Source organism: Bartonella sp. B1098, assembly GCF_944896145.1.
In the GTDB taxonomy this organism is placed as follows: domain Bacteria; phylum Pseudomonadota; class Alphaproteobacteria; order Rhizobiales; family Rhizobiaceae; genus Bartonella.
The window spans coordinates 346,028-461,370 of sequence record NZ_CALYLP010000003.1; the positions used below are offsets into that span (position 1 = coordinate 346,028).

102 protein-coding genes, 3 tRNA genes and 1 other RNA gene (2 of these 106 running past the window's edge) are annotated in these 115,343 nt (G+C 39.8%); 28 read left to right on the forward strand and 78 right to left on the reverse strand.

Annotated features, from left to right (window positions below):
• From mraY to ettA, 11 genes are all read right to left on the reverse strand, one after another.
• Positions 1-880, reverse strand: the 5' portion of a protein-coding gene (gene mraY / locus NNJ85_RS05905) for a phospho-N-acetylmuramoyl-pentapeptide-transferase (RefSeq protein ID WP_254474364.1). It extends 191 nt beyond the left edge of the window; the window shows 880 of its 1,071 coding nt (coding positions 1-880); the start codon lies at positions 878-880; its stop codon lies beyond the left edge, outside the window.
• Between the two features lie 21 nt (positions 881-901).
• Positions 902-2,323: a UDP-N-acetylmuramoylalanyl-D-glutamyl-2,6-diaminopimelate--D-alanyl-D-alanine ligase gene (locus NNJ85_RS05910; protein WP_254474366.1), complete on the reverse strand. Its 1,422-nt coding sequence runs from the start codon at positions 2,321-2,323 to the stop codon at positions 902-904.
• Complete coding sequence (locus NNJ85_RS05915; RefSeq protein ID WP_254474367.1) at positions 2,320-3,771, reverse strand: UDP-N-acetylmuramoyl-L-alanyl-D-glutamate--2,6-diaminopimelate ligase; 1,452 nt, start codon at positions 3,769-3,771, stop codon at positions 2,320-2,322. The genes NNJ85_RS05910 and NNJ85_RS05915 overlap by 4 nt, the downstream gene beginning before the upstream one ends.
• A 23-nt stretch (positions 3,772-3,794) precedes the next feature.
• Positions 3,795-5,537 carry a penicillin-binding protein 2 gene (locus NNJ85_RS05920; RefSeq protein ID WP_254474369.1) on the reverse strand — a complete coding sequence of 581 codons (1,743 nt, stop codon included), beginning with the start codon at positions 5,535-5,537 and terminating at the stop codon, positions 3,795-3,797.
• On the reverse strand, positions 5,534-5,941 hold the full coding sequence (locus NNJ85_RS05925; RefSeq protein ID WP_005775192.1) for a hypothetical protein: 408 nt from the start codon (positions 5,939-5,941) through the stop codon (positions 5,534-5,536). Before NNJ85_RS05925 ends, NNJ85_RS05920 begins: the two co-directional genes overlap by 4 nt.
• A complete protein-coding gene (gene rsmH / locus NNJ85_RS05930) occupies positions 5,938-6,936 on the reverse strand; it encodes a 16S rRNA (cytosine(1402)-N(4))-methyltransferase RsmH (RefSeq protein ID WP_254474371.1) in 999 nt (332 codons plus the stop codon). Before rsmH ends, NNJ85_RS05925 begins: the two co-directional genes overlap by 4 nt.
• A gap of 262 nt (positions 6,937-7,198) precedes the next feature.
• Positions 7,199-7,589: RNase P RNA component class A (rnpB, locus tag NNJ85_RS05935), an RNA gene on the reverse strand.
• Positions 7,590-7,683: 94 nt separating this feature from the next.
• Positions 7,684-8,193 (reverse strand): lytic transglycosylase domain-containing protein, encoded by a 510-nt coding sequence (locus NNJ85_RS05940; RefSeq protein ID WP_254474374.1) that lies wholly within the window; start codon positions 8,191-8,193, stop codon positions 7,684-7,686.
• Between the two features lie 1,258 nt (positions 8,194-9,451).
• The gene (locus tag NNJ85_RS05945; RefSeq protein ID WP_254474375.1) at positions 9,452-9,826 is read right to left on the reverse strand and encodes a hypothetical protein; all 375 of its coding nucleotides are present in this window, start codon (positions 9,824-9,826) and stop codon (positions 9,452-9,454) included.
• 987 nt (positions 9,827-10,813) lie between these two features.
• Positions 10,814-11,752 carry a methyltransferase domain-containing protein gene (locus NNJ85_RS05950; protein ID WP_254474377.1) on the reverse strand — a complete coding sequence of 313 codons (939 nt, stop codon included), beginning with the start codon at positions 11,750-11,752 and terminating at the stop codon, positions 10,814-10,816.
• Between the two features lie 673 nt (positions 11,753-12,425).
• On the reverse strand, positions 12,426-14,075 hold the full coding sequence (gene ettA, locus NNJ85_RS05955) for an energy-dependent translational throttle protein EttA (protein ID WP_254474379.1): 1,650 nt from the start codon (positions 14,073-14,075) through the stop codon (positions 12,426-12,428).
• A 178-nt stretch (positions 14,076-14,253) separates the two neighbouring features.
• Here ettA and NNJ85_RS05960 point away from each other — a divergent pair, with 178 nt between their 5' ends.
• Positions 14,254-14,790, forward strand: coding sequence for a hypothetical protein (locus NNJ85_RS05960; RefSeq protein ID WP_254474381.1), 537 nt, complete (start codon positions 14,254-14,256; stop codon positions 14,788-14,790).
• Positions 14,791-14,836: 46 nt separating this feature from the next.
• Complete coding sequence (gene pncA, locus NNJ85_RS05965; protein WP_254474383.1) at positions 14,837-15,445, forward strand: bifunctional nicotinamidase/pyrazinamidase; 609 nt, start codon at positions 14,837-14,839, stop codon at positions 15,443-15,445.
• 462 nt (positions 15,446-15,907) lie between these two features.
• Here pncA and NNJ85_RS05970 read toward each other — a convergent pair whose 3' ends face one another.
• Positions 15,908-16,957: a DUF475 domain-containing protein gene (locus tag NNJ85_RS05970; protein ID WP_254474385.1), complete on the reverse strand. Its 1,050-nt coding sequence runs from the start codon at positions 16,955-16,957 to the stop codon at positions 15,908-15,910.
• 361 nt (positions 16,958-17,318) lie between these two features.
• On the opposite strand from NNJ85_RS05970, the gene NNJ85_RS05975 reads away from it, so the two are divergent.
• Together NNJ85_RS05975 and NNJ85_RS05980 are read left to right on the forward strand one after the other, a co-directional pair.
• Positions 17,319-17,858 (forward strand): helix-turn-helix domain-containing protein, encoded by a 540-nt coding sequence (locus NNJ85_RS05975; protein ID WP_254474387.1) that lies wholly within the window; start codon positions 17,319-17,321, stop codon positions 17,856-17,858.
• Between the two features lie 386 nt (positions 17,859-18,244).
• Complete coding sequence (locus NNJ85_RS05980; protein ID WP_254474389.1) at positions 18,245-18,424, forward strand: YegP family protein; 180 nt, start codon at positions 18,245-18,247, stop codon at positions 18,422-18,424.
• A 740-nt stretch (positions 18,425-19,164) separates the two neighbouring features.
• Here the strand turns inward: NNJ85_RS05980 and NNJ85_RS05985 are convergent.
• The gene (locus tag NNJ85_RS05985; protein ID WP_254474391.1) at positions 19,165-19,476 is read right to left on the reverse strand and encodes a hypothetical protein; all 312 of its coding nucleotides are present in this window, start codon (positions 19,474-19,476) and stop codon (positions 19,165-19,167) included.
• Positions 19,477-20,804: 1,328 nt separating this feature from the next.
• Between NNJ85_RS05985 and NNJ85_RS05990 the strand changes: the two genes are divergently transcribed.
• On the forward strand, positions 20,805-21,119 hold the full coding sequence (locus NNJ85_RS05990; protein WP_254474393.1) for a helix-turn-helix domain-containing protein: 315 nt from the start codon (positions 20,805-20,807) through the stop codon (positions 21,117-21,119).
• Here NNJ85_RS05990 and NNJ85_RS05995 read toward each other — a convergent pair.
• Both NNJ85_RS05995 and NNJ85_RS06000 read right to left on the reverse strand, forming a co-directional pair.
• Positions 21,043-21,225 (reverse strand): hypothetical protein, encoded by a 183-nt coding sequence (locus tag NNJ85_RS05995; RefSeq protein ID WP_254474395.1) that lies wholly within the window; start codon positions 21,223-21,225, stop codon positions 21,043-21,045. The two genes, NNJ85_RS05990 and NNJ85_RS05995, sit on opposite strands and share 77 nt — an antisense overlap.
• 1,562 nt (positions 21,226-22,787) lie before the next feature.
• A tRNA-Ile gene (locus NNJ85_RS06000) sits at positions 22,788-22,864 on the reverse strand.
• 169 nt (positions 22,865-23,033) lie between these two features.
• Here NNJ85_RS06000 and NNJ85_RS06005 point away from each other — a divergent pair.
• On the forward strand, positions 23,034-23,765 hold the full coding sequence (locus NNJ85_RS06005) for an SIMPL domain-containing protein (protein ID WP_254474397.1): 732 nt from the start codon (positions 23,034-23,036) through the stop codon (positions 23,763-23,765).
• 27 nt (positions 23,766-23,792) lie between these two features.
• Here the strand turns inward: NNJ85_RS06005 and NNJ85_RS06010 are convergent, their stop codons facing one another.
• The 3 genes from NNJ85_RS06010 to dnaG all read right to left on the reverse strand — a co-directional run bounded on the left by NNJ85_RS06010 (position 23,793) and on the right by dnaG (position 29,187).
• The gene (locus NNJ85_RS06010) at positions 23,793-24,254 is read right to left on the reverse strand and encodes a YcgN family cysteine cluster protein (protein WP_254474400.1); all 462 of its coding nucleotides are present in this window, start codon (positions 24,252-24,254) and stop codon (positions 23,793-23,795) included.
• 609 nt (positions 24,255-24,863) lie between these two features.
• The gene (gene rpoD, locus NNJ85_RS06015; RefSeq protein WP_254474402.1) at positions 24,864-26,879 is read right to left on the reverse strand and encodes an RNA polymerase sigma factor RpoD; all 2,016 of its coding nucleotides are present in this window, start codon (positions 26,877-26,879) and stop codon (positions 24,864-24,866) included.
• Positions 26,880-27,249: 370 nt separating this feature from the next.
• A complete protein-coding gene (dnaG, locus tag NNJ85_RS06020; protein WP_254474404.1) occupies positions 27,250-29,187 on the reverse strand; it encodes a DNA primase in 1,938 nt (645 codons plus the stop codon).
• Between the two features lie 135 nt (positions 29,188-29,322).
• Here dnaG and NNJ85_RS06025 point away from each other — a divergent pair, with 135 nt between their 5' ends.
• The 4 genes from NNJ85_RS06025 to ubiC all read left to right on the forward strand — a co-directional run bounded on the left by NNJ85_RS06025 (position 29,323) and on the right by ubiC (position 35,330).
• Entirely contained in the window at positions 29,323-30,540 is a 1,218-nt protein-coding gene (locus NNJ85_RS06025; RefSeq protein WP_254474406.1) for a mechanosensitive ion channel family protein, read from the forward strand.
• A gap of 70 nt (positions 30,541-30,610) precedes the next feature.
• A complete protein-coding gene (locus NNJ85_RS06030) occupies positions 30,611-32,302 on the forward strand; it encodes a Na/Pi cotransporter family protein (RefSeq protein WP_254474408.1) in 1,692 nt (563 codons plus the stop codon).
• Positions 32,303-33,523: 1,221 nt separating this feature from the next.
• Entirely contained in the window at positions 33,524-33,775 is a 252-nt protein-coding gene (locus tag NNJ85_RS06035; RefSeq protein ID WP_144752858.1) for a GlsB/YeaQ/YmgE family stress response membrane protein, read from the forward strand.
• 1,048 nt (positions 33,776-34,823) lie between these two features.
• Positions 34,824-35,330 (forward strand): chorismate lyase, encoded by a 507-nt coding sequence (ubiC, locus tag NNJ85_RS06040; RefSeq protein WP_254474409.1) that lies wholly within the window; start codon positions 34,824-34,826, stop codon positions 35,328-35,330.
• Between the two features lie 680 nt (positions 35,331-36,010).
• On the opposite strand, the gene NNJ85_RS06045 is transcribed toward ubiC, so the two are convergent.
• Positions 36,011-36,463 carry a GatB/YqeY domain-containing protein gene (locus tag NNJ85_RS06045; protein WP_254474413.1) on the reverse strand — a complete coding sequence of 151 codons (453 nt, stop codon included), beginning with the start codon at positions 36,461-36,463 and terminating at the stop codon, positions 36,011-36,013.
• Between the two features lie 258 nt (positions 36,464-36,721).
• On the opposite strand from NNJ85_RS06045, the gene carA reads away from it, so the two are divergent.
• Positions 36,722-37,918 carry a glutamine-hydrolyzing carbamoyl-phosphate synthase small subunit gene (gene carA / locus NNJ85_RS06050; protein WP_254474415.1) on the forward strand — a complete coding sequence of 399 codons (1,197 nt, stop codon included), beginning with the start codon at positions 36,722-36,724 and terminating at the stop codon, positions 37,916-37,918.
• Positions 37,919-38,166: 248 nt separating this feature from the next.
• Here the strand turns inward: carA and NNJ85_RS06055 are convergent, their stop codons facing one another.
• Positions 38,167-39,387, reverse strand: coding sequence for an MFS transporter (locus NNJ85_RS06055; protein ID WP_371923335.1), 1,221 nt, complete (start codon positions 39,385-39,387; stop codon positions 38,167-38,169).
• 647 nt (positions 39,388-40,034) lie between these two features.
• Here NNJ85_RS06055 and NNJ85_RS06060 point away from each other — a divergent pair.
• Positions 40,035-40,871, forward strand: coding sequence for a DUF1460 domain-containing protein (locus tag NNJ85_RS06060; protein ID WP_254474418.1), 837 nt, complete (start codon positions 40,035-40,037; stop codon positions 40,869-40,871).
• 103 nt (positions 40,872-40,974) lie between these two features.
• Here NNJ85_RS06060 and NNJ85_RS06065 read toward each other — a convergent pair whose 3' ends face one another.
• Positions 40,975-41,883 carry a cation diffusion facilitator family transporter gene (locus tag NNJ85_RS06065; protein ID WP_254474420.1) on the reverse strand — a complete coding sequence of 303 codons (909 nt, stop codon included), beginning with the start codon at positions 41,881-41,883 and terminating at the stop codon, positions 40,975-40,977.
• Positions 41,884-42,641: 758 nt separating this feature from the next.
• Between NNJ85_RS06065 and NNJ85_RS06070 the strand changes: the two genes are divergently transcribed.
• Positions 42,642-43,460: an RNA methyltransferase gene (locus NNJ85_RS06070; protein ID WP_254474422.1), complete on the forward strand. Its 819-nt coding sequence runs from the start codon at positions 42,642-42,644 to the stop codon at positions 43,458-43,460.
• A 280-nt stretch (positions 43,461-43,740) separates the two neighbouring features.
• On the opposite strand, the gene mnmA is transcribed toward NNJ85_RS06070, so the two are convergent.
• Entirely contained in the window at positions 43,741-44,964 is a 1,224-nt protein-coding gene (mnmA, locus tag NNJ85_RS06075; protein WP_254474424.1) for a tRNA 2-thiouridine(34) synthase MnmA, read from the reverse strand.
• A 442-nt stretch (positions 44,965-45,406) separates the two neighbouring features.
• Here mnmA and NNJ85_RS06080 point away from each other — a divergent pair, with 442 nt between their 5' ends.
• Positions 45,407-45,682, forward strand: coding sequence for a DUF1153 domain-containing protein (locus NNJ85_RS06080; protein ID WP_254474426.1), 276 nt, complete (start codon positions 45,407-45,409; stop codon positions 45,680-45,682).
• Positions 45,683-45,831: 149 nt separating this feature from the next.
• Here the strand turns inward: NNJ85_RS06080 and NNJ85_RS06085 are convergent, their stop codons facing one another.
• Positions 45,832-46,218, reverse strand: coding sequence for a flagellar export protein FliJ (locus NNJ85_RS06085; RefSeq protein ID WP_254474428.1), 387 nt, complete (start codon positions 46,216-46,218; stop codon positions 45,832-45,834).
• A 564-nt stretch (positions 46,219-46,782) separates the two neighbouring features.
• Here NNJ85_RS06085 and ctrA point away from each other — a divergent pair.
• On the forward strand, positions 46,783-47,484 hold the full coding sequence (gene ctrA, locus NNJ85_RS06090; protein ID WP_254474430.1) for a response regulator transcription factor CtrA: 702 nt from the start codon (positions 46,783-46,785) through the stop codon (positions 47,482-47,484).
• Positions 47,485-47,709: 225 nt separating this feature from the next.
• On the opposite strand, the gene chpT is transcribed toward ctrA, so the two are convergent.
• Positions 47,710-48,348: a histidine phosphotransferase ChpT gene (gene chpT, locus NNJ85_RS06095; protein WP_254474433.1), complete on the reverse strand. Its 639-nt coding sequence runs from the start codon at positions 48,346-48,348 to the stop codon at positions 47,710-47,712.
• 214 nt (positions 48,349-48,562) lie between these two features.
• Here chpT and NNJ85_RS06100 point away from each other — a divergent pair, with 214 nt between their 5' ends.
• The 3 genes from NNJ85_RS06100 to NNJ85_RS06110 are packed head-to-tail and all read left to right on the forward strand — an operon-like array spanning position 48,563 to position 49,832.
• Complete coding sequence (locus NNJ85_RS06100; RefSeq protein WP_254474435.1) at positions 48,563-49,159, forward strand: DUF1134 domain-containing protein; 597 nt, start codon at positions 48,563-48,565, stop codon at positions 49,157-49,159.
• 27 nt (positions 49,160-49,186) lie between these two features.
• On the forward strand, positions 49,187-49,573 hold the full coding sequence (locus NNJ85_RS06105) for a hypothetical protein (RefSeq protein WP_254474437.1): 387 nt from the start codon (positions 49,187-49,189) through the stop codon (positions 49,571-49,573).
• Positions 49,563-49,832, forward strand: a complete 270-nt coding sequence (locus NNJ85_RS06110) for a hypothetical protein (protein WP_254474439.1) — start codon at positions 49,563-49,565, stop codon at positions 49,830-49,832. The genes NNJ85_RS06105 and NNJ85_RS06110 overlap by 11 nt, the downstream gene beginning before the upstream one ends.
• Positions 49,833-50,158: 326 nt before the next feature.
• On the opposite strand, the gene NNJ85_RS06115 is transcribed toward NNJ85_RS06110, so the two are convergent.
• Positions 50,159-51,277 carry a DegT/DnrJ/EryC1/StrS aminotransferase family protein gene (locus tag NNJ85_RS06115; RefSeq protein WP_254474441.1) on the reverse strand — a complete coding sequence of 373 codons (1,119 nt, stop codon included), beginning with the start codon at positions 51,275-51,277 and terminating at the stop codon, positions 50,159-50,161.
• Positions 51,278-51,326: 49 nt separating this feature from the next.
• Positions 51,327-52,283, reverse strand: coding sequence for a Gfo/Idh/MocA family protein (locus NNJ85_RS06120; RefSeq protein ID WP_254474443.1), 957 nt, complete (start codon positions 52,281-52,283; stop codon positions 51,327-51,329).
• A gap of 160 nt (positions 52,284-52,443) precedes the next feature.
• On the opposite strand from NNJ85_RS06120, the gene NNJ85_RS06125 reads away from it, so the two are divergent.
• Positions 52,444-52,520, forward strand: a tRNA-Met gene (locus tag NNJ85_RS06125).
• A gap of 637 nt (positions 52,521-53,157) precedes the next feature.
• Here the strand turns inward: NNJ85_RS06125 and NNJ85_RS06130 are convergent.
• The 41 genes from NNJ85_RS06130 to NNJ85_RS06330 all read right to left on the reverse strand — a co-directional run bounded on the left by NNJ85_RS06130 (position 53,158) and on the right by NNJ85_RS06330 (position 87,145).
• Positions 53,158-54,153 carry a phage late control D family protein gene (locus tag NNJ85_RS06130; protein ID WP_254474891.1) on the reverse strand — a complete coding sequence of 332 codons (996 nt, stop codon included), beginning with the start codon at positions 54,151-54,153 and terminating at the stop codon, positions 53,158-53,160.
• A complete protein-coding gene (locus NNJ85_RS06135) occupies positions 54,153-54,407 on the reverse strand; it encodes a tail protein X (protein WP_142416575.1) in 255 nt (84 codons plus the stop codon). The genes NNJ85_RS06130 and NNJ85_RS06135 overlap by 1 nt, the downstream gene beginning before the upstream one ends.
• The gene (locus NNJ85_RS06140) at positions 54,404-54,874 is read right to left on the reverse strand and encodes a phage tail protein (RefSeq protein ID WP_142416576.1); all 471 of its coding nucleotides are present in this window, start codon (positions 54,872-54,874) and stop codon (positions 54,404-54,406) included. The genes NNJ85_RS06135 and NNJ85_RS06140 overlap by 4 nt, the downstream gene beginning before the upstream one ends.
• Before the next feature lie 11 nt (positions 54,875-54,885).
• Positions 54,886-57,219, reverse strand: a complete 2,334-nt coding sequence (locus NNJ85_RS06145; protein WP_254474445.1) for a phage tail tape measure protein — start codon at positions 57,217-57,219, stop codon at positions 54,886-54,888.
• A gap of 131 nt (positions 57,220-57,350) precedes the next feature.
• Complete coding sequence (locus NNJ85_RS06150) at positions 57,351-57,764, reverse strand: hypothetical protein (RefSeq protein ID WP_254474447.1); 414 nt, start codon at positions 57,762-57,764, stop codon at positions 57,351-57,353.
• A 9-nt stretch (positions 57,765-57,773) separates the two neighbouring features.
• Complete coding sequence (locus NNJ85_RS06155) at positions 57,774-58,292, reverse strand: phage major tail tube protein (protein ID WP_142416579.1); 519 nt, start codon at positions 58,290-58,292, stop codon at positions 57,774-57,776.
• The gene (locus NNJ85_RS06160; RefSeq protein WP_254474449.1) at positions 58,289-59,578 is read right to left on the reverse strand and encodes a phage tail sheath C-terminal domain-containing protein; all 1,290 of its coding nucleotides are present in this window, start codon (positions 59,576-59,578) and stop codon (positions 58,289-58,291) included. Before NNJ85_RS06160 ends, NNJ85_RS06155 begins: the two co-directional genes overlap by 4 nt.
• Positions 59,579-59,761: 183 nt before the next feature.
• A complete protein-coding gene (locus tag NNJ85_RS06165; protein ID WP_254474451.1) occupies positions 59,762-61,108 on the reverse strand; it encodes a Bgr_08870 family protein in 1,347 nt (448 codons plus the stop codon).
• A gap of 14 nt (positions 61,109-61,122) precedes the next feature.
• Positions 61,123-64,266 (reverse strand): DUF4815 domain-containing protein, encoded by a 3,144-nt coding sequence (locus NNJ85_RS06170; protein ID WP_254474452.1) that lies wholly within the window; start codon positions 64,264-64,266, stop codon positions 61,123-61,125.
• 1 nt (position 64,267) lies between these two features.
• Complete coding sequence (locus tag NNJ85_RS06175; RefSeq protein WP_254474454.1) at positions 64,268-65,374, reverse strand: phage tail protein; 1,107 nt, start codon at positions 65,372-65,374, stop codon at positions 64,268-64,270.
• Positions 65,374-66,240: a baseplate J/gp47 family protein gene (locus NNJ85_RS06180; protein WP_254474456.1), complete on the reverse strand. Its 867-nt coding sequence runs from the start codon at positions 66,238-66,240 to the stop codon at positions 65,374-65,376. The genes NNJ85_RS06175 and NNJ85_RS06180 overlap by 1 nt, the downstream gene beginning before the upstream one ends.
• Positions 66,227-66,613 (reverse strand): GPW/gp25 family protein, encoded by a 387-nt coding sequence (locus NNJ85_RS06185; RefSeq protein ID WP_254474458.1) that lies wholly within the window; start codon positions 66,611-66,613, stop codon positions 66,227-66,229. The genes NNJ85_RS06180 and NNJ85_RS06185 overlap by 14 nt, the downstream gene beginning before the upstream one ends.
• 3 nt (positions 66,614-66,616) lie before the next feature.
• Positions 66,617-66,817, reverse strand: coding sequence for a hypothetical protein (locus NNJ85_RS06190; RefSeq protein ID WP_254474894.1), 201 nt, complete (start codon positions 66,815-66,817; stop codon positions 66,617-66,619).
• 12 nt (positions 66,818-66,829) lie between these two features.
• Positions 66,830-67,423, reverse strand: coding sequence for a baseplate assembly protein (locus NNJ85_RS06195; RefSeq protein WP_254474460.1), 594 nt, complete (start codon positions 67,421-67,423; stop codon positions 66,830-66,832).
• The gene (locus NNJ85_RS06200; RefSeq protein WP_254474462.1) at positions 67,420-67,947 is read right to left on the reverse strand and encodes a hypothetical protein; all 528 of its coding nucleotides are present in this window, start codon (positions 67,945-67,947) and stop codon (positions 67,420-67,422) included. The genes NNJ85_RS06195 and NNJ85_RS06200 overlap by 4 nt, the downstream gene beginning before the upstream one ends.
• A complete protein-coding gene (locus NNJ85_RS06205; RefSeq protein ID WP_254474463.1) occupies positions 67,944-68,438 on the reverse strand; it encodes a phage virion morphogenesis protein in 495 nt (164 codons plus the stop codon). Before NNJ85_RS06205 ends, NNJ85_RS06200 begins: the two co-directional genes overlap by 4 nt.
• A 1-nt stretch (position 68,439) precedes the next feature.
• The gene (locus NNJ85_RS06210) at positions 68,440-68,865 is read right to left on the reverse strand and encodes a gp436 family protein (RefSeq protein WP_254474466.1); all 426 of its coding nucleotides are present in this window, start codon (positions 68,863-68,865) and stop codon (positions 68,440-68,442) included.
• A gap of 12 nt (positions 68,866-68,877) precedes the next feature.
• A complete protein-coding gene (locus NNJ85_RS06215; RefSeq protein WP_254493146.1) occupies positions 68,878-69,843 on the reverse strand; it encodes a major capsid protein in 966 nt (321 codons plus the stop codon).
• A gap of 12 nt (positions 69,844-69,855) precedes the next feature.
• The gene (locus tag NNJ85_RS06220) at positions 69,856-70,197 is read right to left on the reverse strand and encodes a capsid cement protein (RefSeq protein WP_254474470.1); all 342 of its coding nucleotides are present in this window, start codon (positions 70,195-70,197) and stop codon (positions 69,856-69,858) included.
• Entirely contained in the window at positions 70,194-71,231 is a 1,038-nt protein-coding gene (locus NNJ85_RS06225; RefSeq protein ID WP_254474896.1) for a phage protease, read from the reverse strand. The genes NNJ85_RS06220 and NNJ85_RS06225 overlap by 4 nt, the downstream gene beginning before the upstream one ends.
• A gap of 862 nt (positions 71,232-72,093) precedes the next feature.
• A complete protein-coding gene (locus NNJ85_RS06230) occupies positions 72,094-73,299 on the reverse strand; it encodes a phage minor head protein (RefSeq protein ID WP_254474471.1) in 1,206 nt (401 codons plus the stop codon).
• Positions 73,292-74,893, reverse strand: coding sequence for a DUF935 domain-containing protein (locus tag NNJ85_RS06235; protein WP_254474473.1), 1,602 nt, complete (start codon positions 74,891-74,893; stop codon positions 73,292-73,294). The genes NNJ85_RS06230 and NNJ85_RS06235 overlap by 8 nt, the downstream gene beginning before the upstream one ends.
• A 13-nt stretch (positions 74,894-74,906) precedes the next feature.
• Positions 74,907-76,532 (reverse strand): hypothetical protein, encoded by a 1,626-nt coding sequence (locus NNJ85_RS06240; RefSeq protein WP_371923329.1) that lies wholly within the window; start codon positions 76,530-76,532, stop codon positions 74,907-74,909.
• Complete coding sequence (locus tag NNJ85_RS06245; RefSeq protein ID WP_254474475.1) at positions 76,525-77,106, reverse strand: phage protein Gp27 family protein; 582 nt, start codon at positions 77,104-77,106, stop codon at positions 76,525-76,527. Before NNJ85_RS06245 ends, NNJ85_RS06240 begins: the two co-directional genes overlap by 8 nt.
• Entirely contained in the window at positions 77,069-77,425 is a 357-nt protein-coding gene (locus tag NNJ85_RS06250) for a hypothetical protein (RefSeq protein WP_019221544.1), read from the reverse strand. Before NNJ85_RS06250 ends, NNJ85_RS06245 begins: the two co-directional genes overlap by 38 nt.
• Complete coding sequence (locus tag NNJ85_RS06255; RefSeq protein WP_120122224.1) at positions 77,422-77,736, reverse strand: DUF2730 family protein; 315 nt, start codon at positions 77,734-77,736, stop codon at positions 77,422-77,424. Before NNJ85_RS06255 ends, NNJ85_RS06250 begins: the two co-directional genes overlap by 4 nt.
• Positions 77,733-77,972 (reverse strand): hypothetical protein, encoded by a 240-nt coding sequence (locus NNJ85_RS06260; RefSeq protein ID WP_254474477.1) that lies wholly within the window; start codon positions 77,970-77,972, stop codon positions 77,733-77,735. Before NNJ85_RS06260 ends, NNJ85_RS06255 begins: the two co-directional genes overlap by 4 nt.
• On the reverse strand, positions 77,938-78,276 hold the full coding sequence (locus tag NNJ85_RS06265) for a hypothetical protein (RefSeq protein WP_254474483.1): 339 nt from the start codon (positions 78,274-78,276) through the stop codon (positions 77,938-77,940). Before NNJ85_RS06265 ends, NNJ85_RS06260 begins: the two co-directional genes overlap by 35 nt.
• Positions 78,277-78,555: a hypothetical protein gene (locus NNJ85_RS06270; RefSeq protein ID WP_254474485.1), complete on the reverse strand. Its 279-nt coding sequence runs from the start codon at positions 78,553-78,555 to the stop codon at positions 78,277-78,279.
• Positions 78,552-79,133 carry a peptidoglycan-binding protein gene (locus tag NNJ85_RS06275; RefSeq protein ID WP_254474487.1) on the reverse strand — a complete coding sequence of 194 codons (582 nt, stop codon included), beginning with the start codon at positions 79,131-79,133 and terminating at the stop codon, positions 78,552-78,554. Before NNJ85_RS06275 ends, NNJ85_RS06270 begins: the two co-directional genes overlap by 4 nt.
• Positions 79,134-79,220: 87 nt before the next feature.
• The gene (locus NNJ85_RS06280) at positions 79,221-79,628 is read right to left on the reverse strand and encodes a helix-turn-helix domain-containing protein (RefSeq protein WP_142416950.1); all 408 of its coding nucleotides are present in this window, start codon (positions 79,626-79,628) and stop codon (positions 79,221-79,223) included.
• Positions 79,629-79,634: 6 nt separating this feature from the next.
• Entirely contained in the window at positions 79,635-80,252 is a 618-nt protein-coding gene (locus NNJ85_RS06285) for a phage protein GemA/Gp16 family protein (RefSeq protein ID WP_371923336.1), read from the reverse strand.
• 8 nt (positions 80,253-80,260) lie between these two features.
• A complete protein-coding gene (locus NNJ85_RS06290; RefSeq protein ID WP_254474496.1) occupies positions 80,261-80,884 on the reverse strand; it encodes a DUF3164 family protein in 624 nt (207 codons plus the stop codon).
• A complete protein-coding gene (locus NNJ85_RS06295; protein ID WP_142416952.1) occupies positions 80,877-81,146 on the reverse strand; it encodes a hypothetical protein in 270 nt (89 codons plus the stop codon). Before NNJ85_RS06295 ends, NNJ85_RS06290 begins: the two co-directional genes overlap by 8 nt.
• On the reverse strand, positions 81,146-81,415 hold the full coding sequence (locus tag NNJ85_RS06300; RefSeq protein WP_254474497.1) for a hypothetical protein: 270 nt from the start codon (positions 81,413-81,415) through the stop codon (positions 81,146-81,148). The genes NNJ85_RS06295 and NNJ85_RS06300 overlap by 1 nt, the downstream gene beginning before the upstream one ends.
• Positions 81,412-82,443, reverse strand: a complete 1,032-nt coding sequence (locus tag NNJ85_RS06305; protein ID WP_254474498.1) for an AAA family ATPase — start codon at positions 82,441-82,443, stop codon at positions 81,412-81,414. Before NNJ85_RS06305 ends, NNJ85_RS06300 begins: the two co-directional genes overlap by 4 nt.
• Positions 82,444-82,787: 344 nt before the next feature.
• The gene (locus NNJ85_RS06310) at positions 82,788-84,785 is read right to left on the reverse strand and encodes a transposase domain-containing protein (protein ID WP_254474499.1); all 1,998 of its coding nucleotides are present in this window, start codon (positions 84,783-84,785) and stop codon (positions 82,788-82,790) included.
• Entirely contained in the window at positions 84,782-85,240 is a 459-nt protein-coding gene (locus tag NNJ85_RS06315; RefSeq protein ID WP_142416956.1) for a hypothetical protein, read from the reverse strand. Before NNJ85_RS06315 ends, NNJ85_RS06310 begins: the two co-directional genes overlap by 4 nt.
• Positions 85,237-86,253, reverse strand: a complete 1,017-nt coding sequence (locus NNJ85_RS06320) for a ParB/RepB/Spo0J family partition protein (RefSeq protein WP_254474500.1) — start codon at positions 86,251-86,253, stop codon at positions 85,237-85,239. Before NNJ85_RS06320 ends, NNJ85_RS06315 begins: the two co-directional genes overlap by 4 nt.
• Positions 86,253-86,651, reverse strand: coding sequence for a hypothetical protein (locus tag NNJ85_RS06325; protein ID WP_142416958.1), 399 nt, complete (start codon positions 86,649-86,651; stop codon positions 86,253-86,255). Before NNJ85_RS06325 ends, NNJ85_RS06320 begins: the two co-directional genes overlap by 1 nt.
• Positions 86,652-86,839: 188 nt before the next feature.
• Positions 86,840-87,145 carry a helix-turn-helix transcriptional regulator gene (locus NNJ85_RS06330; protein ID WP_019221528.1) on the reverse strand — a complete coding sequence of 102 codons (306 nt, stop codon included), beginning with the start codon at positions 87,143-87,145 and terminating at the stop codon, positions 86,840-86,842.
• A gap of 152 nt (positions 87,146-87,297) precedes the next feature.
• Here NNJ85_RS06330 and NNJ85_RS06335 point away from each other — a divergent pair, with 152 nt between their 5' ends.
• Complete coding sequence (locus NNJ85_RS06335) at positions 87,298-87,828, forward strand: helix-turn-helix domain-containing protein (RefSeq protein ID WP_254474501.1); 531 nt, start codon at positions 87,298-87,300, stop codon at positions 87,826-87,828.
• Positions 87,829-88,304: 476 nt separating this feature from the next.
• On the opposite strand, the gene NNJ85_RS06340 is transcribed toward NNJ85_RS06335, so the two are convergent.
• Positions 88,305-88,394: transfer RNA gene (locus tag NNJ85_RS06340), tRNA-Ser, on the reverse strand.
• Between the two features lie 688 nt (positions 88,395-89,082).
• Positions 89,083-89,613: a helix-turn-helix domain-containing protein gene (locus tag NNJ85_RS06345; RefSeq protein ID WP_254474502.1), complete on the reverse strand. Its 531-nt coding sequence runs from the start codon at positions 89,611-89,613 to the stop codon at positions 89,083-89,085.
• 154 nt (positions 89,614-89,767) lie between these two features.
• Between NNJ85_RS06345 and NNJ85_RS06350 the strand changes: the two genes are divergently transcribed.
• Together NNJ85_RS06350 and NNJ85_RS06355 are read left to right on the forward strand one after the other, a co-directional pair.
• Positions 89,768-90,061 carry a helix-turn-helix transcriptional regulator gene (locus tag NNJ85_RS06350; RefSeq protein ID WP_254474504.1) on the forward strand — a complete coding sequence of 98 codons (294 nt, stop codon included), beginning with the start codon at positions 89,768-89,770 and terminating at the stop codon, positions 90,059-90,061.
• Positions 90,062-90,219: 158 nt separating this feature from the next.
• On the forward strand, positions 90,220-90,441 hold the full coding sequence (locus tag NNJ85_RS06355; RefSeq protein ID WP_254474926.1) for a hypothetical protein: 222 nt from the start codon (positions 90,220-90,222) through the stop codon (positions 90,439-90,441).
• A gap of 1,075 nt (positions 90,442-91,516) precedes the next feature.
• On the opposite strand, the gene NNJ85_RS06360 is transcribed toward NNJ85_RS06355, so the two are convergent.
• On the reverse strand, positions 91,517-91,672 hold the full coding sequence (locus NNJ85_RS06360) for a hypothetical protein (RefSeq protein WP_254474506.1): 156 nt from the start codon (positions 91,670-91,672) through the stop codon (positions 91,517-91,519).
• Between the two features lie 466 nt (positions 91,673-92,138).
• Between NNJ85_RS06360 and NNJ85_RS06365 the strand changes: the two genes are divergently transcribed.
• The 5 genes from NNJ85_RS06365 to NNJ85_RS06385 all read left to right on the forward strand — a co-directional run bounded on the left by NNJ85_RS06365 (position 92,139) and on the right by NNJ85_RS06385 (position 104,403).
• Positions 92,139-94,616, forward strand: a complete 2,478-nt coding sequence (locus tag NNJ85_RS06365) for an autotransporter outer membrane beta-barrel domain-containing protein (RefSeq protein WP_254474509.1) — start codon at positions 92,139-92,141, stop codon at positions 94,614-94,616.
• A 637-nt stretch (positions 94,617-95,253) separates the two neighbouring features.
• Positions 95,254-97,677: an autotransporter outer membrane beta-barrel domain-containing protein gene (locus NNJ85_RS06370; protein WP_254474511.1), complete on the forward strand. Its 2,424-nt coding sequence runs from the start codon at positions 95,254-95,256 to the stop codon at positions 97,675-97,677.
• Between the two features lie 143 nt (positions 97,678-97,820).
• Positions 97,821-99,842 carry an autotransporter domain-containing protein gene (locus NNJ85_RS06375; RefSeq protein WP_254474513.1) on the forward strand — a complete coding sequence of 674 codons (2,022 nt, stop codon included), beginning with the start codon at positions 97,821-97,823 and terminating at the stop codon, positions 99,840-99,842.
• Between the two features lie 130 nt (positions 99,843-99,972).
• Entirely contained in the window at positions 99,973-103,008 is a 3,036-nt protein-coding gene (locus NNJ85_RS06380; RefSeq protein ID WP_254474514.1) for an autotransporter outer membrane beta-barrel domain-containing protein, read from the forward strand.
• A 1,035-nt stretch (positions 103,009-104,043) separates the two neighbouring features.
• On the forward strand, positions 104,044-104,403 hold the full coding sequence (locus NNJ85_RS06385; protein WP_254474516.1) for a helix-turn-helix domain-containing protein: 360 nt from the start codon (positions 104,044-104,046) through the stop codon (positions 104,401-104,403).
• A gap of 1,763 nt (positions 104,404-106,166) precedes the next feature.
• Here NNJ85_RS06385 and NNJ85_RS06390 read toward each other — a convergent pair.
• From NNJ85_RS06390 to parA, 6 genes are all read right to left on the reverse strand, one after another.
• On the reverse strand, positions 106,167-106,571 hold the full coding sequence (locus tag NNJ85_RS06390; RefSeq protein WP_254474517.1) for a flagellar protein FlgN: 405 nt from the start codon (positions 106,569-106,571) through the stop codon (positions 106,167-106,169).
• A 791-nt stretch (positions 106,572-107,362) separates the two neighbouring features.
• Positions 107,363-107,572 carry a hypothetical protein gene (locus NNJ85_RS06395; RefSeq protein WP_254474518.1) on the reverse strand — a complete coding sequence of 70 codons (210 nt, stop codon included), beginning with the start codon at positions 107,570-107,572 and terminating at the stop codon, positions 107,363-107,365.
• A gap of 1,495 nt (positions 107,573-109,067) precedes the next feature.
• Entirely contained in the window at positions 109,068-109,187 is a 120-nt protein-coding gene (locus NNJ85_RS06400) for an EexN family lipoprotein (RefSeq protein ID WP_254474519.1), read from the reverse strand.
• A gap of 186 nt (positions 109,188-109,373) precedes the next feature.
• Entirely contained in the window at positions 109,374-109,664 is a 291-nt protein-coding gene (locus tag NNJ85_RS06405; RefSeq protein ID WP_254474522.1) for an EexN family lipoprotein, read from the reverse strand.
• 1,150 nt (positions 109,665-110,814) lie between these two features.
• Entirely contained in the window at positions 110,815-111,042 is a 228-nt protein-coding gene (locus NNJ85_RS06410) for a hypothetical protein (RefSeq protein WP_254474523.1), read from the reverse strand.
• Positions 111,042-111,668, reverse strand: coding sequence for a ParA family partition ATPase (parA, locus tag NNJ85_RS06415; RefSeq protein ID WP_254474525.1), 627 nt, complete (start codon positions 111,666-111,668; stop codon positions 111,042-111,044). Before parA ends, NNJ85_RS06410 begins: the two co-directional genes overlap by 1 nt.
• A gap of 1,241 nt (positions 111,669-112,909) precedes the next feature.
• Between parA and NNJ85_RS06420 the strand changes: the two genes are divergently transcribed.
• On the forward strand, positions 112,910-113,245 hold the full coding sequence (locus NNJ85_RS06420; protein ID WP_254474527.1) for a TIGR01244 family sulfur transferase: 336 nt from the start codon (positions 112,910-112,912) through the stop codon (positions 113,243-113,245).
• Positions 113,246-113,842: 597 nt separating this feature from the next.
• On the opposite strand, the gene NNJ85_RS06425 is transcribed toward NNJ85_RS06420, so the two are convergent.
• Positions 113,843-114,859 carry a bifunctional riboflavin kinase/FAD synthetase gene (locus NNJ85_RS06425; protein WP_254474529.1) on the reverse strand — a complete coding sequence of 339 codons (1,017 nt, stop codon included), beginning with the start codon at positions 114,857-114,859 and terminating at the stop codon, positions 113,843-113,845.
• Positions 114,859-115,343, reverse strand: partial view of a TIGR01459 family HAD-type hydrolase gene (locus NNJ85_RS06430; RefSeq protein ID WP_254474531.1) — the 3' portion only. 361 nt of this gene lie beyond the right edge of the window; 485 of the gene's 846 nt are visible here — the last part of the coding sequence; its start codon lies off the right edge, out of view; the stop codon is at positions 114,859-114,861. The genes NNJ85_RS06425 and NNJ85_RS06430 overlap by 1 nt, the downstream gene beginning before the upstream one ends.

The window sequence follows — 115,343 nt, forward strand, 5'->3', positions numbered from 1 at the left end:
CAAACAGCCCACCAATAAGAGCCAAAACAATTTCATGCTTTGTAGCAACCGCAACAGTCCCCAATAGACCTCCAAGAGCCAACGAACCAGTATCCCCCATAAAAATAGCAGCAGGTGGTGCATTAAACCATAAAAATCCAAGCCCTGCCCCTACAACAGCACCCAATAAAACGGCCAGTTCACCTGTTCCCGATACATAGTGTATTTGGAGGTAATCAGCAAAATTCATATTACCACAAAGATAAGCAATCAGAGCAAAAGATAAAGCCGCAACCATCACAGGAACAATCGCAAGCCCATCAAGTCCATCGGTCAAATTAACTGCATTCCCCGTCGCAACAATGACAAAAGCAGAAAAAGGAATAAAAAACCAGCCCAAATTGATAAGATAATCTTTCAAAAAAGGCAAAGCGAATCCAGATGAGCCAATTTGCAAGATGATAAAAGCAGCAATTGCTGCAGCAACAAACTCCAAGCTTAGCCGTGCTTTCCCAGAAAATCCTTTGTCTGTTTGTTTTGTGACCTTAAGATAATCATCATAAAATCCAATGACTCCAAAAGAAAGCATAACCAAGAGCGATACCCAAAAATAAATATTCGATAAATTACACCACAAAAATGCCGATACAACAATGCCGGTTAAAATCATCAATCCACCCATTGTAGGTGTTCCAGCCTTTTTAAAATGTGTTTGAGGACCATCGGCACGAATTGGTTGCCCTTTTCCCTGCCGCAACTTAAGAGAAGCAATGATGCTAGGTCCAAACAAAAAAACAATGAGTCCCGAAGTCAGCATCGCTGCTATCGTGCGAAAAGTAATGTAGCGAAAAACATTCACACCTGGAAGCCAATCACTCAATGAAGAAAAAAACAGCATCATGGGACAAAAAACCTCTTAAAACTATGAAGAAACCGCTTTATAGCGCTCAAGCAATGCCGTCACAATATTTGATGAACAAAGGCTATTGGATGATTTAATCATCAAGAGATCCCCAGAAGAAATTTCTTCCAAAAGAAGCGGTAAAATTTTCTCAATATTTTCAGCATAATAAACCTCAACATCCGCAGATAAATCACTGACCAAGGACTTCATCGCTTCACCAAATAAAAAAACGGGATTAGCACCAGAAAGACGTATTGGCTTTATTAAATCACGATGAAGCTTTTCACTATACTCCCCTAACTCTAACATATCCCCTAAAACAGCAATTCGCCGCCCCCCTGCCCCAACTGGTCCTGTCGCAAGAAGCCCAAGAGCCGCACGCATAGATGCGGGATTAGCATTATAGCTTTCATCAATGAGATAAAATTCGCCGCCATTCGATACAGACAACCGATAACGGACACCCCGCCCTTTTTGAGAAGAAAAATGGCTCAAAGAAAGCACAATAGGGTCTAAATCAACACCAATGGCATCACAAGCCGCAAGAACAGCTAAACTATTTTGCACAATATGGCGTCCAGGAGCACCAATTTGGATCTCCCTATCCTGTCCTCCAATGCGCACCATCATAGAAGAACAATCGGTTAAAAGACGTATATCCCGCGCCTGATAATCAGCATTTTCAACCTCACCAAAGCTTAAGATCTTTTTCACACCGCATTGCTTTGCTTTTTGAACGAGATAAGAAAAAAAATCACTATCTGCATTTAAAATGGCAATGCCTTCCTCATCCAATCCTTCAAAAATTTCAGCTTTTGCCTCCGCTATTTCTTCAAGATCCTTGAAAAAACCCAAATGTCCCGCACAAATATGCGTAATGAGAGCAACATGCGGACAAACCAGTTTAACCAGAGGGCGAATTTCATCTCTATGATTCATGCCAATTTCAAAGATACCATAATCACTTTCCATCGGCATCCGCGCTAAAGTAAGCGGAACCCCCCAGCAATTATTTAAAGAAGCAAGATTGGCATGAACGTTCCCAGTCGTTGCAAGGACTTGTTTTAAAACTTCTTTTGTTGTTGTTTTTCCCACTGATCCTGTTATCGCGATAATTTTAGCCCTTGAACGCTTGCGTGCGGCTTTCCCAAGTTTTTCTAGGGCTTGCAAAACATCAGGAACAACAATCAATGGAGCCGATATCTTTTCCATATCCTTCAAATGATGTTCTGCCACAATAAGAACGCCTGCACCTCGTGCATAAGCTTGCGCAGCGAAATCATGACCATCAAGATGATGCCCCTTAATACAGAAAAAAATATCGCCTTCTGCAAGAGTACGACTATCAATGGAAACACCAGGAAAAGTTTCTGGTACGCTTCCCATTACAATACCATCAATGGCCGCAACAAGTGCTTGTTTATCCCATAAAGCTGTCATCTCCTCCGGTCCTCTAGAGCTCCTATCGCTTTCAGACGATCTGAAAAAGGATAAGTTGTCTGCCCTATAATTTGGCCATCTTCATGACCTTTTCCAGCAATGATGAGGGTATCACCAGCTTTCAAAAGCCCCACCGCATAAGAAATAGCTTCACCACGATCTGCTATCTCTATGGCTGTTGGGACCGCCTGCAAAATATCCTTGCGTATTTTTTCTGGTATTTCTGTGCGCGGATTATCATCCGTTACAATAACAATATCCGCTTTATCCGCTGCAATTTTTCCCATCAAAGCTCTTTTTCCTTGATCTCGATCTCCTCCACAACCAAAAACAACAACCAAACGTCCTTGCGTAAAAGGACGAACAGACAGCAAAACCTGCTCCAAAGCTTCTGGTTTATGCGCATAATCAATATAAACAGGCGCATTATTTTCTGTCTTTCCCACAAACTCTAACCGACCAGGTGCCCCCTGCAAAGTTTCAAGTGCAGAAAAAACCTTATCAGGAGAAAGTCCTGTTGCAAGAGCAAGCCCTGCCGCCACAAGTGCATTGGCCACCTGAAAATCTCCAGCTAAAGGCAAATCAAATGTATAAATCTTATTTTCCACACGACATTCGATACACTGTTTTGAGCGTTGATGTTCAACGCGATTAATTGTGATAAATTGTCCCTTACGTCCAATTGTCAAGACATGGCGGCGCACTTGTGTAACAGCATCAATAACTTTTTGTGAATAGACATCATCAGCAAAAATCAAAGCAGAAGCAGATACAGGCAAAAGTGTATCAAACAACCTCATTTTAGCCCGCAAATAATTCTCTACACACCTGTGATAATCCATGTGATCTCGCCCTAAATTGGTAAAGGCACCAGCTGTTAAACGGACTCCATCAAGGCGTCCTTGATCAAGCCCATGTGAAGAAGCTTCAAGAGCTACATGAGTCACACCTTCATAAGAAATTTCACAAAGAAGACGGTGCAAGACAACCGGATCAGGTGTTGTAAGAGAACCATAATCATTACGGTGAGGAGAAACAACACCAACTGTTCCTATACTGGCAGCACACAATCCAACATGAGTCCAAATTTGCCTAAGAAAAGAGACAACAGATGTTTTACCACTTGTACCGGTCACAGCCACAACCGTTTCAGGCTGAGAACCGTAAAAACGGGCAGCGGCCAATGCAAGACTATGACGAACATTAGAAACACGTAAAATTGGAACAGATAAATCCTCAAGAACAGCCTCGCAATCCATAACGATTGCACGTGCGCCCCGCTTTATCGCATCATTGATATAGTCTCTTCCATCCCCTTGTTTTCCTTGAACAGCGACAAAAACATAGCCCGGCAAGACTTGTCGAGAATCTGCACTGATCCCTGTTATTTCCATTGAAGAAAGCTTCTGATCTTCAAGACATTCTGTAAAAACTGTTCCAAACAACATAACGACGCACCTTTATATTCATTTTACCGCTGTTTAACGAAATTTGAATGGTTCTTTTTACCTAAAAGAGGCTCATATTCTTTTTTAAAATCCGGCTTTACACCAAGAAAACTGGCTGAACGACGAACAATATTTGCAAGCATTGGTCCAGCATTCATCCCTGCTGTTGCAGAATGTTTTCCTTCCTCTGGCTTAGGTTCATCAATAATTGTTAAAACAACATAAGCAGGATCATCAATCGGAAAAGCAGCCAGAAAACTATTGAAATTTTTTGTTTTAGAATATTTTCCATTTTCAACTTTCTCAGCTGTTCCTGTTTTTCCGCCCACTCGATAGCCTTCTACTTTTGCATTACGTCCAGACCCAATATCACTATTTAATTTATAAAGGTAACGCATATTTTGACTTGTTTTGGCCTTCAAAACCTGTTTTGCATGATGCAAAGTTTGTTCTTTTGTCCGTTTTAAAAATGTCGGCGTAATCAACCAACCACCATTCATTAAAGCAGCAGCCCCAACGGCTGTTTGTAAGGGTGTTGTTGCCATACCATGCCCAAAAGAAATTGTCATAGAATGGATATCCTTCCAATGATGAGGCACAATAGGATGGGCAACTTCAGGCAATTCTGTTGTAAGACGATCCAAAAGCCCAAGTTTTTGCAAAAAACTGCGATGTTTATCAATCCCTATCGCTAATGCCTCTTTAGCAGAACCAATGTTGGAAGAATAAATAAAAACCTCCCATAACGTTAAGGGACGATTTTTTCCATGAAAATCATGAATCGTATAGCCACTACTTGCTTTTATAGGTTTTGAAACATCAATAACACTGTTTAAATGAAAAATATCGGAATCAAGAGCCATAGCGGTCGTAAAACTTTTAATGATCGATCCCATTTCAAAGGTTCCAGCTGTCATCCGATTAAGACGATCACTTTTTAAAGCTTCAATAGGATTTCCAGGATCAAAATCTGGGAGTGATGCCAAAGCCAAAATTTCCCCCGTGTGTATATTTAAAATAACAGCGCCTGCAGCAATTGCCTTATAACGCTTCATAGCCTGAATAAGTTCATCATGAACAATTGCCTGAAGTCGCACATCAATCGAAAGCTGAAATTGTTTTAATGATTCTTCCACGGCAAGACCAGCAGCACGCAGAGCACTCAACCCCGTATCATCAATATATTTTTCCATACCTGCAATGCCCTGATTATCCACATTGACCATGCCGAGAATATGGGAAGTTATAGGTCCATCGGGATAAAAACGACGAATTTCAGTCCGAAAACCAATTCCTGGAATACCAAGAGCCATAATTTGCGTTTTCTGCATGGGTGTTAACCCACGCTGTATCCAAGAAAAACCGGTTTTTCTTTTTAAACGCTTATAAGTCTCCTGCCAATTGAGATCAGGCAAAACTGTTGAAAGCAATTCAATTGTTTCATCCACATCAATAATACGCCGTGGCTCAGCAAAAAGTGAATAGGTTTTAATATCTGTTGCTAATAAACGACCATTACGATCAACAATATCAGGCCGTGCCGTCAATTGCAGAATGCTTGGTCCCTTTGCTTCTTCAATCTGTCCACCTTCCAGCCCGTAAGAAATCAGGCAAGCTCCCATGATGCCATATAAAATTAAAAAGCAGAACAAAGAAAAAAGTAAACGTGGACGACTAGAGTACGAACGACGAACAGAAACATGATGATGATTCAACGAATCCTTTAAGCACTTTTTTTTCTCTGAGAATAAAAAGGACGATTTCATTGCTGTGCGCCTTTTTGAACAACGCGATTGACTTGAGAAGCCCGATTATTTGCCAAAATATCCTGATGATCTTCCAAGATATTTTGTTTAATTATTTCTTCAATTGGATCGTGTTCTCGTACCGGAATATCTTTAAGCTCCACAATTTGATGCGGCTGTATAACCTCTAACCCAAGTTGTTTTTGATAACGTTTTGCAAGTTTTTGCATGCGTGAAGGCCTTATCATGACAGCCCACTCAGCATGAAGCAAACTCACCGTATTTTTTGCTGCAGCAATTTCATGCTCAAGATGACGAACCTCACTCATACGTTTTTGAACATCATATTTTACTTTATAAGTAAGGCCTGCCATACAAATCATAATCATCACTAAAATCATATCAAATGTACGGAAAACTGTCATTTCTTGCCACTTTCAAAACCGGCAATCTCTGCTAAACCAAATAATTTCATATCTTCCCCAAGAGCTTCTGCATCAGTCCGCACCCCCATACGCAATCTTGCAGAACGTGAACGAGGATTCTGCTGTAATTCCTCTTTATTTGCCGTTATTCCCCCTTTAAACAAAGGGAAAAATGTTGCTGGAGAATGCTTTATTTCAGGTAAATGGCGTGATCTCATACCTTCTCCAGAACGAGAGACAAAAAATCTTTTAACCATACGATCTTCAAGAGAATGAAAACTGACAACCCCCAAACGGCCTCCAGCTTTTAAAACGCGTTCAGCAGCAAATAAACCACGCGCTAATTCACCAATTTCATCATTAACATAGATACGAAGAGCCTGAAATACACGTGTTGCAGGATGAATACGATCTCCTGGCTTACGCCCAACCAATACCTCAATGGCATGCGCAAGATCACCTGTACGCAAAAAAGGCTGAATAACACGACGTTTTTCAATCATTCGTGCAATTCGCCCTGCATAACGCTCTTCTCCTAAGATCTTAAAAATACGCGCTAAATCCCTTGCTTTTAAATGATTTATAACATCGCTCGCTGTAAAACCCGTCTGTGCCATTCGCATATCCAAGGGACCATCTTTTTGAAAAGAAAAGCCTCTTTCTGCTTCATCAAGCTGCATTGAAGAGACACCAATATCCAAAATAACCGCATCCACCTTCTCTTCAACGACACGATCGAGCTGTGAAAATTCCATATGGACCAAACGAAGTCGTGGAAAAAATTCATCAACGAGGGGTTGACCGGCACCAATAGCATGCGGATCACGATCAAGAGCAATCACTTGTGCCCCTGCCTTTAACAAGGCGCACGTATAACCACCAGCTCCAAAGGTGCCATCAATCACTTTTGCTCCAACCAATGGCATAAGCCCAGCCAAAACTGGCTGCAACAACACTGGAATATGGCGTTCAGCTCTTTGATCCTGTTTTGTCAAAATAATCCGTCTTGAAGTTATGCTGTTTCAAATCAACAGCTCTCTCATAGCAACCAATATCAGAATAACCCAACCCTCAACTTTCATATTAATAACTATGAACGAAAAAAGCTAAGGTTATCCCAAGACACATCCTAACGTATTATACTTAAAGAAATGTTATAATTTTTTAAAACACTCTTTATTCAAGTGCCCATTTCAAACACAAACTTCATAAAAGCCCATACGTCATCGAACGTGTAAAATACACGGATCATCATGAAATATCAGTCGGCCTATAAGCCGGGTTCTGTATAGTAAAGCTCATACTTTACATGGCAACCATTCATCTGGGACGGATGTTACCATCCGCCTCGTGCAACCTACCCGAATGACTCGCCCGGAAATCGGCTGCAAATTAAATCTTGCACGTCATTTCTATTTGGTCTTGCTCCCGGTGGGGTTTACCTTGCCACATTCATTACTGAATGCGCGGTGGGCTCTTACTCCACCCTTTCACCCTTACCTATAAAAATAGGCGGTTTACTTTCTGTGGCACTTTCCCTAGGGTCACCCCCGCCGGGTGTTACCCGGCACCGTCTTTCCATGGAGCCCGGACTTTCCTCACCTGTCGTTTTTCAGCATTGGACAAGCGCGGCTGCCCAGCCGACTGACGTATTAACTTATAAAACATTTTCTGCTCCGTGAAAATAGCATCTTAAAATATTTTATAGCCAATCCCTTTTAAAAGACGTTGTTATTTTGCTGTTATTTTAATGAAGCTAAATACATTTTCACTTTTGCGCAATATTTCGCCGAAATGGAATTCATTTTTTTTGCAGCATGACCTGCGTTATATTTAAGAATTGTACCACACGTACTTCCACCACTGAGCTTATAGGCCCGCGCCAAATAACGCATACCATATTCAAGATTGGTCGCAGGATCGTACAAATCTTTTATAGAACCACTAAAGCCCAACCCTCGCGCCGTAGAAGGTTTTATTTGCATCAAACCTATTTCGCCCGCTGCCCCTTTTATGCTTGCCCTATAATTACTTTCAACTTTTACAACAGCATGAGCTAAATTAACGGGAACATTATGCTTTGTTGCAAGTTTCTGAATAAGAAACTCATAAGGACGTGCAGGTGTCTTAGAAGCAACAATCACTGAGCCTTCTTTTGAATCCGCAATATTTAAGGCACTATGAGTCCAGTTTATATCAAATATAAAAAATACAGCACACGCTGTACTTAACAAGATTTTTAAAAATTGCATTTTCTTTCTCTTCACAACATTCTCAAATTCTATCCGCAAATAGTTTGCAAGCGTATTGTACAAAAAAAGAAAGCAAAAGAACGGCTTGAAAAAGGAAATACTAAGACAATTTCAAAATAAAATTCTGTATCAAAAGAAAATCTCTTTTATGCACAAATTATAGATTGCCCTATATCATAAAATAAAAAAAATAAAGAAACTATAGTTAATCTTATAACATATTTAATAAAATGATATACTCGATCCATTGCTGTTATTGCTTTTGTACTAAAAATTTTTAGAGTACAAAGATGGAAATTTAAATAGACATAATATTTTTTTACAGATGATGATTAAATTCTTTATTGAGATCAATTCCACAAAGCAATAGAGACAGAATCATCTTTACTGGAGAGCCTCGATATCGCAAAAGTTTCACAAAAAATAAAAACCGTTATCCATGCTTCTCACACGCCAATGAATGACCGCAACACTCTTTATCCTCAATAAACCATTAACCAAAACCAATCCCTCATTCCACCATCGTGCATAAAAAGCTCATAAATATACCAAAACCCTCATACTCTTTACCAATTCAAAATATGGCAACAGCCTTTGGTCTTTGAGATAACTCAAAGAAGCTTTTTACTTTTTTCTAAAAAGGGCTTTTATCCACAAAAGCTCCTTGCTTTGTGTTGTGTAAAAAACTGATTTTAATTTCTTTAACAGATTGAAAACAAGAGAATTCCACAATATTTGTGATTCTCATTTCACATATAAAAGGATAAATGACCCTTATAAAACAATATCTTAGAAAAAATCATATTCCTCTTTATTTCTAAAACAAAGCTTAACGATTATTTTTGTCTATTTTTTAAATTCTCGAAAATACCCCCCAAAAAAGCCCTTTGCAGGAAAATGGATCTCTCCTCCTCATCTAAATATTTTTTACTTAATTCCAGATTGGCATCTTATCAGTCTTGCACCTTATCTTTACAAATCATACCAATGAATAAACATCCTAAAATCGGCTTAACATGTTTTGTTATAACAATTCATATCTTTGCTTTTCTAAAAAATATAAGCTGTTTTTTTATTCCTTTGTCATTGTAGCCATTGATAATGCAGTTAACCTGAAGTACCCTCAATAAACTTGCGATCACTCTTGTAATGATCGCAACCTTATCCTTATGTTCTGATTATTTCCCTCGTGCTCTTCAAAACTTTACAAAAAGCTTCGCTCCTAAAACAAAACTCAAAAGCGCATTTAAAAAAACAGTTAAAAATAAGCATTTGCCATGGAAGGACGAGACATTGCCTTTGAGAGAGCCATAGCAACAGTTTCTCCAAACTTGTGAGCTTCTTCACGACTCTGACCACTTTCAGAAGCAAATGAAACCGCATCGCGACGCACTTGCTCAATAAACAGCTCTTGCTGCTGAGGACTCATCTTAGAAAGCTGCACGATAATATCTGGAAAAGCCATCGCCCATCTCTCTAGCAACAACGCCTCTGTCACCTCAACCTGATGAGAAGAAGATACATAGCCAAAAAGAAACTTATGAACCATAACGCTGCGAGAAGCGAAAATACTCACACCAAAAATAAGAAATATAAATAAAATAAAAGCAATACGACTGGAGAAAAATCCCATTATCCCTTACCTAAAGATCATAAAATCAAACACAGATTCTCTTTATAGCATTCAACGATTTTTCAATAAAGAAAAACTCTCATTATTGAAAATGAATACGATAACACTAACCACTCAACGAACTCTTATCCCCCCAGAACTACATGCTACGTAATAATAAATTTTACACCTTTTAAGACCCCTGAAAACACCTTACCAAGCCTTAAAAACAATTTACAAAAAACCTGACTGAGGAAATCCTCAGTCAGGCCAGACAATCTAGGGGATCCACGCGGGGGGGGGGAGGAGGTTCCCCGATCGTCTTCTCGCATCAACCACTAAGATAGCCGATGCAATATCCTTGCTATGGAATAAAATGCTTTAAACAACAAGAAATTCTTATCATCTCCTACGCAAAAAAACACAAAAGAATTATAAATTGTTTAAAAATGGTGAAATTTAGGCAAAAAAAATTCAAAATGCACCAATTTGAAGCAATTTTATTTCTATAAGCGTCAATCAGAATCTACAACCATTATAATTTTTATAATAATTTCTTTTACAGCTCTGATGATCATCATTAAAAAATAAATAATCTGTATATATTCGCCCTATAAAAAATAGAATCAGCAGAATCACTTGCCCAGCAGCGATCACCACAAAAGAAAAATGTCGTCTTTAAGCCTTATACAATAAAAGCAGAAACACCTGTTCAAAAGAACATATGAATTATTTCAATAAAAACAATAAATTAGAGAGAAAAAGTCTTATCTATCTTCATGAAAATTTCTGAAAATGACCCTTTAAAAATATTGTCAAATCTCTTGACTGCTAGCATCAATAAAGAATTGAAATAGCTTACGAAAAAAAATGAAACCTCTGAAGGTATTTATTTCGAATCATACCCTATAATCATTCCCAATAACGATAAACTACCTTACAATAGCCAATACATCCCTATATGTTATTTAGAGAAATCTGAGAATACAGCACATTAACAAACGCGATTTATGCAAAATCGATTTGTTTATCTTGAATATCATCAACCAATAAACGCGGATCATGAGCAAGCCAAATTGTCACTACACACGACTCACTGTTTTTACTTTGTATAGGAGTAAGACAAATTGTTTGCTCTAAAACAAGTCCCGCATTTTTAAGCCATTGTTCTATTTGTGAAGCTGAAAATCCAAAATGCATAGGCGCTTGATCAGAATGTGAAGACTGAACTTTATGATCACAAAAATCCACAATCAATAAACGCCCATGAGGACGCAAAACACCTGATATCTTATGAAGAACTTCTTCAGGGTTTTCAAGAAAATGTAAAACCCAATGAAGGATGACTAAATCAAAAGTCGTCTCTCCAAAAGGCAAATGCAAAACATCACGATCAAGCACAACTTCAACCGCATGCGTATAAAGATCAGAAAATAATTTTAAGAGAGAATCTCCCCCCATTCCAATATTCAGCATCGTCTGCAATGGCTTATCACCCACGATTTTAAGTAAAGCATTTTCCACACCCTGGTCTGCCACATAGGACGATCGCAAGACATCCCATTGCGACGTATTTTGTAAGAAATGCTTCTTCCTCGTTTTTTGACGCTGCTTTTTGACATTCTTCAAACGTTCTAAATCGTGCGCTAACAACATGTCATGTTTTAGCAAAGTCAAAAGAATGCTCATCACAATATCCTTACCCCAAAAATCATGACAAAGCTTAAAATAAAGACAACCTCCCTTCTGATAACGTTCAATCAATCGTGCTTCGTATAATAAACACAAATGTCGTGATATACACGCTTGCGACTGATCAAGAATAAAAATAAAATCAGGGATTGTTAAATCTTCATGATTTAAGAGTCTGAGAACACGTAAATGACTCACTTCTGCAACCGCTTTCAGCATCACAATCATTGCATCTAAACTTGCACTTTTTTTCATAATTACTCCCTAAACTTTCCTATAAAGATTTGTTTATAGGAACAAAAGTCAAGCACAATGCGCATATTCTCATCTATTTCGTTCCCGCTATTTTATCACCCTACGAAAAAAACAGGCCACTGTAAAAGATGAACAGATCTTATCCAATTGCCCCCAAATAATTATAATACATTGATTTATAATAGTTATTTATCATTTTTAACTTAAATAAAAGGCTACAATATCGTAATTTTTTCTCATTTCAAACCTATTCATGGTAAATCAAACAACACCATTCTCTTACACCTCAGAAATAGCGACCTATGAATAAAAAAACATAAAGGTAAATGAAATACTATCTCAAAACACAAACAATCCAACATGGGGAGAGAATAAATAATAGGATGATTTTACTTGTCGCTTTTTAAGGAAAGACGCACATGCTCAATGACCAGAGCATTTATAAAATAGCACTTTTCATAAAAAGATTTTCCCTCTTCATGGTAATTTTACAAGTAAGGATAGCTATATATCACGAGTAGAATGGCATTATTGACAACATGGACTCATAAAGAGTCTCTCCCCTTTCCAATAAATAAAAACTTCCACAAAACACACACGACTCTCTTGATGAATATCATCAACATAAAAACACACTATTTTCTCAATAAAATTCCAATAAGATTAAGAAATTCTAGCGTGTAAGAGGCTTATAATTTGCATGCTTAGGATTAAGCGACTCTGCCCCAAGTCGGCGAACTTTATCAGCTTCATATTCAGCAAAATTCCCTTCAAACCATTCCACATGGCCATCACCTTCAAAGGCTAAAATATGCGTTGCCAATCGATCAAGAAACATACGATCGTGCGATATAATCACTGCACAACCAGCAAAATTTTCTAATGCATCTTCCAATGCACCCAAGGTTTCAGTATCAAGATCATTTGTCGGTTCATCAAGAAGAAGCACATTGCCCCCCTCTTTTAGAAGTTTCGCCAAATGGACGCGATTACGCTGCCCTCCTGATAAATTTGCCACCTTCTGCTGCTGATCGGTCCCCTTGAAATTAAAAGCCCCACAATAAGCACGACTATTCATCTCATACTTGCCTAACTTAATAATGTCATTTTCACCAGAAATCTCCTCCCAAACAGTCTTATCTCCTGCTAAGGAATCGCGACTCTGATCGACATAACTCATGTGAACTGTTTCACCGATCCGTATTTGACCTGAATCGGGCTGTTCTTGTCCTGTCAACATTTTAAACAAAGTCGACTTTCCCATACCATTGGCCCCAATAACACCGACAATACCCCCAGCGGGAAGTTTAAAAGAGAGAGAATCAATCAACACACGTTCGCCATAAGCTTTAGAGAGATGATCAACTTCAATGACAACCTGTCCTAATCTTTCTCCAATAGGAATAATGATTTGCGCCTCTCCTGGACGGCGCTCACGTGCTGCCTGAACCAACTCATCGTAAGCTTTAATCCGCGCTTTTGACTTTGCTTGTCGCCCTTTTGGACTAGAAGCAATCCATTCTTGCTCACGCGATAAAGCACGTTGACGCGCAGCCTCTTCACGCCCCTCTTGAGCCAAACGTTTAGCTTTAGCGCCCAAATAAGCAGAATAGTTCCCCTCATAAGGGATACCTTTACCGCGATCTAACTCTAAAATCCACCCCGTAACATTGTCGAGAAAATAACGATCATGGGTTATCAAAAGCACGGCGCCAGGATATTCACGCAGATGCCTTTCAAGCCAAGCCGTCGTTTCAGCATCTAAATGGTTTGTCGGTTCATCCAAAAGCAACAAATCAGGTTTTGACAAAAGCAATTTGCAAAGTGCCACACGCCGCTTTTCACCACCCGAAAGTTTTGTCACATCCCCCTTAGCTGGCGGACAACCAAGAGCAGCCATCGCCATTTCCACTTGACTTTCTAAATCCCAAAGATTCTGACTGTCAATAATATCCTGAAGCTTTGCACTTTCATCAGCCGTTTCCTCACTATAATTCATCATCAATTCGTTATAACGCTCAAGAATAGCCTGTTTATCTGCGACACCTTCCATCACATTGCCACGCACATCTTTGCTTGCATCAAGAAAAGGTTCTTGTGGTAGATAGCCACAACGTGCCCCTTCAGAAAGCCATGCTTCTCCCGTATATTCCTTATCGAGCCCAGCCATAATCCGTAAAATAGTGGATTTACCTGCACCATTTGGTCCTAAAATACCGATCTTCGCATCTGGATAAAAAGACAAATGAATATTTTCTAAAATTTTTTTATTGCCGTAAAACTTGTTGAGCCCAGCCATATGGTAGATAAATTGACGTGCCATAAATTTCTCTTTATATAAATCTCTTTTTATATTGTGCGATATTAAAGATTAGGATTTTGAAAAAACTGCTTTCGCTTTTTGAAACTGTACAGTAAAAAGAGCTTACATCGTCTCAAAAGCTTTTCGCTTTAATATTGGTACATTTTTTCTCATCTCACAAGCCCCAGTATGGTTCTAAATGCAAAAAAACATCCCCTTAAGAAGCAAAAAGCAAATCTTTTTAGCTGTCCCTGAAACGTGTTATCAAACATTGCCCCTCTTTTCCATACCAGAGATAACAGTGTATTTTTACCGTATTAAACCAACCTATCAGTGTAATATGGGACCAGAAAGAAAAGCGATTCTCTATGCGCCTTCTTTTTTTGCTTTATGGGCTTTATATTACGCAGTAAAAAAACCTTACCTTTTTTCATCGATTTTTTGTTACGGAAAACAATGGACTTCACCCCTTGCCTTGATGTGGCTTAAATTACGTTTACAAAACGACCGCCACCTTATGGGATCTGACGTCCCAAGCCCAATGATCATGAAAGCTTTGCGTCAACATGTCGCAACAAATAACGACAGTGCACTTCCCATTGGTACGTGGTTACACTTCGTAAAAAACTATAAAATGAATTGTAAAAACTTATCTATCCCCCTCTTTTGGCTTGATAATTATAAAAATAAGATCAATATTCAACAAATCATTTCAAAACTTCAAGACGAAATATAGCTTTTTAAAAATGCGATAAAAGCTCATCTTCTATAGGAATATATTTATGGAAAAAAAAGCCTTACTCGTCATTGATGTTCAAAATGACTTCTTACCCGGTGGAGCACTCGCAGTACCACAAGGTGATGCCATTTTACCCGCCATCAATAATCTCATCAATCATTTTGATCACGTTATCTTAACCCAAGACTGGCACCCCCAAAACCATTGCAGCTTTGCTTCCTGCTACCCTGAAAAAAAACCTTATGATACCATCAATCTTGACTATGGTCCTCAAATACTTTGGCCTGATCATTGCATACAAGGAACGCAAGGAGCAGAATTTCACCTATCTCTCAGAGTGGAAAAGGCACAACTTATCCTTAGAAAAGGCTATGATCAACAAATGGATAGTTATTCTGCTTTTCTTGAAAATGATCAAAAAACACCCACAGGTTTACAAGTTTATCTCAAACAACATGGTTTTACCAAGCTCGTTATATGTGGCTTAGCAACAGACTTTTGTGTTGGGTTTTCTGCTCTTCACGCCATACAATGTGGTTTTAAAGTCAGTGTTTTATTAAATGCCTGCGCTGGTATTGATGTAAACGAATCTCTGAACACAATGCTTAAAATGATGAACGAAGCTGGTGTCGAACTGTTAATGGTCTCCTAGAATATTGTATTCTCGCAATCTATTATAAGATATTGATTAATAAGAAATAAATTATTTTTTGCATATTCTAAGTGAGAAACTACAATAGAATAAAATTCTCTCATTTCAAACCTATTCATAATGAATAAACTACTCTCTCACACATCACAAATAGGATCAATATGGAGATAAAAATCATTCAAGAAAGCAATAAAATGCCTCTTATGAATCGTTAAAGACAAGAGCTGTCGTCGTACTGAAAGCTGGTAAAAAGTACAATGCCCGTTTGCACCTTGTATTTAAGTCAAAGCACTCCAAGAAATTTTACATTATTCTCTTCATGGGGAGAAACATGTCATGGATTCAACTTTAAAATAAAGACGCCAATAAGAAGAACAATAGCATTTTGTTTTGCATGAAAGATCTCTTCTATTAAGGATATGCGATAAACAAAAGCATGAAAAAATATGAAGTTTTAATAAATTAAGACGCAACATGTTTATCCAATTGACGACGCTTAAAACGAATCGAAGAATACAATGCCATTCCAATAATACAGACTCCCACAAGTCCTGTTAAAACTTCAGGAACCGATATAATTGTTTGCAGATACATAATCACGGCAAGAACTAAAATTGCATAAAAAGCACCATGCTCCAAATAACGATAATGCAACAATGTCCCTGATTCGACTAACATAATTGTCATAGAACGAACGTAAAATGCACCGATCCCAAGACCAATTGCGATAATAAAAAGGTTGTGTGAAAAGGCAAAAGCACCAACCACACCATCAAACGAAAAACTTGCATCAAGAACTTCTAAATAAAGGAATGCTCCGAGTCCCCCTTGAGTCACTGTCGTCAAAGTCCTCTTAGGAGCATCCAACAGATGACCGACAGCTTCAACCCCGATAAAGGTCAAAAGCCCATAAAGGGCTGCTAATAAAAAAGTGACTTTATCTTCCGCATCAATCCGCCCTGACACGAATAAGATCAAAATTAAAACAATTGCAATATCAATCCCCATAAGCGCCCCAAACTTTTGAGCAGGTCTCTCTATAGCATTCAACCAATGGATCTCTTTTTCAGAATCAAAAAAATATTTTAAGCCAACCATCATAAGGAAAGTTCCTCCAAAAGCGGCAATTCCCATATGCGCATCAGTTAAGACTTCGGCATATCGATGTGGTTCCCCTATTGCTAATTGAACTGCCGCAATTGGATTAGTCCCAACAGCCACGACAACCACCAACAACGGAAAAACAATCCGCATCCCAAATACAGCAATCAAAATACCCCATATAAGAAAACGGCGACGCCATAACGGATTCATTCTACCAAGAACACGTGCATTGATAATAGAATTATCAAAGGATAAAGAAATTTCCAAAACCCCTAAAACACAGCAAATGAAAAAATATTTAAGAAAACCAGTAATACTTCCCGTTTCATACCAACCAATAGCCCCTCCTAAAAAGACGCCAATAATCGTGAAAAAAAAAGCAAACCCAAAATAATGTAATAGGGCCATAATCATTCCTCAAAGTTTATTTTCTAATTCATCTACAGCACACATATAAAATCAAAAGCTTGTCTTTCTTTAAAGTTGCATCTCTTAATGTAGAGGTGTATAGAATATATACGGTGAAGTTACATGAAAAATTTCTCAAAAAAAGCAATAGACAAATGCAATAAACAGAGAATTTTGTTTTGAAATGAATACTAATCGTTAATACAATAGAGTTGAGAGATTGTTTTTTGTCCATTAAAATAAAAAAATAAAGAGAAATTAAAGCGATAAATATTGACATTATGTCATAGTATATTAATACATAGTGTGCTTTTATTATTTAATGATTTATACCATGATGATTTACTGAGGGAGATAATTCGTGGCACGTCCTGAAACTGAATCAAAAACCATATTTGGAAAACGTTTACGTTATGTACGTCTTGCTTTAGGCGATCCATCACGTGAGACTTTAGCTAAAAGTTTTAGCATGACAAAAAATTCCATTGCTTTTTATGAGCGTGGAGAAAGAGAACCCAATCTTAGTGTCTTACAAACATACCGCACATTATATGGTGTCAACATTAATTGGCTTTTAACCGGACAAGGAAAAATGTTTGATGCCGAATATATAAAAGGTGATTTTGATTGGAATTATTTTATAAAAAAAATTGAGGGACTAGAAGAAACACTTGCCAATAGTGATCGTCATGAAAAACTCAATCAAGAAAAAATCGACAGCTCTTATGAAAAATTGCAGCAATATTTGTCAAGACAAGGTTTATTAAATGGCCTTAACCCTAAAACTGCAACATCACTGATCGATATGAAAGCCAAAATGGCTAATTCTTATACCCTTAGCTTATTCATTGATTTACTCATTCGAAGCGTATCCCAAAAAGAAGTTATCGCTAATCAATGAATGTCTATTTCAAAAGAAAAAACAAGAAATGATTAAGCGCTACCAGTATGGACAGAAATATTTTTTCTTTGTCCGTGCTAGTGGGAATTTGCACGCTCTATAAAATTTACTTTTGTAAAAGAAAAATGTTTGCATTGTAAATGGACATATAGTATGATTGCATTAGAAGAATAATTTTATAGTGTAAAACTCTCATTCACATCTTATTGACAAGGAATTTTTTCTTGTTAAAGGAATAATAGCTCTCATAGAAATTATTTTTTAAGGTCAGAAAATTTAAGGGGAATATATTGACGGCTTCCTATAGAGACATACATTAGTGTTTGTAAATGGGTTAGTTGAGTATTTGTCCTGAAAATTATAAGCTATTTTATGAGGTGAGAAGCATGTATTTTGAGGTGTTTCAAGGAGTTCACAATCAGTGGTACTGGCGTTTAATCTCAGGAGATGCACAAAAAATTGCTTTTTCGAGTAAAGGATATCCAACAAAACAAGATATCCTCATGAATATTGAGCAAATAAAAAAAATTACCCATAAAGCTCTTATTAAAGAACTACAGTCTTAAAGTTCTTTATCATTAAGATAAGAGTTTAATTTGTATAATGAGATTTTTAGTTACTTTTTGTAATGAATAAAGGGTGACTAATTTTTTTTAATGAAATAAAATTGTTTGCGTTATTTTAACACATGTGCGTAACAGTTAAATTTTCGCAGAGTGGTCTATATTCAAATATAATTGAATTTTAGTAGCACCGATCAAGCAGCAAATCTTTAAAGTCTTATGTCTTTTCATAAAACAAATACCTATGAAGAGAAAATAAATCATAGATTAGAAATATGAGTGCTTTCCTGAAATCAATATCTTTTACTTTTACTCTCCCCTATTCTGTATCAGATCATCATGACTGACTTATCCCCTTTGCCTTCATAAAAAAACAAATATCTCTTTCTTTCTATTATATTGTATCTAAAATCTAAGAAAAATGCGCAAAATTGTTTTCTATAATAATATAATTACCACAACAATTGGCTAGATCGTATAAACATTCTTTTTAATACTCTAGCATAACTATAAATTGTTACATCATCATACACTTTTATTTTGCCGCTAACGGCTACCTTTCTATCAACTTTAACGATTTTATAAATTATAGATCAGAGTAAACTTGAATATTCCCTTCCAATACACTCTTTCCACGAGCACCGAAAGATCTCAGAAATTTATCTTTCTCTCATTATTTCCAGTCTTTCTAACACATCTCCAAAGTCTTTAATGCATAAATTCAATGCAAAATCTGAACACAATCACTCTTGATTATCTTCAGATTGAAGTATTTTTTGATACTTCTTTTCGTTTGCTTGATATTGCTTAATTTGTTTTTTCAATTTTTCAATTGCTTGATCGCGTCTTTTAATCATCATATTTTGCTCTCTAAGAACTCTATCTCGTTCTTCAGTCATCTTCATAGAATCCCTTAAAAACTCGTACTTTATCCTTCTGGATTCCTCTTTTAGAGCTTTAATTTGACGACGATAATATAAAACAAACCGAAATATACCCCCGCTGAACAACAAAACAACAATCATTACTCCCAATAAAATTTCGTTTACACTCATTTTGATCTCCTCTCATAGCCGCTCAAGTGATCACCTTAAGCAATTTGTTTTGTTTCATCCTCCATCAAAAAAGAAGGCAATAAACTACATTCTCCAAGTGCGCATAACCACACTCGGCATTCGTATTCTCTCCATGAAAACATTGATAAATGACGCAAAAAAACACTCTGAGAGCGGCTAAATCCACATGCTCTCACCCATTTTCACGACATATTTATTGATCCCAAATATAAAAAATAAGGAACTTCCAACAAAACAAACGACGTGATAAAATCAATACATGTCTTCTCTGAAACACTCCTATCTTCCTCTTTCACGCTATGTGGAATATGGCTGTATGTGGAATTTTTTCATTATTACAAAAATCCTCAGTGTCACAAAACGCAGCTTTTCTGTAACGTTTTACCTTCCAACAAATCTTTACATCACTGCAAGCCAAAGCATTCTTATAAACACAATTCTTTCCATAATCACGAATATCACTAAAAACTTCACTCTATTGAGCATTCAAAATTTGGCTAAAAACAACTACATTAGTATAAACATATGCCTCTCCACTCATATTCAATGACAATTTCAATAACAATAAGAGCTCCCCCCTCTCATAAACATGCAAATTCTTGGCCCCTAGACGCCCCTATAACGCATTGTCATAAATAAAAAATATCATCGTAAACAGACTTTATTATAAACCCTCGCATCATCAAAAGAACATCCAACCTCATAGGAGCATTGGTCTCATGTATCACATTCTAGCAAACGACGACCTTCGTGCTCCAAATTATTTTTATGTTCTATAAAAACACCAAAATCATTTTTTGATATTTCCAAAGTTTTTTAACGCACACATACGACATACCATCTGATAGTGACCTAATTTATTACAATAAAAGAGAAATAGGCGTTTAAAACCTATGAATTTATGTTTTTTTCTCCAATCGCGATCTTGTCTCTTAAGGCTGTAAAGCTTTGTTATATGCTCACATACCGGCTTAACACAGAATTTTTTTACAAATGCTGATGTTGGGGTATATCTTGATTTATAATGCTGCTACGTATACTATCACAGCGAAATCTTATGAACGCACGCGTGCGCATCACCGTTTCTGGTATACGCACTGATTTCTTCACAACCGTGGAACTAAGGAACCATTTTTATTGATTCGAATCTGAAAGTGTATGGGGACATTTTGTTATTAGTTAAAAACAACTCTATATGCTTCATTAGCGAAGAGTTACACATGGATATTTTCACGCTCCTTGTATCATATATTCTGGATTCGCAATGCAATATTAACGCTATAGCGTAAATGTGTAAAGGTCTAAAAATGACAAAGACTGAAAAAGATTGGTTCCAACGCTTAATTGAACTGATAAAAAGTGACGGACGAACGATGATCGAAATAAGCAGAGCGGCAGGCTGTGGACAAAACTATGTCCAACAAATGATAAAAGGAGGAAAAAGACCTTCAGTCGATAAACTTATGGCTATTCTAAACACACTCGGAAATGCTAGCGCCATATATGTTATAACTGGCTTCAACATCTCGGATGAAGACTTAAAACTTATAGCTTTGATTTCGGCTGGAGATAAAAAGAAGATTGAAGCTTTAAATGTTCTGTTGAATGAGAAGCAGTTGTAGAATTTTCTACTCTATCCAGTATCGCTTGCTTTTGAGACGTCGATAAAGACTCCCATTTCACAATAATATCAGATAAAGCCGCCTCAAATTTTTCATCATTCTTCATAGTCACACTCCGTATTGTCAAACAATATAACGCTAAAGCGTTTAAACATATCTCATACCTTAGAAAAAAATATTTGCAATAGGCAGTATGGAAGCAATTGTGTACAAACTTATTTTATAAAATCAGATAAAATTCTATGAGTTATGTACTATGGTGAAACAAAAAGCATTGCTCGATCCAGACCTTCTTATGAAAATTGGTATGATCTATCAACAACGCGAATAATGTTACGCAAATCTTGTGATTCTTTCCAATAACAAATTAATGTGAAAATATTCCTGAACTCTTTATAAGAAAACATGAAAAAACTTATTTCAAAAGAAAAATTTATCACAATTTTATTTTACCTAACAGCATCTATGTTTTTTCAACAATATTGCAAAGTAAGAAGATAACAATGGTGTGGGAACAAATTCTTAGTAAATAGCCACGCCCCCTAAAACCCTGTAACGCCTTTATAAAGTCCTCTCTGAAAACACTATTTAAATACTGATTCTCTATCATGAATAAAAATAGCAACGTTAAAAACATCACCCATGATCTCCATCCGTCAATTGTATATAGATTTACAACAAGGAAGAAACTTTCTCATGGAAATGAAGAATTATAATCTTTAAAGAAGAAGTGTACTTTTCCAACAAAACAACATCTTCCTTGCCAGCATTTTGCAAAAAAGAGAAAAGGTTACCGAAATACTGCCACTACCTTAGTAAGTGTAAAATCAAAAAAGACTTTGTGATTTCAATACCAATTTGAATGACACAAAAGTTATAATTTGGGCATGAAGAAGAAAACGTACAATGGTAAAAATAGCATTGTAATGAACTTTCCAATATCATAGAAGATATTCTTTACAGAATAATAAACGCCTATCACAATAAAGTTTGGAGCGCACAAGACACCACCAACAACCACTCAATTGAAGTTTTAAAGAACGATTGATCAAATTCTTTTTAGAAAACACACCACCGTCCCTATAAACAATGCCTTTCAAAAATCAGAAAAAACTTTTTTCTTGGAAAAAATATCAACAAATATTATCATCGTTCCGCCCATGCTTCCTGTGAACACCTATAGATTATATCCTTTCCTGGATAATCTTTTATTATGATGATGTTATTCAAACATCTCAAAAACATAAAGATCATTCAAAGAAAGAGGATTTAAACACACTGTTTTTCGGAACATTTGTTATGAAAAAGCACAACCTTTAGCGTTGATTTTATTGGAACCCTTCCATTTGCAAAACAAGCATAAATAAGCTCTCATCCCACGAAGGAGTAACCTCCTACTTTATGAAGAACATCACACAGAAAAAATAAAAAACAGCAACACATATTAAATTATTCCAGATACACTAATCTTGCAAATGAAAGCACTTTTTTAATGAGCCTGAAAATTATATCATCACTTTATATATTAAAATGATTGATAGAAAAACATTGTAACAAAAAATGATAAAAGAATTTAGAACAAACAGAGAAATAAATCAAAAGAATGAAGGATGCAGAATCCTCAAACCTTCACTCAGCTATTCATTTTTCTCTTGGACAATTTCCTCTTGGTGGGCCCGGAGGGACTCGAACCCCCAACCAAGCGGTTATGAGCCGCTGGCTCTGACCAATTGAGCTACAGGCCCCATATTAGGTGGTCTCTCTCTAAACTAAAATGCTCTATTATACAAGAGCTGACCGAGATTATAACCCATCTTTTTCTCTTTTCTATTGGTTTTTTTTCTAATGCCCTAATTTCTTTACAAGAACTCTCAAAAATGAGAGAGTCGTCATGATAAATGTAAAGGAATAGATATGATAGAAAAGAAAATTCAACCACTGAAAAGTTCTTTGGTTAAAATAGCTATATTAACATTCACACTCTTAGCCACTTCATTGACTGTTGTCCATGCTTATGCTGAAGAAAGTAAAAGAGATGCAACGATTACAGTAACTGCAATCGGAGAAAGTTACGCTGCACCGGATATGGCAATTATTAACCTCGCCGTTGTTACCCATGACAAAACAGCTCAAAAAGCATTAGCGTCCAATAATCAATCGATCAATGATATTATAAAAGCTTTTAAAAATAATGGCATCCAAGCAAATGATTTGCAAACATCAGGTTTATCTATTTATCAGTCATCCCACGAAAAAAAGAATAATGAAAAACTCTATCAAGTTTCAAATTCTTTAACTGTACGCATTCGTGATCTTAGCAATGCTGGTAAAATCTTTGATCAGGCGATGGCACTGGGAATTAATTCAGTGAATGGCATTACTTTTACCAATGCAGATACGAAGCCATTTTATCAAGAAGCACGTAAAAAAGCCATTACTGAAGCCATTGAAAAAGCGCAAACAATAGCACAAGCGGCTGATTTAAAATTAGGAAAAATTATTGAGATCAATGAAAAAGATGATTACTACCGTCCAACGCCACGTCTCATGAATAGAGCAGCAGATGCAAGCTACGCAGATACAAATTTTGCAGGAGGTGAATTAAATTATAATGTGAGTGTCACTGTCGTCTTTGCGATCGATTAAATCACCAGGCAATATAAAACGCTCATATTACTGGCCTTCACAGAGAAGACCAGTAATATGAGTGAGATAATCTTCTTCAGATGATAATTCATCTTCGTAGATCTCTATGGATCCACGTGCAGAAATGTGTGCTTTATGCACCGTCTGACAATCTCCTGATACCAATGGATGCCACCATGGGAGATCTTTTCCTTCATAAATTAATTTATAAGCACAACTTTCTGGAAGCCAACGCGCCGTTTTAACTGTTGTAATGTCTAACGATATACAATCTGGTACAATTGATTTACGATGAACATAGTCTCGACACTGGCAAGTTTCTTCATCTAAAAGGCGACAAGCAATACTGGTTGCATACAGATCACCCGTATCATCATCCTCCACTTTTTGGAGACAACAACGACCACAGCCATCACAAAGGCTTTCCCACTCAGAGAAAGAAAGCTCTTCTAATTTTTTTACTTTCCAAAAAGGAAGTTCTCCACTCATAAACTTAAGCACACCTTTTTTAATGAAGAAAATCGATAAAAAATTAAAAATTTAATTTCTATAATTTCATCGATTTTTGTCTCTTAAAAAGCTTCAACTCAATGCGTATTTCATACAATTTTCTTAAAATTGATCTGAAGAAAAAGGGAGTATTGAAAAAATAGCCTATATAAATGAACATAACCTATTGAAAAATTCCTTCGTCAATTGAGAAAGAACAAAATACGACCCCTAAAATAGTAGAATAATTTTGCAAAGAATACATCTTTTTCATCAAAAAAACAGGATACTGCACTATAGTTTATTCTTGAGATATTCCATCTTTTAAAAAAACAAACCGCTCTAGGAAAAAGAGTATTTTATCGTTCATTTTTAGATAGCGCCTCCCTCAGCTCTCTGTTCCATAACCACTCTTTTGCCCTATGTCTGTTTTTTTGAAACAGAAAAGCACAAAGTCTCAAAGCTACGAAAAACGTCAAAGACCGTGAACTTCTAGATTATTCGAAATCTTCCCATATTTTTCTCAAAAAAGCACCCAAATATACAGTAACAAACCTTCCCCACTATGAAGAAAAAAGGGGAATGATTAAAATACATCAATTTCTTTATTTAAGAATCGAGAAAACTGCGTAATTTTCTTGAGCGGCTAGGATGCTTCAATTTACGAAGTGCCTTTGCTTCAATCTGACGAATACGTTCTCTTGTCACTGAGAACTGTTGTCCCACTTCTTCCAAAGTGTGATCTGTATTCATCCCTATCCCAAAACGCATCCGCAAAACACGTTCTTCCCGCGGTGTTAATGAAGCAAGAACGCGTGTTGTCGTATCGCGTAAGTTCGCTTGGATAGCAGCGTCAATGGGTAATAATGCATTCCTATCCTCAATAAAATCACCCAAATGAGAATCATCTTCATCACCAACAGGCGTTTCTAGTGAAATAGGTTCTTTTGCAATTTTAAGAACCTTTCGCACTTTTTCTAACGGCATAGAAAGCTTACTCGATAATTCTTCTGGTGTTGGCTCTCGTCCAATTTCATGAAGAATCTGACGTGAGGTACGAACGATTTTATTAATTGTTTCAATCATATGAACAGGGATACGAATAGTACGTGCCTGATCCGCAATCGAACGCGTAATAGCCTGACGAATCCACCATGTTGCATAAGTTGAAAACTTATAGCCACGCCGATATTCAAACTTATCCACAGCCTTCATCAAACCGATATTGCCCTCTTGAATAAGATCAAGAAACTGCAAACCACGATTCGTATATTTTTTTGCAATTGAAATGACAAGACGTAAATTAGATTCGACCATCTCTTTTTTTGCAATGGTTGATTCACGTTCACCTTTCTGCACCTGCATAACAATCCGGCGAAATTCACCAATTGAAATAGCCGTTTCTTGCGCAAGATTTTGTATTTCACTCCGTAGTTTTTGAATTTCTTTTGCCTCACGCAATGAAAATTCTTTCCAACCCGGTGTAGGCAAAGTGGCAATATAATCCATCCAATCTGCATCCAATTCACGCCCTTGGTATTCTCTTAAAAAATCTTCATGGCCAATGCCATAAGTGTTAGCGATTCGTTTTAGCTTACCTTCATTATGAATGAGTCTCTTATTGATGTCATAAAGCTGTTCAACCAAAGCTTCGATACGATTTTGATTCAAAGAGAGAGACTTTACGGCTTGAATCAACTCACCCTTTAATTGAATATATTTTTTCTTCTGAGAGGCTGTAAGAGCCCCCTCTTTACGCTCTGCTAAACTGCTTTCAACATGCTGATCTTGTAATTTGCGTAATTTTACATAGGTTTGAGCAATAAAATCCAATGTTTCCATAACTTGAGGACAAAGCTCATTTTCCATTGCCGCAAGGGATAAGTTAACATCATCCTCGTCTTCCTCATCATCTTCTTCAATGCTTCTTTCTCCTACATTTTCCCCCATATTACGTATACCAGAAGACATCTTTTCTTCTTTTATCTTATCAACTTCACTGCGTTCAATAACAGGGGCCTGCTTTGCTTCTGGCCCCGCATAAGTTGTTTCAAGATCAATAATTTCACGAAGAAGAATACGCTGTTCTTTTAACTCATCACGCCAAATAATCAGGGCCTGAAAAGTCAAAGGACTCTCACAAAGTCCCGCAATCATTGTCTCACGCCCTGCTTCAATACGCTTGGCAATAGCAATTTCGCCTTCCCTTGAAAGAAGCTCAACCGCTCCCATCTCACGTAAATACATACGTACTGGATCATCCGTACGATCTGCTACTTCACGTTTATTGGTTGTCGTTGCCAGAGCGTGGCTAGAAGCCTCTACTAAATCCCCTCCCTCTACCGTAACTTCATCTTCATAATTTTCAGATTCAACTTCATCCTCATCATCGACAACATTAACCCCCATCTCAGAGAACATCGCCAAGATATCTTCAATTTGTTCGGATGTAACCTCATCAGAAGGAAGAACGGCATTGAGTTCATCCATCGTTACGTAACCATTTTTTTTAGCAAGTTTAATCATTTTCTTGATGGCATCATCAGAAAAATCAAGAAGAGGACCATCCAAACTCGCTTGGCTTGTTACTTCCGCATTATCTTTCTGTTTAACCTTTGTTGCCATACTATAACTCCACTCGATCACTTCATTGTTTCCATGTAACCATAGTTTCCATGTGACCAGCTTTTTTGTTCTCACTTAAATCGACCAACAGTTTCTCATATATATTTCCTTTTAAGAGATTACTATTGGAAAGAATACATTTTGTATACGCCTTAATATCCAGATAAACTTGCCATCCAGACAAAAACGCGGGAAAACTCCAGAAGTTTCCCCGGCACCTCTAAGCCCTTCTGAGATAATCTCTGTACCCTATCGTAAGAACCAATTTCCCGCTTTTCCTAAAATTTAATTGTCATCTTTATGAAAATATTACTCCACATACACTTCCTCATCTAAAATTTAAGTGACTGATTCGCATTAAAAAAGCGAATCATTTTATCGTATCTTGTATGTTCCCGTCTATTTTTTCATCCAACCAACTTCCAAACCCTTCAATTAACGCTTCTGTTGCCTGCATCTGCTCCAGTTCACTTTTTATCTCCCGAAGCAGATCAAAAACCTCACTCTTAGGATTTTCTACAAGTTGCTCTTCAATATCCTGTAACCTCTTATGTAGGTGGTGTTCCTGAAGATGCAAGTAGACAGCTTGTTTTAATATAGCACGTGCATCTTCTATAGGACCTCCAGCAAAGATAATACGCATACCAATATTCTGCACAAGATGTTTCATACGCTCTAATAAAGCTTTTTGCCCTCTTTTTTCTAAGAACGCAACCATCGTTTCTTTATCATGACGCGGCTGATTCCCGAGAATGTCCAACATCGTTTGGTGAAAATACATCAATTGTGTATTTTTTAATTCTAACTCAGAGAGAATTTCAAAATTTTCATGCCACAACTCAGGATAGTAAGCTAAAGTGAGTAAAATCACAGCTTCACGTAAAGGAATAGCCTGCGAAGAATTTCGCACTATTTCAGAATTTTCTAACAGAGAAAAGGATTGACCTTTAAAGAACCTATTGGGTAAAGTCTGTTCATAGCGTCCTCCCCCCTTCTTTTTTGAAAAAGAGGGACGAAAAAACTCAAAAAGGCGTTGTTTTATATCTTGCAAATAATAACGACGGACATCTTCATCCTTAATCGTAAAAATTTGCTGTTTGAGTTGTTTTTCAAGCGCTGCTCGTGTCTCTGGCGTTTCAAAATTCTTTCCATAGGTAGCCCGCCACCATAAAAGCTCAATCAAAGGAATGGCTTTTTGCAAAAAAGAAGAAAAAAGGGGCGCACCACCAGCACAAACAATTTCATCAGGATCTTTTCCTTGTGGCAACAAAACAAAGCGGACACAAACCCCAACCTTTAAAAGAGGTAATACCCGATCAGCAACGCGAAAAGCAGCCTTTAAACCAGCATCATCACCATCAAAACACAAAATAGGCTCCTTGCCCATCTGCCATAAAAGCTCAATTTGCGCTTCCGTTAATGCAGTCCCTAAGGGTGCTACGACTCCTTCAAAACCGGCTTTAGTCAATGTAATGACATCCATATACCCCTCAACAACCAGAAGTGAATGAATTTTTTCATCGCCAACAAAGCGACTATTTTTGCGCGCCGATGCCACATTGTAAAGTATATTGCCTTTATGAAAGAGCACTGTTTCAGGACTGTTAAGATATTTTGCGCGTGTCTCTTTCTCTAACGCACGCCCTCCAAAGGCCACTACACGACCGCGCAAATCTTCGATAGGAAACATAATGCGATTTCTAAATCGGTCATAAGAATCCGCCCTCTCCTCATACGCTGTAAGAAGTCCACATTTTTCCATTTGCTTTATTGAGATACCCCGCGCCCTTAAAGCGTCTTTCAAAGCTGTACGCCTTACCGGTGCAAAACCAATTCGAAAACGCTCTATAAGCTTTTGCGTAACACCACGTTCCTCCAGATAACGACGTGCCTGCGCCCCTTCTTGACCGCGTAAATGATACTGAAAAAAATCTGTCGCAATTTTCATCACGTCATAAAGGTCAGCTTTTTCCATTTGACGTTGATGACTTTGTGGATCCAAAATAGGGAGTTTCATTCCTGCAAAATCAGCCAAACGCTCGACACTTTCTGAAAAATGCAATCCATCAAGCTCGCACAGGAAGGTAAAAATATCTCCGCTTACACCACAACCAAAACAATAATAACGCCCTTTATGATCATCACAATGAAAACTGGGCGTTTTTTCACCATGAAATGGACAACAACACCAAAAATCTCCCCGTGAAGGCTTACTTTTTCGAGGATCAAAGTCCACCCGTTGACCAATCACTGTTGAAATTGGAAGTCTGCTGCGTAGTTCATTAAGAAAATCAGGCGGGAAACGCATTATCTCTCACAGAGTTTAAAAATTCTTTTTTGCATATTTAACGACTTTAGAGCATAATTCCAAGACTTCCTCTTAAGCAGTTGTAAAATTTTAATCTCTCAACTGCCTATAATTTTAGAAATGGAGAGTAAAAAAGTGATCGAATTTATTGTTCAATATCCGTGGTTAGAAGCTATTTCTTGGCTTGTTATTCTTACTATATTTGCCCTTTTAATCAACTTTATAGGACGAAAATTACTCATCCACGGAGCAAAAAAACTTTCTTCTCTCCTCCCCCAAAATACAACAACCGACATTAAAAATGCTATTCAATACCTAGCCAATATCATTTCAGCTTTTATTCTTTCAGTCGGTGTTAATTTTATACCAACATTGCCCGATGCATTCAGCACTGTCATCAATAATGTTGCCAACGCCTTCATTATCTTTTTTGTTGTTCTGACAATTTCTGCCTGTCTCAATATCATTAACATTCTTTACGAACAACGACCAACAGCACGACTAAAACCAATAAAAGGGTATATTCAAATTGCTAAAATTGCACTTTTTGCTATTGCAGCCGTTTTAATGGTCGCCACCTTAATTGACCGTTCCCCTCTTATTCTTTTCTCCGGTCTTGGTGCAATGGCCGCAGTTCTCATGTTAATTTTTCAAGATACACTTCTTTCTCTTGTTGCCGGCATTCAAATTTCATCCACGGATATGGTTCGTGTTGGTGATTGGATTGAAATTCCCAATCTTGGTGCTGATGGTGATGTAATTGAAATTGCCCTTCATACTGTTAAAGTTCAAAATTTCGACAACACCATCACCTCAGTACCGATCCGTAAGCTTGTAACCGATCCTTTTAAAAATTGGCGTGGAATGCAAGAATCAGGGGGCAGACGCATCAAACGCTCTCTTTTTATTGATCAATCAAGTATCCATTTTCTCACAGAAGAAGAACAAAAATATCTTTCCCGATTTAATTTATTAGAAAATTATTTCACACAAAAAATAGCAGAAATCGATCAATGGAATGCACAATTAGATAAAAATCACGATGTTGTAGCCAATACGCGCCGTTTAACCAACATTGGAACTTTTCGCGCTTATGTTTTTGCTTATCTACAACAGCATCTCCACATCAACCCCAATATGACCTTTATGGCCCGACAATTACCCCCTACAGAAAATGGTTTACCCTTAGAAATCTATTGCTTTACGAACACCACCGTTTGGCTAGACTACGAACAAATTCAAGGAGATATTTTTGACCACCTTTATTCCATTCTTCCCTTTTTTGGTTTAAAGGTTTTTCAAAATCCTAGCGGTTCTGATTTTAATCAAGTATTAAAAGCAAAAGCAAAGTAAAAACAATAAACTTCAAGTTATCAATTTTGAGTTAACCCTATTCATAAACAAAAGAGAAAGAAAAAGTATCATGAATGGCTCATTGGTACTCCTCCATCTTGCTGGCGCAGTTTCTTTACTTCTCTGGGCCACACGCATGGTGCGCACAGGAATTGAACGCGCCTATGGTGACAGACTTAAATATAACATGCGCCACGTCATTTCAAAACCATTGTTTGCTGTAAGCTTTGGACTTTTTACAGCGATGGTTTTACAGAGCTCTACAGCCATAACGCTTCTCGTTAGTTCTTTCGTTGAATCTGGTTTTGTCTCTGGAGTAGCAGGACTTATGGCTGTACGTGGAGGAGAGTTAGGATCAGCACTCGTTGTTAAAATTCTCACCTACGATCTCACACTTGTTGTACCCCTTTGTCTTTTAATTGGTACTTGTATCTTCATGACAACACAAAAACGTGAGTGGCGCCAAATAGGACGTATTGTCATCGGTATTGGTCTTTTGATTTTATCTTTACAAATGATCAGTACAGCGACAGAACCTTTGCGGGATAGCGAAATTTTGCCGAGCATTATTCGTTATCTTTCCACAGATCCTGTTTCAACTTTTTTGTTAGCTGCGGCTTTAACCTATCTCTTGCATTCATCCATTGCAGGAATCATTTTGTTGGTTAATTTTGCCAACTACGACCTTATCCATACACAACTTTGCGTTGTCATGGTTCTTGGTGTCAACTTTGGTTCTTCTCTTATAGCACCGCTTTTAACACGCAATGCTTCTCCCAATACCCGCCTTGTTCCCTTGGGGAATTTACTCATGCGTGGAGTCGGTTCAATCCTTGTGCTGATCTTATTTCTGTCTTTTCAACCACCCATCACATGGCTTGGCAACAACGCCCCTACTCAAGTGATCAACACCCATATCATTTTTAATGTTTTCATTCTCCTCGCTGGAATACCGCTTTCAAAATGGGTTTTAAAATTGACCACTCAAATCGTTCATATGAGTACAAAAAAAACGCAAACCGATAAAACGCTTAATTTATCGAATCAAACAGCTCTTGATGATAGCGTTCTTGAACGCCCAGCTCTAGCACTCTCCAATGTCATGCGTGAAGTTATTCATATTTGTGATCTTGTCGACATCATGCTAGAAAAAATCATGGGACTTTATGAAGAGCCAGATCCCTATATTATTGCTGAACTCAATCAACTAAACACCATATTGGACAAAAAACATATCGCCATCAAACTTTATCTTGCACGATTAGCGGGACAAAAATTATCGGATGAAGAAGCTCTTCAAACACAAGAACTTCTAGGTGCCTGTATAAAATTAGACCAAGCAGGCGATATCATTATTCACAATATGCTGATGCTGGTTAAAAAGAAACAACAAAAAAATCTAAAGTTCAGCAACGAAGGCTGGGATGATCTCCTTCGTTTCCATGCCATTGTACTGGCCAACGCGCATATCGCATTTAATGTTCTCGTCTCCCGTGACACCCACACGGCCCATCTATTGGTGCAAAAAAAAGATCAACTACGAAACTTAGAAAAAGAGATGAGTTTAAAACATTTTAAACGCTTACGTGAAGGAGATCTCAAAAATGTAGAATCGTCCAGTCTTCATCTTGATACTGTCCGCGACCTCAAACAAATTAACTCTCTGTTGACCTCAATGATCTACCCTATCTTAGAAGAACAAGGTCTTCTTCAAAGTTCACGCCTACGCAACCCTGCTGAAGAACAAACAGAAAAATCTTAAACTTTCCAAATAAGAAACGCATCCCATCGATTATTCAATTTTGAACTTTCAAATATCTTGCTTAACATATTGATTTAATAAGTTTTAAATGAGCTCTCTTCAATAGCGTAAATTTCTTTTATTGTTAATCTATTCATAATAAATTCCTTAAAATTATTCGTTTGCACTTCTACAAGTGATTCAACCATGTAGAATAAAGCTTTTGAAGAAAGAAGGTTTTCCCCCTCTCAAAGAAAAAACTGTATGTCGTATAAAACAACAGATTGACTTATAATGATAATTTACTCATTTATATTGAATGATCATCCTGAATATCATAAGATTCTCTCATTCCCCAGCAGCCCCCTATTAAATCAATCAAACCCATCCGCTTACACAGTAAAAGTAGATAATTCCGCATGGAATAAGATGATACAAAAAAAGACTTAAAACACCTCTTATGAACTGTCTTAAGAACCAAGAACTGTCGCAACATTCGAAGCAAGTGTGTAGTAATGCTATCGACTTGCTCTTTTATGAAACCCAAAAATGGGGATGCTTAATGAATTTTCCCCTCTTCACAGACATTATCATAAAAATCATAAAATAGGGTTTGGGAGAGGTCTCTATAAGGAGATGGCAAAAAGTATGATCGTTCCAACCTAAATTCACCTCGTAAAAAAGCGACCACTTCACAGGAGTAGCAAAATAAAGAAATATCCGATAAGGAATGCAAAATGCCTCCTAATTGCAACGTTTATGTCCATAAACATTTATATCAATATTTGTAGAGATTGAATTTATACAGCATTTTATAACGCATTAACAAAACAGTTTTAATCTCATTTCAAACAATGTTGATATCAATTGGCAAGTGCCAAAGCTTTAAATATCCATTTATCTTATTGTTTTAATGTGAATTACTTTTTCAAAAATTTTGAGAAAACAATAGTTAAAAAATGATAAATACACTTTATTTATTCTTAAAATATTTTTATAAATATTTTATTTTTAAATCATATTTTAAATTAAATAATTTCTTTATAAATTAAATTTTATTATATATATTTATAATAATTATATATTATACTGATATAAATATCAATATTATTTTAATATACAGGAAATTAATAAGTAAAATCTTAACAAAAATATCCTTTCCACTGGGTAAAAAGGGAATAAACCTTGATCTTTACAAAGTTTACTCTAGTTACAATCTAAATGCAGGCAAAGGAGAGTATCATGGAAAATGCAAACATCGGTTGGATTGCAGCTATTATTATCGGTGCGGTTGCAGGTTGGGCTGCACAGTATATTATGAAAAGCCAGACCGGAATATTGTTAAATATTATCTTAGGGATTATTGGCGCTGCCTTAGCGAGTTTCCTTTTTAGTCTTTTAGGCGTAAGTTTTGCTGGTTGGCTCGGTTATCTTATTTCAGGTTTTATAGGAGCCTGTATTCTTATATGGATAGGACGAAAAATTCGATCATAAAGCTTTTATTTATTCAATCACCTTTGGGTGTTCAATAAAACAATTGAAATATTTTAGAATATTTCTGCGTAATACATTGATACCTGTTTGGGGTATGATGGTGAGGTGCTTAAGCTCAAATTTCTAGCATACACCATCATATATCTTAACGAAAAGCAGTAAAAAACTTTATAACGCGTCCTTCTTCCATATCTATATAAGCCTAGACATATCAGGAAGGGTGTAAGCGTTATTTTAATGAAAGACGAACTTACTTTTGTACCGTGTTTTTGTAGGCAAACACACAAATCCAGCTCATCGCAGTGTCATCGCAATCTATAAAGGCGACCAAAACCAATCATGATGATTAAAGATCCTACCGCGTAATACTTAATGTCTATACACTTCACCAACAAGACCATTTTTACTAAAAAAAACCGAAGAGCCCTTTTGTATTCTTAAAAGATAAAGATAAGAAGTAAGCGCAGAATAATAAAAAAATAAACGCTATAAAGTTGATATCCCCCTTTTTCTTTTCCATATTTTTATTATTTATCAATTAAAGGGATCAAAAGCATTGAATATAAAATTTTAAATAGTGATATATTCTTTTACATTAATTTATAACAATGAAGACATATTAATACTTATTACTATAACTTAAAATCTATCTAATTCATTCTCTCTGTATTATAAAAAATACGATCACCTTTCCACCTTAATTCAAAAGCTCTGTGTATCCGACTTTTAAAACTATATTAAGGGTTTTTCTCCTTTCAAAATTTCCTCTTTACATCGTCTTATATAGATGAATTCTTTCTCTTTTTTTCCTAAGCGTTACAAACGAATGCTAAAACACGAAATATCTACCCATTCCCCTCGTGTTATCAAAAAAACTTATAACCTATTGTCTACATATCTTCTTTTAAAGATCTTTGCTTTCAATTTTCCCCCTGATATTTTCCTGTTAAAATCTTGCTGCTTTTATACGCCTGTATTACAATGGAGCCATCTCTTTCGCTCACTCAGCATAACATATGGAATAGGATTTTAGATGTGGAGTAAAACGATGTCTGATCTTGAAGATTCCATCTTACCACCTCTGAAGTGGCTCTTTGATCAAAATCCTCCCATACCAGAAAACATTCGGGATTGGCTCATGGAATCGGGCTCAATGACGCTTCGATTAAAAAAATATTGTTCCTACTTTCAAGTTCAACAACAACGCGAATGTTTTATTACACGCGATAAATTAAAGGAAGAAGCAGAACATCTCCCCAAAAGTGCGCGTTATTGGCTACGCGAAGTCATCTTAATGGGCGATAATAAACCTTGGCTCCTCGGACGCACTGTCATTCCACAAGAAACCCTCCACCACAATCAAGCCTTGATGCATTTAGGAACGACCCCCTTAGGACACTATTTATTTAACAGTAACAAACTAACCCGCGATTACATTCATATTGGACAACAAGGCACTCTATGGGCACGCCGTTCCCGTTTGCGACTAACGGATAAGCCATTGTTGCTCACTGAACTGTTTTTAACCGATTCACCCCTGTATACCCATAAATAGAGGATATTCATTTTATTCTGCATAATGTATGGATTTTGCATAGCTTTAAAGGGGTATCTGAGAAAATAATTTTCAAAATCGTCTCAAAACAAATTACGAATCAAGACTTCTGTTCGAAATATCTCTTTGTTCTCAGCTTAAAAATATCCCCCACAAAAAAGCTTTTTAAAGTTCTGCTTTCCTTATCACAATCATGAAAACCAACACTTGAATTAAACAGATACGCACCATATTGATAAAACCATCTGCATTTAAACTTCTTGCCAAATAATCACCACTCTTGGAAAATAGCAGCAACTCTTTATCAAAAAAACGCTTTAAATCATCAAAAAAGACAACAATAAACGCCTCCAAAAATTTTAAAATTTGGATAAGTTAGCTTTTTCTCATCATTCTATTTTTTAAACTTTAATTGAAGACAATCAATCTGTTTAAAAGTAAAAATCTCTATAATCTTTTTGTTTGTTTCATAATGTAATAACTTTGAAGAACAGCAAAATATAAGATAGAAAAAATATTTTATTGCTCGCTGAATCCCCAAAAACAGGTTTGTTCATTCCAAAGAAATATTTTTTATAAGAGTTTTATGTGTAAGATAATACCGTTAACCAATATTCTACTGACAGACAAAGGCCTTGCATAATAAAAATTACTTTCCAATTCCTTTGAGTTGATAAGATCTATTGCAATTTTTTACGAAGACTATTGCACACTTTAGAAAAATTCATTTGCCCTGCATAGCGTTCCTTAAGCCACGCCATCACCTTACCGATATCACGTAATTTTTTAGCTTTCGTTTGTGCCAAAGCCTCACAAATAACCTGTTCTACTTCCATCTCTTTAAGCTGATAGGGAAGAAATTCACGAATCACTTCTATTTCAGCTTGTTCTTTCTCTGCTAACTCCAAGCAACCAGACTCTTTATACACACGCATTAACGCTTCACGCTGTTGAAGCATTTTCGTAAAAACAGACTGTATCTGCTGATCATCGACTTCTAGCTTCCCTTCATCATAATAAAGAATATCACGATCTCTAACCGCAGCATTCATTAAACGAAGTGTAGCAAGACGCGCACTATCCTGCGCTTTCAAAGCAGCCTTAAGAGCCCCCTCAATCTGGTCACGCAACATAAATTTACCCAATTTTGTTCAAACGGAAAATGATTTTTAACCAATCTTTATCCATCTTGCAATGGAGGATAAAAAATAATCGAGAACTCGATCTTAGAAAAGATAAAAACAAGTCTTTACCTCTTCATGGAATGTCCTTATACTCTCTTTTTTAAGCAAAACATGGCTAGAATAATAGACACAGCATCTGTTAGAGGTATAATTTTTGTGTAAAGTTAATCATTATACCTTTCAGAAAATAAATTGTGGATACACACTATGATACAAACAATTTCATCGAGCAGCCCTTGGAGTGTTAGCAGACCTACAGCCCTCTTAGTTCTTGCTGATGGAACTGTCATTGAAGGCAAAGGAGCAGGTGCGACAGGTATTGCTGAAGCTGAAGTATGTTTTAATACCGCTATCACAGGCTATGAAGAAATCCTCACAGACCCATCATACACACAACAAATCGTTAATTTTACTTTTCCTCATATAGGAAATGTAGGGACAAATAGTGAAGATATCGAAGCTCTCACGCCTCTCAACGACCACGGTGCTGTTGGCGCTATTTTCAAAGCAGATATTACACATCCTTCAAACTATCGTGCCAATGAAAGCTTTCATCAATGGCTTAAAGCCCGTAAAATTATTGCACTTTGTGGTATTGATACACGCGCACTCACAATTCTTATTCGTGAAAAGGGTGCGCAAAATGCTGTCATTGCGCATGATCCTGATGGAAATTTTGATATTCCTTCTTTAAAAAAACGTGCACAAAAATGGCATGGTCTTGTCAATCTTGATCTTACAAAAGAAGTGACATCTCAATCATCAATGCAATGGGATGAAGAACCGTGGAGTTGGAATAAAGGGTATGGCACAAACAATGTGCACAATCTTCATATCGTTGCCATTGACTATGGTATTAAACGCAATATTCTTCGCCTTATAGCAACACAAAAAGCACGCATTACTGTTGTGCCCGCCCACACAAGTGCAAAAGAAATTCTGGCAATGAATCCTGATGGTATTTTTCTTTCTAATGGGCCAGGAGATCCCGCAGCGACAGCTCAATATGCCATTCCAACAATCAACACATTGATTGATCATAATTTACCAATTTTTGGAATATGTCTTGGTCATCAACTTCTCGCTCTGACAGTTGGTGCAAAAACCGTAAAAATGCACCAAGGACATCATGGTGCAAACCACCCCGTTAAAGACCTTAACAGTAGAAAAGTTGAGATTGTATCGATGAATCATGGTTTTGCTGTCGATGCAACCTCTTTACCAAAACATGTTCAGGAAACACATATCTCTCTCTTTGATGGTTCAAATTGTGGTATTCGAATCATTGGAAAACCCGTTTTTTCTGTTCAATATCACCCCGAAGCTTCTCCTGGACCACAAGATAGTCACTACCTCTTTCAGCATTTTTCTGATCTCATTATGAATTATAAAAAAATATCTTAAAATAAGATGCCAATAAATATACGCAGTATTTTACTTCCAGTTTGAGTATCAAAAATTTGAAATTATTCGTATAACACTGATGCATCTAACACTGGAGCATTTTTTTTAACATAATGCTCCATGAATACTGAATGTCACTAAGCAAAAAAACACAAGCTTTACGATGCATACCCATATTACAAAACAAACATCACAAAAAAATTATTGCATTCTCTCGCAAAATATTTTTACCAGCCCCCTTCAACAAATTAACGTACCCGCAAGGTAAAAATGAGCGTTGCAACGACAAGAAGCAAAAAGCCCCCAACAAAAGGAGCACCAGAAAAATAAAACAGTGCATTTTTATCTGTAAAACATTCAAAGAGAAATACATAAAAAGCAGAACCAAATATTAAACTCAATGAAACAACAGATGTCATGGCTCCTTGGAGCTCTCCTTGTACATTTGTCGGCACCTGTGCTGAAGCAATAGCACGGATAGGTGCATGAACAAGATATTCAAGCATTGTACATGCACAAACCATATAAACCATCCACCCCTTTGTTGCGAATGTATAGCCTAGCATAGCAACGGATGCAAACAAAAGCCCCACTATTGTAATACGCCAATCGCTCCATCGTTTAGAAAAATAAGGCAAAATAAGAGCAATAACAATAAATTGGACTATCCCAAAAATGCTATAGGATAGCCCTATGGAAAACGAACTCCACTCATAGCGTTCTTTTGCAATAAACGCCCAAATGCTTAGCCATACAGATTCCGCAAACCAATAAAGAAAAAAGACCAACAATACCCAAAGAACCATCGGATATTGCTTCAGTTGCCAAAAAGCGCCTAAGGGATTTGCCCGCTTAATATCAAAAAAACGCCGATTCCATAAAGAAAGAGTTTCAGGAAGCATAACCCAAACAAAAATAAAATTAATGAGCGAAAAAGCAGTGGCAAAATAAAAAGGAATACGCGGACCAAACTGACCTAAAAAACCACCAATAAATGACCCCAAAATAAACCCTAATGCGGATGCAACCCCTAATAGACCAAAATTGCGTGTACGGTTTTTTTCATCTGATATATCAGCAAGATAAGCTGTACAAGTTGCAAAACTAGCCCCACTTATTCCTGACAAAAGACGCCCGATAAATAACATAGAATAGCTCCATGCTATAGCACATATCAAATTATCAAGAGCAAAGCAGATAATAGAGACAAGCAAAATAGGACGACGACCATAACGATCAGAAAGATTACCAATAACAGGAGCAAACAAAAACTGCATCACTGAATAAGCTGCAAGTAATTTTCCTCTTTCTACAAAAGATGTACTGATATCTTTTCCAGTTAACTGAGAAAAATATTCAGGCAAAACGGGACAAATAATTGCAATGCCAAGAATATCTAACAATAAAGTGATGAACACTAAAATGAGCCCACGTCGAACAAATTTCGGATTAAGCCTGTGATCTTGCATAACGTACATACTATTTTACACTCAGTCACTCATTTTACACGCACAGTTACGCCCCCGCTTTCTTTTACCCTCTTCTTGTTAAGTACTCTATACCGTATAAATTTCACATATAAAATAATAACAAAGTAAAAAATTTAAAAAGAGTCAAGATAAAAAATATAAAATTATTTCTTACTTAGTATATAATTATCGAAGTATAAAACTTACTTTTTTACATTAAATGAACAAATATTCATGAGAGAAAATTATGAATAAAGTCTCCGAAGATATAGAACATCCTAATAATTTTAGAGACATTATATAGTCTTCAAGAAATTATAATTGACTTTATCAATCATTATTCCCCCCACTCATACCACACCTTTCAAAAATCGCAATTTTATTGAATAGCTCAGAGATCCTATAATCATTAAAACATTACAAAAGATAAGCTCTTAAAAATTTTTCTCATCCTCAGGAATATACGATAAGATTAAAAAAGCATCATCAGAATAGCTTAACACTGTAAAAACGGATCATATTTATTGAGGCCATCAATGATTATATGCTATTATTAAATCCGATAATGATCTAACGAATCAACATGAGGCAATACCCCTTTTAGTGAGAGTTGGTCATGAGCTGTGAATTTAAAAATAGTGTATAAAATGCGAAAAATATCCCTATTAATTCTCACTTTAATATTCGTGACAGGATGTGATGTTCAAAATTCCGATTCACAAAAGGGTATTTTAGAAAATAAAAGAGAAAGCCAACAAACAACCAACATAGAGCTAGATCCCTACACTTTAAATAAATTAAATGCTCTTCTCAAAAAACGTTCAGAAATAAATGACCCCGAAAAGGGAGCCCTGATTGATTTTTTTTCTAAAGCTTTTTTAGGGACACCTTACAAAGCAAATATGTTACAGGGCTCAGAAAAGATACCAGAAAAACTCATTATTGATTTTAGAGGCTTAGATTGTTTCACGTATCTAGATTATGTTGAAGCATTGCGCAAATCAACATCCCCAAAAGAATTCATTAATAACGTCATAAGAACGCGTTACATTAAGGGTAATGTTCATTTTTTAAATCGAAAACATTTTTTTACAGACTGGGCCTATAGAGAATATAAACGCGCCGCTGATATTACCGCTGAAATAAGTCCTCATGCGGTGAGCATAGAAAAATACCTCAATAAAAAAGCTGATGATGGAAACTATCTTCCTGGACTTCCTGTTGTAAAACGCACAATAACGTATATTCCAAGTAACTTCGTTAATGAAGAGGTTATAAGCCGTTTAAAATCAGGTGATTTCATTGGCATTTATACAAAAATTGCAGGATTAGACGTGACACATGTGGGGTTTTTTATCATGACGGATAAAGGGCCAATGTTACGCAATGCTTCTTCACGAAAAGCAAATGAAAAAGTCGTTGATTCCCCTTTTATGGATTATGTTGCAAAAACACCAGGAATCATTGTTTTAAGGGTTCTTTAATAACATCACAGCAATAAGAAAAACATATTTTTTTGTAAGAATAAATAAAGTCAGATATGTTATGATTGTTATCTCATAAAGTATTTTATATAAATGATACCTTTTATATAAAAGGTATCATCGTTGTACCGGGAGGCAATTTTGCCTCATCTTCAGGTTCGACATGAATAGAAATACGCACATTATCAAATTCTTTTTGAAGAACACCTTCAATTTTATCACAAATTTTATGGGCTTCTCCGACCTGCATGACAGCTGGCACAACCAAATGAAACTCTATAAAAGTAACCCTTCCAGCAACACGCGTGCGTAAATCATGGATCTCAAGTGCGCCATCTGCATTGGCAGAAATCAGCTTACGAATCCGCATGGTTTCATTTAATTCAACGCCAACATCCATTAATCCTTGAACAGCATTCCTAATCACCTTCCAGCCCTGTAAAAGAATATTAACAGCAACGATTATCGCTAAAATAGGATCTAAAACGATCCAGCCCCCTAAAAAACCAGCAATCAGACCAATTAAAATTGTAACCGAACTAAAAACATCCGTTATGAAATGCACGCCATCAGCTTTAAGAGCCGGTGAACGATGGCTTTTTCCTTGCAAAATAAGAATCATTCCCCACATGCAATTTATAACAGTTGCAACAAGATGAATAACAATCCATATTCCGGGTTTCTGCAATAATTTAATGGTAGAAAGCGCTATCCATGCTTCTCTTAAAATAACAGTTGCCGCGATAATAATGAGAATTCCTTCAAGAATCGCAGAAAAATATTCCGCTTTATGATGCCCAAAAGGATGATCATGATCCTCTGGCTTCATACTCACTTTAACAGCCCACCATGCCGCCAATGACGCAATAATATTGACGATTGATTCTAATGCATCAGAATAAAGTGCAACCGACCCTGTGATGTGATATGCCCAATATTTCAAAGCAAAAACAATACACGCAATAAAAATAGAGTATAAAGTTAAACTTTGTATATTGATTTTCGCATTCATGAAAACTGTCCTTTTCTTCACGAGAAACAAAGAATAAAATATTTTCAACCCTATAACGATATTTGTGACATGTCGCCAATATTTTCTCAATATTACAGAAGCTACCATACACTAAACGCCTCAACGTACCCTTGTTATCACAAAAATTCCCCAATTACACAGACATCAGCAATAAAGGATAAAGAGAACAAGGTATAAACACACAGCTTTTCCCAAGAATAAATAAGCAAATCCCCTTCATGAATCGTCTTCTGAACAACTTAGAGCCATCTCACGTTTTAAGAACGAAAAAACTGCTTTTGCTCAAATGCATCATAAAAACGCATTCCTTTTCACATTTTATGATGTGCATAATGGCCCCATCTATAAGCATCTCTCACTTTAGAAAAAATGACTGAGCACTCCTATATACTTTTACAGCTTAAGGAAATTGTAAAATATAATTGCCAAAAAACTTAGAAAAAGAAAAAGACTTATGGCCCCCAAAAAGAATCTGGGCATTGGGGACCCAGATTCTTTTCCCTTATAATTAAGGGCATACAGAACTTGGGAAATAGCGGGGACCCAAGACACTGCACCCGATACGAAAACAAAACTTATTATCCCGCATCAGTATCCTCACAATACACTTATTTGTATAGACCGTCAATATAAATTCTACCATAAGTTTTAAAATAATATTTTTTATCTCTTTTTTTTAAAAATAAAGCAAATTCTAACAACTGGAAATTGAAAGAAAAAAGCATTAAGAATCTCGCATGCATTTAAATATTACAACAATTGACGAAACAAATGACCCACGCCTAAAAGACTATCGTAATATCCGTGAAAAAGATCTTGTTGGACGACAACAGCAATTTATTGCTGAAGGTAAAATAACGTTGTCCGCATTATTGCATTCGAAAGAATTTTCTCCTCTCTCGCTGCTTATCCTAGCAAAACGCCTCCCTGGACTTCTACCGCTTTTAGAAAAAACACAACCTCGATGTCCCATTTATTGCGTTTCACAAAAAGTCATGGATGATATCACCGGTTTCCATGTTCATCGTGGTGTTCTGGGTATCGGTAAACGCAAAACGCTCCCATCATTACAAAGTTTTTTACAAAATCTTCCAGAAAAAGCTTTGATTCTCGTTTTATGTGGTGTCTCGAATCATGATAATATGGGGTCGATTTTTCGTAATGCGGCAGCCTTTGCCAGTCACGGCATTATTGTCGACAAGACCTCTTGCGATCCACTTTATCGCAAATCAATCAGAGTTTCTGCTGGCGCTGCTCTAAAAGTACCCTATACGCAAAATGCTAATATAAATGACATTATAACTGCTCTAAACGATGAAAATTTTCATCTTTATGCACTCTCTCCTTCTGCCTCACACACGCTCAAGCAAGCAAACAAAACCAAAAGAATAGCCCTTATTTTTGGAACAGAAGGTGATGGCTTACCACCTCATATACTACAACAATCACAAGCCTTACGGATTCCTATGACTGATGGCTTTGATAGCCTCAATGTTGCCACAGCCTCAGGGATTGCCCTCGCCCATTTTACCGACTTTGAACACTCAAGACGATAAGATTTTAAGTTGTAACAAATATCCAATGATGTGCGTTCTTTGCCAACCCTAGAAGTTACTATCCCCTCGCATTTGAGAGCATTCATCAAAGACATTTTTACATTTCTTTTTAATCAACTTCCCCACCACAAGCCCACTTGTCCAGCCCCCCCCTTGTAATGTGCAAAGACATGGCTTTGATGGATTCAACCATAAAAAAATTGCACTGAGAAAGATTTACACAAGTCTTTCATTCAAATTGAAGGATAAAATTATCATTATAAATTAATTTACTATCTTTTTACGAAGCTGTTGTTTTCAGTTCAGGGGAAACAGAATCTTCTGTTTCAAGATTGCACAAAACACGCTTCAACATCATTTCAATGTCAGCCGCACGCTCTGAACGTGTTACAAATCCTCCCCCAAGAATACGCGCCTCATGACCATTTCCATCATAAAGAACGCAAGCTTGCCCTGGTGCCACACCATTTTCACATTCCAACAAATCAACGGAAAAAATACCTTCTTTATAATGTAAACATGCAAGGTGAGGCGGACGCGTTGAACGCACTTTAACAGCCACCTCAATACCTTGAGAAGGAAAATTATCTAACGACTCATCACCAAGCCAATTCACATCCCGTAAAAAAAGCTTATGTGTTTCTAACATTTCACGCGGACCAACAATAACACGGGCATTTTCCACGTCGAGATAAACCACATAAAGCGCTTCCCCTGTTGACACCCCAATACCACGACGTTGACCAACGGTATAATTAACAATCCCCGAGTGTTTGCCTAAAATCTTTCCATCGATATGAACAATAAAGCCAGGATTAGCGGCTTCTGGACGCAGCTTTGCGATAACATCTGAATATTTTCCTTGTGGAACAAAACAAATATCCTGGCTATCATGCTTATTGGCAACGACAAAGCCCATTTCTGCAGCCATTTCGCGAACGCGCGCTTTTGGAAGATCACCAAGGGGAAAACGCAAATAATCAATCTGTTCTTGTGTTGTTGCAAAGAGAAAATAACTCTGATCACGATCATTATCGAGAGGACGAAAGAGGGCTCGATGTGCCCCATGAGAACGGGAACGAATATAATGTCCCGTTGCCAAAGCATCGGCCCCCAATTCACGAGCTGTTGCTAATAAATCAGCAAACTTAACTGTCTGATTGCACGCAATACATGGCACTGGAGTCTCTCCATGAGCATAACTTTCTGCAAAAGGATCAATAACAGCTTCACGAAAGCGTTTCTCATAATCAAGAACATAATGCGGTATTCCTAACGTTTCTGCAACACGACGCGCATCTTCAATATCTTGTCCCGCACAACACGCCCCTACCCGATGCGTTGCAGCCCCATGATCATAAAGCTGCAATGTAATGCCAATGACATTATACCCTTCCTTTTTTAGAAGACCTGCAACAACCGATGAATCAACCCCCCCCGACATTGCAACAACAATGCGAGAATCCTTAGGTTGTCCTGGTAAATCAAGACTGTTCAAAAACATGTATTCATTCTCTATTTAGTGCTCTATTAATGGATACCCATATGTTAACATTCTGATGCGCGCTTCTTCAGCACTTTTATGCTATTGCCACTTTTATACTATTGATTGTCTTTATATTATTTTTTTATCTTTTCCACAACCATAGCATCATTTTCTTAAAAACAGCTGTAAATAAAAAAGAGTGATGAAATAAGGCATAATAGTAATCATTTGGGAGAAATCAGTTGGAAAAATCATTGAGGAAAAATTTTTTCTCTTTTTTCCAATCTAGCAAAATAAAATCTGGCAAAATATTGCAAGAGGCGCTTCTCCACAATTCGCTTTAGCCTCTTTTTACACGCTCAATCATTTTATTAATTTTTTCTTTCAGCACGTTTAGCTCTTTTTTAAATTTCATGCTCTATAAACGAATCAAGTCCTTGACGAGAGGTAGAGGATACGAATGACCAATTTGATAAAAACACAAATGAAATATGTTATTGGGCCAGATGGAAGTCCACTTACAATTGCCGACCTACCGCCACAAACAACACGGCGCTGGGTGATTCGCCGCAAAGCTGAAGTTGTTGCGGCTGTCAGAGGTGGATTGTTAAGCCTTGACGAAGCGTGTCAACGTTATACTTTGACTGTAGAAGAATTTCTTTCATGGCAAAGTTTGATCAATGAACACGGCTTAGCAGGATTACGAACGACCAAGATTCAAGATTACAGGCATTAAGTTGTCACTGATCATGATTTGATAACATAAAAGCACTTTGATAAAAACAGCCAAATTTGACAAAAGTCTGGCTGTTTTTATATTATTTTTAAAAGTTAAATCTAAAAAATTGATTTTTCAATAATTATTTTGATTCCCCAATAATTGAATTAGCCAGCCATTGAATTAGATCGAATTAAAATATCTTCATCATCCGCGGCAGTCTTTTTTTCTCGTGCTTCCAAGAGCTGTGCATGTTGCAGCTCTGTATGAGCTTCATGAAGAGCAATTTCAGCATTTGTCTTTTGCAGTTGTAAATCACGAATGGAATTGAGCAAATTATCACGTCTTTGCCGAACTGCACGCGCAAAAGCAGAATAAGCAAAATGGTGAACATCACTGTTTCCAGATTTACGTTCTTCATGAGAAATCTGTGTTTCCAGTTCTAACACCATTCGTTCAAATTCTGCGATCATCATTTCAAGCTGTGCAATTTCACGGCGCTTTCCACGCACTTGAAACATCCTCAATCGCACCATATTTTCCCGTGGCTTCATACTCACTACTCCTTGATTGCGTCAACTCAAAACACGCATTCAGACTCAATTCATATCGTTTTAGTTATATATCTAACCGAAAAAACAAACCTTTAACGAGACTATAACTTTGCTCTTCCTTTAAAGCATCTGCAAACACACCTTCTTTAAAGAATCATAACTATTTCTTTCTTTTTCCCTCCCACTATAAAATGAAGAGGTTTAAAGCTCCGTAAATAAACACTGAAATTGTAAAAAAGTAATTTATAAGACTTTTGTACAAGATTTTTTTTAGATTAAAGTTTATAGAAAAAGCCCTTCATTTTTTATTATGTTCAAAAATACGCGATTTTTTTAAAATAATTTTGTAGCCTCTTTTAAAAATAACAATATTTTGTTAACCACTATCATGGATAGTGAGGAATTTGGTAGTGATTGTTACGCGTACTACTAAAATATTCATAAACGCTTTATTACTAAGTGTTTGATTTCATGAATTGTTTTTATAAACAGTTGGTAAAATCACTGTTTATAAAATAGAAATGCTCCTTGTGATTCGTAAAGGAGCCAAGTGAGGGATCTAAAATGCGCGTATTATTAATTGAAGATGATAGAGCGGTTACTCAAAGCATTGAATTGATGCTAAAGTCAGCCAATTTTAATGTTTATATCACTGATTTGGGTGAAGAAGGTATCGATTTAGGAAAACTCTATGATTATGATATCATTTTGCTTGATCTAAATTTACCCGATATGTCAGGGTACGATGTCTTACGAACTCTGAGATTGGCAAAAATAAAAACGCCTGTCCTTATCCTTTCTGGTATGAATGCCATTGAGGACAAGGTTCGTGGTTTTGGCTCTGGGGCAGACGATTATATGACAAAACCTTTTCATAAGGATGAGCTTATTGCGCGTATTCATGCAGTTGTTCGTCGTTCTAAAGGACATGCACAATCAGTTATTGTTACCGGTGATCTCACCGTTAATCTTGATGCAAAAACCGTCGAAGTTGCAGGACGCCCTGTTCACTTAACCGGTAAAGAGTACCAAATGCTAGAGCTTCTCTCTTTGCGCAAAGGCACAACACTTACCAAAGAAATGTTTCTCAATCATCTCTATGGTGGAATGGATGAACCAGAGCTAAAAATTATCGATGTTTTTATCTGTAAACTACGGAAAAAATTGGAAGCAGTCTCTTCTAGTGCAAATTACATTGATACCGTTTGGGGACGTGGTTATGTCTTGCGTGATCCAGTTGAAGAGAACGTACGAAAAACCGCTTAAGCAGTGAAAATATACATTGTAAAATCTCGGGGTGTAGCGGGCCGAGATTTTTCCCGATATTTTTTTCTGTCACAAATAAAAAAACTCGCACACAAAAAATCTCATATAGAAAGTGCTTAAAGCTTAAGAAATAACCACACTCTATTCGCAAATATAATTTTATCGCTCGTAAATTTGATCGAAGTTTCTTTTTCCCCAATACGGCTTAAGCGCTTCTCTCTTAATTCAGAGCTTTTTCACACTTTCTAAAACAATACAATGATCCCTTTCATCAATATTTATTTTCATCTCTGTCATTTCAGCAAGTAACATTGTGTAATAAAATTGGATGACATGTGCATCAATAAGCTCTTCTTTAGCTTCTCCATGATATAACGCAAGAAAATGTGGAGGAATACGAAGAATTTCACCCACAATTTCAAATCGAAAAGAATGTTTATTTTCCTCTTGCACAATCATAACAACAATTTCACCTCCACGAGAAACTGTTGCATTTGCAATCAATAACAAATTCAGCAAAAGTTTAACTTCATCTTTTTGTAACAAAAGAGAGGGAGCCTGCCATTTTAAAGTTGCTTTTTCTTGCCGCATATATTGTTGAGCAACCTGCTCTGCAGCACGTGTATCTATTTGTCCTCCACTTGCACCAGCAAAACCAAAAGCCAACCGCGCAAATTGTAGACGTGCAGAAGCACTCGCAACGGATAAACGCACCAATTGCAAAGCCTCTTCTTCAGCGCCTCCCTCGTCATAAAGCTCCATTGCATTTTGAATAGCCCCCACAGGTGAAATTAAATCGTGGCAAATACGACTACAAAGCAAAGCAGCAAGATCCATAGGCTTCAAAGAAATAGCAAACATCATACGATTGAAAACTCCTAAATTCAAAAAACAAACTTTATTTTAAAGAAAAACTCTTAACATCTGATGCATAAGAGAAAACATTAACAATCATGCTAAAAAGTTTTCAGAAATAAATTCAAGAATTTAAATAACCTTACATCTTATTTTTTATTTGAATAGAATGAGAATCCTAATATTATCTTTTTGTTTGTCACTAATAAAAGGAGAAAACTCTATGGCTCTCTCTCTGCTAAAATACTGGTACAAAAATATTATATCTTTAATCTTCCTTTTATTCGTCACCATAAACACTACACATGCTCAACTAAAACCGATAGAGCAAAGCGAGCCTCATTATTCACTTCAAGAAATTATTGATTCTGGTCATATTTTTTTTGGAAAAACAACCAGTGGTTTAGCGATCGCAATTCAAAATATTTTTTCACAATATGGCTATCCCAATGCCTATATTTTAGGAGAAGAAGCTTCGGGTGCCTTTTTTGCTGGATTAACCTATGGCGAAGGAAAAGTTTTTACCAAAAGTTATGGTCAGCATAAAGTTTTTTGGCAAGGTCCTTCAGTAGGCTGGGATTTTGGTGGCCAAGGTTCTCGTCTCATGATCTTGGTTTACAATCTTAAGAGCATAAATAATTTATGGGGACGCTATGGTGGTATTTCAGGTTCGGCCTATTTAATTGCAGGGGTTGGTTTTCATGTGCTCAAATACCATGATACCTTGTTAATCCCAATACGAACTGGAATTGGTGCACGTCTTGGTATCAATATAGGATATTTAAAATTAACACCGAAACCGACATGGAATCCGTTTTAAACATCTTCTTATTTGAAAGGGGGTATTATGCTTATTCAATCGTTTCTTTTTTTTATTCTTGGGGTTGCCACCACTTCTTGGTTATTAGTTCTTTTATCCCCTCTTATTTGGCGTAAAGCCGTTCATTTTGCGCATAAAGATGTTTGTGCACAACTTCCATTATCACTCACGGAAATACAAGCAAGCCACGACTTTGTCCGCGCACAACATGCTGTAGAATTAGCAAAAAACCAACAAAAGTACGAATCTTTGCAAAAAAAATACGCCCAACAAAAAATACACTTGAGCCAAATTACAGAACAACTTTATCGGCTATACCTCCCCGCACAAAACACTTCTCCCAAAGAATCAATCGCCATCAAACAAAATATTGTCAACACAAACATCTTCACAGGAAAGCAAAATGATGCGTGAAAAAATTGCACACTATCAGCAACATTTACAAAAAATCCAAACTCATGAGCTTGATATAACGGCTAACCACCAACTGCTAGAAGAATTCCGTGAAGAAACAAAGGACCTTGCAGCAACATTAGCAGCTCAAATAGCGCTACAGGAGGGGCATACATCACCCATCAACACATTGATTCAAAAGTCCAAAAGTAAAAATGACCTCGCATCACGTATTCGCAAAAAAATAACTTATCTCTCCTCTAAAAGCCCCGTTAAATAAGTTATCTCTTAAAACACCTTCAATGAAGAGTAAAATCGATAAAGGTTCATTGTAGCTCTCATAATCCAAATGCCTTTTATTAAACGTGACTTTCTCGCTAAACTAAAGGAAAAATTTCTTACCCTACACCGATTTGAAAAAATTCATCCCCTTATCTAGCGATTCCATTTGCTTTTCATATCACCGCTTTAAAGGACAGTATTTCATGAATCCTAAAGGCAAATAACACTTAAAAAATATTCATCATACATTCTAACAAAAAATACCTTCTAAGATGGACCACCCATAAAGCTTTTACCATAAGTTTTAAAGATAAAAGCATGCTCTCAAGCGTGATAAAAATCTCTTATTTTTTGGATGATCATATCCTGATCCGTTTGCGCCAAGTAAGGATGCATTGGTAAACTTAACACACATTCTCCTAAAGACTCTGACACAGAAAGGGAATCTTTTACATAAGGAAAGTGTTTATAAGCTAGCTGTTGATGTAAAGGAGTTTTATAATAAATCATGGTAGGAATGGAATTTTTTTGCAAGAAATCTTTTAATTTATCACGCTCTCTTACCTTAATCGTATATTGGGCATAAGCAGAACGAATATTTTCTCCTATTTCTGGAACTGTAACAGTATCTCTTAACCCATTGGAATAACGTTGAGCAACGTCTACACGCTTTTCCATTTCATCTTCAAAAATCACAAACTTTTCGAGTAAAATTGCAGCCTGAATACTATCAAGACGTGAATTCATACCAATCCGTACATTATCATATTGTGTTTCACCTTTCCCATGAAACAAAATAGAGCGTAAAAGTTCTGCTAAATCATCATCATTGGTGATCATAGCACCTCCATCGCCATAACACCCTAATGGTTTTGCAGGATAAAAACTTGTGGCCGCCACGTCACCAAAAGCACCACACATCGTCTTACCGCTTCTTCCACCCATAGCTTGAGCAGCATCTTCAATGACAAACAGATTTTCCTTTGCCGCTATTTGAGCAATTTGCACATAGTCAGCAGAAAGCCCAAATAAATCAACAGCAATAATAGCCTTTGGCTTTAGCCTTCCCTCTTTTTTAACCATTTCGATAGCGTGAGAAAGTTTTTCAACATCAATATTAAATGTATCGGGTAAAACATCCACAAAAACAGGCTCAGCCCCCACCAAAGCAACGACTTCAGCCGTTGCCGAAAAAGTAAAGCTAGGACAAAACACAGCATCCCCTGGACCAATATTTTTAGCCATAAGAGGCATCTTCAAAGCATCTGTTCCATTAGCACATGCAATGACATGTTTAACGCCAAGATACTCAGCCAATTTTTCTTCAAACTCTGTTACTTTTGGCCCCAAAATATACTGACCACTCGCGACCACATGCGCAATTGCAGAATTAATTTTATCTTCAATACGCGCCCGCTGCGCCCCAAGGTCGATGAATTGCATATTAACTCCATTGATCATCACAAGAATACAAAAGCGCTACTTATCTCTTTTATTTATCATAATTGACACCAGCAGCTGTTAAAATCCGTAAAACCGCAATAGCATCATCACCATTTGTACGAGGCAATTGACGCGTTTGAATACAATAAAGAAAATGCCGTAATTCGCAAGTAAGGGGCAAATCTTCACACACATCAATGTAACTCAGCTTATCCATGCTAAAAGCCCACTCTTGATTCTCTTTCCAAACGGCAAAATGGTGCATTGCCAATTTACGGCTCCACGGTTCCATATCATCAAAAACGAGCATAGCCTTTGTCCCAACAACAGTTAAACACCTCTCACGATAAGGGCTCAAACGTGAAGCAAAAAGATGACTACGTACACCATTTGGAAAGGTCATATGAACATGAGAAAAGTCAGAAATCTTATCAACGACAGCAGCCCCCTCACCGCGAATTTCGGAGGGCTCACATCCTGTCAACGCTAAAATCATTGAGAGATCATGAGGGGCGAGATCCCATAAAGCATCACTGTGTGTGTGAAATTTTCCAAAGCCTAATCGATGAGAGTAAATATATCGCACCTCCCCCAATTCCCCGTTCTTCACCAATTCACACATTTTTTCAAAAGCCGGATGGAAACGTAAAATATGGCCCACCATAAAAACCCGCGCATAGTCCTTAGCCTCCTGAATTTGGCGTTTAGCATCAGCAATATTCAAGGCTATTGGTTTTTCCACCAAAACATCTTTGCCATTTTTAACAGCACGCAGCACATTTTGCGTATGAAATTGTGGCGGCAGTGCTAATACGAGCGCATCAATATTTTGATGAGTGAAAAGATCATCTGGTGGAACAACCTCTACACCATACATCGCAGCAAAATTGGCAGCACGATCAGTATTAATATCAGAAACTGCTGCTAAAGCCCCAAGAGAGTGGAGTGTCCGTATATGGTTTTCACCCCAATGACCGCATCCTAAAACCGCTACACGTGGCACCATTTTTATGCCTTACCTTACGTTATCTATAAAATTATACTTTTACATATCGAGGATAAAATAGAATGACAAGAGAAAAGCTTAAAAACGATGCTTGACATCTCACTATTCTACCTCTTATATCCGCAGAAGATATAATTATTTGCACTTGTAATTTTATTTTGGCGGAGTAGCTCAGTAGGTTAGAGCAGAGGAATCATAATCCTTGTGTCGGGGGTTCAAATCCCTCCTCCGCTACCATTTTTTTCACAGTTGTTGTAGCTTGTGTAGCTTGCCAGCGTTGTATGTAGTTTGACTGTAGTTTGACAGTAGGTTTTGTATATTTTGCCACCAGGTTTTGTACCAATTTATTTTCTTTAAAATGATTTTTAAGGGGTTCTCAAAGGGTCTTCAAAGACCTTTCAAAGATCATTTTAAGCCTCTTTAATGAGTCTTATTTTTCTTCTCTTAAAGGTCGCAATTTCTGATGATCAGTCATGAGCAAGAATCGCATTAAAAGAATCGTATTATTTGAGAAGAAGCATGCATAAAATGGTACCTTTTCTTTAGCATAAACTGCGTGACAGCTTTTCGGTTTTCTGAGGCATTATTAAAAAACAAAAGAAGCTTGGAAAAATTCGGTCATGTTGACCGTATTGCACTTCTATATGCAATTGCGCAATGTTTGCACTATTACTTGTTTGAGGAATTGGGTAAACATTACCCTATTGCTGGCCTCATGCAATTGGATCAACTTGATCCTATTGCTCCTTTAAGGTATAGGGACAACTTGTCCCAATTGCTCTCTCCCACCCAAAGCGCAAACCTTGTACTTTAATCTCAAGAAACATCACCATCGATCAAAGGGACAAGTTGTCCCTTTGATTTTCTGTTCTGATCAAGTTTCCCTTTCTCCTGTTTCCTTTCCTTGATTTAGCGCTTCTAGGGTAATTTCTGTGATGTATCCGCTTTGCTTTTCATAGCGATGGGTCACGGTTGCAGCATGCCATGGGCCATTGATTTCGCCTCGAAACCCTTGAAGCAAAAGCGGTTGCCCCGCCATGATTTCAGGGCGCCCCTCAAGGCTTAAAGAACCACTACCCATGGCTCGACAAAGCCTATCCGACTCAGAAGCAGCCGCAGCTTGTGCTTGCTGCTTACAAGGGTAGCACGTCCGCAGACGGCGAATGGGCCCCGTATACCCTGTGCGATGCGTAACAACGTGCTGTTGCCCTTTTGCGCGATCAAAATACCGTGCTTCTATCATGCCATATTGGGTGCGTGGCTCGAGACTAAACTCCCAATGGGAACACTCCTGTTGATGAATTGTCTGGAGGGGGAGATTGTCCCCGCTTAAAAATAAAAACTTATTGTCTTTGATCAAAAAACGTGCCTGCATCCGATCAGCAAGCCGGGTTAAAAAATCAATCGCCGATTGATCGGTGCGCACCACATAAGGCAAGGTTTGTTTGGTAAATTTGGGACTGACCTTTGCTTGATAACCATGACGTTTGGCAAGGCTCTCAACAATCTCAGCAATGGTTTTATGATCAAAATGCTCACTCGCCTGTTCTTTGATCTCTGCACGCATGGAAGCGCTTTTGCCACAAAGGCGCAAAATCTCTCCATCACTGCCCCCACAACTGGTCACCGTCTCCACAACAAAACGCCCCATAAAGGCACGAATGCTGTTCTCATAACCAAAGGTGACATGGAGCGCAGTGTTACTGGAGGGGATCTCTAAATCATTGCCGCTATCATCAAATTCCGCCTCGAATGTATCGGCTTCATTACCCGCATTGTCTGTGATGGTTGCCGTTAAAAGACGTTGGTAAAAAACTTCATGAACAAGCTTCTCCCCTACCCTCACCTCAATAAAGGGATGTGTGCGCATTAATCCCATAGCCGTTTGACCACGCTGTTTTTTTCTTGGGAAATAAATTCAGGTAAAAGAACCTTTAAGCCCCGCGGCAAAAAAGCATCATACCCCGCAATCTCTGGATTAGCCTCCAGTGTGGCTTCTAAATAACCTTTCAGTAAACCAGCTTGCCTCCGGTCTCCTAAAACAGACAAGGCATGGTGATAACAAATGAGGTCTAAACTCATATCCTCTAGTTCGACCACAAGCTGTTTTGCGGGGATCTTCATGAGGTATCCTCCTCTTGCCCCCCTTGGTATTGCCCTATTTGATATTGACCTTGTGGTTTTCCCCCATCAAAAAACGGCAACAGGCTAATGGAATAGCGAATACGCCCCGATTGACCAGAGCGGCTAATATAGTCATGGTCTTTCGTGACACTGGTAATCACCACGGATCCAAGCATTAAGGCACTGTAGCTATCATCACTCATCCAACGGATCATCTGAACGGGTTGAGCCGCACGTATGGTTCTGGTGATGGCATCAATGGCAACCCGGTCACCAAACTCTTCTGGAAATAATACCCCGTGGATGGTTTTGGGATCATTGCCATAGCCGGTAAATTGCAAACCAGGGGCCCCACCAAAACGCTCTAAGCAAACCCATGAGGCAGAGAATTCCTCTTCAAAAGATTGGAAGTTCAACCAGTCCACATAAAATTGATGCGGTCCCAACATCAGCAAAGGATCTTGCATACTCCCTCCCCTTATTCTGTTCCGCCATGCAAGGCATTGGCCCCTGCCCGTTGCAAGGCATGACGAACCGCATAACCAGTTGCAATAGGATCACGCGCGCCATTGACATGCACCGTGACATTTTGATTGTGCGTAATGGGGACGCGTTCTTTGTCTTTTGCTTCTGTGAGAGGCGCATTGGCACGACCAGCCCCCGAAAATTGCACAACAGGCTGAGGCGTTTTGCCTCCTAAAAAACTTGGCAAATAATCTCTTACATCAATCGACCCAATCCACCCCTTTATGCGGTGAGGTAAAGATTTACAAAAGTCCGTCAATTGTGAGATGGTGCCCATAAAACCATTAACAATCCAACTCCCTAAATCTTCTCCGGCTTGTTCCATGCTTGCCTTGGCACTATCCGTGAGCTTTTCTTGAGAGAAAAAACGCTTCAACCACCCCCAAAAATTGGAAAGGCTTTGTTTAATCCCCTCCCACAAATCTTCAAAGCTTTGAGCAACAAAGGAAAGTCCTTGTTTAAACTTTTGCCAGTGGGCAGAAAAATCAAAGGCAGAAGCAATGATATTCTTCCAACGGGTGATGGTGCTGGTATCAGCACCAAAAAAACGCATGACAGCTTCAAAGGCACGACCAAAAGCGCGGATTAGCCCCCGTGCAAATCCTTTGACAAAGGAAGAAAAGCGATCCCAATATTTCCACAAAGCAAAACCAGCAGCCAATATGACAGCCACAACAGCAGCAATCAGAGCACCGATTGGGGTAAATACAGCCCCAACAACAGAAGCAATACCTGCCCCAACCACTTCGATCGCTGTCCCTATCCAGCCAAAAGAGGCAGCAAATGCTGTACCTGAAATTGCGATCCCTCGCAAAGCTCCCATCAATAAAGTCATGGGGCGTAAGAGTCGCAGTGAACTTGCCCCAAGACCTGCAGTTAACAAGCCCAGTGAGCGCCCTGAAGCCAAGAGCCCGCGCCAACTTGCCTTCAGCGCACCACTAACAGCCCTCATCTTGATAAAAGAGGCAATCAATTGCAGGACCCCAAGGCGGGTTCCCGCCATGGTAAAACGTACAACCCGCAAAGCAATATTAAAAGCCATAAGGGCGGCAATGGTTTTGATGATCACACCGGTTAAAACAGGGTGTTCATTAGCCCATGCCATCAGAACGTTTAAAAAACCACCAACAGTTTCCATTAAACTGTTGACAGGAGGCAGAAGCACTTCACCAATGGTAACCCCTAAAGCCACAATGCGGTTTTGTAACAGTTCAAATTGCCGCATGGCACCGGTTGCTTGTTTATCTGCCTCTTGTTCGACAGAGCCTTTAAAGACTTTTGGGTCTTCAACAAACTTTAAGGCTTGCCCTACCAATTCGGGGTTACCCACCAGTTTGGCAAAATCCCCAGTAAAGTCGCGTCCTGCAATGGCAATCAGTGAACGCATCCCCTGTTCGGATTTGCCCAACACATCAAAAAAACGCACCAAGGTACCGGTGGCATCTTTCTCCAAATCTTCCATAAATTTTTGACGAGAGAGACCAATATTGGTAAAAGCATCTTCAATATGCTTTCCTCCCGCCTGAATACGGGCACTGATAGAGTTAAAACCACGTGCTGCACTCTCTGGGACAATCCCAGCAGAAATCATCGCCGTCCCAAAGGCCGCCGTCTCACGGGCTGTCAGTTTAAACATGGTTGCCGCTCCGGTCGCCCGATTGGTAAAATCAGAGACTTCACTTGCCTTGGCCGCCATGTGGTTGGAAAGATGGTTGATAGCATCGCCTAAATCTTCGATGCCTGCTTGATTAAGTTTAAAGACATTGCGCAATTTGGCAAAGCGCTCACCAATCTGATCCCCCGTCATATCAAAGGCGACCGCTGCTTTGGCGGCATAAATACTAAAAGCCTCGAGATCTTGTTCACCAATCCCTGCTTGGCTGGCACTGGTCATCAGTTCTAAAACTTCACGAGCGGCGAGAGGAATTTTGGTGGAGGTTTCAAGCGCAAAACGACGCAATTCTTTTAAACGATCAAGGGGGGCATCCAGAACCTTTTCCAAGCCTTTCATCGATTGATCAAATTGCATGGCTTTATAAAGAGGCGCAATTAAGGTTGCGGTTTGGGCAACAGCCCCCACCATGCGCCCACGCGCATGAATATAAGCATTTTGCGCTTTTGCTGTAGCTTCCTCCAAGTGCTCAGGGTCAAACCACCCTTTAAAATGCTTTCGTGTTTGGTTTTGGAAATGCGCAATATCGAGGCTAAAAGCTCTTAAGTCTCGCTTGGCAGAGGCGATCCCTTCTTGGAGATGATTCACAAAACGCACAACAAGGGAAACATCCATAAGCGTATCTCATCCTAACATTTGGCTTTCATATTCTTGTTGTTTCAAGCGCACTAATTCTTCGCGATAGGCAATCACTTCCAGCCAATCCATCTGATTGATCTCTAGAGCCGACCAGTGGTAATAAAGAGCTAGTTCGGCTCCAAATTGTCCGGCATAGGGGATTGGTGTTTGAGAAAAAAAGCAAAAAAAACCTTAAACACGGCCACAACATCAACAATATCAAGACGATTAATCAGTTCAACAGATTCATGAGACATCTCTGCCAGAAGCGCGGCGATTCCTTCCATGGCTTCATGGGTGAATAAAGCCTCACAAAGTTTGGCAATGAGAATATCATTGCTCAAAGGTATTTTATCTTCTTCTACAGCGGGCAAAAGTAACTTTGCCAACTGTGGTCCCATCAACACGGCTAATTGGCGTGCTTGCTTGAAGTTTGGGCGATAAAAGGTCAATTTGTGCCGTGTGGATTCTTTGCCATCCTTGTCTTGATAGACAAGGGGAACCTGCAATTCCACAGCAACACTTGTTTGTAAACTGGTCATGATCAATTCCTATAAATTAAGTATAGCGCGGCGGCGTCCACCGATCTCTTGTCCATTGCGCACCAGCCAACCGCCTCGTTTAAAGGAAAAGCGGTGCAAAACAGAACCATCCCAAAATTCCGTATAGTCCCAGATATTTTTGATCTCACAATCATAGCCTGTGGCTTTTCCAGCCGTTAAGCTTTCGCTATCGACTTTGACCAAACGCCCCGTGACATCAATGGAATGTTCATGCTCGCGTCCATCTTCTTCAGACACCACATGTTTTTTGCCGGTAAATTTATGACGAAGACCAGGAGGCCCCCCAAAGATGCCGATGATTTCGGGGGTATGGCTGTGGATCTTCATTTGTAAGTTTAAGGCTTTCACACCAAGACCACTCACATCAATTTGCATATCAGAGCCCCCTGGTTGATAGGTTTCAGTGATTTCTTCTAAAGTTGGAAGTTTGAGTGTTTCAAGATCAAGATGAAGGTTTACATCATCATCAACAATCAGGGTAAAACCACGAACAATTCTTAAAGTCATGCGTTACTCCTTGCTGCTTTGCGATAGGTATCAAGCGTATCACCAAAAGTATGGGTCATTTTATTTTGGATATCTTCAGCGAGCCGATTAAAGTAAGCGCCATTGCGCCGGCTGCCAAAGCTTAAATCTTCGAGAGGAGGGACTTCTTCTGCATCAAATTCCACCCGCAGTTTTCCCAATTGTAAATTGCTGTTGGAATTTAAATCACGGTCAAACCAAACCCGCCCCCCTAAAAGCGCACCGCGCGCAATCATATCATCAAGAAACTGTGTAAGACTGCGGGTAAGTGCAATAACATGTTGACCGGTCAGGTTTTCGTCATTGGCCCAAGGGCGCAAATTGTTAATGATGGTTTTTTCCAAGGCGGCGCGGGTACGCACCACATTGACAAAGCGCCAGAGTGGATCACTCGAGGTGGTGTGATTGCCCCATAAAATACGCCCATTGGCAGCCGGTTGTCCTTGGGAATTTTGGCTAAGGCGGGCTGGAATAAAGGTGGCAATATCAGCTTGATTAAGACGATTAGCCTCATGATCAATTTCCCCATCAAAATAGCTAATGGGGCGCGCTGTGCCTAAAATGCCTTTGACATCTTGGTTGGAGGGAGACCAAAAAACACCCCCTTTTTGTTTATCTCGTTTGATAAACATGGCTGCCACAAAGGGGCTTGCCGGTTTGATACTAAAGCCCCCCTCACTATTTGCTACCCGCACAAAGGGATCAATCAGATAACAAAAGCGTGAGGAGAAATCTGCGCGAAAGGCAAGGCTTTCTTCCGTATTTTTGCCCCCCGTATCAAAAACCGCAATGGCTTGTAGCTTTTCGGCAACCTGTTCTAGAGCATCTGCTAGCGGGTTTTTAGCATTATCAAGGCGCCCTGCACTATAAGCTGGCGCTAAGAGAATTCCAGGTTCCACACCTAAATGCCCTCTAGCATGCGCTAGGGCATGAACACCGGTTAAAGCAACACTTGACCCCACCATTTCGGTTTGTGTTTCAGCAATAGTGGATTTTTCTTCCACCCGCACAAGGATCACTTGTGCCTCAATTCCTTGCGCACGCACGGCGCTAATCACATCAAGGGCTGTGCCTTTTTGCCCAAGCTTTTGGATTTTCTCTGTCTCATGGGTAAAGACCAACACGGGCTCGTTAAGGGGATAGGTTTTTGCATCTGCATCAGGGGCTGTAACAACCGCCCCAATGGCGGTTTGGCTAAACATCTCTAGGGGGCGAGACGCTTGACCATCCTCAATGAGACGAATACCATGATTAAATTCTGTTGCCATTTTGCTCTCCAAATCAATGAAGAGACACTAACAACTATCAACATGCTCCATAAGACTGACAGTGTCAGTCAAAAAAGCCCTTTAAAAGGGCTTTGAAAGAGCGATAAAAGAACTTTAAAAACATATAAATTCTGCTTATACAACAGCTATCCATTTGACTTGCGCTATCTTTGAGTTTTGCATTTAATCTTTCCATAATCTTATAAGAACAGCCCCATCAGCTCCAGCACCGCTTGGATAAAGGTAATAGCGAGAGCCAGCACCACCACCACCAAAGCCACGCCCTGCTTTTCCTGAAGTATAATTGCCTTCCCCACCACTTCCAACTCCACCCCCCCCACCTCTTGATGTATCGCCTCCAGCATCTCCTCCACTTCCACTTATATTGTTTCTTCCACTCGTTCCAGCGTAACCATCTCCGCCTTTAGCAAGTCCTAGATGTTCGTCTGTTGCTAAACCAAAATTTCCACCAATTCCTCCAGCACCACCAGAACCTAAAGAACGAATACCTGCGTAACCACCATTTCCTCCTGTCGCAGTGATAAAATTTTTGCCAACGGTTGTTGTGCCGCCAGAATTTCCTGTCGCACTAAGTTCTGAAACAGAAGTTCCTCCTTTACCAATAGCGATATTCTCATGCCCATTTAAACTGACTTTATAGCCATACCATACTGAACAACCACCTCCGCCTCCACCACCACCCATATATGGATTATTAGTTGTACCACCACTACCTCCACCACCCCAAGCTTGGATCTCAACTTTGGTTTTATCCGTCACCCAGTCTGGCCATTCAATTTTGCCATCTTGCGTATAGAGCAATTCAGCATCAGCAAGTTCAGACCAATTAATGAGTTTATCAATCAAACCATTTTTGATTTTTTTTACTTCTTGCTTGAGGATATCTATTTCTGATTTTGTATAAACAAGATCACCATCGATTTTCAGTGGTCCTTTAAGCGAGCTTCCGCTTGTGCTTAAGTTAGTGATCACTTCACCATTATGGATAAGATTCAGTGATGAGTTTCCCAACAGCTCCAAACCGCCACTCATGGTGACTTTGCTGGTAAACTTGTTGTAACTTTGCCATTCATTGGCTTGTTTTAAGCGTCCATAGCTGGTCAGATCTTCATTGATCTTGGCTCTAAAGTCATCCAATCCTACAATATCTTCTGTTTTATGTTGATGTGCCCCTAACAGAGAGATAGCACTGCCAAAGGTAAAATTATTGTTGCCTAATTTATAAAGCACATAATTGTTGGCAGCATCTTTAGCGCCCTCGATATCGCTTAAATCAGCAAAAGTGAAGGTTTTATCGGCTGGCATTTTGCCATTAAGAGCACTTTCTAACCCCGTCACATCACTCATTTTATGTGCGTGTTGTAAAGGGGCTTTTGCATCTATCTTTCCCTCAACAGTTATAAGGGCTTGATCAAGTTTGGTGAGGTTATCGCGCAAGATTGGGAATTCAGAACTGATAAAGCGTCCTTCTTTGGGTAATTCCATGTCGAGTTTTTTGGTTTTTGTCATCTCTCATTCTCCCATTATATGATACCGGCGCCAAAATCACACACCATGGAGCGTGCAGCAGGTCCACCGGTAAGGGTAAGTTTAAGGCGCGCTTGTCGTGCTGTTTTGTCACTGCTAATAAATTTGCGCTCTGTCCAAAGCGGTTCAGCAAGCTGTTCTGTCTCGTCGAGTTTCAAAGGCGTAAAAGCACCATCATCCAGTTGCATCTCGAGGGTTAAGCAAGAACCGCCCGGTAAAAAGGTTTTGATATAGCTGGTTAATCTTGTCTTTTCCCCAAAGGCAAAAGCCCTTGTGACATAGGTTGCTTTCTTATGAATCTTTCCTGCAATCAATTGCACGGGAGCAAATAACACCGGCGAGAGCTTCTCTGTACCTTTGAGAATAGCGCGAAGCTTGACTTTTTCACTGATATATTCGGTCAGACTGAGCAATTGAAAGGGCAGCAATTGATAAACCGTGCCATTATTGCGTTCAATTTCAAAGATGACAGAACAATCGCTTGAAGGCAATTCAATGGCTGCACGGATTTGTAAATCAGAACAGTCCACAAGATCAAAGCTGCCTAAATCCACGGTTTTTTCTGTTTGTTTGTAGCGGGCTGCCAACACCCGAAACGCCAAGGCTTCATCTTGATGAGCGCTCCAGCTTTTCGCATTCACAGAAGAAAAGCGCGGACCCGTCACATAAGGGTGACTGGAAACATATCTTTGATGTTCTTTATCGAAATCCCCAAGTTTGGCGAGAGAGAGGGAATGATCACCATCATCGGTCTTAATGACAAAGGCGGTGAGACGATCATCGGGCACTAACAAAGGAACAGCGTAGCGTGCGCTCGCCCAGCCGGTTTTAGCGCCCTTCATGGAATAGGAGGTTTGGGCTTGAATATCGGCGGTAGGATAGCCGTTTTCGGTGGTCACCAAATCAATCACGAGATCATGGGCTTGATTGCCAATTTTACAAAGATGGAAATCAATCCCAGTGATTTGCCGTGTTTCATCGGGGGTAAAGACTTGCGCTTGCGGATCATAGGCTGTCCATATTTTTACCGTGGTGGTGCGTCGCATCACTTTTACATCAATCACGCCTTGTCCGGTAAAAAGCCCCGTTGCTGTTGTTCCACCTTTCCCTTGTGCCACAACATTTTTTGTCCCAGCGGGAATGTTTGGAGGAATCTTGAAACTCCCTTCAAGGGTGCCTTTGCTATCGGCACTAAGGCGGCTTGTTGGCAAGACATTCACGCCATCAAAGCTAAGACTGTCCAAGATTTCGCCACTGCCAAAGCCTTCAATCTTAAAGTTCAACGGAATTTGTCTTAAAAAATCGATTTGCTCCCTTGTTGTATTCACCAAATCATCACTGATTTCTGTCTTAACGATGCTTCTCCCACGGTTCCAGCCCATATTGAGTTGATTGGTCACACCAGAGAGCCAATCGGTGCGTTCAACATGCCAAAAGTCTGTCGCGGGGGTCAGGGTGACTGTTCCAGGGAGAGGCGCAAAATTTTGATAAGGATTGATCTTTTCACAAGCGGTTGTCAATTCTTGCGCAATGATCACTTCATTGGTCCAGTCAAGGGTGACAGGGGTGTTCAAGGGGGCAGTATAAAATGTTGGATCAATAGCAAGCTGTAAAATACCGTTTCCCACAGCCCCTGTTTGTTCAAAACCTTCGTCTCTATAACTGTCATCGAGAAAAGGGTCTGCAAACATGCCTTTTTTGGCAACGGGCTCTTTAGAATCCACATTGCTTTTAATGCGTTCTAATTGCATGAGGCGGTCAAGGGAGAGCACCCGTTGAAAATAACGCCACATCTCATCATAGGGGGCAACACGTGTGCCATCATTTTTCACACGCGGTACATCAAGCCAGTTATTGGTAATGGTGGCAAGGGAGAGCACATCTTCAGGAACGCTTGGCGCCATAGGTTGGTCTGCCGAAACCCCTTTGATATAGACAACATCACCTCCTATATTCAGTCCAATACGGTCAATGCGGGGCAATTTGTAAGAGTAATTCACAATAATATCACCCCCCTCAGCACCTCCTGAGACAGTGATTTCTTGTGCTGTGACTTTATCGGCTTTTACACTTGCACGGTATCGATAGGTTACTTTATAGCTACTGCCAGGGAGAGGTTCGTCGCCTACAGGAGCCCAATCAATGGTGTCTCCGGTTTTTTTAAAGTCCTTGCCTTCTTTAAATTCCTTACCTCCTTGCACAATTTTAAGAAAAGCAGTGATACTTTTGTCAGGAACGCCGTCACGCCCAGATGTAATAGCCCCGCGGGTCACGTTAACGGTTTTTTCTTTCGTCAATAAAATAGAATGAACAGCCGCAATGGGAGCGTAATAGGTTTTAAAGGTAAAGCTTTTTTCTTGATTTTTAGGCGCAAAAATATGGGTTTCACTAGGAACTTCGCTTGTTGAAAAGTCTTCTACCTCTTCATGGCGCAAAGCAGCTAAGCGTTTGCGTTTAAAGCCGTTGATATTGGCTTCTCCCTCTTGGATACTGAACACTTGCTTTTGTCCCTCTTGTCCCAAAGCTGTGACACGGCAACCATTCACGATATAATGTCCATGGGCGCGGTCGTACGTCGCAATAGCTTGCATGGCTGGTTCAAGCAGTGAGGGTGATTTTTGATCAATGAGAACACCATCTTGTAAAATGTAAACGGGGTAAAATGTGCCTTCTTGTTCATCATCTTTGAGAGCCCAGACAAGTTTTGCCACCTCACGGGCGGCACCAGGCTCTCCTTCTGCTAAAGACCCCGGAACTTGCCCCAAGAGCTGTGGATCATCCTCATGAGTTACCCAGCTTTTTTGAAGCTTCACACCAATTTCCATCCGTCCAACCATGGAAACATTCTCTAAGACGGCATTTGAGACAGGAAAAATATCGCCGGCGATATAAATCTTGCCCTCTGTTAAAGTGACCGTCTTTGTGTCTTTGTTAACAAAAGCATCTGCTCGTTCAACACGGTCTCCTTCTTGTGCCACAAGGCGCCCCAAACGGTTATGGCGCCCCCTTATGATGGTTTGAACCTCGTTGAGTTCACCCGCTTGCAGAAAAGGGCGCTGTCCATAAAACACAACGCTTTGTTGTTCATCTTTGCCAACGGATCTGTCAATTGCAAAAGGCAAACCACTTTCATGCTTCATATTAAAACCTCAATAAAATCTTGAATTGTTCGCGAACATCTGCGCGCAAAGGAATATCGATGGGTGTTTTGAGAATCTCCACACCGCTTGTTAATTCATCATTCCCTAGCCAAAGTTTGCCAGGAGGTGTCTGCTCTGCCACAGTGCCATGAACGAGGAGGGAAACAGAGGCGGCTTGTTTGTCTTCAACATCCCGAAAATCGGTGCGCGCTGCAAGAAACAACATTGTCCCTGTTTTCGAGGGCTTAAATTTGTTGCCACAATGGCTGTAAACACCCTCTAAAGCTTGTTCAACAGGCGCTACAGCATAGCAGCGGCGATAGCCAATTAGAGCATTGTCTGGATCTCTTAAAGCCAGATAAAGCGTGCGGTTTTGGAACCACTCTGCCATCAATATGTCGCGTTCATGTTTTTTAACCGAACACCATGGAAAATTTGCCAACTCCCAGGGATAATCAATTTGATCCCAGCTTAACTCTTCGTCACCATCATCAATCCAGTTACCAATGCGTTTGCCTTCTTCTTTTGTGAGAACGTGGTTGAATTCTGTCGTGCGCCCAAAAGAAAACAGCGTATCTCCAGCGGTTAAGCGGATACCGCTCTCAAAATCCAGCATGCTGTCATCAAGCCGTGACATATTGGCTTGCGTAGCTTGCACCTCATAACCCGTGACACCACGGCGAAAATCAGAGCGCAAGCTTTTGGAAAGGTCGACAATCGCTTCAATCGCCTCGAGATCACCTCGTTCAGGCAATTGGTCAAATTCAAGTTGAAAGGAATTCCACCATGCACGCTCTGTCCACGCGGGTGTAAAGTGTACTGAGAGTCCAAGCCATTGAAGACCCCTATCAATTGCCGCTACAGAGCCACGTATCTGTTGCCATTCAAGCCCTTGGTCAAGAAGATCATAAGAATTCGAAAAATAAGGGATGAGTTCTTGTAAACCATATTCGTCAATTAAGAAGGGCAACCAAGAAGGGGGACGCGTAATCAATTTGGCACGCACAATATCTTCGAGCACCCTTTTGACTTGCGGGGAAAGAGCCATGGCCCCAGCCAAACAGCGTTCAAACAAGCTTGAATTTTGGGGCAATAACAACGCAGACATCAATAAGCATGCCCCCGTTTTGACAAAGCAATTTCCCCTAGTGCTATCGCCTCATGCGGGGCAACAAGAATATCTTCCTGTGGCTTTGTAACCTCCACATGATGGACACCTTCAACCATGAGGCGGCTTAATATCCAACTTGAATATAGATCACGCCCAAGCCTGCCCGCACGCGCCCATTCTTCTCTTAAATTCTGCTCTGCTCTTTCTAAAAGCTGTTCTCGCTCACCGGGTAACAACCAAAGGTTAGCCGAAATATCGATCACCCGCTGTACAGCACTCTTGACCAAAAGGGTATCATTGGTCATTTTAACATGAGGATCATCAAGGGCTCTTTGCACCTTGGCAATCAAAGCCTCATCGGCCACTCCTGAAGGGGCATCACTAAAAAGAGCCACATAAATAAGCGGGCTTTTTCCCACACGATAAACAAAAGCATCTTTGACACGGATATCACTGGAGAGAGCAAAATATTGATAACGGGGTGCTGTGCCCCCTGTAGAATGCCCTTGCCTCTTCAAACGAATGCGGCGGCGAAAACGCTCATCATCCTCATCTAAAAGGCGCGTGACCCCATGAAAATCCCCCAAATGGTCTAAACTTGTGCCATGCGCAAATTCGAGCAAATTATCTCGTGCCACTTCATTAATCCGCTGGCGCAACAGCAACTCTTCATAAGCAGCCGCTTGTAATTGAATGACCACAGGATCATAAGCGGTCTTTTCCACATTGTAAGGGATATGATGAGCGGCAAAAACATCCATCAAACGCTTAATCTTTTGCTCTAAAAGCCTTTCAACAGAAAGCTCTTCAATCACTTGCGGCACAGGGCGTTGTGAAAGGGATAAACATTCAAGCTCTGCCATAGGAAACCTCTAGCGGAAATTGCCTCTCTTGCCCATGGGACCAATCCCCCAAATGCCCATCGGGATAAAAAATGCCCCTTAAAACAAAGTGGAATATTCCCTCACGCGTTGCTTTGGTCAAATCAATCCTTTGGAGTGAAAACCCAGGTTCTCCGCATTCTGGATCATCGAGTGCGCAAGCAATGGCTTGATAAAGACGTAAAATCGTTGCAGGATTGGCATTGGCATCTTGGAACTCTCTAACATCACACCCATAATGGCGACGCAAAACCCGTGTTCCCACCCTTGTCATTAAACATTTATGGATGGATTGTTGGCAATGCGCAAAGCCATATAAGAGAGAGCCATCTTTTTCGCTCACCCCACAACGCATGATTTAAGCCCCCTTCGTTGTCTTTGTAAGAGAAGCCGTTGGGGCGGGAGATACGGTTGGGACTGGTTTTTCAGCAATCTGACCAAGAAGAAGTGGATATTTCGCTGCCTCTTCACTTAAACGAATTTCCTCACCCTTCCCCGGTGAACGCTGACCTGCCACAAAATCGGCATTGGTTAAAATAACATAAGTTTTCTCACGCATCATAAAACTCCTTTAAAGAGGGCTAGAGGTTGTGGAGGGCCCCATTTTGACCCCACCATGTTTGTGGCTTGCTCCAACAGATTTTTGATTGTGCTGCAAATCTTCTGCTTGAATCTGCACACTGTCCGCTAATTCAACACGGGTTGATTGATGACAAAGCATGAGACCTTGTGCACTTAAATGAATTTGGTTTTCCCCATGGGAGAGAATAAGTTCATCTTTGGTCATCCGCAGGGCGCCTCCCGCATAACAAAGCGCAAACTCTTGCGATGAGCGTGCTGGATTTTGTGCATCATCGCTATAGCTATCGCGTACAACCAGAGAAGCAGAGCCAATTTCGCCATGGGGGTTTAACAAGCGCACCGGATCACCAATATGGAGGGGCATATTGCTTGAAACAGCACCAGCCGCTTCTTGTGCCTGTAGCCAAGGCGATAAAACTGCTTGACCATTGGCACCTTCACAAGAAAGTTTGACCCGCACCCTATGTCCATCAATTTGCGCCACCCGCCCCATCATGTGCTGGTTGGCGAGACAGCGTTCAAGCGCATCAAGGCGCTTCATGATTTGCCGAAAAGTCTCGCCCAACAAATGCGCATCATTCATGAAAACACCTCATCATCATATGAGATCAATCTGGCTTTAAGTTGTCGTTTGTCTTCACCCACAAAAATATCTTGCCCCAAATGATGCAAATCTTGGCGCCATTCCACCACACTGATCGATACACCACGCTGCTTAATCGCCGCAGAAATAATGGGGTCAATTGACACATCCCGCGGGGCGCTTACATGCGTTAACCCCCACAATTGTCCGCTATGGCATAAAACCCCTATCGCTTCTGCCAAAAGCCAACTGGAAACATCCCGCTCTTTGCCCGTGGTGATAATAAAAGCCCCCAAATGAAGATCAGCACTCATCTGTCCAGAAGGCATAGGATTTAAACGGCTTTCTAACACTGCAACACGCACAGCTGGCGCCACAAGCATCTGTGTTTCAAGCTCTTCTAAATTGAAACGCCCAAATTGACAGGCACAATCGCGCACATCCGGCAAAGCCCTTTTAAGGCTCCTTATTACCGCCTCACGAAACTGATTGATGCGCCCCAGACTCTCAACAGCTTGTCTCATGAAAAGACCCTTTCCAGCCAATCCTCTGCTGCTTTGACAATTTCCACTTTATTGCGCTCTGAAAGCCCTAAATAGGCACGTACCGGCATGGTCACTTGCGGCACACAAATAAAGTGCTGTGCCTTGCTGCTTTTAAGAAAGAAGCGCAGGGTTTTGCCATTTTTCGGGCGAATGACGCCACCCAATTGATGAATCCGCGCATAAACCAACCCAGAGCCAATCACCACCTTTTCTGGTGAGGCTTTCATATCAATAGAGCGTGAGAGCGCCCCACTGGCATAAAGAATGGAGGTACGAGCATAATTGTTTTTCCACTTCTCTCCTTGGGGGGAGATTTTTTCGCTTTGAATCCGCCGTCTTGTGCTTTCTTGAATGAGGCGCCCAACCCCTTGTGCTAGAGTTTCCATCGGCGGATGGATACCCTTTTGTAAAAAGGATAAAGCCGCTTCAAGCCCGCTCTCTTTAATCTCAATATGGCTTGAAACAGACATGTTATCTTCCCATCACACGCGGTTTTGCGTGAAAAAAAGCCCCATCACGAAGCGGTCCATCTTCACTCATAATTTTAGGTTCATCGACCCCCAAACCCGCTTTGCCTTCTGCAATGCGTTTTAGTAAATCAACCGCCTGTTTGTAGCGATCTTCAATGGTTGTGGTCAGTGCCGTATGGCGTATGGCTAAATTATAAACAGCAATATTGACACAGATCATGCCAAGAGCCGCCGGCTGTCCGGCAATGGGGACCAAGTAGCGATGAGAGAGATGCACATCAATCTCACCGCTTGCTTGGTTTAGAGCAAGGGCAATGGCTTGATCTAAAAGCACTGGATCAGACTTCTCATCATCAAAAGCACATAAGTCTTTCAAGAAATCATCACCCCAGAGCTCTTCAATCAATGTTTTGCTTGCATAGGCCATTAAGTCTTTTCCTTAAACAACATCTTGCAGCAACACACCGGCATCTTTGGCGGCGACCAATTCGCACACCCGTTCACCCACACGCACCCGTTTACCACCTGACAAACCAATATCTGGATCAGAAATCACCCCAGAGATACGCTCACCCAACTGAGCACTAAAGCCCCAACTGATGACAGAACCATCCGCCTGTTGCTTGGTCGGATCAATGTAAAGCAGAGCAATCTTATTGCCCCAAACGCGTGCCAATTGCGCTGTGCGTCCTTTGCGGGCTAAATTCACTTGCGATTCACCAATGAGTAAACGATCGGGGTGTATTTCCATCAGATCAGCAAATTGCGCTTTGGTGACAAAACCATCAGCAGTGCCACCCCCCTTAACGGCTTTGATGATTTTGGGATGGCGTTTGAGTTTTGACCAAACAACTTTACCCATCACAATGGTGTTGGGTGTATAGACGAGAGCTTTATCCTTCGCCTCATCTAAGGTGGCATAAGGGTCTGATTTGTCATAATCACTAAATTTATTCTCACCTTTAAGGGTCATCACCCGCTCTGCTGCATAGTTTTTGCTGTCCTGCACAAGTTCTGCCACACGCACTTCACGCCCCAATTCCAGCAAATTGGCAAGTCCCTCTACAGCGGTCTTTTCAGGGTTATAACGAGAGCGCTTTTCTGCCCGTGCGCGGGCTGCTGCTTCAATATCTGAATTGGGAATAAGGTCATCAAGCCCGTAATCTCTCACACTGGCTTCCCGTTCAAAGGCAGAAAATTCCACCACATTCGGGCGTCCTTTACGCCCAATTTCAAGTTCAGGAACCGTAAAACTTTCCGCTAGAGGAAATTCACTATATTTAAACACTTCACTTAAAACACCAACACGGGGCAAAACTTTATCGCCAATAAGAGAACCTGCTGGATTGCGATACCCAATAGCAATAGCAGTAAGGGTTGGATCAATGGGAAAAGGTCTGTTCATCATAAGCCTCGATTAATTAATTTTAAAAGAAATAACATCACCAGCAGAACCATCACTCATGGCAATGCCAATGGTGCGGTCTGCCGCTTCTGCCTTAATAGCCTGCCCCTTGGGGTCAGAAGTTAAAAAGTCACCAAAGGAAACATTGCCTCCACACACCACTTCGCCCCAACCGCATTGAGCAACATCGATCATTTCGCCAGCCTTGGCTTTGCAAGAGCCGGCAGTGCCTAATAATTTATCAGCCTTCCCAGAAGCTGTTGCCACCATTCCATCACTGCGCGCTGCAACAATAAAATAAGGAGAGATCTCTGCTGCAGTGCGAAAAGATTTAATCAAAATCGTCGTACTCATGATTGGCGTTCCTTTTGTTCATAAATATAATCAACCGCTTGGCTAATGGTGATGTCGAAGCCTTGTGCTTTCTGCTCTTGTTGATAATGGCGTGCAGCAAGTGCAATATCTTCTGGCGCAAGCTGATGTTCTTGCACCAAAGCACATGTTTCTAAAGGGCTTGTCGATGCGAGAACGGGCAATTTCTCAACCAAAGTTTGAAAATGTTCCATGCCCCCTTCAAGGGTACAAAGGGAACGATATTCTTCACGCGCAGCTGGCAAAATCTTGCCCTCTTCAATCGCTTTGTCTAAAAGCCTCTCAATCGTCGCCTTTTTTTGCTCTTCGCGCAAAAGCGCTAGATCTTCTCGCGCTTTTGTTAATTGGGCATTTAATTCCACCCGTTCTTTTTCGCGGGTTGCAATGCTTGCTAAAATTTCTGCAGGTTTTGCATCTTCTGCCAGCTCCAAAGCACTGGCAATGGCTGTTAAATCCATCATTTTCTCCGTCAAAGTTGTTGGGGACACCACAAAAGGTGTTAAAGGGGATGTTGAGGGGTGTTCACGGCTTAAAGCCGTCATCACAAGGGCAGGACGGTTCACCAGCCCTGCCCCTGCCAAACTTAAAATCTCACCATTTTTAGAATGACGAAACTCAGGGGAAAGATAACGATATTCCCCAGTCACAATCTTTTTAGCTGCCATATCGGTCCATTTAACCCGACCCCAAATCGCACCATCCCGCTCTGCGAGTTCTTCAATCCAACCGCTTGCCGGCGCTTCTAAACCGTTTCTCGCTCTGTGATGTTGCCCATGCTCATAATCAATCACAAGCGGTCCTTTATTGGCTGCAAAAGCCTTTAAAATCCTTTGCGGACTATAATGCCATTGCCGTCCATCACGTGCCTTCACATGAGGTGCTTTGGGCAACAGCTCGACCCATTCCGGTGCTTGGCTCATAGTGAGATCTTGGCAAAGATCAATAAACTTGCCATGAAAGGCACCGTCATAAACGCTCTGCCCTTCTTTATCATTTTCGTGAAATTCTTGTTCCATCATTGCCTATTGCTTTACAATTATCATTGGCAATACAATGCATGAAACCACCTCAGCTTATAAGTCTGACAGTGTCAGTCAAAAGAGCACTTCTTTAAAAAAGCACTTTTTTCTCCTCTTCTAGCTTATGAAATAAACCCCAATACCAAACCTTCTCATAAAATCGTTTTCAAAGGCACTTCAAAGGCGATAGAGCGCCATTGTGAAGTTAGAGGTACAAATTATCACTCCACACAAAAAAACGCTCTCAAAGCGCGTTTTTTTTTAAAGATTGCTCTTGAACGTTTAAACTGTTAGATTACTCGCGAGGCGTGAGCCAGTTATACCAGGACGGCTTTGCCGGATCTGCGAGGAGTTGACCGCCCTCCACGCCTTCTCATTTTCCCCCCACAACAACTCTTCTCACAAAAACCGAAAGAGCTTTGCGGTGTTCTCTTTCTTGCCTTTACAAAAAAGCCTCTCTCAAAGCGCTTTTTTAAAAGATTGCTCTTGAACGTTTAAACTGTTAGATTACTCGCGAGGCGTGAGCCAGTTTTGCCAGGACGGCTTTGCCGGATCTGCGAGGAGTTGACCGCCCTCCACGCCTTCTCATTCTCTCACACACAACAACTCTTCTCACAAAAACCGAAAGAGCTTTGCGGTGTTCTCTTTCTTGCCTTTACAAGAAAGCCCCTCTCAAAGCGCTTTTTTAAAAGATTGCTTTTGAACGTTTAAACTGTTAGAGTGCTCACGAGGCGTGAGCCAGTTATGCCAGGGCGGCTTTGCCGGATCTGCGAGGAGTTGACCGCCCTCCACGCCTTCTCATTCTCTCACACACAATAACTCTTTTCACAAAAGCCAATAGGGCTTTATAGTGTTCCCTTTACAACAACCGTTCGTCCTTCTTTTCAGCCGCATGTAATAAACGTTGAATTTCGCGAAAACTCTTTTTATGCATCGAGATAAGCCACCATTCTTGTTTACTTGCCACAAATTTGACTGCAAAGCGCCACCATGCCCCACCACTTTCACCCAAAAACACAACACTCTGTGCACCTTTGCGTCTAATAACGCCATAGGGCTTTATGAAGGTTTGAATGGCACCCCGAAAATCCTCCAAGTGAAGAGACCGCGCTTGATGTTCTAATAAAATATGTTTCACACTGTCTGAAGATAAGCGAATAAGAGAATTGTCCGCACCAAAAACATCACGCACCTTTTGTATCATCGGGGCTATGGGAAGAAATCCACGCGGCATGCGTCCTTCAAACATCGCTTCCAAAAGTGGTGAGCCCACAATATCTTCAATAGCAATGCGCTTGCGATTATCCCCCATTACAGAGACTTTATCACTCAAAAAATTGCTTAAATTTTGCGCGCGATGTTTCCCGGGGTTAGAATGCCATCCAGGATCAATACCTACGGGTATCTTTTCAACTTTTCCCGTCCGCTTATTGCGCCAAACCCGCTCCTCCACATGGGGTGGCTCTGCGCCCTCTTCATAGCCTAAATTGTCCGCCTCATAACGGCTTACCTGCCGCACACTGCATTTACACCGCCAGCCATTGGGGGGATAAAGCCAATCCCAAATGGGATCATCAACAGGTGCCGTAAAACCCACCCAACTTTCATGTTCTAAACGCTTATGTTCTGAACTCGACAACGCATAGGTCAGATAAGGCAAAAATTCTTTATTCTCTTGCGTGCGTTCCCATTCGCCTGCCGCATGGGCACTCATGGTATTGGCCCAATAGACCGTTTCTAAACGCCGCGGGCTGCCCAACTGCACCACGCTCATTTCACCCGTTTTCGGGTCAATGCCCATCTTTTTCCCCCACCAGCCTTTTTCTTGTAAAATCGGCATCAGATTTTTCTGAAATTCTTGAAAAGGAACGTGATGTTTTATGGCGTCTCCAACCGCTGTTTTAAAATCCTCTAAAATGTCATAGCCTACCGATTTTGCCACCGTAAAGGAAAAGGCATGCTCTTCTGGTGCCACATCACGCCAATCAAAGCTTGGAACAATATTTTTGGCGGCAAAATAACGGGTGACCTCTTGAGGTGCTGTTTTAAAAAGTTCCTCATCCATGATACCCCAGTCCCCGCGCAATCATTTGCACCTTTGCCAAGCGTGCTGCCAAGGCATGATGGTCCATCTCGCCCAACAATTCATCTAAGCCTTTGAGGATATCTTCATAACTTTTAGCCTCTCTCACAAGCTCTTTAAAGGGCTTTAAAAGGGGTTCTAAATCCTCTTCCCAGTCACTTAAAGCCTCACTCGAAAGCCGATCCAATTCGTCGTGATGTTTTCCACCCTGCTCTTTTTTCACCCCTTCTTTTCTTGTCACACAAACATCAAAAGTACCCCCACAATCAGCACAAACATGCGCTTTTTGTTGTCCCGCATCATCCTTTTGTCCCCTCTCATCATTAGGCGCAAGAGAAGCAGCCTTTAAAACATCCTCTCCCCTTTTTGGTTGCGAAAAGCCAATCTTATTGCGCACCTCTTGCGCCTCAACACGCAATCCTAGAGGCACAAGTTTTTCTAAAGCATCGCTAATGGCTTTAATATCTTCATTTTCCGAAATCGGCCAATAGACAAGGGGATAGCGCTCTTGGCGCCCAAAATTAATCTCAACAAACGGCACAATCAAATCACGATTAGCCGTCAAAGCCAATTGCCGCGCATCAGCTCTGGCAATATCATGGCGGACATTTTCATGAATGCGCGCTTGCGAAAAAGACGACCCATCATCCGTCGTCATGGTTTGACCCAATACCCCTTTAGAAATCTGCCGATCTAAATATTCAGCCTTAGCGGCAAAAACCGCATTGCCACTGCCTCCTGCTGCTTCAATAAACTCAATCTCCATCTCTTTGGGAATAATTGCCGCCGCATCACTGGATAAATCACGCACCGCTTGAATGAGAACCCGCCGCTCCTCATGAGAAGAGCTCGCCCCATATTTACCCACACGCAAAGGCATGCCATAAACTTCTAAGAAAGCCATCCAATCTTTCAAGGTATAAGACTTAAACAAAAAAGCCCAAGCCGCAAGTCTGGCAAGCCCAGAACGGATAGGCAAACCACTTTTCAACTTTGGGCGATGAATGGAAAATTTATAAGCAGGCAACTCTGTTCCATGAAGAGATCCTTCTTCCTTTAAACGCAAATGAAAGCCATCTCGCCTGTCCAACTGAAAAAACCGCTGGTCACGCCACCGCCAAGCAACCGGCCACCATTCCTTAGCGCTCTTGTCCCACAAGGTCTCAACAATCGCATAGCCTTTACCCAAAGCATCTAACAAATCTGCCACATAATCATCAACAAAAGTAGGCGCGCTAATCACCTCGCGCACCGCATCGGCTATTCTTTTGTCCTGCGCACTGTTGCTTGCCGCAATTACCCCAGGCTCCACCCCTGTGAGGGCATTTTTACGCATGCCAAGCACAGCACGATAATGCAAATCACGCTCTTCCATATCATCAGCAAGTTGGAAAAATTGTTCAGGCGCCCCTCCTGCTGCCTGCTGCAAAATATTGGCAAGTTGAACAGGGGTCAGACCACTGACAACAGTTTGTGACCACACATCACGAACACCCCCAATGGTAGGGCTTGCAACCTCCCTCCCCAATCCCTTCACTTGAAGAGCTTTGCCCCATTGATCAACCAATTGTACCATCTTATCAATTCCCTCAGTAGATCTTTGATCTTGTTGTTAAAAAGAGCGGGTTTTCATCAAAGCTATAAACATCCAGAACGGGCGTATATTCGTAAATTTCCGGCGTCTGACGGCTGGCAAAATAAGCCAAAGCACAAGCAATCGCACTATCCCCATGGCGCATAAAACCATCACTGCCTTTAAAACGATGATTGTCTGGAATTTTGACAATGCCATTGACATAAGCAAGTGCTTGATGATCAGCAACCACATCACCATCACGCGGCAAAACAATCATCCTATCCCCAAAAGCTTCTAAATAAGCCGGCATTTCTTTGCTATACCAACTTTGCGACAATTGTACTTCCTGCACACATGCCCCATAACGCTGCGCTGCTTTTTCGGCTAAATAAGCCCCATTGCCCCGCGCATCTAACGCGCCCCCTAACAAACGTGGCAATCCACTAACCCCATAAAATAAAATCTCTCTTTGTTGATCAAACGGCATATTGCGCAATTCCACCATAAACCGTACACGGCGTACCAAATCTTGCCCCACTTCCATCACCACAATCGAGGTGGCATCACCGCTGCGCGCAAAATCAACCCCAAAAACATGTTGACGCCGCCGATCAAGTTCAGCATGCAGAGGCTTTACATGCTGCTCACACCAAGCAAATGCCGCTTGACTTCGTTGATCATCCGATTGATTTTTAAAACCATCCGCACAAGCAAAACGCAGCACCGCAATATCTCGCGCACAACAATTTTCAATCTGCAAGCGTGTTAAAGCTGCTCCTTCTTGATCAGCTGGTATGGCATCCAACTCTTGCCGCATGGCACTCAAACGCACCCCATAAGAGGCGCGGATTTGTTTCTCCCATTGTTGTTCGGAAGCTAAACTCCATCCCTCCCCCTTCATCGCGCAAACCCGTTTAAACAAGCCATTTTTAACCGCTACACTAAAGGGGTAACGATGCAGAGAAAAAGGAATTTTGCCTGCACGCGCCTCACGGATCAGTTCATTGAAAGGATTAAGCACCCCATTGTGTGTTGAGATCACACGGATTTTACCCCCCCAAATTAACAAAGCATTCACCGCATCCAAAACAGCGCGCACATCTTGATGAAACGCCGCCTCATCAATCACCACAATGCCCTGGAGTCCGCGAATATTTTCTGGACGGCTGGAGAGCGCTTCAATACGAAATCCCGAAGCAAACCGTACCCGATAAGCAGAGATATATTTTGTCGACCCATCTTCTTTTTGATCTGGAAATAAAAATTCCTCCACATCCCCACTGTGGCTGGTAATCGCTTTGGCAAAATGGCTCACATAGCCAATAAATTCACGCCCCTTTTCTTTGGTATCGCCAATGTAAAAAACATTATCCCCCCCTGCTTTAACAGTTGCCGCCGCAATCAGCGTATCATCTAGAGCCTCAGCAAAAGTAATGCCGGTCCGGCGCCCTTTTTCAACCAACTTTAAGGGGGATTTATCCTCAATCCATGCCCGTTGATGCGCCATTAAAACCCCTTCAGCTAAGGGATCTTTCTCTTTGAGACAAGCACTTGTCTGCCAAAGAGCAAAACCCAAACGATCATCAACCGCAGCATCTTTTAAAGGAGTTTGTTTAAAAGTCTCACGCCCCTCAGTCATGTTTTATCCCCAACACCTGCGCGCGAATAGCCCGTGCCGTCTCTTCTGAAAGCCCCGCTGCTGCTGCTGCCACCTCAACCGCTTTACTTGCCTTACTTGTAAAATCCTTCTCTAATCTTTGCCGTCTGGTGGTCGACAAATGTTCAGCAGCCAACACCCCTTTAAGCGCATTCGCCAACTCTTGGGCTGCCTTTGGCGAAAGGCTTTTCCCACTGCTTAACGTGGAAAAAATAAGCTCTTTAATCGCTGCAGCTGTTAACAAAGTAATATTATCAGAAGCTTTGGCATCAAAGCGCTGTGAAAGGCTTGCTGCTATTTCACGCGTTTGTTCCAAGCGCCGTGACATCACCGCGAGCCGCAAAGAATAACGATTAAAACTCGAAAAGGAGGGAATGGAAAAATTGAGACCTGTTTCTTTTTTTAAAGCCTTCAAAGCCGCTTTAAATTCATCATAAATGGCTTTTTGCGTCTTTTCACGCCCATTTAAAGCTTCAGCCGCCTCTGCAATAATTTGATCACAAGCTTGTGGCAATAAATCAATCGCCGTTAAGCGCCCACGCCCGACCTTGCGCATCCCTCACCTCGTCTTTTATTGATGAACGTTTGGGACGCTTAATCCCCTCAATGGAAAAGCTACGATCTAAATGACGCGCTCCCCGTTCTGTTAAAGCCGCAAGCAAAACAGATCCCACACATTTTAATGTAACAGCGCCTTGCTCTTCCATAAAAGCCAGTTCATTGTGCACAAAATCGCGATCACGCCGGATACCATAACTGTATAAAAGCCGCTCAATCATCGCACTCGATAATGTTTCGCTGCGCTCACAAGCAAGCCCTTTTAAAATAATCAACCGCGCTTCTTCACGAATGATTTTATCCATATCTGCTTTCATTTCTTGGCATTCTCCAATAAAAACTCTTGCAAGCGCTCACCTATGGCTGCCACCGGTTGCAACTGTGCAGAAAACGTATTGAGGCGCCCATTTAAGCGTTCTATATTCACTTCCAACCTTTGCATGGCATCACGATCAGGCAAAAAATCCATCTCCGTTTCTAACTTTTGCACACGCTCTTTAAGCACCATCATGTCTTTCAGCATTTCCTTCGTACCAGAAGAAAAATAAGCTTTTAAAACCCCAGAAATCGCAACAATGGATAACAACAACGAAAGCCAACCATTGGCCACACTAATATCCAAATTCACGCCCCCCTCCTTGACTTCATTAAAATGGCTTTGACAGCTGCTCGTCTGTGCTGTTCGCAGATCAATAAAGCAGCACGATCACGGCTCCAATAATGCACCACTTCGCGTGCATTCAAAGCGCGTTCGGGCAACAGAGAAGGGCGGGCACACACCATGCGAACAACAGGCGGCAATTCAACCGATAAAAACTGATAAGCAAAACTATCCCTTGGCTTGGGTATTGAGCAAGCGCACACGCTCAAGCCCAATGCCACCGCCAGTAGTTGGCAATACTGCATTGACCTCCTCCATTTTTGTAAGCTTTTCTCTTAAAGCAGAAATCACCACTTGTGCTTGAAGCTCTGCTCTTTGTGCGGCTTCTCTTTGTTGCTTCTGTTCAAGCTCTGCTTGTAGGGAAACCTTGGCAATTTCTAAGCACCAATACGCATCACGCGCTTTTTCTGCTTTTAAAATTTGCCCCTTCATCCAACCAAACAACGTGAAAAGGAAAAGCGCAAAAAAAAGCACCCCAAAAGACAGCTTTAAGGAAGGATTAAACATTCACCCTCTCCCCCTCCATAAATCATCATTGCCCCCATACTTGTTGCTCTTGAGGCGATTGAAGGGCTTGCTATTGGAAAAGTCCAAGGAACCAAAACCGCGATGCACCCCCAAATTCCCAACGATAATCGCCACCATGGAAGGAATAGAAATGGCTGCCATATCAACAAGGTGTGGCACCCCAAACAAACCACCCAAAATCAGCAAAAAAATAACCCCCCAAGCAAACCAAAAGGACCACCATAAATAACGTCGAGACCCCCGATACGATGGCTTCATGACGTCACCTCGCATGAAAGCCCTAAAAGCTTTTTTGCCCGATTAAGATACGTCAACCGCTGAACAAGACCATTTTTCCCCCCATTAATCGCTTTGGTAATCCTCACGACATCATCTTGATCAGCAAGCTTGTTCAAGCCTTTCCCCTGCCAAAACCACACAGCCGACCAAAGAGCGGCTGGAAACTGTTCCACCACTTCTGGAAAAGCCTCACAATCAACCGCTTGGCTCTCTACGGAGTGCCAAAACTTGGTAAAACGGCGATAATTATTACGCCCCGTTAATTGAATTAAACCACGACCTTTAAAGCGCACACCATCACCAGGGGTGACATTGCCTAAATCACGCCGTCCTTCATAAGCGCGCCCTGATCCATATTCACAAAGGGTAAAAAAGCCATCACTTTCATGGGCGCATTGGCTTAAAAAATGCGCAATACGCAAAGGTGTGGTGAGTGCTCCATAAGATAAAGCTTTAGGCAAGAAACGTGCCATCTCAACAATAATATAATCTTGGCGTGCATGATGCGCCAGTTTAGGCGCAAGTTGATGAAGAAAAGAAGCATCTATTGAAATCATAAAAAAACCACTCAATGAATAAAATTCATCTGCAGTTTATGAAATCTCACGCCCCCCATATAAGCCTGACACTGTCAGTCAAAACTCTCAATACTCATAAAACTCTGGAAATAATAAACCTTGTGGCTCTTTTGAAGAAATTCTCTTCTTCAAGCGATAGGCTGTACGCACATGCATACCAGAAACAGCCGCCGCATCATCTACCGACCAGCCTTTTTGCAGCGCTTGCATCATTTTTTGCCGCCGTTCAGCATCTCTACCAAGGGGGATAAGAAGGCGCACACCCGAACCATTAAAACAAAAATGGTTGATCAATTGCTGCGCCTCTTCAAACCCAACAATTTCAATCAACCAATCCGCATTCTCAAGACGCCCAGGGATATAAACCTCTCGTCCGCCAAAAGCACGCATCATATTCCATGCCGCCTCACTGCCCGCAACATCGGCTATTTCACGCAATAAGGCAGGAAAATCGCTATAGATTTCCTCGTGCATGCATGCTTACCCCTCGCTTTTAACACCTTTTCGGATTTTCCGCCCCCAAACATTCATAACGTGCATAAAATCGCCCCCACTCATCTCGCTCAAAGCTTTACCACTTAACGCCATAACACTTTGATGAAACGCTTCCCCATCAAACACAACATCGGGATTCAAACGTTTCCATTGGGCACGCAAAATCAAATATCCTGGCATCTTTTGCCAAGAATCTTGAATCTTTTTCCCTTTCCAGTCAACCCCACCCTCACGCTGCAACCAGCTTTTCAACGCCTCAATGGCTTTTCCCGCGTCGTCACTATCGCGTAAAAAACGAATATGATCAATCCCTGTCTGTCTTTTGACAAAGCGAACTAAGGCTTGATCTGAACGGTCTCGAATGATGCCAAGATTCCACCCTGCAATCCATAAAGCTTGAAGCTTTTTGGCATATTTGCCCTCTAAAACTTGTCTCTTCGGCTTAAAGCCCCAAGCCTGCATTTCATCCATCACCAAACGCTTCTCTAAAACACTCAAATCTTTTGCCGAATATTTTCCTGTCAGGCGATAAAGCATCGCCCGATAGGTTTCATCATCAAGTGCTAAAGCACGCCTTCCCATATGAAGTGCCGCTAAAGACATGGTTTCCCTCACGTCTTCGCCATATCAAGAGTCACCGCACGCCAAGGGCTTTCTAATGTGTCTCGTTCATAAAAACGCACATATTCCTTAGAGGTCGTCACACGAATGGCTTCACGGATCGCCCGCATCGCTTCCCTCCAACGGGGATCACTAATATCCAAGCGCAACAGCATAAAAATTTCACCCCGATTCACCTTGCCTTCTTTATCCGTATTAAAAGCACGCGTAATAATCGCACGGATTTCAGGGCGCGCATCCGCAGACCATTCATTCAAACACTCATCAAGAAGGCTTTTGGCAATTTGCAATTGCGGACCAAAATCAAAGCTTTCTTGTACCTGCACCTTAATACGCTGCAAACCATCAAAACTTGTGTAAGTACAATTGCCCTTTTTACCACGCCGCGCTACACCATATTCTTGCGCAAGCAAATTATCAAAATCACTCAAATCCGCAATCGTATGGCTGTTAAAACGCGCAATCCGTGCTGACAATTCTTTGGCATACCCCATAACCTTCCGCACCGTCTCATCTTCCAGCAAATCCGCAGGGCGGATCATATCCACCGGCACCAAAGCGCCTTTCGCATCCTTCATATAACGCGTGCCATCAAGTTCAATCTGTTTATTCATCGCAGAACTCCTCCTTCTTTTCTTGAAAACGACGAAACGGCAAAACAACACCCGATAAAGGGTCGTATCCCGCTTTCAATTGCCAACGACACCGCATAAGCTCATGACCTAAAATGTGGTTATAGCCTGCTAAGCGCCGTAAATACGCATTCAATTCTCGAACATCTTGTCCATGCAAAAAAATCCCATCTGTTTCATATTTCAAAAAGCCAGAGCGCAGAGCAATCAAGCAATCTCTCACCATATAAGGGTTCCGTTCCATTATTTATCTCCTCCAAAATCCATATAAATCACACGATTGCTCTTATCTGTATCCGCATGAGAACCTTCACACTCAGATAAAACTTCTGAAACTTCTTGTTCCAAAACCGCATCTGCTTCCCCCAAACGGTGAACACTCAACTCCAATTCAAGCGATAAAGCCAAATCAACACACAATTTAAGTTCTGCTGCAATATCCAAACCGCATTGATAATCATCATAAAGACCAACAAGCGTATCGGATAATTCCTTAGGGCTTAAGCTCATCATGCCAATTCCTCCACATTGCGGTTTTTCCATGCGGCTTTGACATGTTTCAAGGTCACCTCACTCCCATCTCCAAGAGCTGCCATGCGCGCCAACATCATGGTTTTATCAATCTGCCGTAAAGCCCCAGCTTTCAAACCAATACCGGTCAAAAACTTTATCGCCCCAGCATCTTCAATCCCCCAATCGTGAATGCGCGCCGCAATATCCTCACTATAAGGTTTGCGCCGCTTCAAATGCATCGCCAAACGGCTTTTAATTTGCGCATAAGAAGGACCATTTTGACGATGCACGAGACGTCCCGAAATCTCATCATTGCCAACCAAAGCAAGCCCTGTGCCATTGATATCAACAAAGTGACGCAACTGATTAATCGCCTCATCCGTTAAATTTTGCGCCTCATCAACGATCAACAATGTTCCACCCCCCACACGCTCTAATCTCTTGCCAATAGCACGGGTTAAGCGGGTAGGATTATATTCCACCACTTCTAATTCTGCTGCCATATCATTCAAAATGCCATGAACACTGCGCGTATGCGGGCTTGCTGTGACCAGATAAACATGCGGGCGGGTCGCGCGGTAATAGCGGCAAGTTTCCGTTTTGCCACTGCCCGCATCAAGGGTAATCATCACCATATCCCCCGTACTTTGCGCCAGTGTTAGCGTATCAATGATTTCACAAGCTATACGGTTCTTTTGAAATGCAGGCTTTTCAGGAATCATCTCCAAAAGCCCTGCCGTTTCTTTTAACGCTTCAACCCATTGTTGAACTTTGGCATTTTGCTTGCCCAATTGCCCCGCATAACTACCCGCATACCACTGCGAAAAGGTGCCATCCGGCATACCTATGCGCCGCGCCACTTCCGCCTTAGTCCAGCCATTCGTCCGTGCCAGAGCAATCACTGAATCCACAAGCGTGTTCCATAAAGCAATATCATCACTATTGCGGTTTTGTGCTGTCCCATCGGGCTGTTTTTTTGGTCTCTCCCAAGGATTTTTATCAACGGTTGCATTTATCGCGTACTTCATATATATTCCCCTCTCGTATTGATTTAGACAATCGATAAGGGGAAAGGCTAGGGCCTTGCCCCTTATCTTTTATCTTCAATGAACATTTAAAGCCGTACGCGATACAAAACCGGCTAACCTTACAAATCCCCCTCTCTTTCTCACACATCGGGGAACTTGCTAACTTCACGGCTCCGCGCTCAAATCAAGGCAAAGACACCTGAAAACTTAATTGTATTGATTTAAAATATTGAAATGGATTAAGACTTCTCCTCCCCCCTTTCTTTGTTAACGCTTCAAGCTGGTACGCGATACAAAACCAGCCCCCCTTATAGGCACTCTTGTAAGTCCCCCCCCTTCCTTTCCTATCTTCTAGGAAACTTGATCACTTCATGTACCTCATCAGAGACAGAAAGGCGTCTTAAAGCTTGGTGCAAATGTTGACTAAATTCTCGGGAATCCAAAGCCTCATCATCCCCTAAAACCGCATCAGGGGCTTTTAAAGCCAGACTCCCCGCATTCTTTGGCATCAAGCGGCTTACCTTTGGGGAAACAGAACGCTTGGATTTTGCATCATCCCCCCTCCTTGCAACTTTTGCATAAACATCCGCCAATTGATCCGGCGCAAGTTTTGCTGCCAACTGCTTTTCTGCTTTAACTGCCTTCACATATTCTTTACGCAAACGCCCATTCAAACGCGCTGCCTGCTGGTCATAAAAACCCACATCCGCAAGGCAAGGCGCCAAACAAAGCAACTGATTATTCAAATCATAAACCCGCAAATCTTGATGCAAATGATCAGGGTCAAAGCGCACAATCACCTTTTCTCCCGCATAGCTATTCAACGCCCGCGCCCAATAGCGATTGCCATAAAAATGAATCTCACCCGTCCCCTTTTGCGTACGCAATGCTTCTGAGGTCAAAAGCCATAAAGCCCTCTGTGCCGCGGTTGCTTGCCGAACAATCGTCCCTTCTGCCTTTAAACTTTCTGCAAAAGTCTCATCAAAACTGCGCCCCGCACATGTCAGCGCCTTACGTCCTGCTTGCGCATTATGCGCCACAATCTGCGCCCCAACATGGGCTTTGAATTCTTCCAATTCCATCGCCCGCTTACCATAATCTTCCGGTTTCGCATCGGGCTTATTACCCGTATAAGCCCCCGCACATAACGGATGTTTAGAAATCGCTTCTGCCAAATCACGCCATGCCCGCTCAATCGGCTTTGACTGCCCGCTATAAGGTGTGGTCCATTGTAATTGAATACCCAAACTGGTCAAAAGACCCTGCGGTTCATCCGCCTTAATCTTAAAACGAAAGCGGTTTTGCACGCCCCCAGAAATCCATTTGCTGGTAAAAGCACGCCCATTATCCAAAGTCATACGCTCCGGTATGCCATAAGCCTCCACCATATCCCCAATCACCAAACGCACGATTTCCCAAGTCTCAGCATCTGATAAGCGCCACGATAAAATCTTACCCGAATAAAGATCTTGAATGGCAATCAAATAAAGCCGTACAGGCTTCGAGCCCCAAGGAACATTCACAAAAACATCCAACTTATGCCCGTCCATATTCACCGCTTCCATTGCATGCAGTGCACGCCGATCACGCCGTTGGGCGGGATAAAGCTTTTTTGCCATCTCCTCGCCCTCACGCGCTAATGCTACAACCGCCTTGGAAACTTGCGCCTTAAAACGACGGCGTAACGCCCGCTCTGAAGGGATCGGCGCCCAACCTTTCTCACGCGCAACCCCAACCATCCGCCGATAACATGCCGAAAATGCAGGGCGAGAAGGGCGTAAATAATCCGAACATAAAACCTCAAAAGCCTCTTCATGACAGGGAGCAAACGGCGAAGCAGTCTCCTCACCATAACAAGGCGCCAGCGCTGCCAACCAATCACACCGCGCGACCCCTTCAACCATCTGCCGCCAATTAAAAAGCGACATCCGGCTAACCCCAAACTGAACCGCGCACAAACTTGCTGCATCATGCACCCCCATACCGGCATGGAGTAAATCTTCCCAAAAACAAAGCGCCTTCAAACGTTGTTCACAACGGCTTTTATGCGCCTTTGAAAGCCCTTCATAACGCGCCCAAAGCGCTTCTTTTTGTCTCGTCTGCTCTGCCTTTTGCAAAACATCAACACCACCCGCCCGCAACAACAACGCCGCCCGCGCCCCCTCCGGCAATAAAGAGATATGATACTCCCAAACCGGCTTGGTCTTACCTACTGTTTGACGAAACAATTGTGTATTCAAACGCCATTTCTTAAGCGCAAGATTATTGAGACTAATTTTTGTCTGCGGCAATCCTGGCAAAGCCGCTTCAGCCAACTCAGCAATACTAAACCATTCCTTCATGGCTGCCCCCGTCTAATACGCACCGGAACCGCACGCATCGCTTTTAATTGTGCGGCAATCTCACGCTGTTCCTGCTGCAATCTTGCAATCTCTGCCAATCGCGCTTCATCCCCTTGCAACAACAGCAAACCATCCTCACTCACCACCTCATCCCAAAGCCAAAAGGCACCCGTCGCCCGTACAAAAGCTTTAAAACGCGGCAGGGAAATATCCACCTGCTTACTTTCCGCAACATAAGCATCCAAACTCGCCTTACTCAAACAACCAATGCCTAAATAATGCGCCATACGCTCTGCAATCTCACTGCGCTCATAGCGACATTCTCGCAAAGCCCGCGCCATAGCCCGCTTAATGCGAGAGCGAAACCGCTCTAAATCAATCTGCGCAACAGGTTCACGACAGGGGAAAACCGGACGTTGAAAAAAATCAAGTTGATGGGAACCACGCGTCTTCATGCCTGCTCCTCCCCCGATTGCTTATTCAAATAATCACAAAATCGCGCCCGTGTCTGTGCATCCGCTCTCTGCCATATTCCTAACAATTGGCTAAAAACCCGTTCTTGTTCATTAACTTTCGGGGGTATATTAATCCCATTGACCAAATCAACAGCCCGCCGTAAATCCCCCTCAACCTGTTGCAAAGCAATCGCCACCCGCCGTTGCGCAACCGGCTCCATCTTCGCCAACTTCAACAACTGCGCTTGATTATCCGCCAAAGCAGTCCCCCGCAAAACAGACCGCAACTCCGGCTGTAAATGCCGTGCAATGCTGTTGAGACGTTTCACCGACTCCTTCGATAAACCAATCCTATCGGCAACATGTTTGGCAAAGTGCAAACTTTGCATTTTGCCATTTAAGTCACCATCATTTGGCAAAGGGTAAACTTTACCCTTTGCCACTTTGTCCCCTTCACCCCCAGTTTCATGGTGCTCTACAGAACCGTCATTTGGCAAAGGGTCAACTTGACCCTTTGCCACTTTCTCTCCTTCACCCCCAGTTTCATGGTGCTCTACAGAACTATCTTTTGGCAAAGGGACAACTTGTCCTTTTGCCACTTTGTCCTTTGTATATTGATTACCATGGTCACCACCACGTTGAATCTCCCCGTACTTCTTTTCCCACAATTCGCGGTACGTCTGCACAAACAAAGCGCGGTCAATCACTGACAATTCATTGCGAAACAAATTTTCCGCAACCTCTAAAAGCGCAGCATTTTCTTTATCGGCTTGCACCACAACCGCTTCAATAGCGCTATACCCTAAAAGCTCAGCCGCCCGTAATCGATGCGCCCCCGCAATCAACGTATAATGCCCCTCTTTCGCATTGGGCGTATGGCGCACGGTAATCGGATTCATCAACCCTTCTCGTGCCATTGATTGGGCAAGCGCCTTGGCATGCTCATCATCAACAGGGCGTATACGCTCCGGTACAACAATCAAATCTAACGCAATCTCTTGAAACCGTGCCATTATCCAACCGCCTTATCCATTTCTCGTAAAAACAAATCCATTGCACGCCCAGCCCACCTTCGATAGGCTTTAGCAAATACAGGCTCTTCCAAACGCCGATTAATGACTTGCAAAGCAAGGAAAATAGCAGTTTGCTTGCGTGTTTGCATGGCAACAATACGCCGCCGCGGAACCTCAAACTGATAATGCAAAATATGAATAGCAATCTGTCGTGCTAATACCGCATCAAACAAGCCATGCGGAGGGTCAATAATATACCGGATTGGCAAATGCCGAAATCCACCACTCACCGCTTTTAAAGAACAGGAAAGCATCATTTGTAACCGTTCAGCTTCCGAATACGGATTAAAAATTTCTCTTTTAGCCTTTGGGGTCCATAAATTATAAGCCGCAACCATAACCACCCCCGATAAAGAAAATTTGACCACCTAACCTTAAAAAACAACCCATCCAATCGGCTGCTTGATGCGGCAACAGTGTGCAATTTCTCTTGCCTATTTTGTATTGATCTTTAGACATTGATAAACCTTTTTATCTTATGGTATCTAAATACATGGCAAATGCGCTAACACGCAGAGCCTAAAGCTTAAGCAGCATTACCGCGTGATAGGGAAGAAACAACACAATCCGTATTGGCATGTTTTGCTGCTTTAAAAATGCGACGGCGACTTTTAGGGTAGCGGTCGCTAAAAACCTGCTCGACGGGCAAACCGATAAAATCGGCAATGGCGCGTTCGGCTTTCTCGTTAGACCGTGTCCAAATGTGTTGAACACTGGATGATGAGAGTTGATAAGCTTTTGCGAGCTCCGCCAAGGTCATATTACGGCGGCGTAGCTCAGCTAAAATACTATGGCGATCCCATACTTGAATGCATGTTTGTGTGATTGTCATAAACTTTCGCTCCTGCTTCAAACGGATGCTCCCACATCCGTTTTTTGTGGGGTTAATTGTAAAATATCTGCCCTCTATATCGGGCGGTAATTAGATGTATAATGCCAAATTCGGCTTTTGTAAATACCGAAAATGGATTTGGAGTGATTTTTTTGGCACGACCTGAAAAAGAACCACAAACAGAACTCGCAAAACGATTGCGTGAAATACGGCACACCCTTGGTTTCACAGAACGCAAACAATTTGCTAAACATTTTGAAATCCCCGAAACGACTATGCGTAATTATGAAACGGGTTTGCAAGAACCCCCTGCATCTATAATGCGAATATATAAAGATCGCTGTGGAATATCCTTAGACTGGCTCGTCACTGGAGAAGGTGAAATGTTTAGTGACATGGCAAAAGCAAAAGCAGCGGGTTTTAAAGCACCTACCATTCCTAATGGTCTCATGAAAAAACTTGGTCGCATAGCTTATACAACCTATCGCGATGAAAATATAAAACTCCCCCCCGAAGATATAGCGGAACTCGCGGCGGAACTTTATAAAAAACTGCAAGAGCTGGTTCAAAACATCAACGACACAGAAGAAGTCGAAGCAAGTTTCCCTCTTCTTAAGATTCATTTAAAGCGCCAAATAGAAGCTGAAAGAGCACATCTAGAAACTACACAAGATACGGCTTAATGCTTCTTTAAAATGAAAAATCGATATGAAAATCTTTTTACATTAGAAAAGTTATGTAACAATTTGATTTATAAATATAAATTACCTCTAAAAATAGATAATCACCTATAGGTGAAAATCTTTTTTGCTTTTTTGGTTATTTTTGGCTGATTTTGCAATGTGCTTCACACTTTATCGGATTTTTTTCAAAGGGTCTTCAAAGGCGGTTTTCTGGGCTTTCACAGACTTTTTAAAAATCTTCAAAGTATTTTCAAAGACCTTTCAAAGCCTTTTCTCATTTTTACGCTCAAATTCCGATTTTCGCTCTTTTTTACCATTTTTTGCAATTTTAGGTGTCAAAATTCATTTTGACAAAACACGCATTTAATACTAAATTTTATACATAAAAACAATAAATTATCACGTATTCCTATCTAATCCCACCTAATCCCACTTAGTACAAAACCTAGTGTCAAACTACAACGATAAAAGTGCTGTGGCGGAGGGGGTGGGATTCGAACCCACGGTACAGTCTCCTGCACGCCGGTTTTCAAGACCGGTGCCTTAAACCGCTCGGCCACCCCTCCAAACTGGATATGCTTTCTGACAAATTTCTTGCAAAAGGTCAATCATTTTAATGCGCATTCTAAAGCGTTTTTTGTAAAATTATTTAAGTTTCAGGCAAAATAATTCCTCATAAGTCAATTCTTTGAGTGTGTTACCTAATTTTTAGTTTTAAACATAAAAATCTTTTCTGAAAAAAACGATATTTATCATTTCAGTTTCCTGTCAAAAGTTTTTCACAAAGTAATTTTTTAAACACTTACACTATTTGAACAAAATTTACGCAAGATGTATGTAGTTTGACACTAGGTTTTGTACTAAGTGGGATTAGATAGGAATACGTGATAATTTGTTGTTTTTATGTATAAAATTTAGCATTAAATGCGTGTTTTGTCAAAATAGATTTTGACACCTGAAATTGCAAAAAAGTGACAAAAAGAGTGAAAATCGGAATTTGAGCGTAAAAATGAGAAAAGGCTTTGAAGATTTTTAAAAAGTCTGTGAAAGCCCAGAAAACCGCCTTTGAAGACCCTTTGAAAAAAATCAATCCAAAAGTTCAATTGACTCTAAAATCAGCCAAAAAAGCAAAAAAGATACGCGCCATATGGCGCATTTCTATTTTTTACAGATAAAATGTTTTAAAAACAAATCTTTATTAAAATTTCTTAATGTAAATAGAAACGCGCCTTCATTTTTCATTTTAGAGGAGCATTAAGCCGTATCTTGTGTAGCTTTGGAGTGTTCTTTTTCAGCTTCGATTTGGCGCTTTAAATGCAATTTTAGAAGAGGCAAGGTAAGCTCGACTTCTTCCGTGTCATTGATGTTTTGAACAAACTCTTGCAGTTTTTTATAAAGTTCCGCCGCGAGTTCCGCTATATCTTCGGGGGGGAGTTTTATATTTTCATCGCGATAGGTTGTATAAGCTATGCGACCAAGTTTTTTCATCAGTCCAGTAGGAATGGTAGGTGCTTTAAAACCAGCTGCTTTCGCTTTTGCCATGTCAGCAAACATTTCGCCTTCTCCAGTGAGAAGCCAATTCACGTCTATACCACAAATATTTTTGTAAATTGCTAACATTGATGAAGGCGGTTCACGTAGGCCAGTTTCATAATTATACATAGTACTTTCTGGTACTGTAAGGTGATCAGCAAACTGTTTGCGCTGCGTAAAACCAAGAGCAAGACGTACTTCACGTAATCGTTTTGCTAGCTCTGTTTTTGGTTCTTTTTCAGATTTTGCCAAAAAAAATCACTCCTGATTTACATTTAGGGTTGACAAATTTATAAATGTAAATCATAACTATTATTACCGCCCGATATAGAGGGCAGATATTTTACAATTAACCCGACAAAAGACGGATTGTTGGAGTATCCGTTTTAAGCAGGAGCGAAAGTTTATGACTATCACACAAACATGGGATCGCCATAGTATTTTAGCTGAGCTACGCCGCCGGAACATGACTTTGGCGGAGCTCGCGAAAGCGTATCAAATACCCTCATCCAGTGTCAAAAACATTTGGACGCGGTCTAACGAGAAAGCCGAGCGTGCGATTGCAGACTTTATTGGCTTGCCCGTTGAGCAGGTTTTTGCCGACCGTTATCCTAAGAGTCGCAGTCGTATTTTCAAAGCAGCAAAACACGCCAATACGGATTCTGTTGTTTCTTCCCTATCACGCGGTAATGCTGCTTGAGCTTTAGGCTCTGCGTGTTAGCGCATTTGCCATGTATTTAGATACCATAAGATAAAAAGGTTTATCAATGTCTAAAGATCAATACAAAATAGACAAGAAAGATTGCACACTGTTGCCTCATCAAGCAGCCGATTGGATGGGTTGTTTTTTAAGGTTAGGTGGTCAAGTTTTCTTTATCGGGGGTGGTTATGGTTGCGGCTTATAATTTATGGACCCCAGATGTCAGACGCGATATCGTTAATCCGTATTCGGAAGTTGAACGATTACAAATTATGCTTTCCTGTTCTTTTAATACAAGACATTTTAATAAAAGCACCCTTTCTCATAAAAGTGCACTTTTAGAACCCCAAACATCATTCATTTCAAAGCCTTCAACATGAAACTCTTTATGAATTACACTTTTCCACTTAAAAAAATAGGCTTTTCCTCCTCTTCACACGAGTTCCGCAGCATGTCTATTCGTGAATTTATCCATAAAGTTAAGAAAAGTGCATTTTTAGATAATAGACAGATAACGATATCTAAAAAGATAATAATAAAAAGCTCCTTCTTTACATCCTTGACCTATTGATACCCCTCTATTCTTTCAATTAACGCGCTTATTACACCATCTATAAAGCTTCATTGACACTTCCTTATACCATTTTAGGTAACCAAATTGAGAAAGTTCATCCTCTCATACCAATCTCATCTCCCTGAAAGAAAATAAAACGATGGGAAAACTATTAAAAGCAGCATAATGGAAATAAATTTTTAAGAGCAAAATGCTACTATCAATCTTAAGATAATCCTGTGAAAGCAGGACCTATTTATTCTATTTTCTTTTAATAAACAACGCTATTTTTATAGTATTTCATTAATTCGCAAGATCATTAAAACTTATAAAATTGTAATATATTTAATTAACTTTTATATATATTTAATCTATAATAAAAGTATACTATTATCATATAAATAAAATTAATGCTTATTATTTTTTGTAGTTAAAAAATATTCTATCGTGCACAGCAGCTGTAAAAACTTTACGCTTTTCCACCTATCATGCAGAAACTAAATCCCTGGAAATTTTTAGTACAAAAGTATATCCAACAGAACTTATGAAATATTTCACGCAAAAGGTGATAAAAAAAATCATCGACGAATATTTAATCATAACGAGAGAATAGATATATAAACGGCTTTCTCTAAAAATACTTCTACAGCTGCCAAAACTGAAGGAATGCACAGGGCAATCAAATGACTAAAGAGCATTATTATTTATAAAATATAAGGCAACTGATTGATTTATAAATGATCTTAACTGTTTCCCTGTTGGAGAGGCATCCCCACTACCGTAAGAAATTTTCTCATTTCCCCCCTGTTCCACGTTGAATCAATAAAACCTCTGTCTCTTGCACCTTACAAGCAGGTGAACCATGTGAAGAAACCATAAAAACAACCTTTTTATGAACCATCTCAAGTGCCAAAAGCTGTCACGACATTGAAAGCTGGCAAAGTGTGTGATGGACTTGCTGTTTTATCAAGCGTAAAGAAGCCGGCTTTCTCCTTCACAAGCATAAAGATGATGGGGCTCACAAACTTTATCATCATATCATTCACGAGCGCCGTCATGAAATGAGTTGTGTTGCCTTAGGAAAATAAGCTTAGGGGACTAAAAAAGATCTCTTTGCCCCCCCCCTTCATCTCTTCTTCTTCGTTATAGCAGATCTTCTCCTAGAACAGAGAAAATAGACTGAGATTTTTTCTGAGTACCGAAAACAATCCATCTCAATGCTATAGAGCTTTTATAATGATTACCCTGAAGTGCCAATTTTTAAATAGCGTGTTTTAAATAGCTCCATTGTGGTTTTAGCATAAGCTTATCAAGCTAGATTTTGGGATCTATTGTTTCATTGCTTTTTATGATCATAAAAAAAAACTTTTCTGAAGCAAAACTTTAAATCATAGAGAACACCACAATTATAATTTGTTTTGTTATTTACAATAAAAACATAATAATATAAAAGCTGATTGGGTACTTGCGCCATCAGGGGAATGAAGTAAGCATCAAAGCATACCAAATACTAAAGGCATATCTATGTGTAAGAAATATATTTATAAGAAGAATCTTTTGTTATGTACAATTGCTGGAACTTTCATTTTTTCTCATTTCGGTTCAACTTATGCAAATACACAACCTCCTGAAATTATTGATGAGTTCAAGCTGGAGAACGGAGAGGAAAAGACTCTTAAGAATGTTTTTATCCGCAATGGATTAAGCGCAGTGTACGCCTCTAAAAAAGCAATTGCTACAATTACGAACTCAACAATACATTCAGCTTCGTTTGCCTTTGCTGTATCACAAGGGGGACGTATTAATGCTAAAGAAGTTAAAGCCAATGCCTTGTATACTGGTCTATCAATTTCAAACGGTATCATTAACATTGAAGATTCGTTTATAGAAACCAAAAGAAAATCCGGTATTGTTTTTCATAGCATTTTAGATGCTTTTGTAAAAGATGGAGAAGAAGTTATCAATAAGGCAATTCTTACCAATACAAAACTTCTTGTGAGAGATGGTGTCGGTATTTTAGGACCTTCATCTTCAAAGTCTGTTGCCGAAGTTCAACTTAGGAATTCAGAAGTTCGTGCTGATGTATTACTACAAAATAATGTAAAAAAGAAAACAGATTCAGATCCTCATCCTGTGACTTTTGTCTTAACTGCCGATAATTCCATTATGGAAGGAAGAGCAAGAACCTTAGCAGTCAATACGACTATTTTTAATTTAACCAACAAGAGCAAATGGTATTTAAATGTAAGTCAATACGACATAAATCGTGATTTTAGTACATTTAATTATGCTCTCCACGACATTAAACAACGCGCACTATCTACCGTTTCAGTCCTGAACCTTAATAATAGCTCTATTGTGTTTAATGCGCCCCATACGCTGGCAAAGGGTCAATATCAAACCTTGAGTGTAGGACAAACCCTTGAGGTTCCTCATTCACAAGAAAATAGAGACTCCGCTAAAGAAACTGTTTACAATGCAACAGGCAATGCAAGGATTTATTTCAATACAGAATGGAGTGATGGTCTGACAAAAGCACAGCAAAAAACGGACCGCCTTCTTGTTCATGGAGATGTCTCAGGTACCACAACAATTCATTTCAATAGTCTTTCAAAAGGTGAACCGTCACAGGCAGAGTCTTCTATTCCGGCGAATATGCGTGGTCTCTCACTCATACAAGTATCTGGACAAGCAGATAAAAATTCCTTCAAACTAGCAAATGGCTATGTCACAATGGGCGGTTTGCCCTATAAATATGTTTTAAATGCCTATGGGCCAGCATCAAGTCTTGGAAAAGCAGAGAGCGAACAAAGCCATTTAGGGGAAGTATCTCAACAATCAAAAGACAAGAGCGCAAAAACTGACACAACTCCCGTTGTATTAGGGGGAATGATTTTAGGAGTTGAGAATAATATAAAAGGTGAATCAACATCAAATTCTGGACAAGCAGACAGCGAACAAAACCATTTGAGAAAAAATCAGAATTTCTGGGATTTCCGCTTGCAAAGTGCAACGCTCGATGATGAAGGAAAGATCAAGGCTCTCGTTCCTCAAGTAGCAAGCTATTTGGTCATGCCTAACGCTCTATTCTCAGCTGGATTGGCTGATGTAAACAATCAAAATACGTTACTGAATACGATGCAAGAAACAGGCTTTGAGACAAAGGATCATAAAAACAAAGGAATCTTCTTCTCGACTTACGGCAACAAGATGACATTATCCTCTCACCGTACGCCATTACAATATGGCTATGGTGCCGATATTCACTATGCTGCTTTACAAGCAGGCTTTACATTGGTCGCTCTAGAAGATCAAAATGCGACCACCAACTTTGGTCTTTTAGGAACATATGGGAAATTGGCTTTCACCCCAAAAGATATGGAAGGTGCTGACAAGAGTACACTCAATAAGTGGTCACTGACTGCATATAGTGACCTGCATCATCATAATGGGACATATGTCCATGCCCTCTTCTCTTATGGAATGCTCAAGGGAAATATCACCACAGCTCTCATAGGAAAGACAGTAGAATTGACGAACGCTGATACATTCAGTGCATCGGCAACCATTGGACAAAAATTCGAAACCAGTACGAAAGGATTGACCTTTGAACCACAAGCACAAGTTGTTTATCAACGTCTTATGCTTGGCACACTCTCAGATATTGATGGCTTTGATGTGGATATGGGCAATCCTCATCAATGGTTGGTTCGTATTGGAGGACGTTTAATGCAAACAACAGTTCCCACTGAAAACGGCGGTATTCTTTCTTTCTATGGGAAGTTGAATATTGTTAAAGCTTTTTCCAATAATAGCACTATACAGATTGGTGAATCATTCCGTCTTGATTCTATGGGCGCAGCCATTGAAGGTGGATTTGGTGTGAATGCACAATTATCACAAAATATTACCCTTCATGCTGATGTTCATTATCAACAGAAAATTCAAAAAACGGGTATATCTGGAACAAGCTTTTCAGGTGGAATACGCTATCAGTTTTAAGAACAAGCAAAAAACAACTTATAGTCTTATTTAATTTAATAAAAAAGGCAGCACAATATGCTGCCTTTTTTGCAGTCTTTTGGCAAGATCCATCAATAACGATTCTGTCTATACGCCTTTCTTGAAAGGATTAATTTCATTCAAACGAAATACAACACAATCCTTTATCCCCAATGACTGGTTGAATTCTCAAAAGAGCGGTCTTTTTGATTTATAAAAATCAAATGAATTTAATAAACAGTGTTGTATATCGATGGAAAACACACAATATTTTAGCTTTTTTATATCCAAAAATTCACCGTGAATAATTCTATATGCAAAAAAATTGACTGAAAGCTTTTTATAAGCAGACAATAAATTCTCTTCAAAACTTTGTAGCGTTTTTAAACAGCTTTAAGCAATAAACATCCTTGTAAAATATTCGCTTCTTAGCACTTTAAAACAAAAATATTTATAGATTGCGCTTTCTATTTTAAAAAACGCTTCTAAGATCAACTTTTAAACGATAAACAACAAAACTTAATATTTGTTTTGTTATTTACAATAAAAACATAATGATATAAAAGCTGATTGGGTACTTGCGCCATCAGGGGAATGAAGTAAGCATCAAAGCATACCAAATACTAAAGGCATCTCTATGTGTAAGAAATATATTTATAAGAAAAATTTTTTGTTATGTACAATTGCTGGAACTTTCATTTTTTCTCATTTTTCTCCAACTTATGCAAATAAACAACCTCCTGAGATTCCTACGGTTCAAGTAGCTAATGGAGAAGAGAAGAACCTTAATAACATTTTTGTTCGTGGTAAGTATGATGCCATAGTTGCTAAAAAAGGTCATGTTACCATTACAAACTCAATCATGCATTCAGGCTTTACTTTGCTTTCTGCAACGTCAGGGGGTCAAATTAATGCTAAAGGAATTGTGGGAAGAGCAGAAGAGCGTGGTTTATCACTCACAAACGGCACAATCCATGTTGAAGATTCAACCATCAACGTCATAGGGCACAGTAAAATCTATGGGATCAATTTTGGTTATATTCTAAGCTCCACAATAAAAGAAGGAGAAGAAGTTGTAAACAAAGCCATTCTTAACAATACAAAACTTCTTGTAAAGGATGGTGTCGGTATTTTCGGACCTTATTATTCCAAAGCTGTTGCGAATGCGGTTTACCTTAAAAACTCAGAAATTCGTTCTGATATGTTATTAAAAAACGAAGGCACACCCTTCACTGAGGTTCAACCTACTACTTTTACATTAGACGCTGATAATTCGATTATGGAAGGAAGAGCCAAAACGCTTCCTCAAAATACAACAGTTTTCACTCTAAATAATAACAGCAAGTGGCATTTAAAAATTAGTCTATTTGAGTTGGAAAATAGTTTTAGTCTATTTGATTACGAGCTTCTTGATCTTAAGCAGCGTGCACAATCAGTTGTTTCAGTCCTAAACCTTAATAATAGCTCTATCATATTTGATGCCCCGCATGATTTAGTGGAAAATCATTATCAAACCCTACATGTAGGAAGGCATCCACAAAAAACAGAGCAAAACAGAAATTCCGATGCAGCAACAGTTTACAATGCAACGGGCAACGCAAGGATTTACGTTAATACTCAATGGAGTAACGGTCTTCCAAAAGAGCAACAAAAAACTGACCGTGTTCTCGTTCGCGGGAATGTCTCGGGCACCACAACGATCTATTTCAACAATCTTTCAAAGCACGCAGAATCATTCGATAATGAAAAAGCAAAAGATTCAATTCCTTTGAATGGACGTGGGCTCTCACTTATTCAAGTTTCTGGGCAAGCCAATGAAGATTCTTTCAAACTTGCCCATGGTTACACCACAATGGGAGGCTTACCTTATAAATATATACTCAATAGCTATGGACCAACATCCCGCTTTGGGAAAGCGGATAGAACACAAAGTCATTTAAGGGAAACATCACAAGAATCAAAAGAAAAAGATGTGCAAAATACCGATGCATCATCCCTTGGGAAAGAAAACAACGGACACGCTCCCTTGGAAGAAAATGAGAATTTCTGGGATTTCCGCTTGCAAAGTGCAACGCTCGATGAAGAAGGAAAAATCAAAGCTCTTGTTCCTCAAGTTGCAAGCTATTTGGTTATGTCTAACGCACTCTTTTCTTCTGGATTGGCGGATGTAAGTAATCAAAATACACTGTTAGATAATATGCACTCAACAGTTTTTGGATTAGAAGGTCATAAAAAGAAAGGGATCTTCTTATCGACTTATGGCAACAAAGTGACGTTATCTTCCAACCGTCGTCCATTGGAATATGGTTATGGTGCGGATGTTTGCTATGCTGCTTTACAAGCAGGCATGACATTAGCAACGCTAGAAAATCAAAACATTACCACGAATTTCGGTCTTTTAGGCACCTATGGAAAGCTCGCTTTTACGCCAAAGGATATGGAAGGTTCTGACAAAAGCACGCTGGATAAATGGTCCTTTACGGCCTATGGAAACCTTCACCATGACAATGGTTTTTATGCTAATGCACTTTTCTCATATGGCATTTTAAACGGACATATTACAACAGCTCTTATCGGCAACACCACAGAGTTTAAAAATACGGATACATTAAATATATCAGCAACCGTTGGACAAAAGCTAGCGACCGGTGTTGAAGGATTGGCCTTTGAACCGCAGGCACAACTTATTTATCAACATGTTGCATTTGGCACACTTTCGGATATCGATGGCTTCCAAGTTAATATCAAGACTCCTCATCAATGGTTGGTGCGTATCGGAGGGCGTTTAACGAAAACGATACTTCCTATTGAAAACGATCGTATTCTTTCCTTTTATGGTAAATTGAACGTCATCAAAGCTGTTGGGGAGAAAAGTACGATCGATATTGTTGAACCTTTCCGGCTCGATTCTATGGGCTCTTCCCTTGAAGGAGGACTTGGCATTAACGCGCAGCTTTCCAAAAATATCGCACTTCATGTTGACGTTAATTACCAACAGAAACTCCAAAAATCTGGAATCTCTGGAATAAATTTTTCCGGTGGAGTGCGTTATCGCTTTTAGAAATCTTAACCTTCACTTTTGATACATAAGCAGCGCTGAAATGTAAGCAGTACTGCTTATTTTGATACATTGAAAAATTATAATGTGTCAAAGAGTGGTGCATTTTTTATCAAAACAAAGAAAATATCTTAAGGAACATCTCTATGCATAAGAATCTTTTGTTATGTACAGCCGCTTGTGCTTTGTTTTTTTCTTCTTTTACCTTCACATCGATCAGTACCGCCTCTGACTTAAGTCCTGAAACACGCCGTGCCCTTGAAGGAATGATCAAATTACCGGGACAATATCGCTATACCATTGATGTAATGAGCACTCCAACACAAGCCGAAAAAAATCTTGAAAAAATAGCTTCTGGCGCCATGATGGGAGATCTTTCGCCTTTCAACCAAGCACATCAAAATTCTATGGATCGTGTAAGAGAGAAAATTAATAGCTCTTTTTCAGGCGCCGGTCGTTATGGATCTGCTGCGCATTCTGAAACATTAAAGCATGAAATGGATAATACACATGCCCAAGTCATGTCAAACCAATATCCTCAAGATACACAATATGTAGTGGATGCCAACACAAAACTTAACCAATTGAGAATAAAACGGAGTGCCTTACAAGGACAAAACAATACTGCTACAAACGTTTTACCCAATACATTGTATCTTAACACACACCACCAAAATACCTCAAACACCGATAGAACAACAAACGTGGAAGGAAAAGAAACCTCTCTTGCACATAAAGAGAATAAGCATTCTGTGATTGATTCCAACGCAAGACAAAAACGCACCAGTGATAAATTATCCGCTGATGTCGTTTCACAACACAAGGACAATTCATCCTTAAGAACAGATCGTGGAATTACGCAGACTGAGACAAATAAAAAGACGCAATCTGATGTTGATCCCAAAACAAACACGGCTTCCTCAGTATCGAAAACGGCTCTTAACACATCTGCAGAAGCCCATGTAAAATTGCCCACAAAGATTGAGAATACCCCCACAGCTGATACTGAGAGTACATCTCCACTTACAGATGGTAAAGCAACTGCCCCTGCTTCTCTTAATGGAGCAGCAAACAGCAAAATGCTTACACCACAAATAGAAAACTCTTTGGTCATGCCTATCGCAATGTTTGCTGCTGGGATTTCTGATGTCAACAATCAAAATATCTTGTTAGACAATATGCAAATAACAATGTTTGAACCCAGAGAGTATCAAGAGAGAAGCATTTTCTTATCCACTTATGGCAATAAAAACACGTTTTTCTCTCGACAGAATTCAGCGCAAAATAGCGTTCAAACAAAACAAGAGGGCGTTCAAAAAGAACAAGAAAGTGTTCAAGCAGAACAACAAGCAGAACAACAAGCAGAACAAAATGACATTCAATTAGAACAAGAGGATGTTCAAGCAAAACAAGGGGGCATTCATGCGAATATTCGCTATGCCGCATTGCAAGCAGGGGCAATATTAATCGCGCGAGAAGATCAAAATATCAGCACCAATTTTGGTTTTTTCGGAACATATGGAAAATTGTCTTTTACTCCTAAAAATGCAGAAAACTCTCATAAGAAGATGTTTGATAAATGGTCACTCACCGCCTATGGAAACATTCAGCATGATGGTGGCATCTATGCAAGTGGCTTTCTCTCTTATGGAATTTTTAAAGAAAATGAGGGCAAAGATTTCATCGAAGAATCCCCAAAAATAGAAAATAGTAAAATTTTAGGGGCTGCTGCAACGATTGGTCAAAAACTGTCAACCGGTTTCGAGGGTGTCATCCTAGAACCGCAAGCACAACTTGTTTATCAGCGTCTCATACTTGGTTCTCCCTCAGATAATACCACTTCCTCAGATGATGGCTCTTCTTCAAATGACGATAACTCTAAAATAAACATAAGCAAACCTGATCAATGGTTGCTGCGTATTGGCGGTCGCTTAACGCAAAACAAAGGCCATGCCTTTTCCTTCTACGGCAAACTGAACCTGATTAAAACTTTTAGTAAAAATTTTCAGCTTGCCGCGATGGGATCTTTAATCGAAGGTGGATTTGGTCTTCAGGCGCACTTATCACCGAATCTTGAGCTTCATAGTGATCTAAGCTATCAACATAAATTCAAAAAAGTTGGCATCTCTGGAATCAATATTTCTGCTGGAATGCGCTACCACTTTTAAAAATGCTTGTATTCTATCTTGAAATATAAAGTATTCTCATTATGTTTCGTTTTGTCTCTTACAAAAGAGACATAATGAGGTCAAAATTTTATATTTTATGAGGGGGGGAGATATTTAGGAATACATTCATATGAAAAAAAGCTTCTTACTCTACACCGTTTCCGGACTTCTATTTTATTCTTCAACCAGTTTGTCTTATGCTCTTCATAGCGCAACTCTATCACCAACGATAGCTCCCTCTTCTTCACAATTCACTCATGCTAAGTGCCCAGTAAATACATCTAAAATTTTTGATCCTTATACTAATTTATGTGATGGGACTGGAGAACTTATTCCACCTCAACCTTCCTCTCCAAATTCTGATGAAAAAGCGCCATCCCCAAAGGAAGTCGCTGGAAACGCAGGTTCTTCCTCGAGTCAAAGGTCTGAGCTTAGTCAAGAACGTACACAACCATCAACGACTAAAGCAACAGAAGCTCCAACGACAAAGGTGGTTCAAGCAACAGGGACAACTTCAACGACAGAAATAGCAAAATCGAGAAGGCGTTCAAGGGCTCCTGCTTCTCCTACAGATTCTTCTAGTGAAAAAACAGTACCCAATTCTACTGTAGCTTCACAGTCAAAAGTAACACAACCTTCACCTAATTTACAGTCAACACCTAAAATATCTGAAACTCCAAAATCAGTAATGGAGCTATCATCGACGCCTAAAGGAACAGAACTCACACAATCAATATCTGTTAGACCAGCAGCTGGAAAATCGACATCACAGGAAACATCAGAATCTGTGAAACCAGCGCCCGCGCACTCTGCCTCTGTACAAAAAATATCTGAAAAATTAAATGATTCACAACCGATATCCCCTATACAGCCTAAAAAGCCTGCGCAAATCGAAGATATAAACACTAGCGTTGAGGCTAAAAACGGTGCAACTGTCACGCTGCATAACAAAAAGATTCAAGGTAGATGGAGTGCTTTAGATGCAGAGGGGAAGAATTCAAAAATCGAAATGAACGGGGGAAGCGTTGAAGCGGGTTTTATTGCACTCAGTGTATCAGAGGGTGGAAAAATTGAGGCCACAGATATTACAGTGACAGCAGAAACAACGGGGTTGGCCAACATAGAAGGGACAATCAATCTTAAAGATTCAAGCATCCATGTCACAGGGAAATATGAAGCGAATGGTATTATTTTCCGCAATAATCTATATCCTGCTCCTCAAAGGCGACATCCACGCAATGCAGAAAGAAATACCAACGCCGTTCAAGAACAAGACATTGCCGGTAAAGTAAAGCTAGAGAATACAAGGTTTTTCGTTGACCATGGGATTGGTATCAGCCTTTATGGAACGAACACAAATGGTGAAATCAGCCTTAAAAACTCAGCAATTCATGCCGATGTTTTATCAAAAAATATAAAAAATGAAAGCGGATCCACAAACACCTTTACTCTGGTTGCGGACCACTCTTCTTTAGAAGGTCGCGTCAGAACTTCTAGAGATAATAGAACAACTTTTGACCTAAAAGAAGGGACGAAATGGCTCTTAAAGCCCAATAAAAACACTGCAAATAATGATCGTATCTCAGAGGACGATACTATTTCGTATGACTATAGACAGTTTGGTCTTGATGAAAAATCATTCTCTAATCTTTCTATATTGCGCCTTACCAACAGTGCCATTATGTTTGACAAGCCTATGGAAGGACATTACCAAACTTTGTTTATAGGTCCTCATCTTTCGCAAGAAGACGAAACAGCACATACAACAGCAGTTTATCATGCAACAGGTGTTGCAGAGATTTATGTCAACACGCAATGGAACAAACATTCTCCTGTCACGGAACAACAAACCGATCGTATTGTGATTAATGGTGATGTATCAGGGAATACCATTGTTCACATCAATCTCCAAGAAACAGATAAAATGATAACCGATGGCTCTGTTGTTTGGGGAGAGCAGATGGCTCCTCTTCCTTTAGGGACACATGGGGTTTCAATCATTCAAGTTTCCGGACAAGCAAACGAAAATTCCTTTACGCTCGCCGGAAACTATATGACAATAGGTGGACAACCTTATAAATATGTCCTCGCAAGCTATAAACCTGGAACATCTCATGAAAGTCAAAGTCTTTTTGGCAATAAGAATGATTTCTGGGATTTCCGCTTACAAAATGCCTACATTGATAAGGATAAAAAAGTTCGAGCACTTTTGCCACAGGTGGCAAACTATTTAACCCTACCTAATACTTTATTTTCTTCTGGATTTGCTGATGTAAACAACCAAAACAGGTTGTTAGATGCGATGCGAACAACAGTCTTTGGCGCAGCAGATCATAAACAGCATAATCTCTTTTTCTCCTCCTACGGCGAGAAAGTCACCTTGTCCTCCAACCGTGGCCCCCTGCGCTATGGTTATGATGCTGATGTGAACTATAAAGCTTTGCAATTGGGGGTTATATTAGCCACTTCGAAAAGCAAAGACATAAGCGCACGTTTTGGTCTTTTAGGAACATATGGAAAACTTGCCTTTACACCAAAAGAGATGCAAGATTCTGAAAAGACGACCCTTGATAAATGGTCTCTCGCCGCTTATAGCACCATCGAGCATAGCAATGGTCTATATCTCAACACGCTTCTTTCTTACGGAAGGTTAAAAGGAAATATTACCACAGCTCTTGTTGGGAATGCTGCAAAATTGGATGGAACTGAAACCCTTAATCTCTCTGCAACCCTTGGTCAGAAATTAGCAACCAGGACAAAAGGGCTAGTCTTTGAACCACAAGCGCAATTGATTTATCAAAATCTCATGTTTGATATTTTCTCAGATGCCAATGGCTTAAAAGTAGACATGGGCAATCCGCGTCAATGGTTGATCCGTTTTGGTGGACGTTTAACAAAAACAATAACAGCTGTTGAAGAAAACAAAGCTGTTTCCTTCTATGGTAAAATGAATGTGATCAGAACTTTTGGTGATGGTAAAACAATAAAAATTGCGGATACCTTTGATCTTGATCCTACGGGTTCTTCAATTGAGGGAGGCATGGGTGTGAATGCCTATCTTTCTCAAAAGATCGTGCTAAACGCCGACATTAGCTATCGGCAAAAACTGCAAAAAACCGGTGTATCGGGGACCAATGTTTCTGGTGGAATAAGGTATCATTTTTAAAGCAAAAGCACTTTTAACTTCAATAAAATAAAAAGCAGCACAGTGTGTTGCTTTTTATTTAAACGTCTATTTTTAAAATTCTCAAAAGCCGTTATTTTATCAAAATAACATATTGATTTATAATATTTTTTACCAATCAAACAAAAAAAACTAGAAAGCTTAGCATTCTCTCATGTCCAAACTGCTCATTTTGAAGCAATCAAAACGCTTTGCTTGTGCATCACAAGCCGAGAAAACTTCAATGCAGTAAAACGGTACAAAAAAAGCATGCCTCTTTATGAACCACAACAAAAAGCAACACAGGAAATTGCCAAAGTGAATCATACGACCCGCTTACTCCTTTGCTATGCACAAAAATAGCAGCTTTTGTACCATTCTGTTGTACCACTCATGAGAGTCTTTATACACTTCACAAAGCCCCCTAGACCTCTTCATGAGCACTATTATGAAATAAGTATGCGTATTGAGAAAAATCTCCTTAAAACAAGCATATGAACGGGCAATAACAAATCTATTCTATTTTGGGTATGTTATTTTGTATGAAGCGTATCCGCTCATAAAAGCTCTACCCTATTATTATGATATCTCAACCGCAGCAAAAGGACAAAACAAATCATTTTGGTTATTGATTAAGAATAACACCGTAGGAGATGCTTTAAACTTAACAATCAAGATTTTCCTTTGTGAAAAGCAAGTCTGAGAACATGAGTTGAGTGAACGCATCTTAAAAAAATTGAACGGCAAACAGTCTCTTATTCAAGAAATCTCTTCATTCTAGAAAAACTATTTTTATTGCCAAGCTCCTAAAATTACTTTACACATTAAAAGGTGTTTTGGTCACATACGCAACGATCAAGTGGACCTTGAAAACCTAAAACCCTAGCGTAAAAATAACCCACTTTGTGGGTGTCTTGGAATTCCGGGAGATTTTGCACTGTCCAAGTGCTCGACGCACTAAAAGCAAAATGCTGATTTAGCTTCAGTTTTAGACTCCCGGAATACTCATGCGAGGGCGCTCGCAACCGGAGGGGGCAAATGCAATCTCAAAATCTTAATATTGATCTTTTGGTCGGCAAAAAAATTCGCTTGAAGCGAAAAATGTTGGGAATGTCTCAAAAAACATTAGGAGACGCTTTAGGAGTAAGTTTTCAACAAATTCAAAAGTATGAAAAAGGCTTAAATCGTGTAAGCGCAGAACGTTTAAAGGAAATTTCCGATATCCTAAAAGTTCCGGTTTCCTTTTTTTATGCGGATATTATCACAAAAGAAAACACCTCGTACCCTCATGAAGAAATTGCATCAAGCAAAGAGGAATTTTTGCTTTTAAAAAGTTTTAGAGTTCTGACCTCTGTCAAACAAAAAGCCATTTTAAAATTAATTTCTGATCAAAATTAAAATGTTTTACATGATCTTTATCCTTTAATTTGCTTTCTATTCTAAGAACAAACCACTGCAATTTATAAAACAACGCGTTTTTTTATTGAACAGGCTATTGGGCTGACTTCCTACAATATGAAACACGATATTTTCTTTTCATAAGCCTTCCTGCCGCTTCATAAATACTTCTGAAAATATCTTAAAACGCATCACGGCGAGAGCACTCTTGTTTGTCCTTCACTTCCTCCTCAGATCTGTAAACAATCCAATTTCTCCTCAAGAGGGGTCTCACTGTTGATCACTCTCCTATCAATCCATCTTCTAAATATCTCTGCACCCATCATTCTATTAAAATAACACATTGATTTATCCTCATAAATCATCTTTTCCAACTTTAAGACCAGATAGTGTAAGGGTTTTCTCATCATCGCCCTTCTCCTATGAATAAATCAATCAAAATCACTTGTTTTCCCATCACAAGCAAAGGTGTATATAAGTAAAACAAGAATAAAAATATCCCCAGAATCTCAAGTGCCAAAAGCTGTCGCAACATTGGAAAATGATAAAGTGACGTTGCTGAAAAATATGGCAATGCCAACTTGCTTCTTTATAGGGATGAGAGTGTTCTGTAGATTTTATATTATTTCCATGAAGGCTTTATACCTTCATGGATACCGTTACGTCACAGATCGACATCACAAAATAGGCACTATTACAAAATGGATGTGCAAGCCTTGAGAAATATTTCTTTACAATAAGCGCGTATATTGCAAACAATAAATTTATTCTTTTTGAATCGTTCTGTTTTGCATGAGAGGCGCGATCCCATTAAAAACGCAATAAATATAAAAACATGAAAAAATGTATGATCTTCACTCTTTAAAAGACAGCGCTTTAAATTCCTTTAAAAGCTGTGAAGCAAAAAGGTGATGGTAAAAATATCACCTTTACAATTTTATAATTCTCTACCAATGAAGCTCCCTCTCCTTTTCAAATACGAATCCCAACAGAGAGACGCGTACTCCAATCTGGCATACAAAAACGACAACAGAAGAGAAAATACTAAACCGCCTCTTTATCTCAAACATAGAGCTTGCAGTGATTAACCGCTTCATATCACCATACTTTAAAGGAAACGATTGCATAAAGCATCACGGGGCGGTCTTAATATTCTCTTGCCCCCTTCCCTAAACGAAAAAATGAAGTGCCTACCAACCCACTCTATAAACAATGTTCTATAAACAATTCGCTATAAACAATCCGTCTTCTCTTAAGGCCGCTTCACTTGGCTCACCGCCACACAGGTGTACGCGTCACATCACCACACTTCAAACAGCAGAGCTTCATAAAATTTACAAGCAATATTCACTAAAGACTCTAAAAAGTACTTAATGAGGAAAACTTTACATCACCATACTTTTTACATCACAACACTTTAAAGGAGACTGTTGCATAAGGCATCATGGGGCGGTCTTAATATTCTCTTGCCCCCCCTTTCCCAAACGAAAGAATGAAGCGCCCTATCAATCATTCTGTAAACAATGCTCTGTAAACAATCCGCTTTCTCTTAAAGGTTCTTCGCTTGATTTCCTACAGATACATGCGCGTCACATCACCTTAAAAGAAACTTGAGACTCTGTTTTACAGAACAGCAAAATGATAATTTCAATACCCACACGCGCTTAAAACATGGAAACTCAACAAACACACTTTTTATTCAAATCACTGCCCTACCTCATCATTATAATCGCGTAGAACAGCCGATATGAATGAAGTTTAGATTATTCTTCTAATTCCTTTGCAAGTCCAGAAAGCTGCATAGCTTGCGAAAGATCATTGACTGCATTTAAATGTGTTTGAAGTAGTTCACTATTAAGCTGTAATTTTTTTTGTAAATCAGACAGCAAACTTTCAACTTCATGCTCAATATCTTGATTCATGTAACGTCTCACATCGCTCATCGATTTATTAAGATCACGCAAACCACGTATTTTACATAAATTTATTTCTTCGTAATCTGGAATACCACTACTTTCTAGCATATTGCTTTCATAATCAACCACTTGGGTTAATCCTTTAACAGCAGCGACAAATTTTGTCATTGCCCAATCACGATCAATAAGATTATTGTCAAGAACTTTTGCTTTTGCTGCAAAACTATCATCACCATATTGCACTACAGACATTTTTATTTCCCCTTCAACCAATTGTTCAATCTTGCTTTCAAATGAGGGAGATTAAACCGTTCCTCTTCCATGCTGATACACTCAACCACGCTCATGATGCGAACATTGCTCAGACAACAGCACAACAATCCTTAAAAGCGTATACCACTTTAACTCTTAACGTATTCTCTGAAATATTTTCTTGCTTTGCTCCAAAATCATTCTTGCTACTCTACGCATTCACCAAAACGCTATAAACTTAAAACCTCTGCGTAGGCACTATCGAAACTTCCAAATGTTCTCTGTCTATTTCGCTTTGCCTATTTTATCTTTGCCTATTTCATCACCCCCAAGCCTTCAACAGAAAACGACAATGCTCTGACGATAACCTTGGCAATAAAAAACACCTGCAAAAAACACCTGCCAACAAAAATTCGCAGCATATAGAGACTTAAGCTCATTAAGAACTTCAGCATTTCACCGATAGCAGCATTTTACCCTCCATAACTTTACGGCTTTTCCTGCACCTAAACCTGCATACTCTCTGGTGCCCATTAGCACCTTACAAGATTAGTTTGCTTCCATTCAAAAAGACACACACCCACCCCCGCCTGTTTCTGCATACATGCAGTATTCTGCACAACACACAAAGAGAATGCTCTTTTGAACAGATCAGCCATATAGCACTCTTAAAAAAGACATCTTAAAATAGCTAAATAGCCATCCATCTTCCTTTTTCAATTATCATTTCGCTTTTCTTTGCAATGAGCGACTATATAAGATTTTTTGAACCTTTTCAAGCGTTTCTTAACTCATCCGTTCGATACGCCTTCAATCGCATATTCAACGCGCTTGTTTGAAAGAAACAATTTCTTAAGTCCCCTCCCAAGCCTATTTTGCACAAATCCATGTCGCACTGACACCCATGAATGGTATAATGATAAATCTCCAATCCATTGAGACGCCACCTCTTTACGCTTTATAAAAGAGCAAACCGCCACCACCACACACTCAGCCCCCAATATTCCCTCCCTTAGCACTTGAAGACGCTTTCATAAGAAGTATGCCTTTCTTGTACAGTTTCACGGCATACGGCTCTCTCTGCTTGTAATGTTCAAGAAACATGGCTTTGGTTGATTAAATATAAAAAGATTTAAAATGAGAGAATCTTTCAATATTCAAGACTCTCATTCAAGTTGAAGAACACGAGATTATTCTTATAAATAAAAATATTATCAATGAATAACGCTTCGCTCTCCCCCCATGACTCTTTTCAAAATTCTTCCCTCATCTTCCTATCGATTATTTCACGGACAGCATACAATCCACTCTTAATATCGCAGCTTTACAGACCCCCTAACCTAAAAACATAGTTTATAATAAAGACCCAATTTCGATGACATCTCTCTTTTTACCATCACCCCTTTCAATAAAGAAAAGATTTTAAGCTTGCCGAATATAGTGTATCCGCATATATTACAGGCTGTAACATATTGTTACTTATAAAATCACTTCCAAAAGAACAGAAAGAGGTTCTTATGGCTGATCTCGTAAAAGCTGCGATGCTTTATTCAACCTTGATCATTACCCTCAATGCTTTTGTTGTGTTTTTAGCGCTCATCATAGAAGTATATTAAGCATAATCTCTTAGCTTTTCGTAATCTGTGCAAATAAACACTGCGAATTTTCGTAACACGAAAGAGTAAATCTTAAGACAACCAAATTATCTAGCACATCAATTTCAGTTGTTCTCTTTAACACTTCTCACATCAATCTTTGCTTTTTATGGACATTTTTAATAATCAGAGATAATATTTGTTCTTTTCCAATTTCTTTTTAAAAAAATCGCTTCCACGCTCTTAAGAACAAAGGCTCTCACCCTTCTCAGCCAATCTGAAACAAAATTGTTTTTGCTAAAAAGCGTTCACTTAACGACCAAACATGTGCTACTTTTCCAAACACAACAGACAACCCCTTCCATTCTGTTTAAATTTACGCTTTTATCTATTGATTGAAAGCAAATTGGAATCAGAGAGAGAACGTGTCTTTTTCTCTGCATGAATGAATCCTATCACCATACTGAAAAATTTCTTTTACGACCTTCATGGATAATTTTTTCGTTTTTCCCTCCTCATAAAAGGCAAAAAACGTTAGGCCCTAACCCCATTGACGATAAAGTGTATGAAAAGAGTGCAAATTGTAGTGAGATTTTAGATGCAAATCTGTTTTCTTTTATAACTGCTAAAGACTTGACATCCAGAAAAAAAACTCCACACAAAAGGGAGGTTTTTCATTTATTTAAAGTATTTCTTTTAAACTTGAAACAAAAAACAAGATACTTAATTTTGTTTAGAAGCCCACTGCTAGCCTGTCATTTTTCAGATTCAGGAGACTCTAAGTATAGTTTTTCAACCTCACGTTCAAATTTCACATACCAAGTCCATTAGTTGCTTTTAAAACATTTTTACAATTCTCAGATGCCTGAAAAGACAGACCTGCAGCCTCACATTTCTTATATCATTTATCAAGTAACGCTCCATCTTTTTTAAAATCTTCTACGCTATAGACCTTTTCTTTACAACCAGTAACAACAAGTCCAGTACAAAGCAGCAATGTTGTGATAATGACTTTATTCATAAATAAATTCCCCTTTTTTCGGATTTCCAAAGTTTAGGACACACTTTAGTGTCCCATAAAAATTGCACATTTGGTCCATTGTGCATTTTCAAAAATTTTAAAATTCCCTCCTCTGTACGCAGTTTTTTACAATCCCTAAATCAATAGAATGCAAAGAAAGCGCCTCCTATTGATAGTGTTGATAATTTAATTATTGTCCTGCTGTTTTTCAGTTTCATTCCCCTTTTTGCTATTTTCACGAAGTTTCTTTGCAAGACCTCTATAATGTTCTTGAAAAAGTTCCATATCAGCTTGTACAAAATTTACACAATTTTGGGATTTCATAAAAGCAGGTGGCTCTAACTTATCGCATTTCTCTTTCCACTCTTTGCGTAATTTTTCATCTTTTTTAAATTCCTCAACACTGTAGTTTTTTTCACAACCAACAACAACAAGTCCTGTGCAAAGTAATAGTGCTGTTAGAATGATCTTGTTCATGAATTTATCCCTCTCTTTATTTTATACTTTAAGAACTTGTTTTATACTTTGAGAACGACATCGTTGGATTCACACCCCCCTGTATCGTGCTCTTACGTATACCTTTCCTTTGACAAATACGAACAGCTTCAACGCCAATATGTTGAAGCATGAGAGTTGTTTTATTGGACTTGCATTTGGAATGTTATCTATGCAGTGGCTCTTTATATTTGAACTGTTTAGACTTCAGCAGCAATTTGATATCTTGATATTTTCAAAAAGCTTTTTAATCACTTTTTTTTCAAGAATTTTTCTTTTTTTTCAAGAGTTTTTTCAAGAACCACTTTATCATGAAAAGCAGCACAAATATCGTATCAAAAATTCACCATAGCTAGATCCATTGCAAGTTTTCTGAAAATGAAACAACAACTCTTTTAATGATTTGATTGCGCTCTTCCTTATTTCTTAATCCGCTTTCTTAATCCGCCGAGAAAGAAAAAACTTAAACGCCCCCTACACTTTTAAAGTACCAATAGAAATTCTAAAAAAACGATCTTATACATTCCTGATAGCCATAGAAAAGATTATTCCTTGACCATCATCAAGTAGCCTTTAATATTCAGACTCTAAAATCATATAGTCTATAAAATCACACAAATGAAAGAAATAATTTTCATATCATACTCAATGATTTCTTTTGGTTATGAGGAAAGCTTATAGCACACCCATATCAGTCAATTTTATTGATTTTTATTCCCCCCTGATAAACATGAATATAACTTTAAAAAGGAAGTATTATTTAGCAGAAAAAAACAAACAACGCTACTACTAATTTATATGATTTACCCATATATTTCAGTAAAATAAACAAAAAATAACTTCACCTTTAAAACCATTAATCAAGACAATTGTTATGGAAGAATAAACTAAACTATCTAGCGATAATACAAATAACAATGAGGAGGATAAGCACATCCATCGGAGAAAAGTTGAAATGAAGAATTTTTATAGGTTCATGACTCTTTCATAAAATGAATCGTATGAAAAAAAACGCGTAAAAAAATGAACGCTTTTATTACGATTACTTTCATGTAAAAACAACCGATATCATCTTTTTAAAAAACGAACCAACGCACATTTATTATCATAGATCTGTTATCGTATATTATTTTTATTTTCCGTATTTTTTTGCAAGCAATTCGCGCACCTCATCAGCCATTTTAGTTCCACGACTTGCACAACTGACCTTCATTAATCGATGCAAAGTTTCTGGAATATCGATTGTGAGGCGCTTCATCCCTCCATTCACGTTTCCTTTGTGGCTTCCTACCCATGCATCAGCCGTTAAAGGAATAGATTTATTGGTTGGTTTCGTACCAATTTTAATTTTTTTATTCATCACACTAACTCCTTGATTTCCGCTGCAACAGCTTCAATCTCTGCGGCGGCTGGTCCTTGCTTATCAACTTCATAAACAGCCTTACCCTGAACTGCAGCTTCTGCAAAAATCACACGTTGTGCAACGCTAGAAGAAAGAACATGGACGGGATATATGCCAAGCGCTTCGTTCACATCACGCCCTATCGCTGTATTGACAATTTTACGATTAATAACAAAAGCAGATTTGAGATTTTCTTTATAAACGCGTGCTTCGTCAATCAACTTTACAATTCCATCAGCAGCCCAAATATCATAGGGACTAGGCAAAACAGGGATAAGCACAAAATCCGAAGCCATAAGAGCACTACGCGCAAGATCCGTCACACGCGGAGGACCATCAATAATAATATGATCATAACTATGACCAATCTGTGCAATCTCTTTGTGAACCGTTGCACGCGGTAAACCAATAACGGAAAATAAAGGAGCCTCTTCACGTGCAGCAGCCCAATCCAATGCGCTCCCTTGAGGATCAACATCAATAAGCAATACCCGTGCACCGGTACGGGAAAAACTGGCTGCCAGATTCACGCTCAACGTGGTTTTCCCGACCCCCCCTTTTTGATTCAAAAGTCCAATGATCATTCATTACATCTTTCAGTATTATCGTTTTTACGATTATACTGAAAACAACAAAAGAAGCAAGCATCCAACACCGACAAAACAACCATTTCTCTTAATTTTTATGATAAAAACAACAGCCCGCAATTTTATCTTGAGAATATTCTTTTAGTATGAAGCCCAAAACATTATGAAGGGAATATTCTTAAAAAGAAAAAGATAAGTTTAAACAAGTGATAGGCTTCTCTTTCCTCGCCTTAAAATGAAGGTTTCTTAAATCCATGCCAATAGATCAATAAGGTCTCTCCATAATCTTCCTTGGGTTTCACCCTTCATGAGATCCTTGCTCCACCCAGACAAACAAGCCTTTTCCTTAAAGAGATAACAAATATCCTAGGAGAATTCAGGGGGAGCATATTGAATGAGAAAAGCAAAATCCATAAAATTGGCTCATTTCCCACTCTCATCTTCAATCAATTAAAATCATTTATCTACCATCACCAGCAAAGCTAACATATGAGAACAAACACAAAAAAAGACGTCTTATGAAGTATCTGAAATGTCAAAAACGGCTGTCCGCATCGGTGGCGCGTATATAATCGTATCGGTTTGTTCCTTTTCTTGAATGAAAGAAGAGGTGTGTACAGTGAATATTATACTCTTTAAATTGATACAGTTCCGTGCGACAGAATGAAATGAGCTTGAGAAAAATAAGGGTAAAAAAGCAATACAATGGAGTGTTCTCTGCTTCGCAAGAACTAATGAGTCATCCATAAAGAGCGTTATCTTTTACAACGGTTAATTCATTAAGCACATCTATCTTTAAGCTTGAGAAGGAACAAAACCGCCCCATCATAAGACTTGTGCCAGCTCGTGGGCATACGATAAAGCTCTTGGCCCTTGAAACGGTAAAAGGCATTTTTCGTCCTTTCTTATACAATTTTACTCCACGCGGCCCCCGCTTATCAGCAAGAGATCTTGACTGATGCAACATAGAACAGATTTAAAATAAGGGAATCTTATGGTATTCAGAGTTCTAATTCAAGTTCAACAGCACTATATTATCATTATAGATCAATATCTTATTCAAGATCGAATATGTTGCGCTGTGAAATATTCTGCACCTTACAACGCATTTTTCCAAGCAAGACTTCTCGACAAAAAGAATATTTTTGTTAAGATGCCCTTGAAAGATTTTACCTTCATCATGTCCTTTTATAGACCTCAGAGTATCGTAAAAATCGTGCAATTGGGAATAAACGAAAATGAATTTACAGCAAATTGCTCCTGATATTTTTATCGGCACTCAAGTGAGTATAGAAAATATCAAAACATTGGCAGAAGCTGGTTTTAAAACAATTATCTGTAACCGCCCTGATCATGAAGAACCTCATCAACCTGCTTTTTCGAGTATTAAAACGGTCGCAAATGACTATGGCATAAAAGCCTATTACCTTCCCATTTCTCCTCCGACCATAGAAAAATCAGATATTGAGACCATGCAAACAATTTTAAAAACAGCATCTCTGCCTCTTCTCGCCTATTGCCATCGCGGAACGCGTTCGCTGCATCTTTACCGTTTAGCACGTCTTGAATCATAGGTTTTACGCGCTCTTAAAAAACAAAAATTCTTAAATTCGCACTGATCAGTAAAAAAATCATCTGTCAATCATCTTTGTCTCGTGCCTTCTCCTTGAGCTTCTCCCTGGAGCCCTCTTCATTAGGACACGATAAACAAGCTTTCTTTGCTCTTAAATAGACAACAAACCTTTCCCTTTGAAGTCATAAAGAAGCTATAAAAATTCCTGCAAATTGATAAAGCAATTAGCTTTTAAAGTAAAAAAGTCATCGATTTTAAATTTTGTGAAATTGTAAGGTTAAAAGTGTAAGAAGTTTAAAAAACAGTTCTCCTTTTTCTTCTCATCTCTTCTTGCCAAAGATGCTGTATCCTTATTCATTTACGATTCATCATAAATTTTAACGAATCAGAAAGAAACAAGCAGTAAAGTTTTAATTGACAACAAAAACCATACAATTCACTTTGAAAAAGACAATGCCTCAATCAGATCTTCAGATATTCGATTCTCCCTCTCAACAACGCAAGAAACATATACTCCGTGATGTTTTGGAATATATGTTTGTGCTTATCATCACTTTAAGTGCTATTTTTGCGAGTTTTCTCTCTTTTTCAGATAAACTTAGAGCATATTTTTAAAAGTAAGCAACTGATCCAACTTGGATAAGGGGTGGACTGTCTTTAAAATTTCTTTTGCTTTTTTTTCATCACGGTGCATTTGTGCAATCAAAGGTTCAAGCCCATCAAATTTTTCTTGTCCGCGCAAAAACTGGAAAAAAGAAACGGTACAGCTTTCCCCATAAAGGTCGTCATTAAAGTCAAATAAATAGGTTTCCAAAAGGGGGGCCCCATCTTTAACAACCGTTGGACGACAGCCAAAACTTGCAACCCCATCATATAAAATACCGTTGGCACGACGCAAGCGTACCGCATAAACACCATGAGCCAAACGAACTTGAGAAGGCAACATCTGATTAGCGGTAGGAAATCCCAAAAGACGTCCAAGTTTGTCGCCTTGAATAATATTGGAACATACCCGATAGTGATAGCCTAACAAATGAGCGGCTTTGTCCACTTCCCCTTGTGAAAGAAGTTGCCGAATAAAACTAGAGGAAATGATCAACGGTTGTGAATCTTGAGAACGAGAAACACCTGGATGAGAAACGCAAGAGACTTGCACGACCTGAAATCCCTCTTCTTTTCCTCTTTGGCAAAGAAGAGGAACGTTTCCACTTTTCTGATGACCAAATTGAAAATTTTCACCTGTCACCACAACGGAAACATCAAAAGTTTCCTTTAAAATCGATTTGATAAATTCATCGGCTGAAAGAGTGGCAAATTGAGCATCAAAGGGCTGTTCAATCACGCCATCAAAGCCAAGGATTTTAAAAATTTCAGCTTTTTCAGCCGCTTCAGTCAAACGATAGATAGGCGTGGAACGTTGAAAAAAACTTCTTGGATGCGGTTCAAAAGTTAAAACAACAGCTGGTTTCTTTTTTATCCGCGCGAAATCAAGCGCTTTTTGCAATACCCCCTGATGCCCACAATGAACACCATCAAAATTTCCAAGTGCCAAAACGGCTCCCCGCCAAACTGAGGGAAAGGTATGAATTCCCTGAAGACGTAAAAAATTAGCCATTACTGAAGTGCCCACATGATTGCTTGTGGCCTATAACCATAACGTTCAAGAGAAGAATACAAAGCTTGCTTATCGACCACACCATTTTGCATATAATCATAACGATGAATCCCCCCCATAATATAAAGGGCATCAAGACCAAAATGAGCTGCCCCTTTAATATCCGTCAAAAGACCATCACCAATCGCTAAAATTTGACTTTTTTCTACTGTCCCACGTATTTTTTGAAGTTTTTCAAAGGCACACTCATAAATAGGCGCATGAGGTTTTCCAGCAATGCGGACTTCCCCTCCTAATTGTTGATAAAGACGTGCCAATGCGCCGGCACACCAAAATTCCTTATTTCCATAATGGACAATCACATCCGGATTAGCACAAATAAACGGTAAATTCCGCGCCCTTATGCGACGAAACATCGCATCATAAGCAGAGGGTTCTTCATCCAAATCCTCAAGAAAACCACTACAAACGACAACAGAAGCTT

Coding starts and splice junctions, on each gene's coding strand:
- NNJ85_RS05910 (WP_254474366.1), bottom strand. CDS start 2,323: ATGACAGCTTTATGGGATAAACAAGCACTTGTTGCGGCCATTGATGGT.
- NNJ85_RS05915 (WP_254474367.1), bottom strand. CDS start 3,771: ATGTTGTTTGGAACAGTTTTTACAGAATGTCTTGAAGATCAGAAGCTT.
- NNJ85_RS05920 (WP_254474369.1), bottom strand. CDS start 5,537: ATGAAATCGTCCTTTTTATTCTCAGAGAAAAAAAAGTGCTTAAAGGAT.
- NNJ85_RS05925 (WP_005775192.1), bottom strand. CDS start 5,941: ATGACAGTTTTCCGTACATTTGATATGATTTTAGTGATGATTATGATT.
- NNJ85_RS05940 (WP_254474374.1), bottom strand. CDS start 8,193: ATGCAATTTTTAAAAATCTTGTTAAGTACAGCGTGTGCTGTATTTTTT.
- NNJ85_RS05945 (WP_254474375.1), bottom strand. CDS start 9,826: ATGGGATTTTTCTCCAGTCGTATTGCTTTTATTTTATTTATATTTCTT.
- NNJ85_RS05950 (WP_254474377.1), bottom strand. CDS start 11,752: ATGAAAAAAAGTGCAAGTTTAGATGCAATGATTGTGATGCTGAAAGCG.
- ettA (WP_254474379.1), bottom strand. CDS start 14,075: ATGGCACGTCAATTTATCTACCATATGGCTGGGCTCAACAAGTTTTAC.
- NNJ85_RS05960 (WP_254474381.1), top strand. CDS start 14,254: ATGCAAAAAAACATCCCCTTAAGAAGCAAAAAGCAAATCTTTTTAGCT.
- pncA (WP_254474383.1), top strand. CDS start 14,837: ATGGAAAAAAAAGCCTTACTCGTCATTGATGTTCAAAATGACTTCTTA.
- NNJ85_RS05970 (WP_254474385.1), bottom strand. CDS start 16,957: ATGGCCCTATTACATTATTTTGGGTTTGCTTTTTTTTTCACGATTATT.
- NNJ85_RS05980 (WP_254474389.1), top strand. CDS start 18,245: ATGTATTTTGAGGTGTTTCAAGGAGTTCACAATCAGTGGTACTGGCGT.
- NNJ85_RS05985 (WP_254474391.1), bottom strand. CDS start 19,476: ATGAGTGTAAACGAAATTTTATTGGGAGTAATGATTGTTGTTTTGTTG.
- NNJ85_RS05990 (WP_254474393.1), top strand. CDS start 20,805: ATGACAAAGACTGAAAAAGATTGGTTCCAACGCTTAATTGAACTGATA.
- NNJ85_RS05995 (WP_254474395.1), bottom strand. CDS start 21,225: ATGAAGAATGATGAAAAATTTGAGGCGGCTTTATCTGATATTATTGTG.
- NNJ85_RS06005 (WP_254474397.1), top strand. CDS start 23,034: ATGATAGAAAAGAAAATTCAACCACTGAAAAGTTCTTTGGTTAAAATA.
- NNJ85_RS06010 (WP_254474400.1), bottom strand. CDS start 24,254: ATGAGTGGAGAACTTCCTTTTTGGAAAGTAAAAAAATTAGAAGAGCTT.
- rpoD (WP_254474402.1), bottom strand. CDS start 26,879: ATGGCAACAAAGGTTAAACAGAAAGATAATGCGGAAGTAACAAGCCAA.
- dnaG (WP_254474404.1), bottom strand. CDS start 29,187: ATGCGTTTCCCGCCTGATTTTCTTAATGAACTACGCAGCAGACTTCCA.
- NNJ85_RS06030 (WP_254474408.1), top strand. CDS start 30,611: ATGAATGGCTCATTGGTACTCCTCCATCTTGCTGGCGCAGTTTCTTTA.
- NNJ85_RS06035 (WP_144752858.1), top strand. CDS start 33,524: ATGGAAAATGCAAACATCGGTTGGATTGCAGCTATTATTATCGGTGCG.
- ubiC (WP_254474409.1), top strand. CDS start 34,824: ATGTCTGATCTTGAAGATTCCATCTTACCACCTCTGAAGTGGCTCTTT.
- NNJ85_RS06045 (WP_254474413.1), bottom strand. CDS start 36,463: ATGTTGCGTGACCAGATTGAGGGGGCTCTTAAGGCTGCTTTGAAAGCG.
- carA (WP_254474415.1), top strand. CDS start 36,722: ATGATACAAACAATTTCATCGAGCAGCCCTTGGAGTGTTAGCAGACCT.
- NNJ85_RS06055 (WP_371923335.1), bottom strand. CDS start 39,387: ATGCAAGATCACAGGCTTAATCCGAAATTTGTTCGACGTGGGCTCATT.
- NNJ85_RS06060 (WP_254474418.1), top strand. CDS start 40,035: ATGCGAAAAATATCCCTATTAATTCTCACTTTAATATTCGTGACAGGA.
- NNJ85_RS06065 (WP_254474420.1), bottom strand. CDS start 41,883: ATGAATGCGAAAATCAATATACAAAGTTTAACTTTATACTCTATTTTT.
- NNJ85_RS06070 (WP_254474422.1), top strand. CDS start 42,642: ATGCATTTAAATATTACAACAATTGACGAAACAAATGACCCACGCCTA.
- mnmA (WP_254474424.1), bottom strand. CDS start 44,964: ATGTTTTTGAACAGTCTTGATTTACCAGGACAACCTAAGGATTCTCGC.
- NNJ85_RS06080 (WP_254474426.1), top strand. CDS start 45,407: ATGACCAATTTGATAAAAACACAAATGAAATATGTTATTGGGCCAGAT.
- NNJ85_RS06085 (WP_254474428.1), bottom strand. CDS start 46,218: ATGAAGCCACGGGAAAATATGGTGCGATTGAGGATGTTTCAAGTGCGT.
- ctrA (WP_254474430.1), top strand. CDS start 46,783: ATGCGCGTATTATTAATTGAAGATGATAGAGCGGTTACTCAAAGCATT.
- chpT (WP_254474433.1), bottom strand. CDS start 48,348: ATGATGTTTGCTATTTCTTTGAAGCCTATGGATCTTGCTGCTTTGCTT.
- NNJ85_RS06100 (WP_254474435.1), top strand. CDS start 48,563: ATGGCTCTCTCTCTGCTAAAATACTGGTACAAAAATATTATATCTTTA.
- NNJ85_RS06105 (WP_254474437.1), top strand. CDS start 49,187: ATGCTTATTCAATCGTTTCTTTTTTTTATTCTTGGGGTTGCCACCACT.
- NNJ85_RS06110 (WP_254474439.1), top strand. CDS start 49,563: ATGATGCGTGAAAAAATTGCACACTATCAGCAACATTTACAAAAAATC.
- NNJ85_RS06115 (WP_254474441.1), bottom strand. CDS start 51,277: ATGCAATTCATCGACCTTGGGGCGCAGCGGGCGCGTATTGAAGATAAA.
- NNJ85_RS06120 (WP_254474443.1), bottom strand. CDS start 52,283: ATGGTGCCACGTGTAGCGGTTTTAGGATGCGGTCATTGGGGTGAAAAC.
- NNJ85_RS06130 (WP_254474891.1), bottom strand. CDS start 54,153: ATGCGCACACATCCCTTTATTGAGGTGAGGGTAGGGGAGAAGCTTGTT.
- NNJ85_RS06135 (WP_142416575.1), bottom strand. CDS start 54,407: ATGAAGATCCCCGCAAAACAGCTTGTGGTCGAACTAGAGGATATGAGT.
- NNJ85_RS06140 (WP_142416576.1), bottom strand. CDS start 54,874: ATGCAAGATCCTTTGCTGATGTTGGGACCGCATCAATTTTATGTGGAC.
- NNJ85_RS06145 (WP_254474445.1), bottom strand. CDS start 57,219: ATGGATGTTTCCCTTGTTGTGCGTTTTGTGAATCATCTCCAAGAAGGG.
- NNJ85_RS06150 (WP_254474447.1), bottom strand. CDS start 57,764: ATGACCAGTTTACAAACAAGTGTTGCTGTGGAATTGCAGGTTCCCCTT.
- NNJ85_RS06155 (WP_142416579.1), bottom strand. CDS start 58,292: ATGACTTTAAGAATTGTTCGTGGTTTTACCCTGATTGTTGATGATGAT.
- NNJ85_RS06160 (WP_254474449.1), bottom strand. CDS start 59,578: ATGGCAACAGAATTTAATCATGGTATTCGTCTCATTGAGGATGGTCAA.
- NNJ85_RS06165 (WP_254474451.1), bottom strand. CDS start 61,108: ATGACAAAAACCAAAAAACTCGACATGGAATTACCCAAAGAAGGACGC.
- NNJ85_RS06170 (WP_254474452.1), bottom strand. CDS start 64,266: ATGAAGCATGAAAGTGGTTTGCCTTTTGCAATTGACAGATCCGTTGGC.
- NNJ85_RS06175 (WP_254474454.1), bottom strand. CDS start 65,374: ATGTCTGCGTTGTTATTGCCCCAAAATTCAAGCTTGTTTGAACGCTGT.
- NNJ85_RS06180 (WP_254474456.1), bottom strand. CDS start 66,240: ATGGCAGAGCTTGAATGTTTATCCCTTTCACAACGCCCTGTGCCGCAA.
- NNJ85_RS06185 (WP_254474458.1), bottom strand. CDS start 66,613: ATGCGTTGTGGGGTGAGCGAAAAAGATGGCTCTCTCTTATATGGCTTT.
- NNJ85_RS06190 (WP_254474894.1), bottom strand. CDS start 66,817: ATGCGTGAGAAAACTTATGTTATTTTAACCAATGCCGATTTTGTGGCA.
- NNJ85_RS06195 (WP_254474460.1), bottom strand. CDS start 67,423: ATGAATGATGCGCATTTGTTGGGCGAGACTTTTCGGCAAATCATGAAG.
- NNJ85_RS06200 (WP_254474462.1), bottom strand. CDS start 67,947: ATGAGACAAGCTGTTGAGAGTCTGGGGCGCATCAATCAGTTTCGTGAG.
- NNJ85_RS06205 (WP_254474463.1), bottom strand. CDS start 68,438: ATGTCTGTTTCAAGCCATATTGAGATTAAAGAGAGCGGGCTTGAAGCG.
- NNJ85_RS06210 (WP_254474466.1), bottom strand. CDS start 68,865: ATGGCCTATGCAAGCAAAACATTGATTGAAGAGCTCTGGGGTGATGAT.
- NNJ85_RS06215 (WP_254493146.1), bottom strand. CDS start 69,843: ATGAACAGACCTTTTCCCATTGATCCAACCCTTACTGCTATTGCTATT.
- NNJ85_RS06220 (WP_254474470.1), bottom strand. CDS start 70,197: ATGAGTACGACGATTTTGATTAAATCTTTTCGCACTGCAGCAGAGATC.
- NNJ85_RS06225 (WP_254474896.1), bottom strand. CDS start 71,231: ATGGAACAAGAATTTCACGAAAATGATAAAGAAGGGCAGAGCGTTTAT.
- NNJ85_RS06230 (WP_254474471.1), bottom strand. CDS start 73,299: ATGGATGAGGAACTTTTTAAAACAGCACCTCAAGAGGTCACCCGTTAT.
- NNJ85_RS06235 (WP_254474473.1), bottom strand. CDS start 74,893: ATGGTACAATTGGTTGATCAATGGGGCAAAGCTCTTCAAGTGAAGGGA.
- NNJ85_RS06240 (WP_371923329.1), bottom strand. CDS start 76,532: ATGACTGAGGGGCGTGAGACTTTTAAACAAACTCCTTTAAAAGATGCT.
- NNJ85_RS06245 (WP_254474475.1), bottom strand. CDS start 77,106: ATGCGCAAGGTCGGGCGTGGGCGCTTAACGGCGATTGATTTATTGCCA.
- NNJ85_RS06250 (WP_019221544.1), bottom strand. CDS start 77,425: ATGAAAGCAGATATGGATAAAATCATTCGTGAAGAAGCGCGGTTGATT.
- NNJ85_RS06265 (WP_254474483.1), bottom strand. CDS start 78,276: ATGTTTAATCCTTCCTTAAAGCTGTCTTTTGGGGTGCTTTTTTTTGCG.
- NNJ85_RS06270 (WP_254474485.1), bottom strand. CDS start 78,555: ATGAAGCCATCGTATCGGGGGTCTCGACGTTATTTATGGTGGTCCTTT.
- NNJ85_RS06275 (WP_254474487.1), bottom strand. CDS start 79,133: ATGATTTCAATAGATGCTTCTTTTCTTCATCAACTTGCGCCTAAACTG.
- NNJ85_RS06280 (WP_142416950.1), bottom strand. CDS start 79,628: ATGCACGAGGAAATCTATAGCGATTTTCCTGCCTTATTGCGTGAAATA.
- NNJ85_RS06285 (WP_371923336.1), bottom strand. CDS start 80,252: ATGTCTTTAGCGGCACTTCATATGGGAAGGCGTGCTTTAGCACTTGAT.
- NNJ85_RS06290 (WP_254474496.1), bottom strand. CDS start 80,884: ATGAATAAACAGATTGAACTTGATGGCACGCGTTATATGAAGGATGCG.
- NNJ85_RS06295 (WP_142416952.1), bottom strand. CDS start 81,146: ATGGAACGGAACCCTTATATGGTGAGAGATTGCTTGATTGCTCTGCGC.
- NNJ85_RS06300 (WP_254474497.1), bottom strand. CDS start 81,415: ATGATGAGCTTAAGCCCTAAGGAATTATCCGATACGCTTGTTGGTCTT.
- NNJ85_RS06305 (WP_254474498.1), bottom strand. CDS start 82,443: ATGAAGTACGCGATAAATGCAACCGTTGATAAAAATCCTTGGGAGAGA.
- NNJ85_RS06310 (WP_254474499.1), bottom strand. CDS start 84,785: ATGAAGGAATGGTTTAGTATTGCTGAGTTGGCTGAAGCGGCTTTGCCA.
- NNJ85_RS06315 (WP_142416956.1), bottom strand. CDS start 85,240: ATGAAGACGCGTGGTTCCCATCAACTTGATTTTTTTCAACGTCCGGTT.
- NNJ85_RS06320 (WP_254474500.1), bottom strand. CDS start 86,253: ATGGCACGGTTTCAAGAGATTGCGTTAGATTTGATTGTTGTACCGGAG.
- NNJ85_RS06325 (WP_142416958.1), bottom strand. CDS start 86,651: ATGGTTGCGGCTTATAATTTATGGACCCCAAAGGCTAAAAGAGAAATT.
- NNJ85_RS06330 (WP_019221528.1), bottom strand. CDS start 87,145: ATGACAATCACACAAACATGCATTCAAGTATGGGATCGCCATAGTATT.
- NNJ85_RS06350 (WP_254474504.1), top strand. CDS start 89,768: ATGACTATCACACAAACATGGGATCGCCATAGTATTTTAGCTGAGCTA.
- NNJ85_RS06360 (WP_254474506.1), bottom strand. CDS start 91,672: ATGACGGCGCTCGTGAATGATATGATGATAAAGTTTGTGAGCCCCATC.
- NNJ85_RS06365 (WP_254474509.1), top strand. CDS start 92,139: ATGTGTAAGAAATATATTTATAAGAAGAATCTTTTGTTATGTACAATT.
- NNJ85_RS06370 (WP_254474511.1), top strand. CDS start 95,254: ATGTGTAAGAAATATATTTATAAGAAAAATTTTTTGTTATGTACAATT.
- NNJ85_RS06375 (WP_254474513.1), top strand. CDS start 97,821: ATGCATAAGAATCTTTTGTTATGTACAGCCGCTTGTGCTTTGTTTTTT.
- NNJ85_RS06380 (WP_254474514.1), top strand. CDS start 99,973: ATGAAAAAAAGCTTCTTACTCTACACCGTTTCCGGACTTCTATTTTAT.
- NNJ85_RS06385 (WP_254474516.1), top strand. CDS start 104,044: ATGCAATCTCAAAATCTTAATATTGATCTTTTGGTCGGCAAAAAAATT.
- NNJ85_RS06390 (WP_254474517.1), bottom strand. CDS start 106,571: ATGTCTGTAGTGCAATATGGTGATGATAGTTTTGCAGCAAAAGCAAAA.
- NNJ85_RS06400 (WP_254474519.1), bottom strand. CDS start 109,187: ATGAATAAAGTCATTATCACAACATTGCTGCTTTGTACTGGACTTGTT.
- NNJ85_RS06405 (WP_254474522.1), bottom strand. CDS start 109,664: ATGAACAAGATCATTCTAACAGCACTATTACTTTGCACAGGACTTGTT.
- NNJ85_RS06410 (WP_254474523.1), bottom strand. CDS start 111,042: ATGAATAAAAAAATTAAAATTGGTACGAAACCAACCAATAAATCTATT.
- parA (WP_254474525.1), bottom strand. CDS start 111,668: ATGATCATTGGACTTTTGAATCAAAAAGGGGGGGTCGGGAAAACCACG.
- NNJ85_RS06420 (WP_254474527.1), top strand. CDS start 112,910: ATGAATTTACAGCAAATTGCTCCTGATATTTTTATCGGCACTCAAGTG.
- NNJ85_RS06425 (WP_254474529.1), bottom strand. CDS start 114,859: ATGGCTAATTTTTTACGTCTTCAGGGAATTCATACCTTTCCCTCAGTT.